General features: G+C 70.1%; 113 protein-coding genes and 3 pseudogenes (2 of these 116 running past the window's edge). 46 read left to right on the top strand and 70 right to left on the bottom strand.

Features of this window, described 5'->3' with window-relative positions:
* On the bottom strand, positions 1–1,605 hold the 5' portion of the coding sequence (locus tag HKK74_RS10805; RefSeq protein WP_187242999.1) for an SLC13 family permease. 6 nt of this gene lie to the left of the window's left edge; 1,605 of the gene's 1,611 nt are visible here — the first part of the coding sequence; it begins with the start codon at positions 1,603–1,605; its stop codon lies off the left edge, out of view.
* A 145-nt stretch (positions 1,606–1,750) separates the two neighbouring features.
* On the opposite strand from HKK74_RS10805, the gene HKK74_RS10800 reads away from it, so the two are divergent.
* The 3 genes from HKK74_RS10800 (at position 1,751) to mtnC (ending at position 4,604) form a co-directional block, all read left to right on the top strand.
* Positions 1,751–2,704, top strand: coding sequence for a LysR family transcriptional regulator (locus tag HKK74_RS10800; protein WP_312881402.1), 954 nt, complete (start codon positions 1,751–1,753; stop codon positions 2,702–2,704).
* A gap of 56 nt (positions 2,705–2,760) precedes the next feature.
* Positions 2,761–3,822, top strand: a complete 1,062-nt coding sequence (locus HKK74_RS10795; protein ID WP_187242998.1) for a tartrate dehydrogenase — start codon at positions 2,761–2,763, stop codon at positions 3,820–3,822.
* A 74-nt stretch (positions 3,823–3,896) separates the two neighbouring features.
* Positions 3,897–4,604, top strand: coding sequence for an acireductone synthase (mtnC, locus tag HKK74_RS10790; protein ID WP_187242997.1), 708 nt, complete (start codon positions 3,897–3,899; stop codon positions 4,602–4,604).
* A gap of 390 nt (positions 4,605–4,994) precedes the next feature.
* Here mtnC and HKK74_RS10785 read toward each other — a convergent pair whose 3' ends face one another.
* The 6 genes from HKK74_RS10785 to HKK74_RS10760 form a co-directional block, all read right to left on the bottom strand.
* Positions 4,995–6,224, bottom strand: a complete 1,230-nt coding sequence (locus HKK74_RS10785; RefSeq protein ID WP_222722128.1) for a M14 family zinc carboxypeptidase — start codon at positions 6,222–6,224, stop codon at positions 4,995–4,997.
* Between the two features lie 300 nt (positions 6,225–6,524).
* On the bottom strand, positions 6,525–6,767 hold the full coding sequence (locus HKK74_RS10780) for a hypothetical protein (protein WP_187242996.1): 243 nt from the start codon (positions 6,765–6,767) through the stop codon (positions 6,525–6,527).
* Between the two features lie 220 nt (positions 6,768–6,987).
* Positions 6,988–7,440, bottom strand: a complete 453-nt coding sequence (locus HKK74_RS10775; protein ID WP_187242995.1) for a hypothetical protein — start codon at positions 7,438–7,440, stop codon at positions 6,988–6,990.
* Between the two features lie 160 nt (positions 7,441–7,600).
* Positions 7,601–10,291, bottom strand: coding sequence for a DUF4132 domain-containing protein (locus tag HKK74_RS10770; RefSeq protein ID WP_187242994.1), 2,691 nt, complete (start codon positions 10,289–10,291; stop codon positions 7,601–7,603).
* Between the two features lie 58 nt (positions 10,292–10,349).
* Positions 10,350–14,471 carry a glycosylhydrolase-like jelly roll fold domain-containing protein gene (locus HKK74_RS10765; RefSeq protein ID WP_187242993.1) on the bottom strand — a complete coding sequence of 1,374 codons (4,122 nt, stop codon included), beginning with the start codon at positions 14,469–14,471 and terminating at the stop codon, positions 10,350–10,352.
* Between the two features lie 32 nt (positions 14,472–14,503).
* Positions 14,504–18,877, bottom strand: coding sequence for a glycosyl hydrolase (locus HKK74_RS10760; protein WP_187242992.1), 4,374 nt, complete (start codon positions 18,875–18,877; stop codon positions 14,504–14,506).
* A gap of 361 nt (positions 18,878–19,238) precedes the next feature.
* Between HKK74_RS10760 and HKK74_RS10755 the strand changes: the two genes are divergently transcribed.
* The 6 genes and pseudogenes from HKK74_RS10755 (at position 19,239) to HKK74_RS10730 (ending at position 22,455) form a co-directional block, all read left to right on the top strand.
* A complete protein-coding gene (locus HKK74_RS10755) occupies positions 19,239–19,583 on the top strand; it encodes a helix-turn-helix domain-containing protein (protein WP_246491445.1) in 345 nt (114 codons plus the stop codon).
* Positions 19,499–20,066: pseudogene (locus HKK74_RS41815) on the top strand (DUF5753 domain-containing protein). The gene HKK74_RS10755 and the pseudogene HKK74_RS41815 overlap by 85 nt, the downstream one beginning before the upstream one ends.
* A complete protein-coding gene (locus HKK74_RS10745) occupies positions 20,063–20,275 on the top strand; it encodes a DUF397 domain-containing protein (RefSeq protein WP_222722126.1) in 213 nt (70 codons plus the stop codon). Before HKK74_RS41815 ends, HKK74_RS10745 begins: the two are co-directional and overlap by 4 nt.
* A 163-nt stretch (positions 20,276–20,438) precedes the next feature.
* Positions 20,439–20,645 (top strand): DUF397 domain-containing protein, encoded by a 207-nt coding sequence (locus tag HKK74_RS10740; RefSeq protein WP_187242989.1) that lies wholly within the window; start codon positions 20,439–20,441, stop codon positions 20,643–20,645.
* A gap of 79 nt (positions 20,646–20,724) precedes the next feature.
* A complete protein-coding gene (locus HKK74_RS10735) occupies positions 20,725–21,732 on the top strand; it encodes an SEC-C domain-containing protein (RefSeq protein WP_246491444.1) in 1,008 nt (335 codons plus the stop codon).
* A gap of 201 nt (positions 21,733–21,933) precedes the next feature.
* On the top strand, positions 21,934–22,455 hold the full coding sequence (locus HKK74_RS10730; protein WP_246491419.1) for a macro domain-containing protein: 522 nt from the start codon (positions 21,934–21,936) through the stop codon (positions 22,453–22,455).
* Between the two features lie 95 nt (positions 22,456–22,550).
* On the opposite strand, the gene HKK74_RS10725 is transcribed toward HKK74_RS10730, so the two are convergent.
* From HKK74_RS10725 to HKK74_RS10710, 4 genes are all read right to left on the bottom strand, one after another.
* Positions 22,551–22,688: a hypothetical protein gene (locus tag HKK74_RS10725; RefSeq protein WP_187242986.1), complete on the bottom strand. Its 138-nt coding sequence runs from the start codon at positions 22,686–22,688 to the stop codon at positions 22,551–22,553.
* A gap of 10 nt (positions 22,689–22,698) precedes the next feature.
* The gene (locus HKK74_RS10720) at positions 22,699–22,869 is read right to left on the bottom strand and encodes a hypothetical protein (RefSeq protein ID WP_187242985.1); all 171 of its coding nucleotides are present in this window, start codon (positions 22,867–22,869) and stop codon (positions 22,699–22,701) included.
* 73 nt (positions 22,870–22,942) lie between these two features.
* Positions 22,943–23,167, bottom strand: a complete 225-nt coding sequence (locus HKK74_RS10715; RefSeq protein WP_187242984.1) for a hypothetical protein — start codon at positions 23,165–23,167, stop codon at positions 22,943–22,945.
* Between the two features lie 74 nt (positions 23,168–23,241).
* Positions 23,242–23,430 carry a hypothetical protein gene (locus HKK74_RS10710; protein WP_187242983.1) on the bottom strand — a complete coding sequence of 63 codons (189 nt, stop codon included), beginning with the start codon at positions 23,428–23,430 and terminating at the stop codon, positions 23,242–23,244.
* 18 nt (positions 23,431–23,448) lie between these two features.
* Between HKK74_RS10710 and HKK74_RS41810 the strand changes: the two are divergent.
* Positions 23,449–24,099 (top strand): annotated as a pseudogene (locus HKK74_RS41810) (serine/threonine-protein kinase); the annotation flags it as partial.
* A gap of 7 nt (positions 24,100–24,106) precedes the next feature.
* Positions 24,107–25,951, top strand: a complete 1,845-nt coding sequence (locus tag HKK74_RS41345) for a WD40 repeat domain-containing protein (protein WP_312881401.1) — start codon at positions 24,107–24,109, stop codon at positions 25,949–25,951.
* 71 nt (positions 25,952–26,022) lie between these two features.
* Here HKK74_RS41345 and HKK74_RS10695 read toward each other — a convergent pair whose 3' ends face one another.
* The 6 genes from HKK74_RS10695 to HKK74_RS10670 are packed head-to-tail and all read right to left on the bottom strand — an operon-like array spanning position 26,023 to position 32,706.
* Complete coding sequence (locus HKK74_RS10695; RefSeq protein ID WP_187242980.1) at positions 26,023–27,330, bottom strand: amidohydrolase; 1,308 nt, start codon at positions 27,328–27,330, stop codon at positions 26,023–26,025.
* Positions 27,327–28,070, bottom strand: a complete 744-nt coding sequence (locus HKK74_RS10690; protein ID WP_187242979.1) for a nucleoside phosphorylase — start codon at positions 28,068–28,070, stop codon at positions 27,327–27,329. Before HKK74_RS10690 ends, HKK74_RS10695 begins: the two co-directional genes overlap by 4 nt.
* 32 nt (positions 28,071–28,102) lie before the next feature.
* Complete coding sequence (locus HKK74_RS10685) at positions 28,103–29,044, bottom strand: ABC transporter permease (protein ID WP_187242978.1); 942 nt, start codon at positions 29,042–29,044, stop codon at positions 28,103–28,105.
* Positions 29,044–30,075, bottom strand: a complete 1,032-nt coding sequence (locus HKK74_RS10680) for an ABC transporter permease (protein WP_187242977.1) — start codon at positions 30,073–30,075, stop codon at positions 29,044–29,046. Before HKK74_RS10680 ends, HKK74_RS10685 begins: the two co-directional genes overlap by 1 nt.
* On the bottom strand, positions 30,075–31,682 hold the full coding sequence (locus HKK74_RS10675; RefSeq protein WP_187242976.1) for an ABC transporter ATP-binding protein: 1,608 nt from the start codon (positions 31,680–31,682) through the stop codon (positions 30,075–30,077). Before HKK74_RS10675 ends, HKK74_RS10680 begins: the two co-directional genes overlap by 1 nt.
* Positions 31,663–32,706 (bottom strand): BMP family ABC transporter substrate-binding protein, encoded by a 1,044-nt coding sequence (locus HKK74_RS10670; protein ID WP_187242975.1) that lies wholly within the window; start codon positions 32,704–32,706, stop codon positions 31,663–31,665. Before HKK74_RS10670 ends, HKK74_RS10675 begins: the two co-directional genes overlap by 20 nt.
* Positions 32,707–32,867: 161 nt before the next feature.
* On the opposite strand from HKK74_RS10670, the gene mtnA reads away from it, so the two are divergent.
* Positions 32,868–33,872: an S-methyl-5-thioribose-1-phosphate isomerase gene (gene mtnA, locus HKK74_RS10665; protein WP_187242974.1), complete on the top strand. Its 1,005-nt coding sequence runs from the start codon at positions 32,868–32,870 to the stop codon at positions 33,870–33,872.
* On the opposite strand, the gene mtnB is transcribed toward mtnA, so the two are convergent.
* Positions 33,853–34,440 (bottom strand): methylthioribulose 1-phosphate dehydratase, encoded by a 588-nt coding sequence (gene mtnB / locus HKK74_RS10660; RefSeq protein ID WP_187242973.1) that lies wholly within the window; start codon positions 34,438–34,440, stop codon positions 33,853–33,855. The genes mtnA and mtnB overlap by 20 nt on opposite strands.
* Positions 34,437–35,015, bottom strand: a complete 579-nt coding sequence (locus tag HKK74_RS10655) for a 1,2-dihydroxy-3-keto-5-methylthiopentene dioxygenase (RefSeq protein WP_187242972.1) — start codon at positions 35,013–35,015, stop codon at positions 34,437–34,439. Before HKK74_RS10655 ends, mtnB begins: the two co-directional genes overlap by 4 nt.
* Positions 35,016–35,221: 206 nt before the next feature.
* Here HKK74_RS10655 and HKK74_RS10650 point away from each other — a divergent pair, with 206 nt between their 5' ends.
* Together HKK74_RS10650 and HKK74_RS10645 are read left to right on the top strand one after the other, a co-directional pair.
* On the top strand, positions 35,222–36,124 hold the full coding sequence (locus HKK74_RS10650) for an MEDS and STAS domain-containing protein (protein WP_246491418.1): 903 nt from the start codon (positions 35,222–35,224) through the stop codon (positions 36,122–36,124).
* Positions 36,121–37,044 (top strand): anti-sigma factor RsbA family regulatory protein, encoded by a 924-nt coding sequence (locus HKK74_RS10645; protein ID WP_187242971.1) that lies wholly within the window; start codon positions 36,121–36,123, stop codon positions 37,042–37,044. Before HKK74_RS10650 ends, HKK74_RS10645 begins: the two co-directional genes overlap by 4 nt.
* Before the next feature lie 34 nt (positions 37,045–37,078).
* Here HKK74_RS10645 and HKK74_RS10640 read toward each other — a convergent pair whose 3' ends face one another.
* The 6 genes and pseudogenes from HKK74_RS10640 to HKK74_RS10615 form a co-directional block, all read right to left on the bottom strand.
* Positions 37,079–37,705, bottom strand: a complete 627-nt coding sequence (locus HKK74_RS10640; protein WP_187242970.1) for a ribosomal protein L7/L12 — start codon at positions 37,703–37,705, stop codon at positions 37,079–37,081.
* Positions 37,706–37,951: 246 nt separating this feature from the next.
* The gene (rdgB, locus tag HKK74_RS10635; protein WP_187242969.1) at positions 37,952–38,605 is read right to left on the bottom strand and encodes an RdgB/HAM1 family non-canonical purine NTP pyrophosphatase; all 654 of its coding nucleotides are present in this window, start codon (positions 38,603–38,605) and stop codon (positions 37,952–37,954) included.
* Positions 38,602–39,324: a ribonuclease PH gene (rph, locus tag HKK74_RS10630; protein WP_187242968.1), complete on the bottom strand. Its 723-nt coding sequence runs from the start codon at positions 39,322–39,324 to the stop codon at positions 38,602–38,604. The genes rdgB and rph overlap by 4 nt, the downstream gene beginning before the upstream one ends.
* A gap of 130 nt (positions 39,325–39,454) precedes the next feature.
* On the bottom strand, positions 39,455–40,207 hold the full coding sequence (locus HKK74_RS10625; protein ID WP_187242967.1) for an MBL fold metallo-hydrolase: 753 nt from the start codon (positions 40,205–40,207) through the stop codon (positions 39,455–39,457).
* Between the two features lie 26 nt (positions 40,208–40,233).
* Positions 40,234–41,067, bottom strand: a complete 834-nt coding sequence (murI, locus tag HKK74_RS10620; RefSeq protein WP_187242966.1) for a glutamate racemase — start codon at positions 41,065–41,067, stop codon at positions 40,234–40,236.
* Positions 41,068–41,148: 81 nt separating this feature from the next.
* Positions 41,149–42,462 (bottom strand): annotated as a pseudogene (locus HKK74_RS10615) (nicotinate phosphoribosyltransferase); the annotation flags it as partial.
* A 151-nt stretch (positions 42,463–42,613) separates the two neighbouring features.
* Between HKK74_RS10615 and clpS the strand changes: the two are divergent.
* From clpS to HKK74_RS10585, 6 genes are all read left to right on the top strand, one after another.
* On the top strand, positions 42,614–42,904 hold the full coding sequence (gene clpS / locus HKK74_RS10610) for an ATP-dependent Clp protease adapter ClpS (protein WP_187242964.1): 291 nt from the start codon (positions 42,614–42,616) through the stop codon (positions 42,902–42,904).
* A 48-nt stretch (positions 42,905–42,952) separates the two neighbouring features.
* The gene (locus tag HKK74_RS10605; protein ID WP_187242963.1) at positions 42,953–43,477 is read left to right on the top strand and encodes a DUF2017 domain-containing protein; all 525 of its coding nucleotides are present in this window, start codon (positions 42,953–42,955) and stop codon (positions 43,475–43,477) included.
* 97 nt (positions 43,478–43,574) lie between these two features.
* Entirely contained in the window at positions 43,575–43,991 is a 417-nt protein-coding gene (locus tag HKK74_RS10600) for a M67 family metallopeptidase (RefSeq protein ID WP_187242962.1), read from the top strand.
* A gap of 260 nt (positions 43,992–44,251) precedes the next feature.
* A complete protein-coding gene (locus HKK74_RS10595; protein WP_187243093.1) occupies positions 44,252–44,542 on the top strand; it encodes a MoaD/ThiS family protein in 291 nt (96 codons plus the stop codon).
* A gap of 1 nt (position 44,543) precedes the next feature.
* Positions 44,544–45,491, top strand: coding sequence for a PLP-dependent cysteine synthase family protein (locus HKK74_RS10590; RefSeq protein ID WP_187242961.1), 948 nt, complete (start codon positions 44,544–44,546; stop codon positions 45,489–45,491).
* A gap of 40 nt (positions 45,492–45,531) precedes the next feature.
* Positions 45,532–46,251 carry a nucleotidyl transferase AbiEii/AbiGii toxin family protein gene (locus HKK74_RS10585; protein WP_187242960.1) on the top strand — a complete coding sequence of 240 codons (720 nt, stop codon included), beginning with the start codon at positions 45,532–45,534 and terminating at the stop codon, positions 46,249–46,251.
* Between the two features lie 43 nt (positions 46,252–46,294).
* Here HKK74_RS10585 and HKK74_RS10580 read toward each other — a convergent pair whose 3' ends face one another.
* Positions 46,295–46,852 carry a hypothetical protein gene (locus tag HKK74_RS10580; protein WP_187242959.1) on the bottom strand — a complete coding sequence of 186 codons (558 nt, stop codon included), beginning with the start codon at positions 46,850–46,852 and terminating at the stop codon, positions 46,295–46,297.
* Positions 46,853–47,014: 162 nt separating this feature from the next.
* On the opposite strand from HKK74_RS10580, the gene HKK74_RS10575 reads away from it, so the two are divergent.
* Complete coding sequence (locus HKK74_RS10575) at positions 47,015–47,590, top strand: RNA polymerase sigma factor (RefSeq protein ID WP_187242958.1); 576 nt, start codon at positions 47,015–47,017, stop codon at positions 47,588–47,590.
* The gene (locus tag HKK74_RS10570; RefSeq protein WP_187242957.1) at positions 47,583–48,788 is read left to right on the top strand and encodes a CU044_5270 family protein; all 1,206 of its coding nucleotides are present in this window, start codon (positions 47,583–47,585) and stop codon (positions 48,786–48,788) included. Before HKK74_RS10575 ends, HKK74_RS10570 begins: the two co-directional genes overlap by 8 nt.
* Positions 48,789–48,899: 111 nt before the next feature.
* On the opposite strand, the gene HKK74_RS10565 is transcribed toward HKK74_RS10570, so the two are convergent.
* Positions 48,900–49,970: a DUF3825 domain-containing protein gene (locus HKK74_RS10565; protein WP_187242956.1), complete on the bottom strand. Its 1,071-nt coding sequence runs from the start codon at positions 49,968–49,970 to the stop codon at positions 48,900–48,902.
* A gap of 170 nt (positions 49,971–50,140) precedes the next feature.
* On the opposite strand from HKK74_RS10565, the gene HKK74_RS10560 reads away from it, so the two are divergent.
* The 3 genes from HKK74_RS10560 (at position 50,141) to HKK74_RS10550 (ending at position 52,203) form a co-directional block, all read left to right on the top strand.
* Positions 50,141–50,947 (top strand): thioesterase family protein, encoded by an 807-nt coding sequence (locus HKK74_RS10560; protein ID WP_187242955.1) that lies wholly within the window; start codon positions 50,141–50,143, stop codon positions 50,945–50,947.
* A 92-nt stretch (positions 50,948–51,039) separates the two neighbouring features.
* Positions 51,040–51,618 (top strand): isochorismatase family protein, encoded by a 579-nt coding sequence (locus tag HKK74_RS10555; protein ID WP_187242954.1) that lies wholly within the window; start codon positions 51,040–51,042, stop codon positions 51,616–51,618.
* A gap of 63 nt (positions 51,619–51,681) precedes the next feature.
* Positions 51,682–52,203, top strand: a complete 522-nt coding sequence (locus HKK74_RS10550) for a gluconokinase (RefSeq protein ID WP_187242953.1) — start codon at positions 51,682–51,684, stop codon at positions 52,201–52,203.
* Positions 52,204–52,221: 18 nt separating this feature from the next.
* Here the strand turns inward: HKK74_RS10550 and HKK74_RS10545 are convergent, their stop codons facing one another.
* From HKK74_RS10545 to HKK74_RS10530, 4 genes are all read right to left on the bottom strand, one after another.
* Positions 52,222–53,973 carry a DEAD/DEAH box helicase gene (locus tag HKK74_RS10545; RefSeq protein WP_187243092.1) on the bottom strand — a complete coding sequence of 584 codons (1,752 nt, stop codon included), beginning with the start codon at positions 53,971–53,973 and terminating at the stop codon, positions 52,222–52,224.
* Between the two features lie 134 nt (positions 53,974–54,107).
* Positions 54,108–54,359: a DUF3039 domain-containing protein gene (locus HKK74_RS10540; protein ID WP_187242952.1), complete on the bottom strand. Its 252-nt coding sequence runs from the start codon at positions 54,357–54,359 to the stop codon at positions 54,108–54,110.
* A 33-nt stretch (positions 54,360–54,392) separates the two neighbouring features.
* Complete coding sequence (locus tag HKK74_RS10535; protein ID WP_187242951.1) at positions 54,393–54,968, bottom strand: YqgE/AlgH family protein; 576 nt, start codon at positions 54,966–54,968, stop codon at positions 54,393–54,395.
* Positions 54,969–55,025: 57 nt separating this feature from the next.
* On the bottom strand, positions 55,026–55,646 hold the full coding sequence (locus HKK74_RS10530) for a hypothetical protein (RefSeq protein WP_187242950.1): 621 nt from the start codon (positions 55,644–55,646) through the stop codon (positions 55,026–55,028).
* A 1-nt stretch (position 55,647) separates the two neighbouring features.
* On the opposite strand from HKK74_RS10530, the gene HKK74_RS10525 reads away from it, so the two are divergent.
* Positions 55,648–56,013: a hypothetical protein gene (locus HKK74_RS10525; protein ID WP_187242949.1), complete on the top strand. Its 366-nt coding sequence runs from the start codon at positions 55,648–55,650 to the stop codon at positions 56,011–56,013.
* Between the two features lie 85 nt (positions 56,014–56,098).
* Here HKK74_RS10525 and HKK74_RS10520 read toward each other — a convergent pair whose 3' ends face one another.
* From HKK74_RS10520 to HKK74_RS10505, 4 genes are all read right to left on the bottom strand, one after another.
* The gene (locus tag HKK74_RS10520; RefSeq protein ID WP_187242948.1) at positions 56,099–57,502 is read right to left on the bottom strand and encodes an NAD-dependent malic enzyme; all 1,404 of its coding nucleotides are present in this window, start codon (positions 57,500–57,502) and stop codon (positions 56,099–56,101) included.
* Between the two features lie 210 nt (positions 57,503–57,712).
* Positions 57,713–58,651 carry a tetratricopeptide repeat protein gene (locus HKK74_RS10515; RefSeq protein ID WP_187242947.1) on the bottom strand — a complete coding sequence of 313 codons (939 nt, stop codon included), beginning with the start codon at positions 58,649–58,651 and terminating at the stop codon, positions 57,713–57,715.
* Between the two features lie 111 nt (positions 58,652–58,762).
* The gene (gene icmA / locus HKK74_RS10510) at positions 58,763–60,430 is read right to left on the bottom strand and encodes a coenzyme B12-dependent isobutyryl-CoA mutase large subunit (protein WP_187242946.1); all 1,668 of its coding nucleotides are present in this window, start codon (positions 60,428–60,430) and stop codon (positions 58,763–58,765) included.
* Positions 60,431–60,547: 117 nt separating this feature from the next.
* Positions 60,548–61,054, bottom strand: coding sequence for a MarR family transcriptional regulator (locus HKK74_RS10505; protein ID WP_187242945.1), 507 nt, complete (start codon positions 61,052–61,054; stop codon positions 60,548–60,550).
* Between the two features lie 311 nt (positions 61,055–61,365).
* Between HKK74_RS10505 and HKK74_RS10500 the strand changes: the two genes are divergently transcribed.
* The 4 genes from HKK74_RS10500 to HKK74_RS10485 are packed head-to-tail and all read left to right on the top strand — an operon-like array spanning position 61,366 to position 65,029.
* Complete coding sequence (locus tag HKK74_RS10500; RefSeq protein ID WP_187242944.1) at positions 61,366–62,172, top strand: ATP-binding cassette domain-containing protein; 807 nt, start codon at positions 61,366–61,368, stop codon at positions 62,170–62,172.
* Positions 62,165–63,424 carry a hypothetical protein gene (locus HKK74_RS10495; RefSeq protein ID WP_187242943.1) on the top strand — a complete coding sequence of 420 codons (1,260 nt, stop codon included), beginning with the start codon at positions 62,165–62,167 and terminating at the stop codon, positions 63,422–63,424. The genes HKK74_RS10500 and HKK74_RS10495 overlap by 8 nt, the downstream gene beginning before the upstream one ends.
* Before the next feature lie 35 nt (positions 63,425–63,459).
* Positions 63,460–64,242, top strand: coding sequence for a DUF2127 domain-containing protein (locus tag HKK74_RS10490; RefSeq protein WP_187242942.1), 783 nt, complete (start codon positions 63,460–63,462; stop codon positions 64,240–64,242).
* A 34-nt stretch (positions 64,243–64,276) separates the two neighbouring features.
* Positions 64,277–65,029 (top strand): DUF4230 domain-containing protein, encoded by a 753-nt coding sequence (locus tag HKK74_RS10485; RefSeq protein ID WP_246491416.1) that lies wholly within the window; start codon positions 64,277–64,279, stop codon positions 65,027–65,029.
* A gap of 18 nt (positions 65,030–65,047) precedes the next feature.
* Here HKK74_RS10485 and meaB read toward each other — a convergent pair whose 3' ends face one another.
* A complete protein-coding gene (gene meaB, locus HKK74_RS10480) occupies positions 65,048–66,007 on the bottom strand; it encodes a methylmalonyl Co-A mutase-associated GTPase MeaB (protein ID WP_187243090.1) in 960 nt (319 codons plus the stop codon).
* A gap of 26 nt (positions 66,008–66,033) precedes the next feature.
* On the bottom strand, positions 66,034–67,242 hold the full coding sequence (locus tag HKK74_RS10475) for an acetyl-CoA C-acetyltransferase (protein WP_222722122.1): 1,209 nt from the start codon (positions 67,240–67,242) through the stop codon (positions 66,034–66,036).
* A 126-nt stretch (positions 67,243–67,368) separates the two neighbouring features.
* Here HKK74_RS10475 and mce point away from each other — a divergent pair, with 126 nt between their 5' ends.
* The 3 genes from mce to HKK74_RS10460 all read left to right on the top strand — a co-directional run bounded on the left by mce (position 67,369) and on the right by HKK74_RS10460 (position 71,261).
* Positions 67,369–67,791 carry a methylmalonyl-CoA epimerase gene (gene mce, locus HKK74_RS10470; protein ID WP_187242941.1) on the top strand — a complete coding sequence of 141 codons (423 nt, stop codon included), beginning with the start codon at positions 67,369–67,371 and terminating at the stop codon, positions 67,789–67,791.
* A gap of 451 nt (positions 67,792–68,242) precedes the next feature.
* The gene (locus HKK74_RS10465; RefSeq protein ID WP_187242940.1) at positions 68,243–69,607 is read left to right on the top strand and encodes a DivIVA domain-containing protein; all 1,365 of its coding nucleotides are present in this window, start codon (positions 68,243–68,245) and stop codon (positions 69,605–69,607) included.
* Positions 69,608–69,713: 106 nt separating this feature from the next.
* Positions 69,714–71,261 carry an AI-2E family transporter gene (locus HKK74_RS10460; protein ID WP_187242939.1) on the top strand — a complete coding sequence of 516 codons (1,548 nt, stop codon included), beginning with the start codon at positions 69,714–69,716 and terminating at the stop codon, positions 71,259–71,261.
* Positions 71,262–71,294: 33 nt separating this feature from the next.
* Here the strand turns inward: HKK74_RS10460 and HKK74_RS10455 are convergent, their stop codons facing one another.
* From HKK74_RS10455 to HKK74_RS10440, 4 genes are all read right to left on the bottom strand, one after another.
* Positions 71,295–72,092, bottom strand: coding sequence for an alpha/beta fold hydrolase (locus HKK74_RS10455; RefSeq protein WP_187242938.1), 798 nt, complete (start codon positions 72,090–72,092; stop codon positions 71,295–71,297).
* Between the two features lie 126 nt (positions 72,093–72,218).
* Positions 72,219–72,941, bottom strand: coding sequence for an alpha/beta hydrolase (locus HKK74_RS10450; RefSeq protein WP_187242937.1), 723 nt, complete (start codon positions 72,939–72,941; stop codon positions 72,219–72,221).
* A gap of 100 nt (positions 72,942–73,041) precedes the next feature.
* Positions 73,042–73,359 (bottom strand): Rv1322 family protein, encoded by a 318-nt coding sequence (locus HKK74_RS10445; RefSeq protein WP_187242936.1) that lies wholly within the window; start codon positions 73,357–73,359, stop codon positions 73,042–73,044.
* 49 nt (positions 73,360–73,408) lie between these two features.
* The gene (locus tag HKK74_RS10440; protein ID WP_222722121.1) at positions 73,409–75,136 is read right to left on the bottom strand and encodes a 3-hydroxyacyl-CoA dehydrogenase; all 1,728 of its coding nucleotides are present in this window, start codon (positions 75,134–75,136) and stop codon (positions 73,409–73,411) included.
* 85 nt (positions 75,137–75,221) lie between these two features.
* On the opposite strand from HKK74_RS10440, the gene HKK74_RS10435 reads away from it, so the two are divergent.
* A complete protein-coding gene (locus HKK74_RS10435) occupies positions 75,222–76,217 on the top strand; it encodes an LLM class flavin-dependent oxidoreductase (protein WP_187242934.1) in 996 nt (331 codons plus the stop codon).
* Positions 76,218–76,263: 46 nt separating this feature from the next.
* Here the strand turns inward: HKK74_RS10435 and HKK74_RS10430 are convergent, their stop codons facing one another.
* Complete coding sequence (locus tag HKK74_RS10430) at positions 76,264–76,656, bottom strand: SCO5389 family protein (RefSeq protein WP_187242933.1); 393 nt, start codon at positions 76,654–76,656, stop codon at positions 76,264–76,266.
* Between the two features lie 197 nt (positions 76,657–76,853).
* Positions 76,854–77,318, bottom strand: coding sequence for a GNAT family N-acetyltransferase (locus tag HKK74_RS10425; protein WP_246491415.1), 465 nt, complete (start codon positions 77,316–77,318; stop codon positions 76,854–76,856).
* Positions 77,319–77,461: 143 nt separating this feature from the next.
* On the opposite strand from HKK74_RS10425, the gene nucS reads away from it, so the two are divergent.
* Both nucS and HKK74_RS10415 read left to right on the top strand, forming a co-directional pair.
* Positions 77,462–78,145, top strand: coding sequence for an endonuclease NucS (gene nucS / locus HKK74_RS10420; RefSeq protein ID WP_187242931.1), 684 nt, complete (start codon positions 77,462–77,464; stop codon positions 78,143–78,145).
* Between the two features lie 81 nt (positions 78,146–78,226).
* Positions 78,227–78,622 carry a DUF3224 domain-containing protein gene (locus HKK74_RS10415; RefSeq protein WP_246491414.1) on the top strand — a complete coding sequence of 132 codons (396 nt, stop codon included), beginning with the start codon at positions 78,227–78,229 and terminating at the stop codon, positions 78,620–78,622.
* Here the strand turns inward: HKK74_RS10415 and HKK74_RS10410 are convergent.
* On the bottom strand, positions 78,607–79,155 hold the full coding sequence (locus HKK74_RS10410) for a hypothetical protein (protein ID WP_187242929.1): 549 nt from the start codon (positions 79,153–79,155) through the stop codon (positions 78,607–78,609). The genes HKK74_RS10415 and HKK74_RS10410 overlap by 16 nt on opposite strands.
* Before the next feature lie 106 nt (positions 79,156–79,261).
* On the opposite strand from HKK74_RS10410, the gene HKK74_RS10405 reads away from it, so the two are divergent.
* The gene (locus HKK74_RS10405) at positions 79,262–80,050 is read left to right on the top strand and encodes a site-2 protease family protein (protein WP_187242928.1); all 789 of its coding nucleotides are present in this window, start codon (positions 79,262–79,264) and stop codon (positions 80,048–80,050) included.
* A 138-nt stretch (positions 80,051–80,188) separates the two neighbouring features.
* Here HKK74_RS10405 and HKK74_RS10400 read toward each other — a convergent pair whose 3' ends face one another.
* From HKK74_RS10400 to HKK74_RS10390, 3 genes are all read right to left on the bottom strand, one after another.
* A complete protein-coding gene (locus HKK74_RS10400; protein WP_187242927.1) occupies positions 80,189–80,998 on the bottom strand; it encodes a phosphotransferase family protein in 810 nt (269 codons plus the stop codon).
* 254 nt (positions 80,999–81,252) lie between these two features.
* The gene (locus HKK74_RS10395; protein ID WP_187242926.1) at positions 81,253–81,957 is read right to left on the bottom strand and encodes a hypothetical protein; all 705 of its coding nucleotides are present in this window, start codon (positions 81,955–81,957) and stop codon (positions 81,253–81,255) included.
* On the bottom strand, positions 81,954–82,496 hold the full coding sequence (locus HKK74_RS10390) for a SigE family RNA polymerase sigma factor (protein ID WP_222722120.1): 543 nt from the start codon (positions 82,494–82,496) through the stop codon (positions 81,954–81,956). The genes HKK74_RS10395 and HKK74_RS10390 overlap by 4 nt, the downstream gene beginning before the upstream one ends.
* A gap of 166 nt (positions 82,497–82,662) precedes the next feature.
* Here HKK74_RS10390 and HKK74_RS10385 point away from each other — a divergent pair, with 166 nt between their 5' ends.
* The 7 genes from HKK74_RS10385 to HKK74_RS10355 all read left to right on the top strand — a co-directional run bounded on the left by HKK74_RS10385 (position 82,663) and on the right by HKK74_RS10355 (position 89,600).
* Complete coding sequence (locus HKK74_RS10385; protein ID WP_187242924.1) at positions 82,663–83,505, top strand: ABC transporter ATP-binding protein; 843 nt, start codon at positions 82,663–82,665, stop codon at positions 83,503–83,505.
* Positions 83,502–84,332 (top strand): ABC transporter permease, encoded by an 831-nt coding sequence (locus HKK74_RS10380; protein WP_187242923.1) that lies wholly within the window; start codon positions 83,502–83,504, stop codon positions 84,330–84,332. The genes HKK74_RS10385 and HKK74_RS10380 overlap by 4 nt, the downstream gene beginning before the upstream one ends.
* Positions 84,333–84,343: 11 nt before the next feature.
* Positions 84,344–85,546, top strand: coding sequence for a sensor histidine kinase (locus HKK74_RS10375; protein ID WP_187242922.1), 1,203 nt, complete (start codon positions 84,344–84,346; stop codon positions 85,544–85,546).
* An 11-nt stretch (positions 85,547–85,557) separates the two neighbouring features.
* Positions 85,558–86,178 carry a response regulator gene (locus HKK74_RS10370; protein ID WP_187243088.1) on the top strand — a complete coding sequence of 207 codons (621 nt, stop codon included), beginning with the start codon at positions 85,558–85,560 and terminating at the stop codon, positions 86,176–86,178.
* Between the two features lie 613 nt (positions 86,179–86,791).
* A complete protein-coding gene (locus HKK74_RS10365; RefSeq protein ID WP_187242921.1) occupies positions 86,792–87,400 on the top strand; it encodes a TetR/AcrR family transcriptional regulator in 609 nt (202 codons plus the stop codon).
* A gap of 588 nt (positions 87,401–87,988) precedes the next feature.
* Positions 87,989–88,633, top strand: a complete 645-nt coding sequence (locus HKK74_RS10360; RefSeq protein WP_187242920.1) for a cob(I)yrinic acid a,c-diamide adenosyltransferase — start codon at positions 87,989–87,991, stop codon at positions 88,631–88,633.
* 148 nt (positions 88,634–88,781) lie between these two features.
* Positions 88,782–89,600 (top strand): DUF4097 family beta strand repeat-containing protein, encoded by an 819-nt coding sequence (locus HKK74_RS10355; protein ID WP_187242919.1) that lies wholly within the window; start codon positions 88,782–88,784, stop codon positions 89,598–89,600.
* A gap of 28 nt (positions 89,601–89,628) precedes the next feature.
* Here HKK74_RS10355 and HKK74_RS10350 read toward each other — a convergent pair whose 3' ends face one another.
* The 12 genes from HKK74_RS10350 to HKK74_RS10295 all read right to left on the bottom strand — a co-directional run bounded on the left by HKK74_RS10350 (position 89,629) and on the right by HKK74_RS10295 (position 99,512).
* Complete coding sequence (locus tag HKK74_RS10350) at positions 89,629–90,120, bottom strand: DUF2550 domain-containing protein (protein WP_187242918.1); 492 nt, start codon at positions 90,118–90,120, stop codon at positions 89,629–89,631.
* Between the two features lie 21 nt (positions 90,121–90,141).
* Positions 90,142–90,543: a F0F1 ATP synthase subunit epsilon gene (locus tag HKK74_RS10345; RefSeq protein WP_187242917.1), complete on the bottom strand. Its 402-nt coding sequence runs from the start codon at positions 90,541–90,543 to the stop codon at positions 90,142–90,144.
* Between the two features lie 100 nt (positions 90,544–90,643).
* A complete protein-coding gene (gene atpD, locus HKK74_RS10340) occupies positions 90,644–92,074 on the bottom strand; it encodes a F0F1 ATP synthase subunit beta (protein WP_187242916.1) in 1,431 nt (476 codons plus the stop codon).
* An 8-nt stretch (positions 92,075–92,082) separates the two neighbouring features.
* Positions 92,083–92,988, bottom strand: coding sequence for a F0F1 ATP synthase subunit gamma (locus tag HKK74_RS10335; protein WP_187242915.1), 906 nt, complete (start codon positions 92,986–92,988; stop codon positions 92,083–92,085).
* 6 nt (positions 92,989–92,994) lie between these two features.
* Complete coding sequence (atpA, locus tag HKK74_RS10330; RefSeq protein ID WP_187242914.1) at positions 92,995–94,632, bottom strand: F0F1 ATP synthase subunit alpha; 1,638 nt, start codon at positions 94,630–94,632, stop codon at positions 92,995–92,997.
* Positions 94,633–94,798: 166 nt separating this feature from the next.
* Positions 94,799–95,620 carry a F0F1 ATP synthase subunit delta gene (locus HKK74_RS10325; RefSeq protein ID WP_187242913.1) on the bottom strand — a complete coding sequence of 274 codons (822 nt, stop codon included), beginning with the start codon at positions 95,618–95,620 and terminating at the stop codon, positions 94,799–94,801.
* The gene (locus HKK74_RS10320; protein WP_187242912.1) at positions 95,617–96,177 is read right to left on the bottom strand and encodes a F0F1 ATP synthase subunit B; all 561 of its coding nucleotides are present in this window, start codon (positions 96,175–96,177) and stop codon (positions 95,617–95,619) included. The genes HKK74_RS10325 and HKK74_RS10320 overlap by 4 nt, the downstream gene beginning before the upstream one ends.
* A gap of 36 nt (positions 96,178–96,213) precedes the next feature.
* Positions 96,214–96,450: an ATP synthase F0 subunit C gene (atpE, locus tag HKK74_RS10315; RefSeq protein WP_187242911.1), complete on the bottom strand. Its 237-nt coding sequence runs from the start codon at positions 96,448–96,450 to the stop codon at positions 96,214–96,216.
* An 84-nt stretch (positions 96,451–96,534) separates the two neighbouring features.
* Complete coding sequence (gene atpB, locus HKK74_RS10310; protein WP_312881396.1) at positions 96,535–97,335, bottom strand: F0F1 ATP synthase subunit A; 801 nt, start codon at positions 97,333–97,335, stop codon at positions 96,535–96,537.
* 154 nt (positions 97,336–97,489) lie between these two features.
* Positions 97,490–97,714, bottom strand: coding sequence for an AtpZ/AtpI family protein (locus HKK74_RS10305; RefSeq protein ID WP_187242910.1), 225 nt, complete (start codon positions 97,712–97,714; stop codon positions 97,490–97,492).
* 72 nt (positions 97,715–97,786) lie between these two features.
* Positions 97,787–98,242, bottom strand: a complete 456-nt coding sequence (locus HKK74_RS10300) for a Cg1360 family ATP-synthase-associated protein (protein WP_187242909.1) — start codon at positions 98,240–98,242, stop codon at positions 97,787–97,789.
* Between the two features lie 121 nt (positions 98,243–98,363).
* Positions 98,364–99,512, bottom strand: a complete 1,149-nt coding sequence (locus HKK74_RS10295) for a glycosyltransferase family 4 protein (RefSeq protein ID WP_187242908.1) — start codon at positions 99,510–99,512, stop codon at positions 98,364–98,366.
* 265 nt (positions 99,513–99,777) lie between these two features.
* Between HKK74_RS10295 and HKK74_RS10290 the strand changes: the two genes are divergently transcribed.
* Together HKK74_RS10290 and HKK74_RS10285 are read left to right on the top strand one after the other, a co-directional pair.
* Positions 99,778–100,242: a hypothetical protein gene (locus HKK74_RS10290; protein WP_187242907.1), complete on the top strand. Its 465-nt coding sequence runs from the start codon at positions 99,778–99,780 to the stop codon at positions 100,240–100,242.
* Positions 100,243–100,568: 326 nt separating this feature from the next.
* Entirely contained in the window at positions 100,569–100,925 is a 357-nt protein-coding gene (locus tag HKK74_RS10285; protein ID WP_222722118.1) for a hypothetical protein, read from the top strand.
* A gap of 175 nt (positions 100,926–101,100) precedes the next feature.
* On the opposite strand, the gene HKK74_RS10280 is transcribed toward HKK74_RS10285, so the two are convergent.
* From HKK74_RS10280 to HKK74_RS10230, 11 genes are all read right to left on the bottom strand, one after another.
* A complete protein-coding gene (locus tag HKK74_RS10280; protein WP_187242905.1) occupies positions 101,101–101,910 on the bottom strand; it encodes an SAM-dependent methyltransferase in 810 nt (269 codons plus the stop codon).
* Positions 101,911–102,081: 171 nt separating this feature from the next.
* A complete protein-coding gene (locus HKK74_RS10275; RefSeq protein WP_187242904.1) occupies positions 102,082–103,062 on the bottom strand; it encodes an L-threonylcarbamoyladenylate synthase in 981 nt (326 codons plus the stop codon).
* Positions 103,063–103,117: 55 nt separating this feature from the next.
* Complete coding sequence (gene prmC / locus HKK74_RS10270) at positions 103,118–103,978, bottom strand: peptide chain release factor N(5)-glutamine methyltransferase (protein WP_187242903.1); 861 nt, start codon at positions 103,976–103,978, stop codon at positions 103,118–103,120.
* Between the two features lie 14 nt (positions 103,979–103,992).
* Positions 103,993–105,039, bottom strand: a complete 1,047-nt coding sequence (prfA, locus tag HKK74_RS10265; protein WP_187242902.1) for a peptide chain release factor 1 — start codon at positions 105,037–105,039, stop codon at positions 103,993–103,995.
* Positions 105,040–105,138: 99 nt separating this feature from the next.
* The gene (gene rpmE, locus HKK74_RS10260) at positions 105,139–105,360 is read right to left on the bottom strand and encodes a 50S ribosomal protein L31 (RefSeq protein WP_187242901.1); all 222 of its coding nucleotides are present in this window, start codon (positions 105,358–105,360) and stop codon (positions 105,139–105,141) included.
* A 156-nt stretch (positions 105,361–105,516) separates the two neighbouring features.
* A complete protein-coding gene (locus tag HKK74_RS10255; protein WP_312881395.1) occupies positions 105,517–106,224 on the bottom strand; it encodes a response regulator transcription factor in 708 nt (235 codons plus the stop codon).
* A 160-nt stretch (positions 106,225–106,384) separates the two neighbouring features.
* Positions 106,385–107,683 carry a sensor histidine kinase gene (locus HKK74_RS10250; RefSeq protein ID WP_246491413.1) on the bottom strand — a complete coding sequence of 433 codons (1,299 nt, stop codon included), beginning with the start codon at positions 107,681–107,683 and terminating at the stop codon, positions 106,385–106,387.
* Positions 107,684–107,973: 290 nt separating this feature from the next.
* Entirely contained in the window at positions 107,974–110,151 is a 2,178-nt protein-coding gene (rho, locus tag HKK74_RS10245; protein WP_187242899.1) for a transcription termination factor Rho, read from the bottom strand.
* 375 nt (positions 110,152–110,526) lie between these two features.
* A complete protein-coding gene (thrB, locus tag HKK74_RS10240; protein WP_187242898.1) occupies positions 110,527–111,483 on the bottom strand; it encodes a homoserine kinase in 957 nt (318 codons plus the stop codon).
* A gap of 29 nt (positions 111,484–111,512) precedes the next feature.
* Positions 111,513–112,598, bottom strand: coding sequence for a threonine synthase (thrC, locus tag HKK74_RS10235; RefSeq protein WP_187242897.1), 1,086 nt, complete (start codon positions 112,596–112,598; stop codon positions 111,513–111,515).
* Between the two features lie 117 nt (positions 112,599–112,715).
* Positions 112,716–112,992: the final stretch of a homoserine dehydrogenase gene (locus HKK74_RS10230; RefSeq protein WP_187242896.1), read on the bottom strand. Its footprint extends 1,040 nt past the window's final position; the window shows 277 of its 1,317 coding nt (coding positions 1,041–1,317); the start codon falls outside the window, past its right edge — the gene reads right to left on this strand; the stop codon is at positions 112,716–112,718.

The raw sequence follows: 112,992 nt of genomic DNA, 5'->3' as shown, positions 1-112,992 counted from the left end.
GCCGATGCCGGTGATCCCGACCATCAGGGGCAGGAGCAGCAGGATGATGAGCCCACCGGCGATGTCGAAGACGATCCCGGTCCGGATCATCTTCGTGATCGGCACGACGCCCGAGCCGTAGGCGATCGCGTTCTGCGGTGTCGACACCGGCAGCATGAAGCCGAACGAGGCCGCGAACGTCGCCGCCAGCGCGGGTACGAACGGATCGACCCCCGCCGCCACGGCGATCGGGATGATGATCGGCACGACCACCGCCGCGGCCGCGGTATTGCTCGTGGTCTCCGACACCAGGATGGCCAGCACCACGGCGAAGGCGGTGATGGCGAACAGGCTGCCGAGACCGAGCGCGTCGGACGACGACTCGCCGATGGTCTTGGCCAGCCCGGTGTCCTCCAGCAGGGATCCGAAGATGATGCCGGTGCCGAACAGCATGATCGTGCCCCAGTCGATCCGGGCGGCGTCGCTCCAGTTGAGCGTGTACTCCCGCTTCTTCCAGTCGACCGGGAGAATGAACAGCAGCGACGCGCCGAGCACCGCGACCACGCCCTCGTTGAGCCGGCCGCTGATGGTCTCGTACACCGACGCGTCGGTGCCGGCGACCACCGCCACCACACCGGGGAAGATCCACAGGGTGACGGTGAAACCGAAGGCGATCAGGGTGTTCTTCTCCGCCCGGGAGAACCGGCCCAGCTGGGCGCGCTCGGAGCGAACGTACTCCTCGACGCCTTCGATCTGCCGGATCTCCGGCTTGTTCAGCAGGAGCAGGACGGCCACGAGCACGACGAACATGAACAGGCAGATGGGCACCGCCGTGGCCATCCACTGGGCGAAGGAGATCTTCTCGCCGGTGGCCTCCTCGATCAGACCCCGCCCGATGAGGTTCGGCGGGCTGCCGACCGGAGTGAGCAGGCCGCCGACGCTCGCGCCGTACGCCAGCATGAGCACCAGGGCGGCGCCGACCCGCAACCGCAGCGGGTCGAAGTCCTCGGCCACGAGTCCGCGGTCCTGGAGCATCTTGGCGATGACGGCCAGCAGCCCGAGCGCCGTGGGGAGCAGCATGGCCACGGTCGCGGTGTTGGACACGAAGGCCGACAGCAGACAGGTGATGCCCCCGAACGCCGCGATGAGCTTGAAGGTCGAGCCGCCGACTCCCGGCAGGGAGAGGATGAAGAAGGCGAATCGTCGGGCGAGCCCGTATTTCAGCATCGCCTGGGCGAGGATGAACGCCCCGATGAATGTGAACACCGTCGAGGAACCGAAGGGTGCCAGCGCGTCGGCGGCGGGGGCCACTCCGAGGAGCACGATCGCGGCGACGCCGATAAAGCCGCCGACCGGGATCGGGACCGGCTCGGTTATCCACAAGACGATGACGCCGAGCAGGATTCCGGCGAGCGTCTGCTGCTTGGCCGCCATGTCCAGCGGCAGCGCGAGAAAGATGATGGAGACGAGCGGCGCCAGCCACAGGCCGGTGGTCCGTCTGGCCCGCTCGAACCGCTCCTCCGCCAGGGACAGTTTCTGTTCGCCCAGACTGCGATAGGTGGCCCCGCCCAGCAGCGCCTTGTCGACATCGGTCCTGGTCGGCGGCTCGCTCTTGTCGGTAGTCATCGGCCTCTCCGCTGGTCGGGACGGATTTTCCATTTGGCGGACACACGCTCCGAGTTGCCGCTCATTGAAGAACCCGTAACGCTCACCGGTCCAAGATGACTTAACTACTAGTGCGAAAGGCTGCGCCTATACGTTGAGCATCCCCGTGAGCCCCGGATACAGGACCGAGGACAGGTCCGGAGAGCAGACCGAGACAGGCATGGACGCCCGACAATTGGAATACTTCCTCGCCGTCGTCGACAACGGCGGATTCAATCGCGCGGCCGCGGCGTTGCATCTCGCCCAGCCGTCGCTCTCACAGGCCATCCGCAATCTGGAACGCGACCTCGGCGGCATGCTGTTCCACCGCATCGGGCGGCGGGTCGTGCTCACCGAGGCCGGCCACGCCCTGATCGAGCCGGCCCGCCAGGTGGTCCGGAGCCTGGAGGTGGCGCGGGCGAGCGTCGATTCCGTACACGCCATCCGGACCGGACGCGTCGACATCGCGGCCATGCCCTCCCAGGCCGTCGAGCCGCTCAGCAGCATGGTCAGCAGGTTCAGCGAGCGGCATCCCGGTGTGCGCCTCACCGTCCGCGCGGCACCCTGGCCGCGCACCGTCATGGAGATGGTGCGCACCGGCGTGACCGAACTCGGGCTGCTGGCCGCCATGGATCCGCCCGCCGCCGCCGACCTCACGGTGCACCCCATCGAGAAGCACCGGTTCGTGCTGGTCGCCCGGCCGGACGGCCCTTTCCCGCCGGGACGGCCGGTGACGGGGGACCTGCTCGCCGGGCAGCGGCTGATCGCCGGCCAGAAGGGCACGGGCATGCGCCAGGTCATCGAGGACCTGCGCGCCCAGGGGGTCGACCTCACCATCGCGGTCGAGACGGAGCACCGGGAGGCCATCCTGCCGCTGGTGCTCAAGGGCGTCGGGGTCGCCGTCCTCACCGAGGCGTGGACACCGCTGGCCGAGCGCGCCGGCGCGCTCGTGCTCGATCTGATCCCCCCGTCGTACCTGCACGTCGCGCTGGTCAGCCGGAAGGCCCGGCTGACGCCGGCGGCCAGCGAGTTCCTCGCCATCGCACTGGCCCCGGCCGCCATCGATAGCCGTAGCCTATAAGGGGGATCGCGCACTGCTCTTGGACATCTCCGCCGGCCGGTTGCTGTGATTCGGTCATGAGCGCACACCGCATCGCATCGATCCCCGGCGACGGAATCGGCCGCGAGGTCACCCCGGCCGTCTACGAGGTCCTCGAGGCGGTGGGCGGGCGGCACGGCCTCGAATTCGCCTACACCGAGTTCGACTGGTCGTGCGAGCGGTACCTGCGCGAGGGGGCCATGATGCCCGAGGACGGGGTGGACCGGCTGCGCGGTTTCGACGCCGTCTTCCTCGGCGCGGTCGGGGCCCCCGGCGTGCCCGACCACATCTCGCTGTGGGGGCTGCTCATCCCGATCCGGCGGGCGTTCCGGCAGTACGTCAACCTGCGGCCGATCCGCGTCTTCGAGGGCATCGACAGCCCCCTGCGGGCCGCGCGGGCCGGCGAGATCGACTTCGTCGTCGTACGGGAGAACGTCGAAGGCGAGTACAGCGAGATCGGGGGGCGTCTCAACCGCGGGTTCCCCGAGGAGATGGCCGTGCAGGAGGCCGTCTTCACCCGGGCGGGAGTGACCCGCGTCCTCGACTACGCCTTCGCCCTCGCCGGGCGCCGGGGCGGGCATCTCACCTCGGCGACGAAGTCCAACGGGATCGTCCACACCCTTCCGTTCTGGGACGAACTGGTACGCGAACGGGCCGAGTCCCATCCCGGTGTGCGGTGGGACCAGGAGCACATCGACGCCCTGTGCGCCAAGCTGGTGCTCGACCCGGCGCGGTTCGACGTGATCGTGGGCTCCAACCTGTTCGGCGACATCCTGAGTGACCTCGGGGCCGCCGTCGCCGGCAGCATCGGCATCGCCCCCTCGGCCAACCTCAACCCCGAACGCGAGCATCCCTCGATGTTCGAGCCCGTGCACGGATCGGCCCCCGACATCGCGGGTCGCGGCATCGCCAACCCGATGGGCGCCATCTGGTCCGCTGCCCTGATGCTGGATCACCTCGGCCATCCCGAGGCGAGCGCCGAGGTCACCGGGGCCATGGCCGCCGTCCTCGCCGAGACCGACACGCGCACCGCCGACCTCGGCGGGTCCGCGACCACCGCCGAGTTCACCGGCGAGCTGGTGCGCAGGCTCGGGCGGTGACCACCTGCGTTCCGGCCGCTCCCTGGGGCTTTGTATCGTGGAGGACCCCGTCGCCTCGAGGATGAGACCCGCGCGTGAGTGATCCGTTGACCATCGTCGTCGACATCGAAGGCACCACCGGTGCCACCGGCTTCGTGGTCGACCGGCTGTACCCGTACTCGCGCGAGCGGTTCGCGGCGTGGATCGACACGCACGCGGGCGACCCCGAGGTGACCCGCGCCGTGGCGCAAGTACGCGACGCCCTCGGCGAGCCGGACGCGGGTACGGACCGGGTCGTCAGAGCGCTGAACGACTGGCTGGACCGGGACGAGAAGGCGACCCCGCTGAAGACCCTGCAGGGCGGGATCTGGGCGGCCGGATTCGCCTCGGGCGAGCTCACCTCGCACTTCTTCCCCGACGTCATCCCCGTGCTGCGCACCTGGCACGCGGCAGGGCATCCGATGTACGTCTACTCCTCCGGCTCGGTGTCCGCCCAGCTCGCGTGGTTCGGCAACTCCCCGGAAGGCGACCTGCTGCCGCTCTTCGAGGGTCATTTCGACACCGAGAACGCGGGGCCCAAGCGGGTCGCGGCGTCGTACGAGAAGATCGCCGGGGCGATCGGCGCGGCTCCGGACCGGATCGTCTTCCTGTCCGACCTGGCCGCCGAACTCGACGCGGCGCGGGCGGCCGGCTGGCGAACGATCGGCGTCCGCCGCCCAGGCGAGCCGCACTACGACCGAGGGGTCGGCAACCACCCCGAGGTCGCGACCTTCGACCAGGCCGACCGCATGCTTCAGCAGTAGCAGCGGCGAAGCAACCCCACGTTCCGCACCGACCACGCTCGTCGAGTCGTGGCGTGTCGGGGTCGCGAAAGCCGTCGATCGCCCGACACGCCACGAGTCAACGAAGGTCGGCGCCAGCCGGATTCACTCCAGCCGCCCGCTGTAGTACTGCACGTCATGGCGCCTATCGCCGGTGCCGTCCCGGTCCGGGCACGTCCCCGCTCCCCCGGATCCACTGGGCGGAGCGTCACGGGCGAACGTTCGGACCTCGCACGGTGGGACCCCTCCTACCAGCGCCGATGCCCAGCAATTCTGCTCTCCGCAGGCCCGGCCGGGGCGCCGCCGGTGTCGTACCAGGGCCTGGCCCGCTGTGCCGCACACCCGCTGCGTGCGGCACAGCGGTCACCACGATCAGTCGGCGGTGGTGTCCCACCCATAGTCGGGCAGCCCGAAGAAGTCGTCACCCTCGAGGTTGTCCACCGCGCCGGTGGCCATCGAGTCGATCAGCGACTCGACACCGGTCTGAACGCTTCGGGCCAGCATGCCCTTGAACTTCTGGCCGAGGTCGTCCTGCTGGCCGCGTACCTCGAAGAGAACCGTCGCCGATCCGTTCATCGCGAACGCGGAACGGCCCTGGCCGGCGTACTCACGGTCGTCGGGGTGGTAGTAGCGGCCGATGGCGGCCAGCGGCGACTGGCTGCCGTACGAGGCGCGGATCCCGTTGGCGACGGCGAGGGCGTGCCGGCGTGACGCGTCCTGGTCGAGCAGCGGCCACTTCTCCTTGTAGGCCGCGCCGTCGTTCACGCCGAGCGGCGGGTAGTCCAGTGATACCGAGATGGGCTTACCGTCCTGCGGCCCTCCGGTGAGCGGGTCGCAGGGGCCCATGTGGTGCAGGTCGACGGCCGCGTCGACCTTGCCGAACTCTTGCTTCAGCCCCACGTACACGTCGCGGATCGCGCGCGACTCGGGTGACAGGAAGAAGCCCGCGTCCACCTGACGGCCGGGCAGGTCGCCGGCGCTCGGCACGTAGTCGAGGTCCGGGTTGAAGTCGCGGTTGAGGTCGAATCCGGGCAGCTCGATGCCGTCACCGCGCAACGAGTGGTACCAGGCGCGCGGGGCGCCGGCGAGCTGCGGGTACGTCGCCGTGACCTGGTCCCAGGAGATGACGTTGGCGCGTCGATTGATTTCGCCGCCGTCCGGGTTGACCATCGGCATCGCGACGAGCGTGATGCCCTGCAGCGCGCGCTTCGTGGTCGGGTCGCCGCCGGAGCCGAGCTTCTTGAGGATTCCCAGGAGGGCCTCCGTGCCGGTGCGCTCGTTGCCGTGGATGGCGCTCTGCACGAGCAGAACCCGCCGGCCGGTGCCGACCCGGGCGGCGTACAGCTCGCGGCCCTGCTGGGTGCGGCCGACGACGTCGACGCGCACGCGCCCGTTGCTGGTGCTCTCGATCGCGCGCAGCTTCGGGCCGAGCTCCTCGTACGTCGTCCAGCCGTTGTACTGCGGGTCGTCGAACGTCTTGCAGTTGCCCTGCGCCGGTTCTGCGGCGTTCGCCGTCACGGGTGTTACGGCGATGAGAGAACCGGTCAGCGCGAACGCCGCAGGCAGGGCCAGACGGGTTTTGCGGGCGGGTAGGCGCCTCACAAGTGACCTCCGAGGTCGGGGGGAAAGATCGCGACAGGAACGCTAGGGTCGTTCGGTCGTGACTCACAAGCCCTTGCCGATCACTGTGGCGAGGTATGACCAGGCCGCTCGGTGGCTGTTGGCGAGAATTGACGGCGTGCCGAGTTCACCACCGGGGGACCATGCGGACGCCTGCCCCAGTTCGGACCGAATCCGGGCATCAATACGTCCTCGTCCGGACGCGACACGGTGTCACTCATGGGGTGTTGTCTCCGTGAGGTGGGGGGATGACGAACGTGCTCGGCATGAAGGGCGGCTCGCTCACAGGGCGGCGCCTTGCAGATGGGTGAGGTCGGCGAGCACCTCGGACGCGGTGACCGCGTCCAGTTCGCCGAACAGAGAACCGCATGGTCCCGGCCTGCTCCGCGCGAGCCGCACCGCGACCGCCAGCGCGTCGACCTCAAAGCGCGAAACGAGGACCTTGATCCCGGTGATGCTGGGGTCGTCACTGCGATCGGGGTTCCAGTCGCGGACGAGGGGCCGGGCGATCTCGTCCGCCGCCATTGTCAGGAGCCCCAGCTCCTTGAGACCGCCCAGTCTGCCCGCCTCGAAGGCCGCGGCGCGCCGCTCCCAGACCTCGGTCCTCTTGTCGGGGGTGTACGAACCCCACGCGACGTGGCCGCTTTGCTGACCTCGTCATACCAGTCGGCGGGGTAGGACATCGGCTCACGTCCCCACGCCTCCCGCTCACCCTCGGCCCAGGTCACGTGCGGGCCGGGCGCGGTCAGCCCGGTGACGACGACGGGCTTCGGCTCGCGACCCGGCCGCTCGTGCGTTCGAAACGCGCGTACAGGGTGGCCATCTCGGTGAACGCGCAGGCCGCGAACGCGACTCCGTGAGTGAACGTCCAGCCGTCCACGAACCGGATGTCGTCCGACCACGCGTCGATCCCGGCCGACACGACGGCAGCCACCGCCGCACCCAGGGGGTCGAGGGTGCCGTCGAGGTACGACCGCGTGGGCGCGACCAGGTCCGGGTCGGTTCGCGGGTCGGCGATAGCGCGTTCGACCTCGCCCCGGCCGTTGGCCAGGCACGCCCTCATGGCCTTCCGCGCGCCGGCGCCGAGCTTGATCTTCGGCCCGGGCGTGCCGCCGCGCCGCGGGTGGATCTGCCGTTTCCAGGCGCTCGGGATGGTCAGGGCGTCCTCATCGGGACGCGTCGCGGGGTCGTCGCTCATCGGGGATTCGTTCCTGTCGTGGGTCGGTGTGGTCGGTGCCTTCGACGGTCGGGCGGCGACGCGGTCCGCCACGTCACGCGATGCGGCCACCTCGGTACGGCCACGTCACGCGGTGCGTCGCGTCACGCGTCCGGGTTAGCGGGGCTCCTCGCCCAACAGGTCACTGGGCGGGTTCCGCCAGCGTGCTCAGCGTGAGCAGCAACTCGGAGGCGGTCACCTCGTCGAGCTCGCTGAAGCGGGCCTGGGAGTCGCGCCAGTAGGAATCGGGGGACTCGGTGATCCAGACGGTGCCGAGCGTCTGCTCGGCCCACTCGCCCGGCGACATGACCGGGAAGCCGGGGCTGACCTCGAGAGTGATCGTGCGGCCGCCCGGCACATCGCGGGTCATCCAGCACTGCACACCCGCGTCCTGCGGCGTGCCGCGCACCCAGCCCTGGCGTTCCAGCCCCAGCACCTTGCCGGTCGAGACGGTGATGTCCTCGACGCGGCTCAGCCTGTTGCCGCCACGCTCCTCCTCGGTGAACGCGTCGATCGGCCGCCCGAGCTGCTGGAACGGCTGGAGGATCTCGTAGTCGGCGAAGCCCTCACCCCACGCCCCCACCGTCTCCCCGAGGTGCAGGGGGTGGGCGATCCGCACGTTCCCCGTCTCGGGCAGCGTCAGGATCTCATCGTGCACGTCCGCGAGCGTCCGGTCCTCGGCGACGCGGAGCGCGGTGGCCTTCCCGCCCTCCTCGTGCACCCAGACCAGCCGCTTGACGATGTGCCACAGCAGCGGGTGCTCGACGAACAGGCTCTGGAACTCCCGGGCCTCCCACCGGCGCTGCTCGCTCATGGCCCGTTCCATCCGCCGGATCTGGTCGGCGGCGACGGTGCGGACGTCCTTCTTCAACCCGGTGAACGCCCGGTACGCGGCGGGCGCCAGCTCCTGGTCGTCCTTGGCACCCGGCTTGGGCAGCGCCTTGCGGATCTTGCCCTTGTCATCGGTCACCTGCGGCTTGAGCTGCTCGTCGAAGCCCACGACGAAACGCCGGGGCCCGTAGTCCAGCGTCATGCTTCCGTCGGCGTCCAGCCCGAAGTCCGGCACCATCCGGTCGGCGAGCTGCTCCAGCGTCAGCCCCCGTTCTTCCGCGACCTGGTCGAGGAGCTGCAGCGCCTTCTTCTTGAGCCGCTTCGGCCTAGCCTTCTCCGAGACCAGGTGCAGTTGCATGACCGCGACGTCGGTGCCGATCGCGGCGAGCACGTCCAGCCCGTTCAGCGGCAGTTTGATCCCGTCCTGCCCGGGCCAGGACCGCGCCATCCCGCCCAGCCGCCGCGCCGTCTCGTCGTCTCCGGTCCAGTACAGCTGCGACAGCGCCCAGCCGATCCGGGTCGACTCACCGCAGATCCGCCACCGTTCGAACAGCGCCCAGCCGAACTCGGCGAGCGACCCCGGGTCCAGCGCGTCCAACGCCGTCTTGACGCCCACGCCCGGCTCGCGGCGCGGGCTCGCCTTCGCCAGCGCCTCGATGAGGTGCCCGGTCGCCGCAGCGGGCAGCGCCCGCTCACGGCCCTTGAGCAGCACCTGCGGCATCGCGGTGGGCGCTGCCCAGTCCGGCGCCCCCTTCGTACCGCCCTTCAGGAGCGCCTTGGGCACGTCGCTCGCGGGCGCCTCCGCCACCCGGGTCTCCTCGACGGCCTGGATCGCCGCTTTGACGTCGTCCCCGAGCCCAGGCAGGGCCTCGGCGGCCAGATCGGGTCGCGCCAGCAGATGCGCGTTCAGCAGACCGGCCGCCAGCCGCGCCCGCTTGGAGGTGCCGACGCTCAGCTCCGCCAGAACGCGCAGCGCCCGCACCGGGAACCGCTCGATCATCTCCGCCATCGCGGGCAGGACATTCCGCTGATCGAGCCGCTCCCCCATGAGCAGGAACGCCTCATCGCTCGGCAGGACACCGAGCGCCTCAAGGAGCAACCGGCGGTCCTTGGCCTCGGTCGCGTCGTTGAGGGACCGCGCGAGCGCCGGCGCCGCGGCCACCCCGGCCCCGTCGATCACGGTATAAATCACCGAGGGGTGACGTTCCCCATCCCCGTATTGGTGATGTTCCCCATCCCCGAAACGCGCCCAGTCACCGAGCCGTTCGATCTGCTCGACGGTCTCGATTGACGACCAGAGCAGCTTGGCGCCGTCCGCGCACCAGTCACCCCGCTTCGGCGGAGCCGCGCAGCACTCGTCCACCCAGTCCTGCCACGACGGCACCAGAAAGCACACGACCAACCGCTGCAGCCACTTCCGGCGGTGCTCCGCCAGCCGTTCCACGGCCTCCGCGTGGTCGTCGTCGCCGGCCGCCGCGAGCAGCGCCCGCATCCGCCGTCCCGCGGGGCCCGTCGCCCAGTGCGCGTAACCGGTGTCCCACCATCCGTCGTGCTGGACCTTCCTGGGCTTGTCCTTGGACATTTCCGTGTCGCAATCGGCCCAGATCCCGTCGAGCTCCGCGAAGGCGCAGGCGGCGAAGGCGACGCCGTGTTCGGCGACTAGGAAGTCGGCCCAGTCCGCGTCAGTGCCGAACCGCGACTGCTGCCGCGCCACCGTCTCCACGGTCGCGACCACCGCCGCACCCAGGGGATCCAGGTCACCCCGCAGATAAGCCCGGGCCGCTTCGACGAGCCCGCGGTTGCTGGCGGGATCGTCGAGCACCGCGTCGATGATCGGCCGAGCGGCCGACAGATTCGTACGTACCTCGTCACAGATGGACGCCTGCGGGGTGGCCTCGGGAACCGGAGTCAGCCCACCACGACGGGGAAGAACATGCTCCCGCCACCGATCGGGGGTGATCAGGGCGTTCTCGTCACGGAGCGCGGGGAGTTGATCACTCATGCGCCAACCGTAGGGGAGGCCTCGGACATACCGCCGCGTTCACCAGATCCCAACGCGCTTATGCCGGTGGGTAGCCCTCCACCTCGATGATCCGGGAAAAGGCGCCGTCGTTCGCGGACCGCACCACCACGCGCATCGCCCTCGCGGTGACCGGCTCGAAGGCCCGGCTCATCAGCCCTTCGGTGTTGCCGCGAATCTCGGCGACCGTGCGCCACTCGCCGCCGGTCAGCAGTTGTACGTCGGCGTCGCGGATGCCCCAGTCCTTCGCGGGGTACGTCGCGGAGTCGATCGTGTACAGGTCGACCCGGCCCACCGGCGCCGGCGCGGCGAAGTCGACGGTCAGGGTGTCGGGGAACGCGCCCTGGGTCGCATCGTTCCAGCCGTTCCCCTGACCCCACGAGTCCGAGCCGCGATCCCCGTCGATCGCACCCTCGGGCCGGAAGGAGCCGTTGGTGGACGACGCGCTCGCCTGGCCGAGCCGGGTCGCCAGGTCGACGGTCACCGGCACCTCCTGTCGCTGCGCACCGATCGTGACGGTGAGCGTGCCGGTGGCGGGCACCGTCGCGTCCGCGTGGGCGGTCAGGGTGACCGGGACCGTCGCCTCGTCGTCGCGGCCGAACGTCACGTCGGTCTGGGCCGGGGTCACGGTCAGCCCGCTGGCCGCGGCGAACCCGACCTGCTCAGTACCGCCCCCGCCGCGGCCGAAGCGGCGCACCCGCACCTGCAACTCCCGGGACTGACCGGGCGACACGGCGGGCGCGACCGGGATGCCGATCTCGTACACCGGCTCATTGCCCACTGGCGCGAGCTCGGCGGAGACGGCCCGCTGCGGCCGCAGCGTCACCGGGCCGAGCAGTCCTGCGGGGCGGTGGTCCCCATGCTGGTTGGCGAGCGTGTTCGTGACCCGCACCTGGATGTCGTTCCGCCCGGCGTGCAGCGCGGAGGTGACGTCCTGGCGGTGGGGCTTCCATAGCAGCGGGTCGAACGTCTTCCCGTTCACCGTGACCTCCGCGACGTCCCGGACGTCGCCCAGGTCGAGGACGAACCGGCGCCCGTCCAGGGTCGCCGCGTCCAGGTCGACCGTCCGCGAGTAGGTCGCCGAGCCGGAGTACGACGGATCGATCGCGGTCCACGACCCGAGCGGCCTGCTCTGCGGCTCGGCGCCGGGCTTGTCCAGCCGTACCGACCAGTCACCGCCGAGTGCGACCGGGGTGAGCGGGTCCTGGGTCGCGACGGTGCCGCTGAACAGCCGGCCCCGCCACGTACCGACCAACCGGTGGTCGCCCGGCGCGTCGAGCACCGCGTCGACCCGCAGCTCACCGTCCTTGCCGGCGTGCACCGCGGTCGCGGGGACGTCGCCGGAGACCAGGTGCGGCACCGCGGCCGGCGGCGGCACCGCGGACCGGAAGGCGACCGCGAGGGTCTCGTACGGCTGGAGTTCCAGGGGCACGGCGGTGCCCTGCCCGCCGGGCCCGTCCCGGAAGGTGGTGGCTGCCGCGGTCCGGCCGGATTCGGGCCGCCAGAGCTCCGGGGTGCCCTTCGCGGCGAACGTCGCGGTGGTGCGTACCACCGCCCCGCTCTCGTTCGTGACGAGGAACGCCCTGTCCGTGCCGGTCTCCAGCCGCAGCACCCGTACCGCCGGCTGTGCCGGTTGGAGCACGGCCGCGGCGACGCCCGCCGAACGGGCCGCCTCCCCGAGTTCCGCCGGCGCGGTCAGGCGGACGGTGCGCCCGGCGCCGTACCGGTGCTCGCCCGGCGCCGTACCGTTCCCGAACAGCGACGCGAGCGCGTCCCGGAGCTCGGCGTCGCGGCCGCCGGCCTCCTCCGCCGGCAGGTCGCCGATCGCGACGAGCGTGCCGCCGGACCGGACGAAGCTCTCCAGCGTTCGAGCCGTCGCCAGGTCCAGGGTGGGAGTCTGCGGGAGCACGGCCAAGCGGTAGGACTGCTTCCCGACCTGCAGCCGTCCGCCAATGGCCCGGGCGTGCGCCCGGATCGCCTCGTCACCGGTGAGCGCGCCCTCGTCGAGCAGGTCGAAGTCGGTCTGCGCGTCCTCCAGGGCGTACGCCGCGGCGGTGAAGTCCCGGTCGATCGTGTCCTGGGTGGGGGTGCCCTGCCAGGACTCGGCGGCGCGCTGCGGCTGGATGAGTGCGGTCGGCGCGACGGCGCGGCCGCGAGCGACCTCCATGACCCGGCCGATCCAGTCGGTCAGCGGCTTCGCGGTACGCCACCACGGGTTGGCGGAGCCGAACGGCGGCGGGTAGACGACGTTGTTCTCGTCGGTCCACATCGCGTGCAACACGGTCAGGTTGATCCCCCGGGCGGCGAACCCGCCGAGCATGGCCCGTGCGAACTCGGGTGAGACCTGCCAGCCCATCCCGCCGAACGCCTCCAGCAGCACCCGCTCCTGCCCGTTCTGGTGGGCGTCGCTCGCCGCGTACCGGGGCAGCATCGTGCGCCCGCCGGCGGCGTAGTGGTCGAACACGGCGTCCGTGCCGGGCACCTGGGCCCACTGGTTCAGCTTGTGCAGGTCGCCGGTGCTGGCGACCTGCTCGGCGGGGCCGTACTCGTCCCACAGCGGGTTGGAGATGTAGCCGACGCCGTGGTCGGCCATCCAGCGCGCCTGTTGCCTGTAGTACGCCTCGCCGAAGCGGTCGGAGACGGCCCGCCAGTACCGGCCCCGCTCGGTCCGCCCGTCCCTGCCCAGGTCGTCGAAGACCGCCGCGTACGCCACGCCCGGCTTGGCGCCGGCCTTCTTCAGCGCGGCGTCCAGGCTCGGTGACCACGGCTTCCGCTGGAAATGCGCGTCGGCCGAGGCGATGAAGGGCTCGTCGTCAAAGAAGCCGCGCAGCACGGTGCCGAACGCCCATGGGAACCGCCGGTAGTACTCACCGGGCACCGCGTCGAGCATGCGCGCGACCGCGTCGTCGTCCAGCAGGTCGAGGTAGTTACGGCGGAACGACGCGGCGTTGTCGTCGGCCAGCGGGGTCGCGGCGAAGGTGTCGATCCGCCACTGTCCCGCGGGCGCCTGCCAGGCCCGGCCCGAGGTCACGTACTCCGTCAGGTCGACGAACTCGCCGACGTCACTCGACCCGGCCGGGCGCGCGACCGCGGAGACGGGCTTCGCGGCGGTCTGGCGGGGTGCGAAGTCCGCGAGGGCCGCCGCGTCGTCGAACGTCTGCCGGTACAGCGACCGGCCGTCGGCGGCGGTGACGGTGAGATCGTCGTACGCCGAGCGCTGGTCGGAGACCGCGCGGACCCCAACCGTGCCGCGCGGGAACGTGCCGTCGGTGACCGACGGACGGGCCTGCCCGTCCACGTAGGGGGTGATCGTGTTCCCGGAGACCACGACCTTGATCTCGTGTTCGGCGGCCGGATCCCACCCGGGCACGCCGCCGGGATGGCTCAGCAGCGTGAACGCCCCGTTCTGCTGGCGCCAGATGTCCACCCCGCCGTCGGCGCGGCGGGTTTCCACCAAGTAGCCGTTCCGGTCGTCGGTGGCGCGGACGACGATGCCGGCCGTGCCCCGGTCCAGACGGGCACGAGCGGTGACCGTATAATTGGCCCACTCCGCTCCGGTCTTCAGCACGGTCGCGCCGGCCACGGCGCTTCCGTCGACCACCAGCCGCCCGCCGGTCACGTCCAGCCCGGTGGTGTTCGCGCCGAGATCGACCCGCGCCGGGCCGGTGACCCTCGTGGTGGTCCGGCCGAGGCCTTTCAGGCGCAGTTCGGGATGCGGCTCGTACGTGCGGTCACCGACCCTGCCCCCGTTGACGACCAGCCCGCCACCCCGGCCGCTGGGGAAGAAGTCATCGTTGAACAGCCACAGGTGCATGCCCGTGCGCTGCGCCTCGCGCAGCGTGTGCTCGATGACGGTGAACCACTCCTCGCTGAAGAACGCCGGCTTCAGCGCGGTGGTGTCGAACGGGAACACGATCGCCTCGTACACGCCCTGTGCTCGCAGCTCGCCGAGCTGCCGGTCGACCAGCGCCGGCGTCACGGTGCCGTTCCAGAACCACAGCACCGTGGGCCGGCTGTCCGGGCGGGGGTCGGCGAACCGCGCGGAGTCCATGCCTTTCGGCGCCGGCCCGGCGACCGCGTCCGACCGTGCGGAGGTGAGGGCGGCGAGCGAGGACAGCACGGCGAGCGCGGCGGCGGCGACCCGCAGGGTGAAGGGCCTCATGCCATACCTCCGATGAGGGGCGCTGAGCGGGCTCACGCGCCGGCTCCGGGCAGGATCCTGATCGCGTCGATGCGGATGTCGCCCTGGGTCATCATGGGATCGAGCCGCAGCCCGGTGAGCCGGGTCCCCTGGGCGGGCACGGTGACGGCGTAGGTGCGGGCGCCGCCGCCGGTCACCGCGAACTTCGCGCTCTTGTCCTCGGAGAACGACCCCTGGGCCGCGGTCGTCCAGAAGACCTGCCCCTGGCTGCTCGCGGAGGTCGACATGGTCACCTCGACGGTGAGCCCCCGCGCCAGGTCGAGCGAGAGCGGCCCGTCGTGGACCAGGTACGGATCGCCGCCGGTGGCCGTGGTGGCGAGCACTCCCCCGGAGACGGTGAACGGCGTCAGCTGGTTGGCGGCCGTCCAGCCCTCGGCGTCTCCGTCCTTCGCGAACTCCCACGCCGCGAGCGCGCGGGTGACCTCGACCCGCACAGTGTCGGTCGCCTTCCGTCCGTCGTCGCCGGTCGCGGTCAGCGTGACGTCGTACGGACCGTCCTTCGCCGACGCCGGGGCCGTGACCGTCACGCCGGGCCGCACCGTGACCGGAACCCCGGACGAGGCCGCGTCGTACCGTTGCGAAGCCGGCTCGGCGGTCCAGCCGTCCGGCGCCGAGACGGTGAGCGTGCCGGACAGCCGGTCGGGCGCGATGCCGTCGATCGTGGCGGTGAGGGCGGCGCTGCCGCCGGGCGGCACCCGTACCGACCCTGGTGCGGCGTCCATCGCGAGCGAGCGAACCTCCTGGCCCGGGCGAAGCGTGAGGTCGAGGACGCGCTGCGGGCGAAGCACCACCGGGCCGAGCAGGCCCGACGGATTCGCCCTGTTCTCGAACTCGTTGGCCTGGGTGTTGGTCACCCGCACCTCGACCGTGTTCGTGCCGGGATGGAGCAGATCGGTCACGTCCACGGTGTACGGCCGCCAGTCGACGTGCCGGGGTTGCGAGCCGTTCACCGAGACCGCGGCCAGTTCCCGCACCGACCCGAGGTCGAGCAGCACGCGCCGGCCCTCGGCGAGGAAGTCCTTCGGGACCTCGACCTCCCGGCGGTAGATCCCGGTGCCGGAGAACGCCGGGTCCAGTGCGGTCCACGACCCGAGCGGCCGGCTCACGGGCTGCGCGCCGTCCCGGTCGAACCGGAACGTCCACGCACCGTCGAGCGCGATCGGCGTGAGCGGGCCGTCGACCATCGCGCTGCCGCCGTACGCCTTCCCACCGGACCGTCCGGTGACGTAGACCTCACCCTCGCGCTCCACCGTGACCCGCGCCCGCAACGCGTCGCCGTCCTGCCGCGCTCCGTCCTGCCGCGCTCCGTCCTGCCGCGCTCCGTCCTGCCGCACGGAGGTGACGGTGGCGTTGCTCGCGGTCGCGTGCGGAGTCCGGCCGACCGGGTGCGCGCCGGGGCGGAAGGCGAGCCAGGTCGCCTGGTAGGGCTTCAGCTCCATCGGCACCGTCACCCGGTCGTCGCCGAGCCGGAACACGGGTGCGACACCGGTACGGCCCGTCTCCGGGTCCCAGATCTCCGGCACCTGCGGCACGCTGACCGTAACGTCGGTGCGCACGGTCGAGGCCGAGAGGTTGGTGACGAGGACCGCGTCGTCGGCCGCCCGCTTCACGTGCCGGATTCGTACGTCCGGGGCGGCCGGCGAGAGGGTGACACCGGCGTCGATCCGGTCCCGCAGGGTCGCGGCGAGGTCGGCGCGGGACGGCAGGTAGACGGCGAGACCACCGGCGCCGCCGGCCTTGCGCGAGACCGCCGGCCGGGCGGGGTCGGTGCCGAACAGCGCCTCTAGGCGCCGGCGCAGCTCGGCGTCACGGCCCTGCGCCTCACGGGTCGGCAGGCCGTCGACGGCCACGACCGTGCCGCCCTGGGCGACCAGCCGCTCGGCGGCGGCGAGAGCCTCCAGTGACAGCACCGTCGTCTTGGGCATGACCAGGGCCTGGAAGGTCTGGTCGTGCAGGCGCAGGCGGCCCTTGTCCACCCTGAGCCCGACGTCCAGGTCCGGGTCCCCGGCGAGCGCGAGCTCGTCGAGATAGTCGAAGTCGAGTTGGGCGGCGAGCAGGGCGTTGGACGTGCCCTTCCACGACCCGTCGACCTCGCTCAGCCCGGGGCCGTTGCCGGCGAAGCCGCGTACGGTCCACGGCGTGCCCTCGGCCATCACCGACGAGCTGGGATAGAGCAGCCCCACGGGGTTCACCGCCGTGGCGCCCCGGGCCGGCTCGACGAGCCGGCCGGTGAACGAGGCGTACGCGCCGAAGCGCGGCCAGAAGGTGTTCTGGAAGAACTCGCTCGGCTGCGACTCGAACTTTCGCTGCCCGTCGATCGAGTAGTAGAAGGCGTGGTTGTCGATGAGGTCGACGCCGCCGGCCGCCTCCCACGAGACGGTGCGCTTCATCTCCTCCATCGTGAGGTCCCAGCCGAACGCGCCGAAGGTCTCCGCGAGGTTGCGCTTGCGGTCGAATAGGTGCGCCACCGAGGAATTCAGCTTGGGCGTGATGGCGCTGGTGTCCAGGCCGCTGATCAGGTCCATGCCCGGCAACTGATAATGCTTGCTCATCTCGAACCAGCTGCCGCCCTCGATGAGCCGGTGGCTGCCGAGGTCCTCCTCGACGAGCGGGTTGGAGATCAGGGCGATGTCATGCGCCGCGGCCCAGTCGGCGAGCGGCTTGGTGTGCGCCTCGTTGTAGCGGTCGGAGAGCGCGTCGTAGTAGTCGATCCTGGTCTTCGTGGTGACCGCGCCCGTGTCGTACCAGAGCGCGGTGAGCCGTGCGGTGAGGTCGTACCCGGCGTTGCGGCTCAGGTAGTCGCGGAACCCCGGGGTCCACGGGATGGAGCCGAGCGAGTCCACGCCGCCGCGGTTGTCCGGGAAGTTGTTGTAGAAGCCGGGCTCGTCATTGAAGATCCCCTGGATCGTCGAGCCGAAGTGGGCGCCGAACCGACGCGCGTACGTCTCATGGGTGATGTCGATGAACTTCCGCGTGGCCTTCGGGTTCAGCATGTCGACGTAGGGCTGGTCGGGTTCGAGGTCCGGGTGGTAGTTGACCAGCGGCCGCTGCACGAGGTGCAGCAGGCACCAGCGCCCCTCCGGCACGTCCCAGCGCAGCCGGCCGTCCGGGCCGACCTCGCCGGTCAGCTCGACTGCCGAGTCACCAGCCAGGGCGCCACCACGGGCCTGCCCGCCGGTCACGCAGTTGCCGTCGCCGCTCTTGCGCAACGCCACGGCGGCGACGAGCGAGGACGCCGGCGACTGAGTGACGTCCCAGCGGGCGAGTGCGGCGGAGAAGTCGTCCGCGAGCAGCGTGGCTCCGCCGTCCAGCGAGGTGACCTTCAGATTGTCGAACCTGGCCCGTTCGTCCTGGCCGGAGCGCAGGCCGACGCGACCCTTGTCGAGCGCGCCGATCCGCGGGTCGCTGCGGCTGCCGACCTCCTTGCCGTCGAGGTAGAGCGTCACCGTGTCGCCCCGGATCTCGGTCGCGACATGGTGCCGCTCGCCGTCGCGGATCGTCGTCCCGGCCGGGAGCCGTCCGCCGACCAGCTGGTACGCCCCGTTCACCCGGACGTGCACGCCGAACGTCGAAGCCGCCTCCGGATTGAACGGGGAGGTCGTCGTCAGGTTGACCATGACGAGGTTGGCCGCGTCCCGGCTGTGCAGCGTCCACCCGCCGGCGAGCGCGTCGACGGTCAGGTCGAACTCCATCCGGTATCCCGACCAACCGGCCCCGTCCTTCGACAGGCCGACCTCCCCACCGTTGACGGTGAGGACGCCGTCGGCGACCGACCAGCCGCCCGGCACCGGAACGGGCACCGGCTCGTCATAGCGGGACGGCCCGATCAGGTCCTTGGCGACCGGGGTGAGGTACCAAGGCAGGTAGTCGGGGTCGGCCGGCACCGCCTTGCCGTCGACGTCACCGCCCTTGACCGTACGGCCGCCGGCGAAGCCGCTCGGCCAGTTCAGGTCGTCATACAGCCAGGCCTTCATGCCGCGGCGCTTCGCCTCGGCGAGCGCGAAGCCCACCTTGTCGAAGTAGTCCTTGGACAGGTAGTAGGCGTTCTCACTGACGCCGAACTCCCCGCCGAGCCCCTGCCTGGGGTGGATGAAGAACTCCTCGACGCCCTTGGCCTTCATCTCGTCGAGCTGCCGGGACAGTTCCGCCTCGGTCAGCTCGCCATTCCAGAACCAGAAGGCGTGCGGCCGACCGGTTCCCGGCGGCCGGGCGAACGCGGCCGGGTCGAGCCGTCCGGTCTTCGCGTCCCAACCGGACCGCCCGGTGCCGCCGGGGGCGGTGGCCTGCGCGGCCTGCGGAACGGTCGCCGCAAGGAGCAGTACGGCGACGGACAGTGCGAGGAAGCCGCGCCACGCGCGAGAGTTCATGGGGGTGGTGCCTCTCGTTATTCGTGGACGTTAGATCGTTTCAGCGGGATATGGCGCTCATCGATGGCGGGCCACCAACTCGGCTCCGCATCGGGATCGGGGGGGTCGAGGCATGCTGGGATGACGCGAGCCCCAAGCGTCCACCGGAACTCGCATGGCTATTAAAACGTTTTAATAAGTTCTAATCGATCTTAACTCTCCGCACCGGTCATGACAAGAACATGACCGGGACTCGGGCGGCGCCGACACCAGCCTCACCTATCCGGCTACGCTCGGCTACATACCAATGCCCCCCGAACACCCCTCACTCCGGCATGACCGCTTCCTCATGATCCGGACGTGAAGCACCATGGGAGTCGTGATGCCACAGGATCAAGGCGACTTCACGCCGGACCCCCTCATCCGGGCGTTCGGCGCCCTCCTTCGCCGATATCGCGAAGCCGCAGGGTTATCACGCCGCCAACTCGCCGAAGCACTCGGCTGCAGCTATCAGTGGATCGAGAAGATGGAGACGGGAAAGAAACCCTCGATCGATTCGGCCATCGACCTCGACACGTTCTTCAAGATCCCTGAGAAGACCTTCCAAACACTCGCCGAAGAAATCGAGCGCGCGGGTAAGCGATTTTCGCTGCGCCTGGCTTTCTCAGGTACGCAGAACTCGAGGCTCGATCGCCGTCGATCCGCAAGTTCGAAGCACTCTCGGTAACCGGGCTTCTTCAGACAGAAGACTATGCACGCGAACTGCTCCGATCTGGCCAACCAGTCGAGGAGCAGTTAGAGCATCTTGTCGCGAATCGAATGAGGCGCCAGCAGAAAATATTCGGGCAGGCGACCCCACCTCGTCTGTGGGTCGCCTCGACGAAACAGCGCTACGTCGCCCTATCGCTGCACCCGAGATCATGCGCGGGCAGCATGCGCACCTCATCGAGATGGGAGAACGACCGAACGTCTTCCTCCAAGTAGTCCCCTACAGCACTGGTGGCTACGGCGGACTGGAGGGATCTTCACGGTCCTCACCCTCGATCGGATGACCAGGATCGCCTATTTCGAATCCGCTGGGCATGGCCACGTAGTGGAGGACGTTGACGCGGTAGCCTCCTATGCCGAACGATTCGAGCTGATCAGAGCCGACGCCCTGCCGGTGCACGAGTCGCGCAAGCTGATCACCGCGATTATGGAGGCGACATGAACACGGTGGATTTCTCAGCCGCCGTCTGGCGCAAGAGCACACACAGTGGCGGCGACACTGGTCAGTGCGTCGAGATCGCCGGGCTTCCCCGTGTCGTCGCGGTTCGCGACAGCAAGGACCCGGACGGGCCGAAGCTCAGCTTCTCCCCTGCCACATGGCAGGCGTTCAGCGCGGACGTCAAGAGCGGCACGTTCGACCTGCAGCACTGACGCGGCGTAGTAGTCCGTATCCACGAGGCTCTGTGCTTGAGCACGCGTCGAGACGGAAGATGTCGTACGCGTGGGCGATAAGCCGTTCCCTTACGTTCGATCTCGTCATCAGCGGGGCATTGCCACGTGCCGCTGACATGACCATGAGCATGGAGGACTGCAAGTGAGTTACCCAAACCGGTCGGCCACCCAGTGGCGTAAGAGCATCCGTAGCGGTGGTCAGGGTGGCGAGTGCGTCGAGATCGCCGGGCTTCCCCGTGTCGTCGCGGTTCGCGACAGCAAGGACCCGGACGGGCCGAGGCTGACCTTCTCCCCTGCCGCATGGCGAGCGTTCAGCGCGGACGCGAAGAACGGCGCATTCGACCTGTAGCGCTGATTCGGCGTAGCGAACCCGTCCATGGCGCTCTTGCGGCCCGCCGCTCCCGGATGTGCGGGACGATGTCCCCGTGATGGACGAGCAGATCGATCCGGATATCGCGAAGCCGACGGCGGCTGAGCATGCCGACTCACCCCGGGCCGAGAGACGACGACGGCAGGCACTCAAGCAGGCGGAGTCCCTCGAACGCGACGCCGCCGCGTACCCGGACGAGCGCGAGGAGATTCTGCTGGAGGCGGCGGCGCAATGGTCCCTCGCGGGCGAGGACCAGCGTGCACTGGACATCTATGACGATCTGGCCGCGACGGCGTCCCACGAGGACGCGCAGTGGGCCACCGCAAGCCAGATCGACGTTCTCGCCAAGCTGGGGCGGCACGAGGACGTTGAGGCGGAGATCGCACGTCTGAAGCGGGCCGACGTCCATTCCGGCCCGGCGAGCATCGTGGCCGAGTTCCTGGAGGCCCAGGGTCGGCTGGAAGATGCTCTGACTTGGTTCAACATCGCCTGCCGGGATCTTCCCCCCGGCCAGGACGAGGAGATCACAGAGACCGCCCTGATCGTACGGAGCGAATTGCAGGGACGGGCACGTGTCCGAAAGGCGCTGGGTCTACCACCCGATGCCCTCGACCAGCAGGTCACCGAGGGGCACGCCGAGCTTGTGCGGACACTCGACCGTGCGGCCCCATCATCCGCTGCCGGACAGCCCGTGAACGCGGGATCCTTCTTCGTCCGCGAGGACGTGAAGCGCGCCTTCGCCGAAGACCTCGTCCACGTCGACGCTCCCGGGGACGACGATGTGGCCTCGTACTTTCGCCGCGTGGAGAAAGGATGGCGCGCCACGACCGGCGAACTGGGCACGGCAGGTCTTCGGATTCTTCCCATAACGGTGGACGACGTGCTGAAGTACGGCGCCGAGCAGGGGCGTGACCCGAGGGATCAGCAGACTCGCGCGGACCATCTACAGGACCGCATCGCCGAAGGTGCCCCCACCCTCGCCTGGCCGCCCGAGCGCAACGCCGCCTGCTGGTGCGGCTCAGACCGCAAGTACAAGAAGTGCTGCGGATCACCGAACAACCGATGACCCGCATGCTGTCGCACGTGGGGTTCGCGCGCAGCAGTGGGCGTTAGGCACACTCGGCGGCACCTCAACCTTGAGACCAGCGGTCGACCATGCCATCGAGCGACCAGTTCCCTGTTCCCGGACCGCCGCACCTCAGCGAGGCCCGCCGAGGCGCAGGTCGTCTCGGCAGCTGCCGGCTTCAAGCATCATCAGGGCATGGCAATGATCGAAGTCGTCGTCGGCGACATCACCCATGAGCGAACCGAGGCCATCGTCACCGCGGCGAACGAATCGCTCATGGGAGGTGGCGGAGTGGACGGCGCGATCCACCGGGCGGCCGGCCCGCGCCTGGCCGAAGCGGGCGCGGCGATCGGCCCTTGCGATCCGGGCGATGCGATGGCCACACCGGCCTTCGACCTCGATCCGCCGGTTAGGCATGTGATTCACACGGTCGGCCCCGTCTGGGACGGCGGCGGCCACGGCGAGGCCGAAGTCCTCGCATCCTGCTACCGCCGCTGCCTCGAGGTCGCTGACGAACTCAGCGTAAGCAGCATCTCCTTCCCCGCGATCGCCACCGGCGTCTATGGATTCCCTGCCGAGGAGGCGGCGCGAATCGCGATCACGATCACCTCCGCATCAACCGGCGTCCAGCGCGTGAAGCTCGTCGCGTTCGACGAGACGACCGGTGATCTCCTGACAGCCGAACTCGCTCGACGATCCACCGTGAGGACCCCACTCCACTGAGGTCACGCGGGCTCAATGCGATCAGGTAGAGGTCGAGGTCGCTCTCGATGAAGACGATGATGTGATCGCCTGCCCGGAGCGTCCATCTCCCATCGTCACCGGGCATCGGCCTCATCGGGGATGCCCTGGCGGGCGAGGTGGACCACCACTCTGGCGATCGCCGCCTGAGCTTTCAGGTCGAGCATGTCGTACGCCTGGGAGGCAAGCCGCTCCCATTCGATATGGAAGGACATCAGCCCGTTATCAGCGAGTTTCCGGGATGGAGCGCAACTCCCGCTTGACCTCTTCGGGGAGCCCCGTGCGTTCGATGAACTCATCGACCGTGAAACGCTCGGTCTCGTCTGCGGCCTTCGCGCGTAGGAAACGAGCGTGCAGAGCAGCATGCCGCAACCGCTGGAACTCCTCTACTGGCACCACTACCGGGTCTGCCCGCCCAGGTAACGGGAGAGCAGACCCGTCGCCGCTGTCTCCCAGATGACGGTGTGGGTCATATCTGGTCGCGTTTCAGCATCTGCCGCAACTGATCTGTCGCCATCCCCGGCTGTACCGTCCCGGCGACCTTGCGATCCAGGTAGTGGCGGTGGGCGGCCAACTGCTCGGCCTCGACCTGGCCTTCCCGCAAACGTAGATATTCCCCCAAGGGGACGACGACAGCGGTGTGGTCGCCGAGATGGATCGCCTCGTGCGGGTCGTCGACGGGCGGTTCGCTCATGGCGACGATGATAGCGACGTACGGGTGCCCGACACTGTGGGCAACGGACCGTTGCCCACCCGACGTCCGGGCGACTACGTCACCGCCCTCGGCGGCCGCCTCGTGACCTGTTCGTCCTCGAACTCCCCCTGCTCGGAACCGGCGAGATGACCGACGACCAAGCGCCCGGCGGCGCGGGCCGCTGAGTCCGGCGAACCGCACCCGCCCAGCGGATCGGTGTCCTGAAACGGGCCGGGGCGGGCCGGTTCCGCACGGCCCGTCATTAGGCGATCATCTAGTCGATGGCGACGACACATTCCTCGAGGACCTCACGCGTCGGATCCTCACCGCTCGTTCCCGGTGATCCGCGGCAGCTCGGCGACTATTGGCTCGCCGGCCGGCTGGGGGCCGGCGGGCAGGGCGTGGTGTACGAGGCGTACGACCCGGACGGAAACCGGGTCGCGGTCAAGACACTGCACGGCGACTTCGTCGGAGACGGCTCACTCGACCGGTTCGCCAAGGAGGTCGAGGCGGCCCGGCGGGTGTCGTCGTTCTGCACCGCCCGGATCATCGCCGTGGACCTCGAGCACACCCGGCCCTACATCGTCAGTGAGTACGTTCCGGGTCCCGACCTTCAGCGGGCGGTCGCGACGGGTGGCACGTTCGGACCCGACGAGCTGCACTGGCTCGGCGTCGGTGTCGCCACGGCACTCACCGCGATCCATCAGGCCGGGGTGATCCACCGCGATCTCAAGCCGGCGAACGTCCTGCTCGGTCCCGGCGGGCCTCGTGTCATCGACTTCGGCATCGCCCGAACCGACGAGATGTCACGGAGCGCCACCGGCCAGATCAAGGGCACCCCGCGCTACATGGCACCGGAGACCTTCCAGGGCGAGCGCGCCGGACCCGAGGCCGACATCTGGGCCTGGGGCGCCGTGCTGCTGTTCGCCGCCACCGGCCGTGCCCCGTTCGCCGGCGACCAGTTCGCCGTCATCATGCGCAACGTCCTGCACCACGAACCCGACCTCACCGCGCTGCCCGAATCGCTGCGCGCCACCGTCGCCGCAGCACGTCGCGCTCGCCCGGGCCGGCGGCAAGGTCCGGCTGTGGAGTGCCGGCTCCGGACAGCCCATCGGAGCCGAGTTCGACGTCGACGAGGACGACGACCTGAGCAACGGCGCCCCCGCAGTGTCCTTCAGCCGCGGAGGCGGCGTCCTGGTGGTGCTCACCAGCGGGACGACACAGCTCTGGGACGTGCGCAGCCGCCGGCGGATCCTCCGACGCGACAGCTTCAAGGCGGTGTTCGACACCAGCCCCGACGACCGCCTCTTCGTCGTGTTCGCGGAGTGGGAGATAGAGGTGTGGGACATCCCGCAGCGGCGGCGGCTCCCGCTCTCACGCCTCTGGCCGGGCCCGAAGGAGAAACCGAAGGGCGAGCGGGACGATCTCAGGTTCAGCCCGGACGGCCGGCGGTTCGCGCGCACCGTGGGGAACACCCTCAAGGTGCGGGATCTGACGTCCGGACGAACCTTCGAGGCCCAGAAGAAGGTGTCCGGTCCCCTCGCCTTCAGTTCCGACGGCAAGTTCATCACGGACGGGACCACCATATGGGGACTCGACAACGGTCTCGAGTCGCCCATCAAGGGCGGCCCCCGGAACCCCGACTGCGCCGACGCTCACGTGTTCGGCCCCGGCGACCGTACGCTGCGCTGCGCCGGAAGCAACGGCGCGGTGCTGACCATGGACATCAGCCACTACACCAGGCCGCCCGTACTGTCCGTCGTGGAGGACACGAGCGGCAGGGTGGACCACACGGCGTTCGGCAAGGCGGGCGGCATGCTCGCGACCGAATCCGGTGCTTCGATCCGGATGTGGGACGTGCGCAGTAGACGGCCGACCGGACCTCCGCTGGAGGTCGGGTCACCGGACGAGGCCGTCACAGAGCCCACGAGGCTGAGTAAGGACGGCCGGTTGCTCGCTCATATCTCCGGCATCAACGTCGATATCTGGGACGTGCGCGCGCGGCGGAAGGTGGCCTCCCTCCAGGACCCCGCGTTCGGGCGGGACGGCACCGACCGTCCGGGAACCGGCCTCCAGGACATGGAGTTCGCACCCGACGGGAAGAGCATGGCCCTCTTCCTCAAGGTGGACGGGCAGAGAATCCTGCAGTTCTGGGACGTGACCTCGTCGCAGCGAATCCGCTCGTCCCCGATTACGGCGAGCGAGCCCGAGGACATCAACGACCGGCCCGGCATGGTCTTTCAGCCGGACGGCCGGGCGATCGCCGTGGGCGACGGCGCGGGCCTGTTCGAGTTCCCCTCCGGCCGTCCGCTCAGCGGGCAGAGCCCGCCGCCGGGCACCGTCCTCGCGCTCGGCCCCGACGGCACGACCGCGGCCATCGCCTCGGCGCGGTCCCTCGACGTCTTCCTCTGGAATCCCCGTACCGGGGAGACCGGCGGCCCCCCGCTTCGGGGGCATACGCGCCGTGCGACCCATGCGGCCTTCTCCCCGGACGGCCGCCTGCTCGCCACCGGTGACCTGGACGGCGCCGTCCGGCTCTGGGACGCCGAGGACGACCGGCGATTCGCCTTCGAGCTCACGCCCAATCCCTCGAACATCACGGGCCTGGCGTTCGACGCGACTGGAAGATCGCTCTACACCGTGAGCTGGGACGGCGCTCTGCGCGAGCACGCCCTCGACCTGACCCGGGCCACGTCCGCGCTCTGCACGGCGACCGGTGGGCCGCTAACGAAGGCGGAGTGGAGGAAGTACATTCCCGAGATCCCCCACCGCCGGACCTGCTGAATACACGATCACGGCCGTGGTTCCGGCGTGATCAGGCGGGCTCAATCGCGATCAGGTAGAGGTCGAGTCCCTCACCGGGCGGCGGTGACTCGTTGGAGGAGGTTTCCGATCCTGCTCTCGTCGAGGGTGGTGAGGTGGCGGTCGCGCATGAGAACCCGGCCCGCGACCACGGTGTCCCGCACGTCGGCGGCGGTGGCGGCATAGGCGAGCGTCGACCACGGGTCGTGGCGCGGCAGCAGATGCGGCGCGTTCAGGTCGACGACGATCAGGTCGGCCTGCTTGCCGGGTTCGAGCGAGCCGAGCCGGTCCCCCATGCCCACCGCCCGCGCTGAGCCGATCGTGGCCATCCGCACGGCCTGGCGGGCGTCCACCACGGTCGGGTCGCCGCTGAACCCCTTGTGCACGATCGCCGCGGTGCGCAGCGCCGTGAACATGTCCAGGGTGTTGGAGCTGACCGCGCCGTCGGTGCCGAGCCCGACCGGGACGCCCGCGGCGAGCAGTTCGGGTACGCGGGCGACCCCGGCGGCGAGTTTCAGGTTCGACCCCGGGCAGTGCGCGACGGCGGTGCCCGTGCGGGCCAGCGCGGCGATCTCGCCGTCGGTGAGGTGCACGGCGTGCGCGAGCACGGTGTCCGGCCCGAGCAGCCCGAGGTCGTCGAGCAGCTCGACCGGGCGGCGGCCGTACCTCCCCGCGACCATGTCGACCTCGCCCGCGTTCTCGGCGGCGTGGATGTGCAGCACCGCGTCATGTTCGCGCGCCAGCGCGGTCACCTCGCGCAGCTGGCCGGGATCGAGCGTGTACGTACTGTGCGCCATGACGTACGGGCGGCCGCCCGCGAGATCGGCGCGCGCCCAGTCCAGCCGAGTGGTGAAGTCGCGCCCGTCCGGCGGGCCCTCGATGTCCATGAACGTCGGGCCGGTCAGCAGCCGGAAGCCGGTGCGCACGGCCACCTCGGCCGCCGCCTCGTGGAACCAGTACATGTCCAGGGCGCCGGTGACCCCGGATCGGACCGACTCGGCGATGGCGCACTCGACCCCCACCGCCACCATCTCGGGCGAGAGCAGGGCGACCTCGGCCGCGATGACCTCGGCCAGGAAGCCCTGCAGGTCGACGTCGTCGGCGCGCCCGCGGAACACCGTCATGGCGAGGTGCGTGTGTGCGTTGACCAGCCCTGGCAGCACCAGGCAGCCGCTCGCGTCCAGCACCTCGCCCGCCGCGTATCGCGCCGTGACCTCGGCCGCCGGGCCCACGGCCGCGATGACACCGTCGCGGATCGCGACGGCCCCGCCCGGGACCACCGTGCCCGCCTCGTCGACGGTGAGGACGTCGCCGCCCGTGACGATCAGGTCGGCCAGGTCGGCGCGCTCGGCGGCGGTCACGCCGGCTCGCCGGCCCGGACGGCGAGGGCGGTGAGGGCGTCCAGCGCCACCCGCACCGCGCGCTCGACCGCCTCGGTGACCACGGTGCGGTGCGGGTCGTACGGGGTGTCGTGCTCGTCCACCGCGTTGCCGTCGATGACGACCACCCCACCGGCGCGCAGGCCGCGCATCGAGGCGTGGACGTACAACGCCGAGAGTTCCATCTCGATGGCGATGACGCGCGCCCGGACGTACTCCTCCATCGGCAGCCGCAGCACACCGGGGGCGAACGCCGCGCGGGTCCACACGAGTCCGCGGTGCGCGGGCGCGCCGTGCGCCGCCGCCGCGTCGCGGAGGGCGAGCACCGCCTCGGGCGCCGCCACCGCCGGGTACTCCGGCGGTACGAGCTGGTGGGTGACGCCGTCGTCGCGCACCGCCGCCTCGGCGATGACCAGGTCCCCGTCGGAGATCGCCGCGGTGAGAGCGCCGGCCGTGCCAAGCCGCAGCAAGGTCGTGACGCCCGCCTCGGCGAGCTCGTCGAACAGGCAGACGGCACCGGGCCCGCCGACCCCGTGCGAGGACACCACGACGGGCACGCCCTGCCAGGTCCCGGTGTAGGTGTGGTACTCCCGGTTGCGCGCGACCTCGTGGGAGCCGTCGAGAACGGCGGCGATCCGCGCCGCGCGCTCTGGGTCGCCCACGACCAGGGCATGGGCGGGCAGCCCGGTACGCGGGATTTTCGTGATGGGCAGGACGGTCATGGACACCTTTCCGGGGCCGGGCCGGGCGGGGCTCAGCCGAGCGAGGCGGGCTGTGGCGCCGCGTGCTCGTCGGCGGGGGCCGAGGCGCGACGGGCGCGGCGCCGCGCGGTGGACAGGAAGAGGGCGACGAGCGTCACGAGGTACGGCGCCGCGTCGGCCGCCTGCTGCGGCAGGCCCTGGCCCTGCAGCCGGAAGCCCAGCGCCTCGACGATGCCGAACAGCAGCGCCGCGAGCAGCACGCCCACGGGGGCGGCCCGGCCCAGCATGACCGCGACGACGGCGATCCAGCCCCGGCCAGAGGTCATGTTCTCGGAGAACAGCGTCACGTTGCCGAGCGCGAGCTGGGCGCCGGCGAGCCCGCACAGCGTGCCGCTGGCGAGCACCGCGGCGTACTGGTACTTGGTGACGCTGACCCCGAGGCTGAGCGCCGCGTCGGGCCGTTCGCCCACGCCGCGCAGCCGCAGGCCCCATGCGTGCCTGGACAGGAAGACCGCGGCGACCGCGACGGCCACCCAGGAGAGGTAGACCAGCGGCGACTGCCCGCCGAGCACATCACCGACGTACGGCACGTCGTCGAGCCCGGGTAGGCCGACCGCGCCGAGGCCCTTCAGCTCCGGGTCGCTGAACGCGCCCTGCACCCCGAAGACGGTGCGCAGCAGGAAGGCGGTCAAGCCCACCGCCAGCAGGTTCATGGCGACCCCGAGGACGATCGCGTCCGCCTTCAGCGACACCGACCCGACCGCGAGCACGAGGGAGAAGGCCGTCGTCGCGGCGACCGCCACCAGCACCCCGAGCCAGGCGCTGCCGGTGAACCAGCTGCCGGTGACCGCGCTGAAGCAGCCGACCAGCATCATCCCCTCGAGCGAGATGTTGAACACGCCGGCCCGCTGGCACAGAGCACCGCCGAGCGCGGCGAGCAGGATCGGCGTCAACGCCCGCAGGGCCGAGGCGAGCAGTTCGGCGTCGATGGGCATCAGCTGTCACCTCGGGGTTGCCGCCGGAAGATCCCGGTCCGGACGGCGAGAAAGACGATGATCAACGCCTGCAGCACCGTGGTGATCTCGCGCGGCACCTCGGTGACGCGCTCCATCCCGGCGCCGCCGGTCGTCATGGCCGCGAAGAACACCGCCGCGGCGAGCGTGCCCAGGGGTGCCGCTCCGGCGAGCAGCGCGGCGAGCAAGCCGGTCCACGTGTAGTTCGGGGTGATCAGCGCGCCGTCGATGAACCGGTACGGAAAGCTCAGTACCCCGATCGACCCGACCAGGCCCGCGACGGCGCCGGAGACGGCCATCAGCCGGAGCGTGAGCCGGGGGCGGTCCACTCCGGCGTAGGTGGCGAACCGGGCGTTGCGGCCGGTCATCCGGATCTCGAAGCCGGTCGGGGTGCGGGCGTCGATGACGGCGTACGCGATGACGACCGCGGCCACCAGGAACAGTCCCGCGTTCAGCGTGCCCGACCCGAGCGACGGCAGATGCACCCCGTCCGGGAGCTGCCGGGTCTGCGGCAGGCTGGACCCCTCCTCCTTGAGCGGGAAGCGCGCCAGGTACGACGCCGCCGACATGGCCGGGTAGCTCAGGAGCAGGCTGCTGACCAGCAGCGGGACGCCGAAGCGGTTTTCGCATACGGCGGCGAGCGCCGCGTAGAGGGCGCCCGCCGCCATCCCGGCGAGGATGGCGAGGACGAGGGTGAGCGGGCCGGGCAGCGGGCTGGCGAGCCCGACGGCGGCGGCCGTGATGCCGCCGAGCACCAGCTGCCCGTCGCCGCCCAGGTTGACCAGTCCGGCACGCAGCGGGATCGCCAGCGCCAGCGCCATCCCCGTGACGGGCACGGCCTGGGTGAGCGAGTTGCCGATGCCGTCCGCCCCCAGCGCCCCCGTGACGATCGCCTGGTACGCGGTGAGCGGGTTGGCCCCGGTGACGGCGAGCATGACCGCCCCGATGGCGAGCGCGGTCACGAGGGCGAAGACGATCGGCGAGAACAGCACGCCGCGAATGGCGCGAGGCATCAGGCGGGTCCTTCCGCTGCTCCGGCCATGGCCAGGCCGAGGCGTCTCTCGTCCGCCTCGCCGCGGTCAAGTTCGGTCGCGATCCGGCCCTCCGACATCACGAGGATCCGGTCGGACAGCCCGATGATCTCGCTGAGCTCTGCGGAGACGAGCAGGATGGCGTGGCCCGCGTCGCGGTAGCCGATGAGCCGGGCGTGGATGTTCTGGATGGATCCGATGTCGACACCCCGCGTCGGCTGCTCGACGACGAGCAGGCGGGCGTCATGGGCCATCTCCCGGCCGAGGATCACCTTCTGGTGGTTGCCGCCGGACAGCGTGCTCACTGGGTCGGCCGGGTCGCCCGCCTTGACGCCGAACTCGCCGATCAGCCGGCGGGCGTGAGCTCGCACGGCGGCGGGGCGCAGTAGTCCGCGGACGGTCAGCGGCTCGGCGCGGTGAAAGCCCATGGCGAGGTTGTCACCGATCGAGGCATCAGGGGCCGAGCCGACCTCCGCGCGGTCCTCGGGGACGTACGCGAGCCCGGCGGCGCGGCGGGCGGCCACCGGTGCGTCGGTGACGTCCCGCCCGTCGACCGTGACCCGGCCGCCGTCCGGTGGTCGCAGGCCCACCAGCGCCTCGATGAGCTCGGTCTGCCCGTTCCCGGCCACGCCCGCGATGCCGACGACCTCACCGGCCCGTACGGTGCACGAGACCCGGTCGACCAGGGGGCGGCCCTCTCCGCGCACCGTGAGGCCGGTGACCTCGAGGACCGGCCCACCGATCGCGCCGGCCGGGTAGCGCCGGTCGAGCTCGATCGCCCGGCCCGTCATGGCCTCGGCGATCTCGGCGGGCGTCGTCGCGGCGGTGCGCAGCCGCGCCGCCACCCGGCCGTCGCGCAGCACTGTGACGTTGTCGCTGAGCGCCATGACCTCGCGCAGCTTGTGGGTGACGATCAGCACCGTCCGGTCGTGCGCCGCCAGCCCGCGGAGGACATCGAACAGGGCACCGGTCTCGGCGGGGGTGAGCACGGCGGTCGGCTCGTCGAGGATGAGCACCCGCGCGTCGCGGTAGAGCAGCTTGAGGATCTCGACGCGCTGCCGCACCCCGACCGGCAGCTCGGCCACGGGGGCGCCGGGGTCGACGCCGAGCCCGAACCGCTCGCTCAGCTCCGCGACCTTGCGGCGGGCGGCGGCCCGGTCGATCAGGCCGCGGCGGCGCGGCTCCCGCCCGTACACGACGTTGTCGGTGACCGACAGGCTCGGGAACAGCTTGAAGCCCTGGTGCACCATGCCGAGGCCGGCGGCGATGGCCTGGGTCGGCGAGGTGAAGGACACCTCGCGCCCGCCGATCAGGATCGTTCCGGCGTCCGGGCGCTGCATGCCGTACAGGATCGACATGAGGGTCGACTTGCCCGCACCGTTCTCCCCCATCAGCGCGTGGATCTCGCCGGGGGCGACGGTCAGGTCGATGCCGTCGTTGGCCCGCACACCGGGGAAGTGCTTGACGATGCCCCGCATCTCGACTTCCGCCGACGCGCTCGCGCCCGTCCCGGCGCCGGGCCGCGGCGTCTTCGCCGCGACCCGCGCGCCTTCACCACGGGCGCCGTCGTCACTTGGCGGCAGGGTCATCGATCTTCAGCGTGCCAGTGACGATCTGCTGCCGGAGTTCTTGGACCTTGGTGATCACTGAGGGGCTCTTGGCGATGAGGCACTTTGAGTTCGCGACGTCGCCGAGCAGGCCGGTCAGCGCCACGCCGTCCTCGGCCAGGCCGAAGGACCTGGTCAGGCCCATCTTGCCCTTCAGCACGCCGTCGATCGTGTTACGGATCACCACGTCGGTGCGCTTGACGACGTTGTCGACGACCACCCCGGGCGCGGACGGGCACTGGTTGGTGTCGACCCCCCAGGCGGTGAACTTACCGCCCTTTGCCGCGTCGAAGATCCCGGGGTTGCCCGCCGCGGCGGCTCCCATCACCACGTCGACGCCCTTGGCGGTCAGCGCGTTGGCCTGCTCCTTCGCCCGGGCCGGGTCGGCGAACGGGTTCTGCCCGCCGACGAACAGGTCGGTGAAGGTGATCTCCGGGTTGACCTTCTTGGCCCCCTCGCCGAAGGGGTCGGAGAACCGGTGGAACTGCGGGGTGTCGAGCGCCACGACGGCACCCACCTTGTTGCTCTTCGTGAGCAGCCCTGCCTCGGCGCCGGCGAGGAAGATGCCCTCGTGCTCCCGGAACACCGCGCAGGTGACGTTGCGGTACAGCTTCGTGGTGCAGGAGTCGACGAGCACGAACTGCTGCCGCGGGTTGCGCTCGGCCGCCTGGGCGAAAGCGTCGTTGAACTGGAAGCCGACGGCGACGATCACGTCCGGCTTCTGCTGGGTCGCCGCGGTCACGTTCTGGGTGATGGTGGTGGGGTCGTTGCTCTGCAGCACCTTGGTCGAGCCGCCCTGCTCGATGCCGGCCGCCTCGATGCCCTGGACCGAAAGCTTCAGGAAGGGGTTGGTGCCCACCGGGTTCGGGGTGATCAGTACGAAAGACCTGCCAGGCGCGTCGGCGGCGGGCTCCTTGGTGGCGGAGGCGTTACAGCCGGTCGCGAGCACGCCGAGGCCCACCGCGAGCGTGACCAGGGAACGAAGACGTCGGGGGGACGAGGACATAGAGCAGCCTCTTCTGTGCTGCGGCTCGCGAGCGGGGAGGGGGAGCCGAAAATGGATTTGGGTCGAACGATGGTGATCGTACTGCCCTATTTAACGTGATATGACACTGTTTGAAGGAACCAGTGTCCTGACTGCTAACTTGACTGGCCATGGACCCTCATGTGACGGACGACTTGCGAGCGGTCGCCTGGACCGGCACCGCACTACGGCTGATCGACCAAACCGTGCTGCCCGCGCGTCTGGAGTATCTCGACGTCGAAGACGTGGACGGGCTCGTGGCCGCCATCACGACCCTGACAGTACGCGGCGCCCCCGCGCTCGGCGCGGCCGGGGCCTACGGCGTCGCCATCGCCCTGCTCCAAGGGGTGCGCGAGGGCTGGGACGAGGCGACCGCGACCGCCGCCATCGCGCGTGTCCGCGAGGCCAGGCCGACCGCCGTCAACCTGGCGGGCGGGGTCGACCGCGTCCTGCCGCACGTGAGCGGGGGCGTCGAGGCGGTGCTGGCCGAGGCCGACCGGGTCGTGGCCGAGGACCTGGCCGCCAACCGCGCGATCGGGGCGTACGGCGCCGACTGGATCCTCGCGCGGGTCGAGCGGCGGCCGCTGCGAGTGCTGACGCACTGCAACACCGGGGCGCTCGCGACCGCCGGCTGGGGCACGGCGCTCGGGATCGTACGGGAACTGCACGCGCGCGGCGTGCTCGACAGGGTCTATGTCGACGAGACGCGGCCGTTGCTGCAGGGTTCCCGGCTGACCGCCTGGGAGCTCGCGCACGAGGGCATCGAGCACTACGTGCAGGCCGACGGCGCCGCCGCGGGCACCATCCTGCGCGGGCTGGCCGACGTCGCGGTGATCGGCGCCGACCGGGTCGCCGCCAACGGCGACGTCGCGAACAAGATCGGCTCCGTCGGGGTGGCGCTGGCCTGCGCCGACGCCGGCATCCCCTTCGTCGTGGCGGCCCCGACCACGACGCTCGACCCCGGCACCGCCCGTGGTGACGACATTCACATCGAGGAGCGCGCCGAGGAGGAGATCCTCACCGTGGCCGGGCTGCGCGTGGCGCCCGCCGCCTCGCGTGCTCACAACCCCGCCTTCGACGTGACGCCCGCCCGGCTGGTGAGCGCGCTCGTCACCGAGGCCGGCGTGACTACGCCAGCCGGACACTGAACTCGAGCAGCCACTGCACCACTTCGGTGTGGTGGCGCGCTCGCATCGCGTCGTCGCCCCACGCGTACAACCCGTGGTCGGCGACGACGACCGCCGGGACCCGCGGGTCCATGGCGGCCTCGAGGCGGTCCCCGAGTACGCCCATGTCCTGACTGTTGGCGATGACCGGCAGCGTCACCTGTACGCCCTCGGCCGGGACGCCGATGCCCTTGAGCATCTCCAGGCCCTCGAACTTGATCCCGGCCGGCCAGCGGCGGCCGGCCACGACCGCGTCGACGGTGTGCACGTGCACGACCGCACCCGCTCCGGTCAGCCGGGCCACCCGCGCGTGCAGCGCCGCCTCGGCGGAGGGCCGCCGGCCGGAGTCGTCCACCGCCGAGCCGTCCTCGGCCACCACGACCACGTCAGAGCCGGTGAGTGAACCCTTGTCGAGACCACTTGCGGTCACGGCCAGACGCAGAGGGTCGCGTGCCACCACCATCGAAAGGTTGCCCGAGGTGCCGTGCATCCAGCCGAAGGAGGCGAAGCGTGCGGACTCCGCCGCCAGGACCTCCCCCGGCGCCGTCATACGAGCGCCTTCAGGGTGTCGAAGTCGGGGAAACGGCGCGAGATGTCACTGCCCGTGAACGTGCCGATCCAGCCGTCCTCCTCGTGGAAGAACCGGATCGCGGCGAAGTCGGGCACGGTGCCCATGTCGAACCAGTGCGTCGTGCCCTTCGGCACGCCGAGCAGGTCGCCGGCCTCGCACAGCACCGCGTGCACCTTGCCGTCGATGTGCAGGTAGAAGACGCCCGCACCGTGCACGAAGAAGCGGACCTCGTCGTCATCGTCGTGGGTGTGCTCGTCCAGGAACTTCGCGCGGGCCGCCTTGGCCTTGGCCCGCCACTCCGGGTCGTCGCTCGGGCGCAGCGCAACGACGTCGACCGTGGCGAATCCCTCATCCGCGATGAGCTTGTCGACCTGCTCACGGTAGGCGGCGAGGACCTCGGCCTCACCCGCGTCCGGGGCGAGCACGGCATCGCTCGCCCAGCGCTCGAAGCGGATGCCGATCTCGCCCAGCAGCGCGCCGATCCGATCCGGGTCCGACGTCTGGTCCAGGAACGTTCCAGGTTGGTCGTCATGCCAGGTGGTGAGCAGGGTCATCGGGATTCCTCACGTCCGGGGCCGGGGACCGATGCCGACCATATGCAGGGAACTACGTCAGTGTATCGACCGTCGAAGTAGGAAAAGTCAAGATGTGTGCCACTTCCCCGCTGAAACGAGTTTGTCACCCTCCATTCACTTCACGCCGGGGTTGCCACCAAACCTTCCTGCCGCGGCGTACCCTGAGGGATCTATGCAAGACCGCGATGGGCAGGACCATGGTGACCTGGCTCGTTGAACGCCCGGTGGGCGACATGCGCCCCGGCGACCACGCATGGCTGGCGTTCGCCAGCGCCGACGAGCGTGAACAGGTGGTCGGTACCTTCGTCTACGACGCGCTCAAGACCGACGAGAAGGTCGTCTACGTCACCGACGCGGGTCCCGGCGAACTGCCGGACACGCTGACGCGGCGCATCGACCCCGCCCCCTTCGCCGAGGCCGGCCAGCTGAGGCTCATCCCGCACGAACAGGCCTGCCTCAAACGCGGACACTTCGCCCCTGATCTGATGCTGCGGACACTCGAACAGGAGATCGCCGTAGCGTTCGACGAGGGATACCGCGCCGTGCGGATCACGGCCGACATGAGCTGGGCACTGCGTGAACCAAAGGGATCCGAGCTCCTGCTCGGTTGCGAGGGGTGGTTCGAGGCCGCGGTCTCGCCCAGCACGATGGCGATGGCGATCTGCCAGATCGATCCGCACAGGTGCACACCCGATCAACTCACCGCTCTCCGGAACAGCCACGAGGTCCTCGTGAAAGCGAACCCGGCATTCGATGATGGGATATTGCGCATCACGCGCACGTTCGAACCACCTGGCCTGCGCCTCGAAGGGGAGCTCGACGGGGCGCGGCACGCGGTGTTCGCCGAGACGCTCTCGTCGGTCACGGCCGTCAACCGCCAGATCCACCTCGACCTGACCAAGCTGCGCTTCATCGACCTCGGGGCACTGAACCTCCTGGCCGGCCATGCGATGCGGATGCCGGCGGGCAGCGTCCTCATCCTCGACAACCTGCCGCCCGACGTGGCCAACATCATCGAGATGGTGGGCTGGGACCGTTTCCCCGGCCTCTCGCACGGCCACCGCAACGGCAATGGGGCGTCCTCATGACCGGGCTCGTGCACCGTGCCCTGATGTACGGCGGGCAGGACGACGTGCTGCACGTGACCGTGCCCTTCCTGCGGGCCGGTCTCGAGACCGACGAGGCCATCCTGGCCGTCCTGCCCCTGGCCCACATCGAGGCCCTGCGCGACGTCTTCGGCCCCGACGCCGCGTCGATGCAGTTCGCCGACGCCACCGAGTGGTACGAGCATCCGGTCCGGACGATCGCCGCCTTCGACGACTTCGCCCGCTCGAAGGCGCCACGCCGGGTGCGTGCGCTGGCCGAGCCCGTCTGGACCGGCCGCTCCCCCGTCGAGACGGTTGAGTGGCATCGTTACGAGGCGGTCGCCAACATCGCCTTCGCCCATTACGGGGCACAGGCCATCTGCCTCTACGACAGGCACCACCTCGACGACGAGGTCATCTCCGGCGCCCTGCGGACCCATCCCGAGGTGATCGACCGGGGCGGCGCGCGAAACAGCGGCGCCTTCGTCGAGCCCACCGTCTTCAACATCGAGTGCGACCGGCCGCCACTGCCGCCGCCCCGCGGTGCCGTCGAGTCGCTGCCCATCGCGACCGTCGACGATCTGCATGATCTGCGGGCCTTCGTCACCGAACGGGCACGACGCCACGGGCAGGCCGACGGTGCGCTCGGCAACCTGCTCATCGCCGTCACCGAGGTCGCCACCAACGCACTGCGCCACGGTGCCCCGCCGATCGAGCTCAGTGTGTGGACCGAGGACGCCGCCCTGGTGTGCGAGGTCACCGACCACGGGCACTGGGGCCACGACGCCCTGCTCGGCCTGCTGCCCCCGCAGTCCGCGGCGGCCGGCGGCTTCGGGCTGTGGGCGGCCCGCATGCTGGTCGACGTCGTTCACGTGCGCACCGGCGGATCCGGCACGGTCGTACGACTCCGAACCGCACTCTGACACCCCGCCCCTGACGGGCGCACAAGGCACGTGGTCAGTCGAGTGCGTCGAGGAACTTCTCCGCCTCGCGCTCCGCCATGCCGGTCTCGCCGCGCACCAGTGCCACCGCGCCCGCGCGGTCCCCGGCCTCGGCGAGCGCCCGCGCCCGCTCCGACAGCGGGCCCGCCGGGGGCAGACGGCCGTCGCGCAGCGCCTCGCAGTAGTCCTTCGCCTCTCTGAGACCGAACCCGGTCTCCTGCCTTACGAGTTTGATCGCCTCGATGAGCCGGCCCTTGGCGACGAGTTCCTCGGCACGTTCCCGTGTCGGCGCGGGGACCATCCCGGCCGGACCGAACAGGCCCGTGGGAACCGGCCCGCCGGTGAGGCCGCCGACGGGATGACCGGCCTCCATCGCGTCGACGAGGTCCTTGGCGTCCTTGAGGCCCAGGCGGGTGCTCTCACGCACGAGCTTGATCGCTTCGATCTTGCGGCGCCGGGCGATGAGGTCTCGCACGCTCATCTCGACGTCGGACGGCAGGGCGACCTGCGGAGGCATTCGGACGACGTCGCGCCTGCGTGACTGACCGGCCATCGCGAGCAGGCCGAGCAGGATGAGGCACAGGAACAGAAACGGCAACAGCAGCAATACCCAGAAGCCAGATATGCCCACCACGTCGCTCATGTCGCCCACCCTAGATGCTCGGCGCGTGAACCCTCGCCCGGCGCGCGAGGCGTCACACCCGCGCCATCGCGGCACTACCCGGCGGGGGTGGGCAATGGATGTAGGCCGGTCACCGCCGCCACCGCGACGCCGCCGACGGCGACGGCGACCAGTGTTCTCCTGCCGCTCATGTCACTCCTCAGGGGTTCAGAATCCGTACACCCTCTGAACCCCCGTGACGCCACGCCAGGTTGTCACGCCTCCGGGTTATCTCGCATCGCCGCGGTACCGACCGATCACCGGCGCCAGGGCGCGGAAGGCCCGGCCCCGGTGGCTGATCGCGTCCTTCTCGCCGGGCGGCAGCTCGGCGGTCGTCCGCGACTCGCCGTCGGGTACGAAGACGGGGTCATAACCGAAGCCGCCGGATCCCCGCGGAGCGTCGATGATGTGCCCGTCCATGCGCCCCTCGACCACGTGCTCCTCGCCCGACGGCAGCACGAGCGCGGCCGCGCAGGCGAAATGCGCGGTACGGTGCCCGGCCGGAACATCCGCGAGCTGATCGAGCAACAGCTCCAGATTGGCGCGGTCCTTGTCGCCGGTGGCGTCGCCGAACCGGCCGGACCAGCGGGCCGAGATCACACCCGGCATCCCACCGAGCACGTCGACGCACAACCCCGAGTCATCGGCCACGGCGGGCAGTCCGGTGAACACGGCGATCGCGCGCGCCTTCAACAGCGCGTTGCCCGCGAAGGTCGGCTCGGTCTCGGGTACCTCGGGCGCACCGGGGAACTGCTCGAGGCCCGCGACGTCGAAGATCTCGGAGCCCGGCCCGTGCGCGGACCCGGCATCCCCGTCTCCCGCGAGGATCCGCCGCAGTTCCACGACCTTTCCCTGATTGCGGGTCGCCAGCACGAGCTTCATGACCGGCCGAGCGCTTCCTTCTGGATGCGGGTCAGGTCGGCGCAGCCGCCCGCGGCGAGGTCGAGCAGCGCGTCGAGCTCGGCGCGGTCGAACGGCCGGCCCTCGGCGGTGCCCTGCACCTCGACGAACTTGCCGTCACCGGTGCACACCACGTTCATGTCGGTCCCGGCGGCGACGTCCTCCTCGTAGCAGAGGTCCAGCCGGGGCTCCCCTTCGACGACGCCCACGCTGACCGCCGCGACCGAGGCGATCAGCGGATCGGCCCTGACCAGCTTGCGTTCGCGCAACCACCCGACCGCGTCGGCCAGCGCGACGTAGGCACCGGTGATCGCCGCCGTGCGCGTGCCGCCGTCGGCCTCGAGCACGTCGCAGTCCAGGATGATGGTGTTCTCGCCGAGTGCCTTGAAGTCGACGCAGGCGCGCAGCGACCGGCCGATCAGGCGGGAGATCTCCTGCGTGCGCCCGCCCAGCTTGCCCTTGACGGACTCACGGTCGTTGCGGGTGTTGGTGGCCCGCGGCAGCATCGCGTACTCGGCGGTGACCCAGCCGAGCCCGCTGTCCCGCCGCCATCTCGGCACGCTGGTCTGCACCGACGCGGCACAGAGCACGCGGGTGCCGCCGAACTCGACGAGGACCGATCCCTCCGCGTGGGAGAGCCAGCCGCGCTGGATGCCGACAGGACGAAGCTGGTCGATCTCACGACCGTCAGGGCGAGCCATGCTCCTCACCCTACCGCCCGCCGTTCCCCGCGCATTTCCGGCGTCCGCTCACGTCGAAGGCGGCGCGGAAATGGCGAATTCGGCATGTCCACGACGCCGAACGGCCGCTTGTTCGGCGAACCGGGAACGGTCAGCCCAGGTCGTAGCGCGCACCCTGCTGAGCGATCTCGATATCTCCGCGGAACCCGCTCGCCTTCGCCTCCGACAATGTGCGGTCGGTGTCATTCCATGGCAGCAGATGGGTGAGGACGAGCTTCTTCGCGTGGGCCCGCGCCGCGTGTTCGCCCGCCGTACGCCCCGTCAGATGCATGTCGGGCGGCAGGCCGGGCTGCTCGAACCAGCAGGCCTCGCACAGGAACACGTCGGCGTCGCGCGCCAGGTCCACGAGAGCATCGCATTCCCCGGTGTCTCCGGAATAGGCGAGCACCCGGCCGTCGTATTCGATCCGCATCCCATAGGTCTCGATGGGATGATTCATCCGAGCCGTGGTGACCCTGAACGGACCGATATCAGAAGGCTCCTGGGGGAACGTCTGAAAATCAAAGGTCTCCCGCATCCCCGGATCGGGATCGAGTCCGTACGCCTGGGCCATTCTGTCCGCCGTGCCCCGAGGCCCGTACACCGGCATCCTGGTCTGGCCCGGCCGCGCGTAATAGGTGCGCACGATCCAGTACCCGCACAGGTCGAAGCAGTGGTCGGGGTGCAGGTGCGAGATCAGGATCGCGTCGATGTCGTAGAGATCGTGGTAGCGCTGCAACGGACCGAGCGCGCCGCTGCCGAGGTCGATCAGCAGGGTGAACCCGTCGGCCTCGACCAGGTAGCACGACGCCGGGCTCTGCGGCCCCGGCAGGCTGCCGGAGCATCCGATGATGGTGAGCCTCACACGTATCTCCTCCTCCGAAACACGGGTCAGGTGGCGGTGGACCAGGTGCTCACGACCCGGCCGCCCGGCGTGGCGGTCTCGACCAGGTTGATCTCTGGCCCGAGGAACCGGCGGCCGAGCGCAGCGAAGATCGCGGGATCACCGGTCGCGCGGAACCGGTGCCCGGGCGCGGGAGTCGTATCCGCGCGCACCAGCCCCTGGTCGTGCAGCACTCGGTAGACGTCCTTCGCGGTCTCGTCGGCACTCGAGACCAGTGTGACCCCGTCACCGACAACGTACGAGATCACCGCGGTGAGCAATGGGTAGTGAGTGCATCCGAGGATCAGCGTGTCGCAGCCGGCGTCGATGATCGGCTGGAGGTAGGCGGTGGCGATCTCGAGCAACTCGTCGCCCGCGGTCACCCCGCTCTCCACGAACTCGACGAACCGGGGGCAGGCGACGCTGGTGAGCGCGATGTGCGGGGCGGCGGCGAAGGCGTCGTCGTAGGAACGGCTGGTGACGGTCGCGCGGGTGGCGATGAGCCCCACCCTGCCGTGCCGGGTGGCGCGCACGGCGCGGCGGGCAGCGGGCAGGATCACTTCGACGACCGGGACGTCGTAGCGCTCACGGGCGTCCCGCAAGACCGCGGCACTGGCGCTGTTGCAGGCGATGACCAGCATCTTCACGCCCTCTTCGACGAGCTCGTCGAGCATCTCGAGGGCGTAGGAGCGCACCTGGGCGATCGGCCGGGGACCGTAGGGCTGGCGAGCGGAGTCGCCCAGATAGAGGATCGGCTCACCGGGGAGTTGATCGAGGATCGCGCGTGCGACGGTCAGGCCGCCGAACCCGCTGTCGAAGATCCCGATCGGCGCGTCAGACATGGTGCACCAGGCTAAGTGACAAGTCGCCGCGTCAGTGGGACATTGCGCGCTACATCACACCGTCACACTCGCGAAATACCATCAGGGACACACATGTGTGTCCACGAACTCCGTCGGAATCGCCGGGTCGCCGCGCGACAGCTGGAGGGCGGTCGGCGGAAGCTCGCCGAGTGCCCGCTCGTGCCGGGCGCGGGCGACAGCGAGCGGCTCGCGGCCGACGACGCCGCCCTCCCGTACGAGAGGCACCAGCGGCGTGCGGTCGTGCGGCCCGGGAACGGACTCGCCGGTGGTGACGATCTCGGCCTGGGCCACGCCGCTCCCGTCGATGTGCCGGACCACCGACTTGTGCCCGCCCCGGCCCTGTTTCTCGGCCGAACGCTTGGCGACCGACCGCATCGGCGCGTCCGGGTCGGCGGAGTCACCGCGCGCCACCAGCTTGTAGACCAGCCCGGCGGTCGGCGCGCCCGAGCCGGTCACCACTGACGTGCCGACGCCGTACGCGTCCACGGGCGCGGCGGCCAGCGCGGCGATGGAGTACTCGTCCAGGTCGCCGGTGACGACGATGCGGGTCTGCTCGGCGCCCAGCGAGTCGAGGAGCTCGCGGACCTGTGCGGCCACGACCGTCAGATCGCCGCTGTCGATCCGTACGGCGCCGAGCGAGGGCCCGGCGAGCTCCACCGCCCTGCGCACGGCCCGCTCGGTGTCGTAGGTGTCGACCAGCAGCGTCGTGTCGGCGCCCAGGGTCGCCAGCTGGGACTGGAACGCGTGCCGCTCGTTGTCGTGCAGCAGGATGAACGAGTGTGCGGCGGTGCCCGCGGTCGGCACCCCGTACAGCCGCCCCGCCTCGAGGTTCGACGTGGTGCTGAATCCCGCGATGTAGGCGGCGCGGGCGGCGGCCACGGCGGCCAGTTCGTGCGTGCGCCGCGAGCCCATCTCGATGAGCGGCCGGGACCCGGCCGCGCGCACCATCCGCGCGGCCGCGGACGCGATCGCCGAGTCGTGATTGAGCACCGAGAGCAGCAGCGTCTCGAGCACGACGGCCTCGGCGAACGTCCCCTCCACCACCAGGACCGGGGAGCCGGGGAAGTAGCAGTCCCCCTCCGCGTATCCCCAGATGTCACCACCGAAGCGGTACTTCGACAGCCATTCGGCGGTCGGGGCGTCGACGACACCGCGGGAGGTCAGGAACGCCAGCGTCTCGTCGTCGAACACGAACGACTCCAGCGAGTCGAGCAGCCGGCCGATCCCGGCGACCACCCCGTACCGGCGGCCCGGCGGCAGTTGCCGGGCGAAGACCTCGAAGACCGACCTGCGGTCGGCCGTGCCGTTCTCCAGGGCGGCCCGGAGCATGGTCAGTTCATATTGATCCGTCAGCAGCGCTGTGCTCATAGGCTCTCTCCGGTCGCCCGTGCGAGGCCGTGGAGCGAGGCTCGCCGGCTCTTCCCGGGCTGAAGGTGACGGCACATGGTCCACAGGTTGAAACACTAAGGCCCCGTGTGTGCACCATAGATGGGCAGGGCCATGAGCGAAGGGAGCATGCGAACCGATGAGCACCGCGCCGGTTGAGCTCGAACGGCCGCGGTCCGACGAGGACGTGCGGCAGGACCGGCCATGGATCGCGATCGTCTGGAATGATCCGATCAACCTGATGTCCTATGTCACGTACGTGTTCCAGTCGGTGTTCGGCTACCCGCGGAAGAAGGCCGAGAAGCTCATGCTCGACGTCCACCACAAGGGCCGCGCCGTCGTGGCCAACGGCACGAGAGAGGAGATGGAACGAGATGTCGAGATCCTCCACTCCTACGGGCTGTGGGCGACGGTCAAGCAGGACGTCTGAGCGACCGGTGAGTGATCGTTCGAACCGCCGCGGGGGGACGGGCCGCCGATGAGCACCGGGTTCGAACGCGCCGGCAAGGGCGTGCGGCTCAGGCTGGAGGCCGAGGAGGTCGCCATCGTCCGCACGCTCGTGGAGCAGCTGGTGGCGCTGGTGGACGAGCGACCGGCCGGTGAGGGTGAGCTGGCCGGTTTCGGCATCGCCGAGGACGCAGAGAAGCCGGACGACCCCGTCCTCGCCAGGCTGTTCCCCGACGCCTACCGCGAGGACGCCGACGCCGCGAAGGAGTTCCGCCGCTACACCGAGGCGGGTCTGCGCGACCGCAAGCGACTCGACGCGGGCGTCGTGCTGGACGGCCTGCGCCCCGGCGAGATCACACTGGATGATGATCAGGCGCATGCCTGGCTGCGGGTGCTCAACGACGTGCGGCTGGCGCTCGGCACCCGGCTCGACATCACCGAGGAGTTCTACGACCGGCTCGACCGGCTCGACATCAGCGATCCCCGCTACCCGACGTTCGCCGTCTACGACTGGCTCACCGTCCTGCAGGAGAGCCTCGTCCGCGCGCTCTGGTGATCGCGGGAAGGCGCTTAGCCCCGGAGATCTCCGTGACCGCGATCCGACCCGCTGAGGCGGCTGCCTGCGCGGCGGACGGCCTGGATACCCTTCCAGCATGCTGACGATCGAACGTGCCCTCGTCGACAAGATCGTTGCGCACGCGCGCGCCGACCACCCCGACGAGGCGTGCGGCGTCGTGGCCGGCTCCATCGGTTCGGACACCCCCAGCCGGTTCATCGCGATGGTGAACGCCGAGCGCTCTCCGACGTTCTACCGCTTCGACTCGATGGAGCAGTTGCGGGTGTGGCGGGCGATGGACGACGCGGACGAGGAGCCGGTGGTGATCTATCACTCGCACACCGCCACCGAGGCCTACCCGTCGCGCACCGACATCTCGTACGCATCCGAGCCGAACGCCCACTATGCCCTGGTCTCGACCCGCGATCCCGAGAAGATCGAGTTCCGCTCGTACCGGATCGTCGACGGCCGGGTCACCGAGGAAGAGGTCCGCATCGTCGAGGCCGGCGGCTGACTCGGTAAACTGACCACATGCAGACGATCGAGCGGAGGCCACGCGGCTTCTCCCGTCTGTCGCCCGTGCAGAACTGCCTGTTCGGGCACTGCCGCGCCGAAGTCGTCTACGACTGTTCCTGAGGCGTTCCGCCGGCCCGGAATTCGCCGAGTGCCCCCGCCGAGTCGTCAAGCGATGGGCCGGCCGTGCCCGTTCCAACCTCCTGGTGGGGCCATGGCCCCGACCACAAGCCCGTACGAACGCTGAAGGAGACCATCGCGATGGCGATCGAGGTCCGGATTCCCACCATTCTGCGCAACCTGACCGATGGAGCCAAGGCGGTCGAGGGCAAGGGCGGCACGCTCGAGGAGCTCATCGCCGACCTCGACGCCCGTCACCCCGGCCTGCGCGACCGGCTGGTCGACGACAAGGGCCTGCGGAAGTTCGTCAACGTCTACCTCAACGACGAGGACGTCCGCTTCCTCGGCGGCCTCGACACCGAGGTGTCCGACGGCGACAACGTGACCATCCTCCCGGCCGTCGCGGGCGGCGCCGCCCACGGCCTGCGCTGAGATGCGATTCGACTCACTGCTGGACTCGCTCGGGCGCACGCCGCTGGTGGGCCTGCCCCGCCTCTCGCCCTCGCCCGGCGTGCGGCTGTGGGCCAAGCTCGAAGACCGCAACCCGACCGGCTCGGTGAAGGACCGGCCGGCGATGTGGATGATCGAGCAGGCGGAGAAGGACGGCCTGCTCGCGCCGGGCCGCACGATCCTCGAGCCCACCTCCGGCAACACCGGCATAGCGCTGGCCATGGTGGCCAAGCTCAAGGGCTACCGGCTGATCTGTGTGATGCCCGAGAACACCTCCGCCGAGCGGCGCCAGCTGCTGGAGATGTGGGGGGCCGAGATCATCTCCTCGCCGGCGGCCGGCGGCTCCAACGAGGCCGTACGGGTGGCCAAGGGGCTGGCCGAAGAGCACCCCGACTGGGTGATGCTCTACCAGTACGGCAACGAGGCCAACGCGCTGGCGCACTACGAGACGACCGGTCCCGAGCTGCTCGAGGACCTGCCGACGATCACGCATTTCGTCGCGGGCCTCGGCACCACCGGCACGCTCATGGGCGTGGGCCGCTATCTGCGCGAGCAGGTCCCGGACGTCAAGATCGTCGCGGCCGAGCCGCGCTACGGCGAGCTGGTGTACGGCCTGCGCAACATCGACGAGGGCTTCGTGCCCGAGCTCTACGACGCCTCGGTGCTGACCACCCGGTTCTCGGTGGCCGCGAAGGACGCGTTGCGCCGCACCCGTGAGCTCCTCGAACAGGAGGGGATCTTCGCGGGGATCTCCACCGGCGGCGCCCTGCACGCGGCGCTCGGGATGGCGGCCAAGGCCGTCAAGGCCGGTGAGCGGGCCGACATCGCGTTCGTCGTGGCCGACGGCGGCTGGAAGTACCTCTCCACCGGCGCCTACGGCGGCACCCTCGAGGAGGCCGAAGCCCGCCTCGAAGGCCAGCTCTGGGCCTGATCGGCGGGCGACCGGCCCGGGTCTCACCGATACTCGGGACATGACGCCGCCCGTGCTGCCGCCGTTCCACCGGCGGCTGATCGAATCCGTGCTCGGCCGGTGCGAGGAGTACGGATTGTTCCTGGCCGGGGCCTACGCCATGAAGGCCCACGGGCTGGTCGACCGGCCGAGCCGGGGGCTCGATCTCGTGACCACCGGTCCGCTGCCGGCCGGCCGGGTGGCGGCCCAGATCGCGGAGGACTACCGGGCGCGGGGGCTCGAGGTCGAGACGGCCACCGGCGACGAGGGCTCCGCCCGGCTCGTCGTCACCGACCCGGCCTCGGCCGAGTCCTGCGAGATCGACATCATGGCCGCCTCGCTGAGCGTGACACCGACCGTGCTCGGCTCCTGCCCCGTGGTCGGCTTCCCCGTGGTCGGCTTCCCCGTGGTCGGCTTTGACGACGCGATAGGGCTGAGGATGCGGGAGGTCCACGGAAGAGGCGTCGCGCGCGACCTCATCGACGCCGCCTCCCTCGCCGACATCTACGGCTTCGAGCGGCTGGAGTGGCTGGGCCGCTCACATGAGCCCGATTTCTCGCTCGAGCGGCTCGCCGCCCGGCTGGAGAGCGCCGAACTCCGCGATGACGCCGAGTTCGCAGAGTACGGGCTGGATCATGAGGAGGTGCTGCGGGTGAAGCGGTTCGCCGCGGAGTGGGCCCAGGACATCAACCTGCGCCTCCTCGAAGAGACGCCGTACGAAGACGACCCCGACGACCCATGACCGCCGGACGACCCCCGGCCCTTCCGATCCGGGTCGGTGTTCCTCAGCGGTGCCGGGTGTACGCCTCATCGAGGCCGGCGCCGTCCAGGACGTCCAGGGCGATCCGGGCGGCCACCGCGGTCCAGCCCTGACCGTCCCGTGTCAGGCGTTCCACCACGGTCCGGTCGGCGGCGGAGAGCGTCCGACGCAGTTCGTACGTGGTGTCCAGGCCGATCTCGGACCAGATCCACTGCGCCGCGATCACCGCGTCGCCCACGGCGGCGGCGTCCGCGGCGAGTTCGGCGGTGAGGTACGGCAGTCCCCCGTCGTTGGCGCCGTACGACAACGCGAGCGCGACGAGCGTCCGGCCGGCGAGGAAATCATCGGGATCGCGGTCGAGACGGGCCCCCGCGTATTCGGAGAGCTTGGTGATCGTGGGCCGGTCGTTGGCCCATCCCGCCCAGAAGTCGTCCGTGCGCGGCAGCGCGTCCAGTGCCGCCATGGCGGCGCGCAGTGTCGACACCAGGCGTTCGGCGAGGTCGGGATGCCCTACGGCGTGCGCCGTGGCTCTCAATGAGTCGGCGATCGGCGTGATCTGCTGGTCGATGTCCGCGGCCGTCACCGACCGAACGTAAATCGCCCCCGCGGGCGCCGGCCACCGAATTCGGACGGCGTGCACCCCGATGCCCCAACGACCTGGGTGGAACCCGGGAGCGGGCTTCGGGATAGAGGAGGGTGTCAGCACCCCCTGATCACGGAGGACGCATCCCATGAAGAGACGCCTATGGGCATGGTGAGTCATGCCAGAGATGAGCTGGACGATTCGAGGATCGTCGCCGCCTCTCTGGAAGACCCTGAAGCGTTCGGTGAATTGTTCCGCCGCCACTCGCCGCGGCTCCACGCGTACATCAAGCGGCGCCTCGGCCTCGTCCTCGCCGACGACCTGGTCTCGGAGACGTTCACGACCGCGTTCCGGCAGCGGGCGAGGTTCGATGGGCGCGCGGAGTTCAGCGCGTGGTTGTGGGGCATCGCCAGCAACCTGATCGCCAAGCACCATCGGCAGGAGACCCGCATGTACCGGGCGTTCGCCCGGACCGGTGTGGACCCCGCCGAGGACGGTGTCGCCGACCTGGCCAGCGACCGCGCGTCGGCCGCGGCGCTCGGCCCCCGGCTGGCGAAGGCCCTGGCCTCGCTGAGCGCGCAGGAGCGCAGTGCCGTCCTGCTGCTGGCCTGGGGGGAGATGTCGTACGCGGAAATCGCGGCGACGCTCGATCTGCCCCTCGGCACCGTCAAGACCAAGATCCACCGGGCCCGGATCAAGCTCCGCAAGACCCTCCCCGAGGAGAAGATCGATGGATGAACTCGACGCATTGCGGCAGATGCGGACGGCACTGGCCGAGCAGGAGCACCCGGACCGGATCGCCCTGCGCACCAGCTGGCGGGCCGATGTCAAGCAACGCCCTCGGCGCAGTTTCAGGATTCCGCTGGTGAGCCTGGCGGCGACGGCCGCCGTGGCCGCAGGGGCCGTGGTCGCCGTCTCCCTGGCACCAAGCGAGAGTTCGGCTCCCGGCCCTGGCAAGAACGGGGCCGTTCCTCAGAAGGGCAACGTTCTGCTGGTGGCCGCCACCAACGCGGAGAAGGCCCCGATCGGCAAGTACTGGCACACCAGGACCATCAGCGGCGAGATTCACGCGGTCGGCAAGAGCGCGGCGAACCACTACAAGGTCGATTCGAGGCAGGGGTCCGAGGTCTGGACCGACCGGAGCGGCAAGGGGCGCCAGGGCCACCTCGACCTGCCCGACGTTCCGCTCACCGCCCAGGACAAGCAGAAGTGGGAGGCGGCGGGATCGCCCAATTGGGTCCGGATACCGGACGCGGAGGGGGCGGGGCGGACGGTGGCGTTGCAAATGAACCCGCCGGCCGGGAGGCAGGCGCCATTTCGGATGCCGGCCAATGACCGATTCTTCGGTCTGACCACCGAACAGATCGCCGAGCTGCCCACCCAGCCGAAGGCGCTGGAGAAGGCCCTGCTGAGCCTCGAGGGCAACTGGCACGCGTACACCACGAAGACCGAGACGGAACCGATCCGGGCCCTGCGAGGCCAGGAGCGCGTCCGCGCGCTGAGCGATGTGGCCGGGACCCTGCTGTCCACGGCACCCGCTCCGCCCAAGGTGCGAGCGGCGGCGTTCCGGATGCTCGCGGCCCTGCCCGGCGTCAAGGCCGAGGGCGAGGCGACCGATCCGGCGGGCCGCATCGGAACGGTGATCTCCCTGCCGCTGGAGACCACCATGCCCCTGGGCCTGTTCACCGCCCCCAAACAACTCGGCACCTACCGGCGCCAGTGGATCATCAACCCCGTCACCGGCAAGCTGCTGGCCATCCGGGACCTGGTGGCGACGCCGCCGCGGGGCAGCCGGAAACTCCCCACGGGGGACGACGGCAAGCCTCGCAGTCTGACGGCCGAGAACATGCCCGACAGGTTCCACCGCCCCGGCGAGGTGGCCGCGTACCAGGTGTTCGAGGTCACCGAATGGACCAACGCGGAGCCGCCGCGCTGACACCCTGTCTCGCCCCGGCCGCCGGCCGGGGCGAGACGCGCGTTCCCCCAACCGCATCGGAACCGCAGGCCACGCTAGGCGAGCGAAGGAACCCGAGGGTTGTGCATACCGTCACTCGCCGGTGAGCCACTCCTCCGGGCGGGCGATCAGACGGGCCCGCGCGTAGGCCACGTCGAGACCCAGCACCATGTGCCCCCGGTACCCCTCACCTTCGCCTGACACGACCAGCGCCACGTCGACGCTCTCGGGCGTGGTCAACGCCAGCGGCAGCAGCAACTGCACGCGCTCGTACGCCGGGTCCCAGCACGGCACGGCGACCCGGTGACTGCGACGTACGCGGGACTCCGCTCGCCGGACGGCTCCCTCGAGGACGAGACTCGCCTGGTAGGGGTTGCTGCGCAGCGGCCCCGGCAGCACCGCCAGGCTGTCCTTGGACTCGAGGAGCTGTTTCGGCACGACCGTCAGCTCGCGCCGCCAGTCGTACACGAAATCACCCGGCTCGTCGGTGTAGGTCGCGAGGCCCGGGAGTTCCGGAAAGTGGTCGAGCAGCGTCCGGTCGCCCTCCGGCAGCCAGCCGCCCAGTTGCCAGGGCGGGCCGTCGGGGTCGGCGTTGGGCGTGAAGAGACCGTAGATGACCTCCTGCTGCGTGGTCGCCAGACCGGTGTTGAAGACGCTGTGGCCGCCGTCGGGCGAGGTCACCACGAGGCGCTGCTGCTGGAGACGCTCGAAGGTCCACTCGACGTACTCCCGCAGAACCCAGGTCTCGTCGTGCCGGGTGGCGGCGGGCCCGGCCCATCGCTCCGGCTCGGCCAGCCGGGCGAGCCGGACGAAGCCGTCGTCCTCGCCGGTGCCGGCGCCGAGATCCGCGTGTCCGTAGAGCGCGCGCTGCGGCCGACGCTGCCCCGCAGGTACGGCTCCGGGCATCGCCGAAGCACCCGGAAGCGGCGACGGCGCGCTCGGAATGGGCGATCGGCCCACCGGGCGGGCCGACGACCCGCCCGGGAGCGGCGCCTGACCCGCCGGCGGCTGGCCACCGGGGATCGGCGGCAGCGGGGTGGCGGGCTGCGGGGTGGCGGGCTCGGTCGCGGGCTGCGCCGCCGGTGCCGAGGGGTCTGCGGCGAAGTGCTGGTGCAGCCGGCCGCGATCGGTGTAGCCGGCATGCTTCGATTCGTGCAGCGTCACTGCGTCTCTCCGAGTCAGGGAATACACCAGAGTAGTTGCTCCCACATCGACCCCGTTCACCCCACCTGTCATGAACGCAACAAGTGCCGCTCGGGTACGCCCGCCGACGTCCGCATCGCGAGAGGTACAGTGCAACTCGAACGTGATTCTAGAGCCGCGGTGGAGTGTGCATGAGCAGGTTCGGTCGGGCCACGGCGGTACGACGCCTCGAAGAGGGCCGCTACCAGGCTGAACTCGACGGAGGCTTCGGCTTCGATGAGGCGCTCAACGGCGGCTACCTGATGGCCCCGCTCCTGCGCGCCGCCGTCGACGTCTCTTCGCACGCGCACCCCGTGGCGACCAGCGCGAACTTCCTGCGCGTCGCCCGGCCGGGACCCGCCGAAGTGTGGGTGGAATCACGGAAGACCGGGCGCACCGCCGCCGTCTTCCGCGTGACCCTCGCCCAGGACGACCGGCCGGTGGTCGACGCGACCGTGACCACCGGCACGCTGGATCCCGACGCGACCCCGGCCTGGTCGGGCGAGCGTCCGCCCATGCCGCCCATCGACGCGTGCGTCGCCTTCGACGCCGGTGAGCGGGACCGCGGATTCGCCGACCGGGTCGACACCCGCTTCGATCCGGCCACCATGGGATGGCTGGACGGGCGACCGACCGGACGGCCCGAGTCACGCGCCTACTTCCGGTTGCGGGAGGACCACGAGCCGGACGCCTTCGCGCTCGCGCTCGCGGTCGACGCCCTGCCGCCCGTCGTGCTCAACACGGGCTCGTCCGGGTGGGCACCGACGGTGGAGCTCACCTGGCAGATGCGCGCCGTGCCCGCGCCCGGCTGGCTGACCCTGTACGGCAGTGGCCGGCTGGTCAACGACGGCTGGTTCGACGAGGAGGTCGAGGTGTGGGACTCGGCCGGGCGACTGGTCGCCCAGAGCCGGCAGCTCGCGCGAACGGGGCGTGGCGACCGCAAGGCGCCTCGCGACTGACCAGCACGGCGACTCCGCCCGGCCGGCCGGGACATGAGACGATCTCCCCGGGGGTAGCGTCCAGTCCTGGCGGGATGACACGGGAGGCGGGCATGAGCAGAGCCTTGATCATCGTGGATGTGCAGAACGACTTCTGCGAGGGCGGGTCAATGCCCGTCGGGGGCGGCGGAGAGGTCGCCACGGCCATCTCGGGGCACGTCGCCAAGCGCCGCGACGATTACGCGCACATCGTGGCCACCCGGGACTTCCACATCGATCCGGGCGCGCACTTCGCCGCCGACCCGGATTACACCGACACCTGGCCACCGCACTGCGTCGTGGGCACGCCGGGCGTCGACTTCCACCAGAACCTGCTGCTCGCCCCGATCGAGGCGGTGTTCAGCAAGGGACATCACGCCGCGGCCTACAGCGGTTTCGAGGGCTCGGCCGACGACGGCACCGTGCTGGGCGACTGGCTGCGCGAACGTGACGTCGACGAGGTCGACATCGTCGGCATCGCCACCGACCACTGCGTCCGCGCCACCGCGCTCGACGCGGCCCGCGCCGGGTTCCGCACGAAGGTCCTGCTGGACATGACCGCGGGCGTCGCCAAAGAGACCACGGACCGGGCGCTGTCTCAGCTGCGGGCCGCGGACATCACGCTGGTCGGCGAGCCCGTCGTACGGAGCTGAGCCACCCGGCCGCCGAACCGGCCCGCACGGCGTGCGTCGACATCGCCCACGATGGGAGGTCGCATGGACGCCCCCCCGACATCCGTCATCCTGGTCACCGGGGTCTCGGGAAGCGGCAAGACCACGGTCGGCAGGGCACTGGCCGAGCGTCTCGGCTGGGACTACGCGGAGGCCGACGACTTCCATCCCGAGGCCAACATCGAGAAGATGCGGGCCGGCGTCCCGCTCACCGATGACGACCGGATGCCGTGGCTGCGCGCCATCGCGCGCTGGATCGACGAACGTCTGGCGAGAGGCGAGCCCGCCGTCGTGAGCACCTCGGCACTGAAGCGGCGCTACCGGGACATCCTGCGCCGCCCGGGGGTACGGTCGGTGTTCCTCACCGGCGACCGTGAGCTCATCAAGCAGCGCATCACCGCCCGCAAGGGGCATTTCTTCCCGGCCGAACTGCTGGAGACGCAGTTCCGTGAACTCGAGCCGCCCGAGCCCGACGAGAACGCCGTGGAGGTGTCGGTCAACGACACCCCCGACAAGGCGGTGCGGCAGATCGTCGAAGAACTGAACGTCACCGGATCGGGCGGCTGACGCGCGGCTCGGCCCGGGTCAGGCGCCTCGCCTGGTCGCCCAGTCCCGGATCTTGGCGATGCGCTTGCGCAGATCCTCGCCCGAGGCCTGGGCGGCCGGCGGCCCTCCACAGGTCCTGCGCAGCTCGTTGTGGATGACGCCGTGCGGCTGGCCGGTGCGGTGGTGCCACGCCCCGACAAGGCCGTTCAGCTCCTTGCGGAGGGCGTGGATGTCCTCGGCGGCGGTGCGGCCGGCGGAGGGGTCGTCCGGCTCGGACGCGGTGCGCTTGCGCTGGGCGGCAAATTGCTCGGCCTGCCGCTGGCGCAGCAGCTGGGTCACTTGTTCGGGCTCGAGCAGACCGGGGATGCCGAGGAAGTCCTCCTCCTCGTCGGAGCCGGGCGCGACCTGCATGCCGAACTCGCCGCCGTCGTAGAGCACCCGGTCGAACTGCGCGGACGCCTCGACCGTCTCGAACGGCAGTTCCTCTCCGATCACGTCCTTGGTGTCACGCTCGCGGTTGGCCTCGGCGAGCAGGTCGTCGTCGAGCCCGTCCTCTCGCACCGACCGGTCGAGCACGTGGTCGCGCTCGGTCTCCATCTCGGCGGCATGGCCCATGAGGGTCGGCACCGAGGGCAGGAAGACCGACGCGGTCTCGCCGCGCCGCCGCGCACGCACGAAGCGCCCGATCGCCTGCGCGAAGAACAGCGGGGTCGAGGTGGAGGTCGCGTAGACGCCCACCGCGAGCCGGGGGATGTCGACGCCCTCAGAGACCATGCGGACCGCGACCATCCACCGGTCCTCGGAGCCGGTGAAGTGCTTGATCTTCCGGCTCGCCGACGGATCGTCGGAGAGGACGACGGTGGCACCCTGGCCGGTCACGCTGCGGATCATCTTGGCGTAGGCGCGCGCGGTGTCGTGGTCGGTGGCGATCACGAGGCCGCCCGCGTCGGGCATGCCGCGGCGCACCTCGGTCAGCCGCCGGTCGGCGGCCGTGATGACCTGCCGGATCCAGTCGCCCTTCGGGTCGAGGGCGGCCCGCCACGCCTGGGCGGTCTGGTCCTGGGTGAGCGGTTCGCCCAGCGTCGCGGTGATCTCGTCGCCGGCGCGGGTGCGCCACCGCATCTCCCCCGCGTAGGCCAGGAAGATCACCGGTCGTACGACTCCGTCGGCGAGCGCGGGCCCGTAGCCGTAGGTGTAGTCGGCACGGCTGCGCCGGATGCCGTCGGGACCCTCCTCGTACATCACGAACGGGATGGGGTTGATGTCGGTGCGAAAGGGCGTGCCGCTCAGCGCGAGCCGGCGCGCGGCGGGTTCGAACGCCTCGCGCACCGCGTCGCCCCAGGACAGCCCATCGCCGGCGTGGTGCACCTCGTCGAAGATGACCAGCGTCTTGCGGTTCTCGGTGCGGCCGCGGTGCAGTGCCGGGTGCGCGGCGACGGTGGCATAGGTCACCGCGACGCCGTCGAAGTCCTTGGCGGTGCGGCCCTGCGCGTTCTTGAACTCGGGATCGAGCTTGATGCCGACCCGCTCGGCCGACTCGGCCCACTGCCGCTTGAGGTGCTCTGTGGGGCAGATCACGGTGAGTGCGGTGACCACCCGGCGGTGCAGCAGCTCCCGCGCGAGGCGGAGGGCGAACGTGGTCTTTCCTGCTCCGGGGGTCGCCACCGCGAGGAAGTCGCGGGGACCGGACTCGGTGTCGGGGCGGAAGTACAGCTCCAGAGCCTGCTGTTGCCAGGCGCGCAGGGAGGAGGCGGTCCCCCAGGCGGCCCGTTCGGGGAACGCCGGGGGCATGCTGGATGCGGCGAAAGTGCTCACGGTTGTCAAAGGCTACCGAGAGCCGCCGACAACATGTGCCGACCCGCCCGGCGATCCCCGATCGGCGACTCCGTCACAGGAGCCGGCCGGGGGCGGTGGGCACGCCGGCCTTATTCGCCGCCGTCCTTGCCGGGGGACATCGACTCATAGATCTCTTTGCACTCCGGGCACACCGGGTACTTCTTCGGGTCCCGGTTCGGCACCCACACCTTGCCGCACAGGGCGATGACCGGGGTGCCCGTCACGGCGCTCTCGGTGATTTTCGCCTTCTTCACATAGTGGGCGAACCGCTCGTGATCGCCGTCACCGTGCGAAAGATCTGGCCGGATATCACTCTCTGGAAGGATCTTGGTATCGCTCACAGCTGCAGTCTACGAGGTGCCGTGAGGCGCGAGTCAGTTCAGGCTCGGATCATCGGGAAAGGTCGCCACGAAGGCGAGATCGCCGCCCTGCCGCCGCAGCACCGCCTGCCAGAGGCGCTCAGGATCGTCCATGAAGACGTCGCGCGGCTCGCCCGGCAGGACGTACCACGCACCCTCCTCGATCTCTGTCCGGAGCTGGCCAGCGCTCCATCCGGCGTACCCGGCGAACACCCGCAGCTGGGCGACCTCCGGGGCGATCAGCGCGGGTGGGGCGTCCAGGTCGACCAGGCCGACCCTGGAGACATCGGACCCGCCGTCGAGGGCGCGCCAGCCGAGCGGTTCGTCCTCTCCGGGCACCGACGCCAGCGCCAGCGCGCTGTCGAGCGCCACCGGTCCGCCCTGGAACACGACGGAAGGCCCGGTCACGAGCTCGCCCCACGGCGGCAGCACGCGGTCGACCGGGACCTCGGTCGGCCGGTTGAGCACGACGCCGAGCGTCCCGTCCTCGTGGTCGTGCTCGACAACGAGAACGACGCTGCGCCGGAAGTTCGGGTCGTCGAGGAGCGGTGTGGCCACCAGCAGGCTGCCCACCACGATGCCGTCGTCCATGTGTCCATCATGCGGGTGAGAGGGCACGGACGGCACCTCGCGAGCCGAGTTGAGCCGTTAGGCGCTCGCGTTCACGGGGTAATCGGCAGAATACGAGCCAAGTAAAGAATGATCTAGGAAGCCCGAGCCACGCGCCGAACGAGTGCGGACGACCCCGTCCACAGGTGAGGCAGGCCCTTCCGCGTCCCCCGGACACGGAAGCAGGTGGGAGGACGCGATGCAGTTGCCCAGGGTCGTCATCGCAGCGGTCCTCTTCCTCATCGGGGCCCTCGTCGCGATCCCCGCGATCGCACGTACCGTGTCGTCGTCGGGCGACTCGGACACGCCGCCGCCGGCGGCGGCGGCCACCGCGACGGCCACCATCAGCACGTCCCCGACGACCACCCTCACGCCCAGAGCGGCGCGGACGCCGACTCCCACCCCCACGGTCACGGCCACCCGCCCGACCCGCACGCCGACGCCGACCCGCACGCCGACCCGCACGCCGACCCGCACGGCCACGCCCACACCGACGCGCACGCCCACACCGACCCGGGCGCCGGTCGTCCCGCCGCCGGTCACGCGCACGGCGACCCCGACGCCGACTCCGACGCCCACCCGGACGGTCCGGGCCCCCGCGCAGCCCCTGAACGTCACCATCGGCGGTGTGCGCTGCCCGGCCAGGTCGGTCGAGGTCACGGTGACCAACGTGGGCGGCCGGATCGAGGACTACGCGATCGAGGAGGACGGCTCGGCCACGGTCGCCGACCGGATCGGGCCGGGCGCCACCCGGGCCACCAAGATCAACCTGAGGGAGGACCGGACGACGACGGTCGCGGTGACGTGGCGGAACGAGCCGGTGAAGTCGGCCAAGCGCACGGCGAACTGCGCCAAGCCGAGTGACGCGCCCGAGAACCTGCCGCGCACCGGTCCCGAGGACGCGACGATGTACGCCAGGATCGCGACGGGCGTTGCCGCCATGATCACCGGTCTGATCATCTTCTGGTACGGCGGCATCTGGCCGCGCCGCCGCGACCCGATGTTCGAGAAGAAGGACACCGGCTGACCGCGCCGTCGGCCGTCGGCCGTGCGAGATCCCGCCGCCACGGCGGCCGGATCCCGCGCGCTCACGCCGGCGCGCCGCCCGTGGGTCAGACCTCGGTGCGGCTGCGCCCTCCGGCGGCCTCGCGGACGGCCGCCGCCACGGCCTGCGTCACGTCGGCGTGGAAGACGCTCGGCACGATGTAGTTCGGGCCGAGCTCCTCGTCGGTCACGACGGCCGCCAGCGCCTTGGCCGCGGCGAGCAGCATGGCACTGTTGACCGTGCGGCTCTGCGCGTCGAGCAGGCCGCGGAACACGCCAGGGAAGGCCAGCACGTTATTGATCTGGTTCGGGTAGTCGCTGCGCCCGGTCGCGACGACGGCCGCGTGCTCGCGGGCGTCGTCGGGCGAGACCTCCGGCTCGGGATTGGCCAGCGCGAACACGATCGCGTCGGAGCTCATCGTCGCGATGTCGTCGCCGCTGAGGATGCCCGGCGCCGAGACCCCGATGAAGACGTCGGCGTCCTTGACCGCGCCGCGCAGGTCGCCCGCATAGTTGTCGGCGTTGGTGTTCTCGGCGATCCAGCGCAGCGACTCGTCGAGGTCGTCGCGGCCGCGGTGCACCGCGCCGCGGAAGTCGCACACGGTCACGTCCCTGACCCCGGCGTGCAGCAGCAGCTTCAGGATCGCGGTGCCCGCCGCGCCGGCGCCGGCCATCGCGACCCGCACCGAGCCGATGTCCTTGCCGACGACGCGCAGCGCGTTCGTGAGCGCGGCCACCACGCAGATCGCGGTGCCGTGCTGGTCGTCGTGGAACACCGGGATGTCCAGCAGCTCGCGCAGCCGCGCCTCGACCTCGAAGCAGCGCGGCGCCGAGATGTCCTCCAGATTGATCCCCCCGAAGGCGGGAGCGATGATCTGGACGGTGCGCACGATCTCGTCGGTGTCCTGCGTGTCGAGGCAGATCGGCCAGGCGTCGATCTCGGCGAACCGCTTGAACAGCGCCGCCTTGCCCTCCATGACGGGCAGCGCCGCCTCGGGGCCGATGTTGCCGAGCCCGAGCACGGCCGAGCCGTCGGTCACCACTGCGACGCTGTTGCGCTTGATGGTCAGCCGCCGTACGTCGTCGGGGTTGCGCGCGATCGCCAGCGAGACCCGCGCAACGCCCGGCGTGTAGGCCATCGAGAGCTCGTCACGGGTGCGCAGCGGCACCTTGGAGCGCATCTCGATCTTGCCGCCGAGGTGCATGAGGAAGGTCCGGTCGCTGACCTTGTGGATCTTGACGTCCTCGACCGCCTCGACGGCCTGCACGATCGCCTCGGCGTGCTCGGTGTCACGGGTGGCGATGGTGACGTCGATGCGCAGCTTCTCGTGGCCCGCGGTGGTGACGTCGAGGGCGGAGACGATGCCGCCCGAATGCTCGACGACATGAGTGATCTGGCTTACCGCCCTGCCGCCGGCCGGAACCTCAAGCCGGACGGTTATCGAATACGACACGCTGGGCACACTGGCCACGTCGTCTGCTCCCTTGTACACGGGTACCTCGTCGGACCCGGATCATCGTCCCATTTCCGGAGACGACTGCCGCACGTCGGCCGGGCGTACGGTCATCGTCGCCGAGCATACGTGGTCGAGGGGCCCGGTCCTGGCCGCTCCCCCGGACCGGTGTCGGATCCCGCGGCAACCCGGACGGACGGCCTCAGGACACGGCCAGAGAGCACGGCCTCAGAACAGTGCCGACTGCAGCGCCTTGCGCGCCTTGATGGTCCTGGGATCCTCGGGCAGCAGCACCTCGAAGAGCTTGAGCAGGTGCACGCGGGCCTTGTCGCGGTCGTCGCCGGCGGTCCTGCGCACGGTGGAGACCAGCCGCTCGAGGGCCTCGTCGATGCGCCCGGAGACCATCTCGATATCGGCGGCCCTGGTCTGCGCCTCGGCGTCACCCGGCTGTTCGGCGGCGTCGCTGAGCGCCTTGTCGACGTCGAGGGCCTCGACGCGCCTGCTCAGGTCCACCAGCGCGAGCCCCTGCTTGGCGTGGGCGTCCTGCGGTGAGGCGTCCAGGATCTGCTGGAACGCCGTGCCGGCGGCGTCGAGGTCGCCGCGCTCCAGCGCGGCCTCGGCGTTGGCGTACTGCGAATCGGCCTCGGACTCGGCGGCCCCGCCGGCCTCGCTCTCGGGCGCGGCCTCCTGCCCCTCGGGCGCTTCGGGCAGGATGCCCTCCTGCTTCAGCGCGGCGAAGAGCTGGTCGATGGCCTGGCGTACCTGCGCCTCGGGGGCGGCACCGTTCAGGAACGGCATCAGCTGCCCGGCCACCACGACGGCCACGAACGGGATGCCGCGGATGCCCATCTGCTGGAGGTAGGCGCCGAGCTGCGGGTTGGCGTCGATGTCGACCTTGGCCAGGACCCAGCGGCCGGCGGCCTCGGTCGCGAGCTTCTCCAGGATCGGGCCGAGCTGCTTGCACGGAGCGCACCACTCCGCCCAGAAGTCCACGAGCACCGGGACGGTACGTGAACGCTCCACGACCTCGGTGTTGAAGGTGTCGTCGGTGACGTCGACGACGTAGGCGCTGCCACCGCCCGTCTGGCGTTCCTGCTTCTTCTTGGCGGCCGCCTGACGGGCACCGAGATCGATGGCACCGTGCAACGAGAAGTCCGATGAAGGCATGTGTCCATCCTGCCCCATGCGCGCCCGATCCCGTACCGACACCCGCCTCGAAGCGCCCTGCCGCGAACAAGATCGCGCCTGATGGTGGCCGCGCCGGAGGCGCGGCCACCATCAGAACCGCGCGGGTTCGGAGTAGTCGCCCCACTCGTCCTTCAGGGCCCCGCAGATCTCGCCGAGGGTGGCCTCGGCCCGCACCGCGTCGAGCATCACCGGGATCATGTTGCCGTCGCCGCGCGCCACCTCGGTCATCCGCGTGAGCGCCGCGGCGACGGCGGCCTGGTCACGGTCGGTCCGGCGGCCGGCCAGCACCTTGTTCTGCTCCCGCTCCACCTCGTGGCTGACCCGCAGGATCTCGAGGGGCTCCTCGATGGTGCCGGTGTGGCAGTTGACGCCGACGATCTTCTTCTCGCCCTTCTCCAGCTGACGCTGGTAGGTGAAGGCGGCCTCGGCGATCTCGGCCATGAACCAACCGTCCTCGATTCCGCGCAGGATGCCGCCGGTCATGGTGCCGTCGGGGCTCATGTCCTTGATCTGGGCGAAGATCTTCTCGGCCTCGGTCTCGAGCCGGTCGGTGAGCGCCTCGATGTACCACGAGCCACCGAGCGGGTCGACGACGTTGACCACCCCGGTCTCCTCCATGATCACCTGCTGGGTGCGCACCGCGATCTCGGCGGCCTTCTCGCTCGGCAGCGCGAGGACCTCGTCGAGCGCGTTGGTGTGCAGCGAGTTCGTGCCGCCGAGGACGGCGGCGAGCGCCTCGATCGCGGTCCGCACCACGTTGTTGTCCGGCTGCTGGGCGGTGAGGGAGACCCCGGCGGTCTGGGTGTGGAACTTCAGCCACAGCGCCTTCTCCGACGTGGCGCCGTAGACGTCCCGCATCCAGCGTGCCCAGATCCGGCGCGCCGCGCGGAACTTGGCGATCTCCTCGAAGAAGTCGATGTGCGCGTCGAAGAAGAACGACAGCCCCGGCGCGAAGGTGTTGATGTCCAGCCCGCGCGACAGGCCGAGCTCCGCGTATCCGAACCCGTCGGCGAGGGTGAAGGCGAGCTCCTGGGCGGCCGTGGAGCCGGCCTCGCGGATGTGGTAGCCCGACACCGACAGCGGCTTGTACGCCGGGATCTCGGCCGCGCAGTACTCCATGAGGTCGCCGATGAGGCGCAGGTGCGGCTCGGGCGGGAAGAGCCACTCCTTCTGCGCGATGTACTCCTTGAAGATGTCGGTCTGCAGCGTGCCGTCGAGGCCGCGCGGCGCCACACCCTGCCGCTCGGCCGCCACGAGGTACATGCAGAAGACCGGCACCGCGGGGCCTGAGATCGTCATCGAGGTGGTGATGTCGCCGAGCGGGATGCCGTCGAAGAGCACCTCCATGTCGGCCGCGGAGTCGATCGCGACGCCGCAGTGCCCGACCTCGCCGAGCGAGCGCGGGTCGTCGGAGTCGCGGCCCATGAGGGTCGGCATGTCGAAAGCGACCGAGAGCCCCCCGCCGCCGGCGCCGAGCAGCATCTTGTAGCGCTCGTTGGTCTGCCGCGCGTTGCCGAAGCCCGAGAACTGCCGGATCGTCCATGCCCGGCCGCGGAACCCGGTGGCGTAGAGCCCACGGGTGTACGGGAACTCCCCGGGCCAGCCGATCCGCTCCATCCGCGGGTCGGCCCCTTCGGGCCCGTAGACGGGGTCCACCTGCAGACCCGAAAGCGTCGTGAAGTCGGCGTCCCGCTTGCGCGCCGCGTCGTGGCGCTCCTGCCAGCGCCGTCTGCCTGCCTCGATCTCCTGCGGGTCCACGGTGGCACCTCCGGGTCGGTCCGTCCCCACCAAATACTAGGACGTCCTAGTATTTAGTCCAACCGCGGAACCGTTTCAGTCCGCTCAAGTCCGTTCAAGGCCGCTCGGCAAGGCCGCTCAGTCCGCGAAGTCCCCCGCCGCCACGCGCAGCGTCCGCAGCACGTCGAAGATCTCCAAGAGCCGCTCGTCGTCGTAGGAGTCGAGCCCGAAGTCGCGTTCCATCAGGGCCGCGGTGGCGCGCTCGACCACCTCACGTCCCTCGTCGGTGATGCCCGCGAGGACACCACGGCCGTCGCGGGGGTTGCGGCGCCGGGTCACGTACCCCTGGCGCTCCAGCCGGTCGATGATGTTGGTGACGCTGGTCGGGTGCACCATCAGCCGTTCACCGATTTTCGAGAGCGGCAGCGCCCCCTCCCGGCTGAAGGTGAGCAGCACCAGCGCCTCGTAGCGGGCGAACGTCAGGTCGTACGGCTTGAGGAGCGCGTCGAGTTCGGCGAGCAGGATCTGCTGGGCCCGCATGATGGAGGTGACGGCGAGCATGGCCGGGGACGCGCCCCACCGGTGCTCCCAGAGGTCCCCGGCACGGGCGATCGGATCGAACGGAAGATTGAGCGGCTTGACCACACGAACACGGTAGCGGTACCGGGGCGTCGGCAAATCGACATATCGACGAGTTCACGCACCGTCGAGCCGTAAATCACCCCATAACAGCAAGGTAACTGCTACGGCGGACGGCGCTCTTCACAACCTTCTGGCCAGCACAAAAGAGAGCTGACAGCCAACGCCAAGCGTGGTTATAGTCGTGATGTCGATGCGTGTTGCGACGGCAAAGATGGGCCTTGACTCGCGTGAGCGAGGGTGGCGCAGGGGGAATTACCGCCATCGGATTCAGCTCTCTTGATTGTCGCAATGGCATGACGATAATGGGGGGTTACATGATCGCGGATGTTTCCACGATCGTGGCCAGAGGCATGGGGATCCGCCGCGGGGGGCGGTGGATTCTGCGCCCAGCGGTCTTCGGCATCACCGGAGGAGTGATCGGCTTCGCCGGTCCGCGGGGCGCGGGGAAGACGTGCCTGCTGTCCACGTTCGCCACTTTGCGCCGTCCACATGTCGGCGCGCTAGAGATTCTCGGTCACGACACCGGGAACCCGGCCGGGCTGCGCGCCGCGCGGGCGCTGCTCGGATACCTTCCGGGCGATTTCGCCTGGGCGGCGGATCTGCGCGTCGGCGACTTCGTCGCCTACGCCGGGTATTACAAGCGCGTGCCCGCGGGCGCCGTCGAGGCGGCGCTCGACCGGTTCGAGCTGCGCGACGTGGCGTCGATGAGTCTGTCGATGCTGCCCGCCGACATGCGGTTGCGCGCCGGGCTGGCCGCGACTTGCGTGCACCGGCCGCGCCTCGTTCTGCTGGACGAGCCGTTCGCCGCCATCGACGGCGGGACCGGCGACAGGACGGAGGACAGGGCCGGCGACAAGACCGGTGAGAAGGCCGTTGACAAGGCGATGGAGCTATGGCCGGTGATCCGGTCGCTGGCGCCGACGGTGCTGGTCACGGCCTCGGCCGCGGACCGGCTCGTCGGCCGGTGCGACCGGATCTTCACGCTGGCCCGGGGGCGGCTGACCGAGCCGGCCGTCGAGACCGGCCCGTCGCACCGCTCGGCCCCGCGACCCGCGCCACCGGTGCGGTCGCGGCGGGCCCCAGGCCGGACGCGTCCGCAGCGGATCGGCGCTGGTGTGTGACCTGGGGCGGGTGCTGCGGCTGGACGCCCGCCGCTCCGCGCTGCTGTTCGCCGTGCCCGTGCTCGCCGCGATCGGGGTGGCCGCCGCGTGGCGAACGCTGATCCCGGGGGTGGCGTACTGGGACGACGCCGTCATGGCGGTGAGCGCCTCGGCGCGGGTGCTGGGGCCCGCCGCCGCGGCGTTCGCGGCCTGGGTCGGCATGCGCGAGCGGCGCCTGGACTATCTGCGCGGCCTCACCGTCCGGTCCCCGGCGACCGGGCCGCTGCTCGACCTGGCGCTGCTGACGGCGACCACTCTCGCGGCCTACGGCCTGGTCACGGTGGTGATCGCCGGTCAGACCGTGCTGCGCGAGGAGGCCGGCCGGCTGCGCCCGCTGGGCCTCCTCGTCGGTGCCGCGACGCTGCTGCTGTACGTGGTGAGCGGATACCTCGCGGGCCGGCTGCTGCCCCGGCCGCTGATCGTGCCCGCGACGGCGGTCGCGGCCGCTCTCTGGGCGTGGCTGCGTCATGACGGTCACTCATGGTGGCGGTTGCTCCCACCGGCCGACCTCGGGCACGTCGAACTCTTCACCTACCCGCGGACCGGAGTGCTGGCCCACCAGGTGCTCTGGTCGCTGAGCCTGAGCACCGCGCTGGTCCTCGGCTATGTGCTGGCGGCGGGCCGCCGGGAGCTCTCGACGCTGCCCCTGGCCGTTCCGCTCGCCACGGCGCTGGTCGTCGCGGCCGTCAGCACGAAGCGCCTGCACGACTACGACGGCGCGGCGGTACTTCCCTCGCCCACCGGGCTGGCCTGCCGGGAGTGGCCGCTCACGGTTTGCGTGCACCCCGCCCTGCGCACCGCCCTGCCATCGCTGGTCGCCGAGGTGACCCCACTGGCGGCACGGCTCACCGGTACCCCTGGTGCGTTCATCCGGGTCGAGCAGCGCCCCGCGCACGAGCCGGTCTCGATCGAGGGCGGCGTCGCCCACATCCATCTCAGCGACCTGGCGAACGGGTACGAGCAGCGGGTCGAGGACGAGATCCGGGGCGGCCTTGTCGACGAGCGGGCGTGCGCCGATCCGCGCCGGGCACGGAGCGCCGCCTACACCCTGATGGTGAACGCGTGGCTGCTCGACCACGAACCGCAGAACGCTCCGGGCACGGCGGCCGCCCGCCGGTTCGCGAGCTGGGACGAACAGCAGCGCCGCGCCTGGCTGCGCCTGCATTTCGCCGACTACCGAAGGTGCGCGCTGGTGGAGTCGCATTTCCGGTAGCCGGCCCGGCGAGAGGCGGTCGAAACGGTGGAGACGTGGACTGGAGCCTGCTGACCTGCGCCCGCAAGGGCCACGTCACTTACGCGCCCGACGAGCCCCGGCTGCGCGGAAGGCTGCGGGCCGGCACACCCGTCGGTGAGGCGTGGCGGTGCCTGCGCTGCGGCGCGTACGTGCACGGCCCGCCGCACGGGTCCGGCCCGGCCGACGAGGCGCCACTGGTCATGCGCGGCAGGCAACTGCGCGACGCCTTCATCATGCGGCTCTTCGCCGTCGAGCGCGCGATCCGCGCACTCATCGTGCTGGCCGCGGCGTACGGCGTCTGGCGGTTCGCACACCACCGGGGCTCCATCCAGCGCATCTTCCAGGAGGACCTGCCGCTGCTGCGCCCGCTGGCCGGCAAGGTCGGCTGGGACCTGGACCACTCCAAGATCGTTATGGGTCTGCGGCATGCCCTCGAGGTGGGAACCGGAACGCTGACCTGGGTCGCGGTCGGCCTGCTCGCTTACGCCGTGGTGGAGTTCATCGAGGCGGTCGGCCTGTGGCTGCTGAAGCGCTGGGGCGAGTACTTCGCGGTGATAGCCACCTCGTTCGGGCTGCCGATCGAGATCTATGAGCTGACGGAGCGCGTCACCGTGGTCCGCCTCGCGGCGTTCGTCGTCAATGTCGTTTTGATCGTCTATATCGTCGTCAGCAAGAGATTGTTCGGTCTGCGCGGTGGTCGGGCGGCGCATGACGCGCAACAGCACAACGCCTCGTTGCTCGCCGTCGAACGCGCCTCACACGAGGCGGATCCGCGGCACGGCACCGCGACGACGTAGGTGAGATGTCCTCTCCACGGGGAATGTCTCTGCCATGGCACGCGTGGATCTGGACGACAACGAGCACAGTGAGCGGGACAGGCCGATGAGCGCTGGAACCGATGAGCGAGACAGAACCGACCACGCCGAGCCCGACAAGGCGCCCCGCCGGCGAAGCGGGCTCGCCATGCTCCTCGTGGTCGCGGTGCTCGTCGCGTTCGTGGCCTTCCAGGTGGTCAATCACTTCGCCGGATGGTTCAGCCTCAACCCCTTCGCCGAGAAGACCAAGGACCGCAGCGGCCCGGTGCTGCTCCAGTCCATCCGCGACCTGTCCCGGTACGAGGCGGCGAGCGGCAATTTCCAGGTGATCGTGGATCTGGAGAAGGACGCGAGATTCCTTCCGAACGCCGTCCGCGGAAAGCGCACCCTGTTCGTCGGGAACGGCAGCGTCGACGCCTATGTCGACTTCTCGAAACTGGCGTCGGGCGCGGTGACGGTGGACCGCGAGCGCACGACCGCGACCATCAAACTGCCGCACGCCCAGCTCGAGCCCACGAACCTGGACTCCTCCAGGAGCTACGTCTACGCCACCCAGCGCGGCCTGACGAACCGGCTCGGCGACTTCTTCGGCGGCAACCCGAACAATCAGCAGCAGCTCTACGTGCTCGCGTCGCAGAAGATCCAGACGGCGGCCACCGAAAGCGGGCTGCGCGAACGGGCCGACAGGAACACGAAGCTCATGCTTGAGAACCTGCTGAAGTCACTCGGCTTCAAGACCGTCAACGTGACCATCGGCTCCGGTCAGTGACCAGGCGGCGGGCCCGCGTCAGCGCGGGCCGTCGTCGGTGACCGCCGAGACGAGTTCCTCGGCGGCCGAGTAGGGATCGCACTCCCCGTCGAGGACCTTCGCGGCGAGCACGTCCAGCCGCCGGTCGCCGTGCAGGTCGCCCATGCGCTCGCGCAACGCGGTGACCGCGATGGCCTCGACCTCGTCGCGGGCCCGGGCCAGCCGGCGCTTCCGGAGGGTCCCCGTGCCCGTCAGCCACGCGCAGTGCTTGTCGAGCGCCTCCATGACCTCGTCGGCGCCCTCGCCCCTGGACGCCACCGTGGTGACGATCGGCGGCCGCCACTCGTCGAGTCCGCGGTCGGCGAGCGCGATCATGTTCCGCAGGTCGCGCACGGTCTGATGAGCGCCGTCCCGGTCGGCCTTGTTGACGACGAAGATGTCGGCGATCTCGAGGATGCCGGCCTTGGCCGCCTGGATCGAGTCGCCCATGCCGGGTGCGACGAGCACGATCGTCGAATCGGCCAGGGAGGCGATCTCGACCTCGGCCTGCCCGACCCCGACGGTCTCGACCAGGATCACATCGCAACCGGCGGCGTCCAGGACTCGGATGGCCTGCGGCGCCGCCCACGCGAGCCCGCCGAGGTGGCCCCGGCTCGCCATCGAGCGGATGAACACCTCCGGATCGGTGGCGTGGTCCTGCATCCGCACGCGGTCACCGAGCAGCGCTCCGCCGGTGAAGGGCGAGGACGGGTCGACCGCGAGCACGCCGACCCGCCTGCCGTGCTTGCGGAACGCCGTGACGAGCGCACCGGTCGAGGTGGACTTGCCGACCCCCGGCGAGCCGGTGAGGCCGATGACCTGGGCCCTGCCGGCCAGCGGGTTCAGCGCGGCCATCACCTCGCGCAGGTGCGGTGAGGCGTTCTCGACCAGGGTGATGAGCCGGGCCAGCGCCCGCGGCGCGCCGTCGCGCGCCCGCGCCACCAGATCATCGACGTCCACGGTCCGCACCAACGACCTCCCTTTGGTCAGGCGCCGGGAACGCGGATGATCAGCGCGTCGCCCTGACCGCCGCCACCGCAGAGGCCGGCCGCGCCGACGCCCCCGCCGCGCCGCTTCAACTCATGCGCGAGGTGCAGCAGGATGCGGGCGCCGGACATGCCGATGGGATGCCCAAGGCTGATCGCGCCACCGTTGACGTTGACCATCTCTGGCCCGACGCCGAGGTCGCGCATCGACTGGACGCCGACCGAGGCGAACGCCTCGTTGATCTCGATGAGGTCGAGGGCGTCGGTGCCGAGGCCCTCCTTGGCCAACGCGTGCTTGATGGCGTTGGCCGGCTGGGACTGCAGCGAGCTGTCCGGACCGGCCACGTTCCCGTGGGCCCCGATCTCGGCCAGCCACCGCCGGGGACCGTCCGCGGACCAGCCGAGCTCCTCGGCCTTGGCCCTGGACATGACCACGACCGCGCAGGCGCCGTCGGAGATCTGGGACGAGGAGCCGGCGGTGATGGTGCCGTCCTCGGCGAACGCCGGGCGCAGCCGGCCGAGCGTCTCGGCCGTCGTGCCCGCCCGTACGCCCTCGTCGGCCGAGAAGACCACGGGCTCGCCGCGCCGCTGGGGGATCTCGACCGGGACGATCTCGTCGGCGAACCGGCCGTCCTCGATCGCCGCCGCGGCGCGCTGGTGCGAGCGGGCGGAGAACTCGTCCTGCTCCTCGCGCGAGATGCCGAGCTTGGCGTTGTAGCGCTCGGTGGACTCGCCCATCGAGACGCCGTCGAAGGCATCGCTCAGCCCGTCGTGGGCCATCGAGTCGAGCACCTCGATGGAGCCGTACTTGAACCCGGCCCGCGACTTGGGCAGCAGGTGCGGGGCATTGGTCATCGACTCCATGCCGCCGGCGACCACGACGTCGAACTCGCCGGCCCTGATCAGCTGATCGGCCAGCGCGATCGCGTCGAGCCCGGACAGGCAGACCTTGTTGATCGTGAGCGACGGCACGCTCATGGGGATGCCGGCCTTGACCGCGGCCTGCCTCGACGGGATCTGCCCGGCTCCGGCCTGGAGCACCTGGCCCATGATCACGTACTCGATCTGGTCACCGCTCACACCCGCGCGCTCCAGTGCCGCCCTGATGGCGATCCCGCCGAGGTCGACGGCGGAGAAGTCCTTGAGCGAGCCGAGCAGCCGCCCGATGGGGGTGCGGGCTCCGGCCACTACCACGGATTTCGACGGCATGCGGGAACCTCCACAATGTTCGGTGGCGACGCCTGCAACCATACCCAGTAGGACCGGGGTCTCCGCGCGGAGGGTTCGGCCGCCGAGCGACTGCGCCTGTACTACTGCGACCTTGGAGGCAGAGACGTGCTGACCCGCATCGACCACATCGGAATCGCCTGCCACGACCTCAACGCGACCGTCGAGTTCTACCGCCGTACGTACGGCTTCACCGACGTCCATGTCGAGGTCAACGAAGAGCAGGGCGTACGCGAGGCCATGCTCAAGATCAACGACACCGGGGACGGCGGCGCGACGTACCTCCAGTTGCTCGAGCCCGTCCGCGAGGACTCCCCGATCGCCAAGTTCCTCGCCAAGAACGGCGAGGGCGTCCACCACATCGCGTTCGGCACCGACGGCGACGTGCAGGACGAGGCCGACGGCATCGCGGCCACCGGCGTCCGTGTGCTCTACGACGTCCCGCGGCGTGGCTCGATGGGGTCGCGCATCACGTTCCTGCACCCGAAGGACTGCCACGGGGTCCTGACCGAGCTGGTCGAGAAGGCCTGACGCGACGCGCCGCCGGATGTCGCCGCCCGCGGCCGGCCGTGGGATCCTGAGACGTACGGAAGCGGAGCGAAGAGGCCGCGAAGAGGCACGGCTTCGGGGGCCGGTGCCCGGCGTCGCCCAAGGCCGCGCCACCACCCGGCAACCCATCGGGCAGGATCGTGACGCGATCGCAATCAGATGGTCACGGAAAGCACTCAACGGCCGTGGGATGTCGGGTTTTACAGTCCTTCGTCGCATTTCTCAGGACGCCACCGGCGGCGCGGAAGCTCTCCTGGTAAACGCCACACATACGGCAAAACACGCAGTGCGTCCAGATGAGCCCCCAACACGGCAGCAGCGGGAGTACGCTGCTGTGGCCGGGATAGGTCTGGGGCCCGCAGGCCCGTACAGTCTGGTGGTCAACCGCTCCCGGAACTACCCGTAGCCGACTCGTCACCTCAGGATTGAGCCCATGCAGTCCGACATCGACGCCCAGCTCAGCAACTTTTTCGAAGACCCGCCCCCAACCGACTTCGACGTGGTGCTTCGCGGGTACGACCGGCACCAGGTCGACGAGCAGATCAAGAAGCTCGACAACGACGTGCGGCAGGCACGCGAGCAGACACAGGCTCTGCAGCGCGAGCTGTCGGATGCTCACAGGCAGCTCCAGGAGCAGGATCGGCCGACCTACTCGGGCCTCGGCGCACGTATCGAGCAGCTTCTGCGGCTCGCCGAGGAGCAGGCGACCGAGCTCGTCCAGGCCGCCCGCTCTGAGGCCAACGAGATCAAGGCCGCCGCCAAGGTCGACGCGGCCGAGCACCGCGCCACCGCCGAGAACGAGGCCGCCGAGCTGCGCGCGACCGCCCAGCGCGAGGGCGACGACATGCTCAACGCGGCCGAGCGGGAAGCCGACGACGTCCGTACTTCGGCCCGCCGCGAGGCCGAGGAGCTCACCTCCACGACCGAGCGCGAGGTAGGCAAGCTCCGCGCCACCGCCGACCACGAGGTGGCGGAGAAGCGGGCCGCCGCCGAGCGTGAGATCGCCAAGCTCCGCACCACCACCGAGCGCGAGGTCGCCCAGCTCCGGGCGTCCACGAAGCGCGAGCGCGACGAGATCCTCACCACCGCCAAGCGCCAGGCCGACGAGATGCGCGCGCAGGCTCAGCGCATCCTCGAGGAGAGCGAGGCGCAGCGGGCCCAGGCCGAGGCCGAGTTCGAGATCCAGCTGGCCACCCGCCGCGAAGAGGCCGACCGGCAGGACGCGGAGCGGCACGCCGCCGCGCAGACCGCCACGCAGAAGCTCGTGGCCGAGGCCGAGCAGCGCGCCGCCTCCGCCGAGCAGCGTGCGGCCAAGGCGACCCAGCAGGCCGACCAGACCCGGCGTGAGGCCGACTCGCACGCCAAGCAGCTCGTCGCCAACGCGCGGAAGAACTCCGACCAGGTCATCGCTGAGGCCAAGAGCCAGGCCGAGCAACTGCTGGCCGACACCAAATCCGAGGCCGACCGCATCCGCACCCAGGCCCAGCGGCAGGTCGACGAGCTCACGCGTCAGCGCGACAGCATCACGACGCACCTCAACCAGCTGCGTCAGCTGATCGGTGGCATGCAGCCGCCACCGATCGGCGGCGACGACGCGCTCGCCCCGCCGGCCGCGAAGCCCGCGCTGCCGGCGCCCGAGCCGAAGGCCGCCGCGGCACCCGCGCCGGCACAGGCCCAGGCACCCGCGCCGAAGCCCGCCGCTCCCGCCGCGTCGGCCGGCGGCGGTGCGGGAGCCGGTGCGAAGAACGCTCCCTCGGCGAAGAAGAAGGACGAAGACGAGGACTGGTGGCAGGAGTGATCCTCGCCTGACGAACTCGCGAAAGTCGGAAAGCCTAGGAGTGGCAATCACCCCTAGGCTTTCTGGCGTCTAAGAGATCGAACACCACCGGCGACGAGGAGGCGGCGTGCCCGAGGACACCGAGCGCGAGAACCAGGCGGAGGCGTCCCGGCCGGCCTCCTCCAACGCCACTGGCGAGTCCGCCGACGGTGCGGCTCCGGACGGCGGCGCGGCCCCGGGTGGCGGTGCGGCTCCGGACGGCGGTGCGGCTCCGGACGGCGGTGCGGCCCCGGACGGCCGCGGGGCCCCGGACCGGACGCCCGCGGAGGCGCGGAGCAACCTTCGCGACTGGATCCGGGTCAGAGCCCGAGAGACGATCCGGAGCGTGGCCGCCCGTCGGGCGCAGGCCAAGAGCAATGCGGAGCCGGGCGACGACGCCGGCCGAGAGGCCGACGGCGAGGCGGCCGGCGGCGGCGAGCCCTCCCCCGAGCCGCCCGCGCCGGCGCCGACGCCCATCCAGATCGCCATTCCGGCCGTACCCGAGCAGCGGATGCATGAGCCGGGCGCCGACCCGCTGACGGACATGGAGGTCCGCAAGCGTGAGGCCGGCGTCGACGAAAGCCTCCCGTTCGGGCGGCCCGGCCAGCCACTGGGCAGAACGCACCCGTTCGTCTTCGGCTTCACCGGCGCGCTCGGGGTCTTCGCCGCCTGGACGCTGATCCAGGCCATCGCGAGCGCCCGCCAGGTGCTGATCCTCATCGTGGTGTCGCTGTTCCTCGCGGTCGGCCTCAACCCCGCCGTCGAGGCCCTGCAGCGCCGCCGCGTGTCCCGGCACTGGGCGGTGGCCATGGTCTTCCTCGCCCTGCTCATGGTGTTCGCCGGCTTCGGCGCCGCCATCGTGCCGCCGCTCACGAACGAGATCACGGCGTTCATCGACCATGTACCGGCCTATATCCAGCAGCTCCAGCAGAACCCCAACATCCGGGACCTCGACCAGCGCTACCAGCTGCTCGGCAAGCTGCAGGAGACGGTGACCAACGCCAACTTCGGCAAGCAGGCGGTGAGCGGCATCGTCGGTGTGGGCCGGGTGGTGGTCGGCGGACTCTTCAGCACGTTCACCGTGCTCATCCTCACGCTCTACTTCCTTGGGTCGCTGCCCACCATCAAGAACTTCTTCTACCGCATGGCGCCCCGCTCGCGGCGGGCCCGGGTGGCGCTGCTGGGCGACGAGATCCTCGTGCGGATCGGCGGCTACGTCGCGGGCACCGTCGCGGTCGCCCTGGTCGCCGGCACGTCGGCCTACGTCTTCCTGCTCATCATGGAAGTGCCGTTCGCGCTGCCGCTGGCGCTCCTGGTCGCGCTCACGGCGTTCATCCCGCTCGTCGGCGCGACGATAGGCGCCTCGCTCGTCTGCGTCGTCGCGTTCTTCGACGGGGTGGCCACGGGGATCATCTGCGTCATCTTCTTCGTCGCGTACCAGCAGATCGAGAACTACGTGATCCACCCGCGCGTCATGAAGCGGGCGGTCGACGTCCACCCGGCGGCGACCATCATCGCCGCCCTCATCGGCGGCACGCTGCTCGGAATCGTGGGCGCGCTGCTCGCGATCCCGACCGCGGCGGCGGTCTCCCTCATCGTCCGCGAGGTCGTCGTCCCCCGCCAGGACACGCTCTGACGGACCGCGAGCCGCCGAGCGAAGCGAGGCGATTCAACACGACTCAACGGGTCCGGCCAGGGCCGAGACGAACTCCGCGACGGCCTGGTTGAACAGCTCAGGCTGCTCGACGGCCGACAGGTGTCCCGCCCGAGGGATGATCATCAGCTCGGCGTTCGGCAGGGCGTCCGTCATGGCGCGGGCGTCGTCCTCGGTGGTGAGCTCGTCCTCGGCTCCCGTGATGACGAGGGTCGGGACCCGCATCCCCCTCAGCACGCCGAACGACTCCGGCCGCGCGGCCATCGCCCGCTGCGCCCACGCCACCGCCCGCGGCGGCGCGGCGCGCACGAGGCCGCGCACCCGCCCGTACACGAGAGCGCGCTGGCGGAACGTGGTGGGGCCGACGAGACGTGGCAGCACCTCGTCGACCAGGACGTTCACGTCGCCGTCGGCGGTGATCTGATCGGCCATGCGCAACCGGGTCCGCCGGACCGGTTCGGGGTCGGCGCCGGCCCTGGTGTCGGCGAGCACCATGCCGAGGATCCGCTCGGGGTGCCGGCGGCAGAGGGCCATCGCGACGTACCCGCCCATCGACAGCCCGCCGATCACCGCCCGCTCGATGCCCTTCGACGTGAGCAGGGCGACCACGTCATCGGCCATGGCGTCGATCGACGGTTCGTCGTCGCCCAGGACCGAGCCGCCGAAGCCGCGGAGATCCGGCGTGATCACCCGGAACCGCGGGACGAGCGCCTCCCGCTGTTCGAGCCACATCGCCGAGGACAGCGGAAAGGCGTGCAGCAGCACGAGGGGGATGCCCTCGCCCACGTCGCGTGCGTTCAGTGCGATGGTCATGCCTCGCCTGCCGTTCGGTCGTCACGCGGAGATCGGTCGGTCATGTACGCCATGGTGGCGGTCGCGGCCCTCTCTCCCGAGGACCGTGGCCGTCTTCGGCCGTACCGGTTTAGAGCCGAATCAGCGTCATCCTGAGGCGGTGTCCCATTCGGTGGGGAGCGGGTACGCCTGGGGCGCCACCCTCTGCACGATCTCGTTCAGCACGATGCGCACGTACGGCTCACCGACCCACAGGTGCTTCGCGTCGTCGACCGCGAGCACCTCGGCCTGCGGAACGCGCTTGAACCGCTCGCGGGCCTCCGGCGGGCGCAGGTAGTCGTCGAGCTCGGGCACGAGCGCGACGACCGGTCGGCCGTCCGCGGCCCACGCGTCGAGGTCCTGGTCGGTCGCGCGCCGCAACGGCGGCGAGAGCAGGATCACGCCCTCGACCAGCGGATCACGGCCCCATTTCAGGGCGAGCTCGGTGCCGAACGACCAGCCGAGCAGCCATGGGCGAGGCAGGTCGTGGTACTCCGTGAACTCCAGCGCGGCGGCGACGTCGAGCCGCTCGGTCTCGCCGTCACCGAACTCGCCCTGACTGGTACCGCGCTCGGAGGTCGTGCCGCGGGTGTTGAACCGGAGCACCGCCACGTCCGCCAGCGCCGGCAGCCGGTAGGAGGCCTTGCGCAGCACATGGCTGTCCATCATGCCGCCGTGCGTCGGCAGGGGATGCAGGCAGACGAGGGTGGCGACGGACGGTCGGTCCGCCGGCACCGCCAGCTCGCCGACCAGTTCCAACCCGTCGGCGGTGTGGAAGGTGATCGGCTCTCGCCGGGCCGGCAGCACCGAACTCGCGCGGATCTCGCCCATGAAAACTGTCTCCTGTCCATAGCCCTGCTGTCCGTGGCGCTGCTGTCGGTCACCTGCCACCGGTCGTCCTGGCGCCCATGCCGCCATCGCGGTCGCAGCGTCAGTAGCGCGGGGCGCCTCGGGACCGCTGGGTCCTCGGCGCCCGCCTGAGCCGGGCCTGCCAGCAGGCGCGGTGCCAGTGCCGCCGGTCGTCGGCGCTGCGCTCGTCGGCCCGCCAGGCGACCATGTGCCCGACACCGGGTGGGATCTCCTGGTCGCAGCCGGGGCAGCGGTAGGGCTTGGTGGCGTTGGCGGGCGGAATCGTACGGATGACCCAGGCCCCGTCGGGCCCCTCCTCGGTGTTCTGGAGCCCACCGGACCATGAGCCGCCGACGGACCGGCGATCCTCGGCGTCGCGGCGATTCTTCCGGGGGCTCATGTCATAAGGGTACGGACGGGGCGTACTTCCCATGTTCCCCAGGTCCGGATCAGCGCAGCGTCCGACCGGCCGTCGCGCACTCCCGAAGCAGCGGGGCGGGCGCCAGCGCCGGCTCGCGCGACTCGGCGTGGAGCGCCTCCAGCACCCGCACGGCCCGGTCGAGGCCGAGGCGGTCGAGGTCGGCGATCGGACCGACCGGGTAGCCGCACCCCAGCGTCATCGCCGCGTCGATCGCGTCTGCGTCGGCGTATCCGGCGTCCATCATGCGTACCGCGTCGCCCAGGTACGGGAAGCGCAGCGCGTCGATGATGAACCCGGCCCGATCGCGGCAGCGCACGGTGGTGATCCCGAGCCGTTCCACCATCGCGACCGCGCGTCGCCGGACCCGCGCGTCGGTGAGCACCGTCGAGACGACCTCGGCCAGGCTCCGTCCCGGCTCGGCGAAGTGCAGGCCCACGACCTCACCCGGCCGGGACGTGGCCGTCGCGAGCTCGATGACCGGAACGGTCTCGGCGGTGGTGGCGAGGATCGCACCGGGCCTGGCGACGCCGTCGAGGGCGGCCATCGCGGAGCGTTTCGCGGCCGGGTCGCCGGTGACGGCCTCGATGACCAGGTCGCACTCCGCCACGGCACCCGGCTCGGATCCGCCGGTGATCCGGCCCAGAGCGGCCGTACGGCCCGCCTGGTCGAGTTCGCCGCCGGCCACCGCGCGATCGAGCGACGCCTCGACGGCCTGCCGGACCGCCTCGGTCCCGCCCGCCTCGGTCGCGACGAACCGCACCCCGCCTCCGGCGCGGGCCACCGTCTCGATCAGCGCCAGGGCCACGGCGCCCGTCCCGGCCACACCGACCAGCGGCCGCTCCGGCACCGCCGCCTCGGACGCGGCCGGCGACGGTGAGCCGACGACGACCGGCGACCCGGGCCCCTCGTAGGTGTGGAAGCCGCGGCCGGTCTTGCGGCCGAGCAGTCCGGCCGTGACGAGGTGGCGCAGCATCGGCGCCGGTGCGTGCCGGCGGTCCCGGGTCTCGCGGTGGATCGCCTCGAGCACGTCCAGCGAGATGTCCAGGCCGATGAGGTCGAGCAGCGTGAAGGGGCCCATCGGCAGCCCGGCACCGGCCTTCATCGCGGTGTCGATGTCCTCGCGGGTGGCATGCCCGGATTCGTACATCCGCACGGCCTGGTTCAGGTAGCCGAACAGCAACCGGTTGGCGATGAACCCGGCGCGGTCGCCGATGGTGACCGGCACCTTGCCGAGCCCGCGGACGAGCTCGGCGACCCTCGCGACGTGGCCGGGCTCGGTGAGGACAGTGCCGATCACCTCGACCAGTCTCATGACCGGCGCCGGGTTGAAGAAGTGGACGCCGACCACCGCCGCCGGGCGGCCGGTGGTGACCGCGATCTCGGTGACCGGCAGCGAGGAGGTGTTGGTGGCGAGCACGGCGTCCGGCCGGCAGACCCGGTCCAGCTCGGCGAAGACGCGGCGCTTGAGCTCCAGCCGCTCCGGCACCGCCTCGATCACCAGGTCGCAGTCGCGCAGGGCCGCGTAGTCGGTGGACAGCGTGATCCGGTCCAGGAGCGCGGCCTGCGCCTCAGGGGTGAGCCTGCCGCGCTTGACGGCACGTCCGGTGGAGCGCTCGAGGTGTCCACGGCCGCTCTCCAGCGCCGCCTCGTTCACCTCGATGCCGACCACATCGCGGCGGCCACCGGCCATCACCTCCGCGATTCCGGCACCCATGGTGCCGAGTCCGACAACTCCGATCTTCTGGAAATCAGCCATGCTCACGTGCTCCCTGTCGCCCCGCCGGTACTTTCAGGAGTCTCCCAGACGGGTCGTCCGAGACGAGCTCTGGTACGAATGACGCGTGCGCTTTGGGATCTTCCTGCCGGCCGGGCAGTTCCCCGGCGAGGAGCACGGTGACGCACTGGCCCGTACGGTCGAGGCCGCGGCGGCCGCCGAGCGTGCCGGGTTCGACGACGTGTGGGTGGCGGAGCACCATTTCATGTCGTACGGCGTCTGTCCCTCCGCCGTGACGCTCGCCGGCTACCTGCTCGGTGCCACGTCACGCATCGAGGTCGGCACAGCGGTGAGCGTCCTGTCCAACCAGCATCCGGTGGCGCTCGCCGAGCAGGCCGCGCTCCTCTCCCTCGTGTCCGGCGGCCGGTTCCGGCTCGGCATCGGGCGTGGCGGCCCCTGGGTCGATCTCGAGGTGTTCGGCACCGGCCTGGAGCGCTTCGAAGAGGGCTTCGCCGAGTCTCTGGACCTGCTGCTCGCCTGGCTGTCGTCCGAGAGGGTCTCGTGGTCCGGTCACGCCTTCCGGTTCCGCGAGGTACCCGTCGTGCCACGACCGACCGCGCCGCCACCGGTCGTCGTGGCGTGCACGTCACCGGGCACCGAGGCCCTCGCCGCCGCACGCGGGCTGCCGATGCTGCTCGGCATGCACATCGGGGACGAGGAGAAGGCCGCCGCGGTCGCCCGGTACGCGGAGATCGGCGGACCGGCGGCGCATATCGCCACCGGCGTGGCCCACGTGGCCGACAGCCGCGAAGAGGCGGTTCGGACCGTGCGCCGGGAGCTGCCGCGCTGGCTCGGCCCCGGGCTGGCCGGATACGTGCCGGTGGACGGACGGCCGACGACACCACGGGATCCGCGGGAGTACGCCCGGCTGCTGTGCGAGCTGCACCCGGTGGGCGCACCCGACGACTGCGCGGCCACCCTCGCGGCGACGGCGGCCGCCACTGGGATCCGGCACGTCATTCTGCTGGTCGACTGCACCGGCTCCCGCGAACGCACCCTCGAGAACATCGCCCGTCTCGGCGCCGAGGTCCTCCCCAAGGTGCGCGATCACCCCGGTCCGTGATCTCGTGGCGTTCACCGCGGAACGCCACGAGATCGCGGAGGTGGGGTCAGCAGTCGCGGAGTTCGGGCGACTGGTTGAGGATCTGCTCGCGTGCCGACACGAAATCGCGATAGCTCCGGCCGTCGGCCGCGGCACCGGGGAAGACGGCGACGCGGTGGCAGTTCTGGAAGGCGAGCTTCACCCCGAAGTAGCGTTCCAGCGTGCCCCGCATGGCATCGCTGGCGAGGACCCGAAGGAGCTGGCCGCGGGCCTGCTCGTTCGGTGGTGGCGTCTGATTGTCCGCGAAATCTCCGCCGTCCACCTGGAGACGGGCCACCAGGCCGCTGATCATCTCCCAGGCGTACGGCAGCGAAGTGCGGATGCACTCGACGAACGCCGCGTCGTCGACCTCACCGTGCTGTGCTTCTTTCAGGAGTTCCGCAGACACGTCGAGGGACATGGGAGCTTCCTTTCGCCGTCCGTCGTACCTCAACTCCTCTGGCGACGGTAATCATCGCGCCTACGAACGTCTAGGTCTGATTAGTGATGAAACGCCCAGCTTGTCCACCATTGGCCTTCATCGTCGCCGAACACGCCACGAGGTCCTGGCGGAGCGGGTGTGCGCGGCCGGGGGCTCACACGGAGCTCACACGGAGCTCACACGACGAGGAGACTGCGTCCCATCAGCACGTCGTCGACATAACTGCCCTCGATGTAGAACTCCTCCGGCAGGACACCCTCGACGGCGAAGCCCGCGGCCTCGTAGAGCCGCCGGGCCCGGGTGTTCACCGAGAGCACCCGGAGCGTGATGCGACGCGCACCCTGGCTGCGGGCCTCCTCGAACACGGCGTCGAGCAGCAGCCGGCCGAGTCCCCGCCCACGCTCGGCGGGGTCGACGGCGAAGCCCTGGATCTGCCGTACGTGGTCACCGCTCGGCAGCGGCACCGGCTGGACCAGCCGGATGAAGCCGAGCAGCCGGCCCCGGCGTTCGGCCACCAGGAACTGTTCCGGCGGATTCGCCAGGTCGAAGAACACCGCGTTCTCGTGCGGACGCGGGCTCACCGCGTTGTCGGGCGACCAGGTGTTGCGATCGAGTTCGGCAAGGCCGCGATCGTCGCTCATCACCGCACGTCGGATCCGCATCTCATCCGATGCGCGGGACTTCCCCGTCAGCGTCCACCTCATGGTCGCACTCCCTCCTCACCTCGCATGAATCGTACGGTGGAGCAGCACCGGGGCGGGCGCGCTGGCTAAGGTGATGGACCGTGCGTCTTGTCATCGCGCGGTGCAGCGTCGACTACGTCGGCCGCCTCACCGCCCACCTCCCCATGGCCCCGCGACTCGTGCTCATCAAGGCGGACGGCTCCGTCTCCGTACACGCGGACGACCGCGCCTTCAAGCCGCTGAACTGGATGAACCCGCCCTGCTCGCTACGCGAGGAGCCGCCGGCGGAGGACAGCGGCGCGATCGCCCGGTGGACGGTCACCCACGGGAAGTCGGGGGAACAGCTCATCCTCACCATCGAGGAGATCCTGCACGACTCCAGCCATGAGCTCGGGCTCGATCCGGGCCTGCGCAAGGACGGCGTCGAAGCGCACCTCCAGGAACTGCTCGCCGAGCACATCACCACGCTCGGCAAGGGCTGGACGCTGATCCGGCGGGAGTATCCGACCCCGATCGGACCGGTCGACATCCTCTGCCGCGACCACAGCAGCGCGACCGTCGCCGTGGAGATCAAGCGGCGTGGCGACATCGACGGCGTCGAGCAGCTCACGCGATATCTGGAGCTGCTCAACCGGGATCCGCTGATCGCCCCGGTGCGGGGGATCTTCGCGGCACAGGTGATCAAACCGCAGGCGAAGGTACTCGCCACGGACCGCGGCATCGACTGCGTCACCCTGGACTACGACAGGCTCCGTGGCATCGAACTCGACGGCACCCTCTTCTGACCGCACACCGTTCCTCGGCCGGGCGCCGGCGTCGGCCGTACCTGACAGAAGGTGGCAGGTACGGCGGGCAGGATGGCGCCCATGAGTGAGAACGCGACGGGGACCTTCGACATCACCGGCTGGGACGAGAAGGCCACCGAAGAACGCACCGGCGCGAAGATGGACCGCGTCATCGTCGGCAAGGTCTTCCAGGGAGACCTGACCGGGACGAGCACCACCGAGTTGCTGTCGGTGCACACCGAGGCGGGGCCCGCCGCCTACGTGGCACTGGAACACTTCGAGGGCACGCTGCACGGCCGTCAGGGGACCTTCGTCCTTCAGCACAGCGCGGGGGCCACCGACGGGGTCCAGTGGTTGAAATGGCAGATCGTGCCCACGTCGGGCACCTCAGAGCTGAAAGGCCTGCGCGGCGAGGGGCAGATCATCGTCGGGCCGGACGGCGGGCACTCCTACACCCTCGGCTACGAGCTGGACTGATCCGCGGTCAGGACGCTCTCGATCCGGCTCCAGGCATGGGACACGTCGATGTCAGGTGACGGTTCGAACACCACGACGCCGTCGCCGAGGTCCAGGGTGACCATCGGGTCGCCCGTGTCGGTCGGCATGGGTTCGAGGGCGTCCACTCCGTACGGTGCTTCGAGCACGCACATCTCCGCCCCATCCGCCTTCGGGTCGAAGATCAGCATGCCTGCGGCCACCCACAGGGCACCGCGTCGCAGCACCGAACCGGCGACCGGCGCGGCGTCGTACGGCAGAGGTCCGCAGAACCGCCCGATCAGGCAGAGGCGCGGTCTGCGGTTGCCGGTCAGCCCCGCGACGATCTCGGCCGGGTCGCCCAGCCCCGGCGGTACGACATAGAACGCCAGCCCCGGCCGGGGACCGTCGAGTTCCCTGCGGAGGTCGCGCAGCGAGGGCTTGCGGCGTACGAGTCGCTCGAACGGCGGCCGGAGGAGCAGCCCGGCAACGAGACAGACCAGGCCGGTGACCCCTGAGGTCAACAGGAGCGACATGCCGGGATCATAGGGGCATCTCGCGCCAGACCGCCATGTGGCACAGGTACCCTGCGGGGAATGCCCCGATCGCTCGATCGGCGCGACCGGCGGGAGAAGGGTCACGATGGGATCGGTGCACGAGTTGCGGGGAAGCCGCGCGAACCTACGGCTCAGCCCGGTGTTCCTCGCGATCCTCGCGGCCACCGTGCTGTGCGGCCTGATCGTCTGGCGCTACGAGAACATCGTGGAGCAGCCGGCCCGGCTCGCGCTGTTCGGGTTCGTGGCCGGGGCCTGGATCGTCTCGCTCTGCCTGCACGAGTTCGGCCACGCCTACTTCGCCTACCGCTCGGGTGACGACAGCATCGCCACCAAGGGCTATCTGACGCTGAACCCGCTGAAGTACGCCGACCCGATCCTGAGCTTCGCGATCCCGGTGCTCTTCATGCTGATCGGCGGAATAGGCCTGCCCGGCGGCGCGATCTGGATCGAGCGCGGAAGGATCCGTGGCCGGCTCAGGCACAGCCTGATCTCGGCTGCGGGACCGCTGGCCAACCTGGCCTTCGCGCTCGCCCTCGCGCTGGCCGTCAACGTCCTCGCCGAGGACGACCACGGGATCTTCTGGTCCGGTCTCGCCTTCCTCACGTTCCTGCAGGTCACCGCGGCGCTGCTCAACCTGCTGCCGATCCCGGGACTGGACGGGTTCGGAATCATCGACCCGTACCTTCCGCGGAAGTGGGCCCAGAAGGCGAACGAGATCGGCGGCTACGCCTTCTTCATCCTGATCGCCCTGCTCTGGTTCGGACCGATCAACGGCGCCTTCTTCGACGCGATCTACTACATCACCGACGCGCTCGGCATCGACCGGCTGCCCATCCAGGTCGGCCACACGCTCTTCCAATTCTGGCGCAACTGATGCCGCACGTACGGCGGGTAGCCTCACCGCAAGTCTCGCTTGCGGAATGCCATGAGCGGGATCATCTCCACGTCAACCTCCACGACCTCACCGCTTGGGTGGTCACGGGCTGAGTGTCGTGGACCTGGGTCCAGGCGGTCACCGGAGGCTCCTGCGGTAGTCGGCCCACCGGCGGGTGAGCTCGGCGTGCTCGGCGACCCAGCCTTCACCGTTGCCGGCCGCGTGCCGGGCCCACCGCTCGGCGAACGCGTCAGAGAACAGCTCGACGGCGGCCGGGTCGGCGCTGGCCCATGAGGGGAACTGCGCGACCCACCGCGCGGCCTCGGCCGGGGTGTGGCCGGCTTTGAGCAGCCAGGGGATCAGGAGTCCCAACTCCACCCAAGCCGCCCCGCGGGACGCGAACGCCCAATCGACCCCGTAGGCGCGGCCGTCCTCGGTGATGATCAGGTTGGTGGCGTTCACGTCGGTGTGCAGGAGCGCGTCGCCGGCCATCGGGGACACATCGTCAGCAACGGACGCCCAGCGCCGCTCGACCCGCATGCCCACCACGTCCGGGCAGGGCATCGCCTGAAGGCCGTCGATGACCTTCACCAGTAGTTCGAGGTCCGGCGAGCCCGGTGAGTAGTCGGCATGCCTGCCGTGCACATGCTCAAACCCGAGGGCGAGCCACCCCCCGGTCTCTGCTTCCCACAGAAGCCGGGGGGCGAACTCGCACACGTGCGGGTTGATCCTGGCCTCGTTACGCAGCGACCGAACCTCCGGCCCGTCCCGATCCGGCGACGCCTTCCGGGCGGCTTTGACGAACACCCGCCCGCCCACGGCGTTCACGGTGGCGGCGATGTCGGCGTGGTTCCCGGCCGGCGCGTGCTCGACTTGGTGGATCGGGCCGGTGTGCGCCTTGATCGCGCCGAGCACCTCGGGCGGCAGGTCGGTCCAGTCGCTACGCATGAGACCCCCTTGTCAGAACTGGATGGCAAGCGGCCCGTCGGGCACCAGGCCGTCCCAACTTCCCATCGCCACCTTGCCGCCCACGCCGAGTGGGCGGGACCGCTTAGTCAGAGATCACTTCAGGACGGGCGGTTCGACCGCTACCGGGACGCCGTAGTCGGAGAAGTCGGCGGTGACGGTGAACGTGACGGGGTCGGCGTCCGCGACCTTCGGATCCGGGCTCTTCACCGTCGTCCGCTGGACGACCTTCTTGATCAGGTCGGCGGCGACCTCGAACGAGCCCGTCGTGGTCGTGCCCTGTTCGCATAGGTGAACGAGTACCGCTCCACGGCCGCTCCGCCGCTGCCGGAGCGCCCGACATAGGTGACCTTCCCGAGGGCTTGGAGCTTCTTGAGGAACGTGCCGGGAGCTGTGGAGAGCTCGAGTGCGCTGAGCTGGCCGGGTGCACCATAGGTTCCCACCGCGGCGTCCGTCGGACGCCCGGGCCGCTTCTGCCACTTGCCGCGCCACACGTAGGCGTCATCGCCGATGAACCGCTGTGTCATCCCGCTGACCGGGCCGTTCAGGTAGCCCCGGCGGTGCACGGGATCGAAGGCGCCGACATAGATCTCCTTAGCGTCCGCGCCTCCTCGCTGTGAGATCACATAGGTCCACTTCAGCCGGAAGGTGTTCCGCGCCGTCCTGTCCGCCGCCGCGGCCAGGCGCATGGTGGGCGTCAGCACGGCCTCCGAGGAGACCGCGACGCCCGGCGCGGGTTCCGGGGGCGCCGCCCCACCGATCCCGAGAGCGCCGGCGACGACGGCGGCGGCGGCGGCGCCCACCGCGGTGAGCCCGGCCGCCCGGACACGCTTGGCGCGGCGTCCCCGCCGGAGCACCTGCTCGACCGGCGCCGCGGGGACCGTCTGCCGGTCGGCCAGGTCGCGCAGCGCGACCGACAGTGGATCCTGTTCCATGCTCACAGTGCCGCCTCCTTCGGTTCGTCCAGGCCGACGGGGTGCAGGAGTTCCCGCAGCCGTGCCATCGCCCGGAAATGCTGACTCTTGACGGTGCCGACGGTGCCGACGGTGCATCCCAGCGCGGCCGCCACCGCCTTCTCGGTGAGGTCGTCGAAGTGCCGGAGCACGACGACGGCCCGCTGCTGCCGGGGCAGGGCGAGCAGCGCACGCCGCAGTTCCTCGTGCGGTTCACGCGGTGCCGACAGCGGATCCGCGCGGTCCGGCGTCTCGGCGGTGAGCAACTCCCGCCGCCGGCGCCGCCACCAGCTCACGTTCCCGTTGACCAGCATCCGGCGCAGGTACGCGTGCGGATCACCGCTCTTTGACACGCGCGGCCACCGCACATAGAGCTCCACCAGGCAGTCCTGAAGCAGTTCCTCGGCCCGGTGGGCGTCGCCGGTGAGCAGCGTGGCGACCCGCAGATGCCGGTCCCACGCCACCTCGACGAAGGCGGTGTACGCCGCGTCACTCAGAGGTGACGCTCTCGTTGTCGTCTCACTCACGGCCATAGCACGCACGAGGGTCCGGAAAAGGTTGGCGGCCGGACGAGAACCGAGCCTACGGAGCGACACCCGGTGATGGGGGGACGCCCGTGTCCACCGTTCGGTGGACGGACGCATGACCGGTCGGTGGACTCCGCGCGGCCTGTGGCGGGCGGACGCTGGATCCATGACAGCAGTGGAAGTACGCGACCTGCGCAAGAGCTACGGCGCGAACAAGGCGGTCGACGGCATCGACCTCGACATCGCTCAGGGCGAGGTCTTCGCGCTGCTCGGCCCGAACGGCGCGGGCAAGAGCACGACCGTCGAGATACTCGAGGGCCATCGGCGACGTGACTCCGGCGAGGTGCGAGTGCTCGGGTGCGATCCCGGGCGCGCAACCCGGGAGTGGCGGAGCCGCCTCGGCATCGTGCCGCAGACCTCGGGCGACTCATCGGAACTGACCGTTCGAGAGATGGTCCGGCACTTCGCCGGTTACCACCCGGAGCCGAGTGACCCGGAGGCGGTGATCCACGCGGTGGGGCTCTCCGAGAAGGCGGGCGTGCGGCTGGGCCGGCTGTCGGGCGGCCAGCGCAGGCGGGTGGACGTCGCGCTGGGGATCATCGGCCGGCCCGAGCTTCTCTTCCTGGACGAGCCGACCACCGGGTTCGACCCAGAGGCGCGCCGCCGGTTCTGGAAGCTCATCGAGGACCTCTCCCACGGCGGCACGACGATCCTGCTGACGACGCACTACCTGGACGAGGCCGAGGCGCTGGCGGACCGGGTGGCCGTGATCGCCCGGGGGCGGATTCTCGAGGTGAACACGCCCGGCGAACTCGGCGGGCGCTCCGCCGCCACCGCACGGGTCGGCTGGCTCGACTCCGGCTCCGAACGCGGAGTCATCGAGACCGACACGCCGACCCAGGTGATCGCGGAGCTGAGCGAACGGTTCGGCGGCGAGATCCCCGAGCTCACCGTGACCCGCCCCTCCCTGGAGGACATGTACCTGAGCATGATCGGAGGACCGGCATGAGTTCCCGAAACGCCATGCGGACCGCCACACTCCCCGCACCGCTGCGCGTCGGCCTGTCCCGCGGCGGTCTGGAGGTCAAGAGCTTCTTCCGCGAGAAAGAGGCGGTCCTCTTCACGTTCGCCATGCCGGTCATACTTCTGGTCGTCCTCGGCGCGATCCTGAACGGTGAGATCGGTGCCACCGGCATCGACTACCGGCAGTACCTTTCGGCCGGGATCATCGCCGCCGGCATCATGTCCACGACCTTCGTCGGCATCGGCGTCGGCATCGCGACCGAGCGTGACGACGGCACGCTCAAGCGCCTGTACGGGTCGCCGATGCCGCGGTCCGCCTACTTCATCGGCAAGACGATCTGCGCGTTGGTGCTCTCGGTCCTGGAGACGGCCCTGCTCCTGGTGATCGGGACGGTGCTGTACGGCCTGGAGCCGCCCGGCGACCTCGGCCGATGGATCACCTTCGGCTGGGTCTTCATGCTCGGTGTGGCGTCCTGCACGCTCCTCGGCATCGCGATCAGCAGCGTGCCGAGATCGCACCGGAGCGCCTCGACCGTGCTCAACGTGCCCTTCCTGGTGCTGCAGTTCACCTCAGGGGTGTTCTTCATGTTCGGCGACCTGCCGAAGGCGGTCCAGCAGCTCTCCGCCCTGTTCCCTCTCAAGTGGATGTGCCAGGGGTTGCGATCCGCGCTGCTGCCCGACACGCTTCTCGTACAAGAACCGGTGCCGAGCTGGGAACACGGGCGGGTGGCCCTCATGCTGAGCCTCTGGTGTGCGGCGGGTCTGGCCCTGTGCCTGACCACCTTCCGCTGGAAGCGGCGCGACGACCGATGAAGGCCGCGGCGATGGCCGAGACGACGGCGACACCGGCGACGGCGACGCCCCGCGAACACGCCTGGCAGCGCGGGGGGCCGGCCCCCAGGGACGGTTACTTCGCCCTGGTGCTCATCGCGACCATCGTGATCGTCGAGCTGCAGGACGGGCCGGCGATCGATCGCCTGATCGCGGGCGCGCTGCTCGTACTGCTCGCCCCCGCCTACCTCGTGGCCGGCCGGCGCGGCCTCGCGGGTGAGCGGCCCAGCCGGGCCGGGGTGTGGTACGTCGGCGTCGCGGCGGCGCTGTTCGCGGCGTCGGCCGCATTGGAACAGACGAGCTGGTTCATGCAGTTCGCCCTGCTTCCGCACATCTTCATGCTGCTGCCGGTACGTGCGGCGGTCTCCGTGGTCGTGATGATGAACCTGGCCCCGGGCCTCTGGCTGCTGTCCGACCAGAGGCCCGGGACCGGGGTGACCCTCATCGCCATCACCGCCATCGTGACGACGTCCTCGGTCGCGTACGGCGCGTGGGTCGACCGAATCATCGCCCAGAGCAGGGAGCGCGCCGAGCTCATCGAGCAGCTCGAGGCCACTCGGACCGAGCTCGCCACGGCACATCACCGGGCGGGCGTGCTCGCCGAGCGGCAGCGGCTGAGCAGCGAGATCCATGACACGCTCGCCCAGGGCTTCACCAGCATCCTCATGCTGTTGCAGGCCGCCGAGCCGCATGCGGGCGAGGGAGCGCGGCGTCCGCTCGAGCTGGCGGAGCGCACCGCACGTGAGAATCTGGCCGAGGCGCGCGCCCTGACCGCGGCCCTGGCACCACCGTCCCTCGGCTCGGCACCACTGGCCGAGGCCGTACGGCGGCTGACGGAGCGGCTCGGTGAGGAGATCGACGGCACGACCTCCTACGAGACCCTCGGCGAGCCTCGAACCCTGCCTCCGGCCGCCGAGGTCGTACTGCTGCGCACCGCCCAGGAGGCCCTGGCCAATGTCCGCAAGCACGCCGGCGCCCGCGACGTGGCCGTGCGGGTGTCCTACGGCGACGGCGTGGTGCGCCTGGAGGTGTGCGACGACGGCGCGGGATTCGACGAGTCGGCGGTCGACTCCGGCCCGGGTGGGCATTGGGGCCTGCGGGGCATGCGCGAACGGGTCGGCCAGATCGGCGGCACCATGATCATCGACAGCTCCCCAGGTCATGGCACCACCCTCACCATCGAGGTCCCCTCTTGACGTCCTCCCCTGTGATCAGTGTGCTGCTGGTAGACGACCATCCCGTCGTACGTGAAGGGCTTCGCGGCATGCTCTCCGACGAACCCGGCCTCCAGGTGGTCGCCGAGGCGGCCGGCGCGGCCGAGGCGGTGGCGGCGGTGCGCAAGCACGCGCCCGACGTCGTGCTGATGGACCTGCGGATGCCCGGCGCCGACGGGGTCGAGGCGACCGCCAGGGTGCTCGCCCAGCGCCCGGGAACCCGCGTCGTGGTGCTGACGACGTACGAGACCGACGCCGACATCCTGCGCGCGGTCGAGGCCGGAGCCGCGGGCTACCTGCTCAAGGACGCGACGCGGCAGGACCTGGCGCAGGCGATCCGGGCCGCCGCGCGCGGCGAGACCGTGCTGGCGCCGTCAGTGGCGGCCAAGCTCGTCTCTCGCATGCGCAGCCCGGTGGACCTGTCGCCGCGCGAGGTCGAGGTACTGAGCCTCGTCGCGCGAGGTCGCACGAACGCCGAGATCGGGCGGGAGCTCTTCATCAGCGAGGCGACCGTCAAGACGCACCTGCTGCGGACCTTCGGCAAGCTCAGCGTGTCCGACCGCACCGCGGCGGTGACCACGGCTCTGGAGCGCGGAATCCTGCCTCGGGCATGATCTGTCGCCCGTGCCGTACCGGTCGAGCGGCGCACCGCTCGGCCGTGGTCTGAGGGGTGATGTCCCACGCCGGGCGGCCGCGGTGAGCCGCCTAAGGCGGGGCCGGGGGCCCTAAGGCGGCGGGACCGCCGGAGATAGGGCGTCATCCCGATGTGGCCCACCCCGCCTTAGAACGAACCTTGTAGTCGTAGGGCCGGAACGGACCGGCCCGGCGACAGAGGAGAAACACCATGAACCCGCACACCGGCGTCATGAAGGCAATCGCCGACGACCGCCTCCGGCGCCTACAGGCCGAGGCGAAGAAGGCCGGCCGCATCCGCCGCGCCCGCCAGGCGAAGACCCGGTGACCCGAGGCAAGCCGGCTCCGGTCGAACTGCCCGGATGCCGTTCCGGCGGACGCCCTCGTCCCCTCCCCTTCCGGGAGGCGCGGCGGGGGCGTTCTCCTTTCCGGCCGGTCCCCGGCCGGAAGGCACGGCCGGCCGCCCCGCCTCCGGCTCCGCCCCGTACCGGCCGCACAGTGGACTATCACCTTCCGGCAACCCTCTCACCTGGGCCTTCACCGGGTACGGCCACGCGCGCCATGCGAATATCTTCGCGCGGGGAAGGGGGGCGTATGAGCGAGTCACGAACCTACCGGGGGCTGTCCGCGCAGGAGCGGGTGGCAGAGCGCCGGGGACGCGTGCTGGCCGCAGCCTTCGACCGGTTCGGGACCCAGGGTTATCCCGCCACCACCATCGACCTTCTGTGCGCGGACGCCAAGATCTCAACCCGGGCCTTCTACCAGTGCTTCGATGGACGAGAGGCCGTTCTCAGCGCCGTCTACAGCGACATCGTCGACGAGGCCATGGCGATCGTGCGGAGCGCGCTCGACCAGGCGGGTGACGCCCCCCGCGACCTCGTCCGCGCGGGGCTCTGCGCCTACATCCGCTACATGATCAGTGATGAGCGCCGGGCCCGCATCGCCCATGTCGAGGTCCGGCGGGCCGGTGACCCACTCGTGCCACAGCGGCTGCGCACCGTCAACGAGTTCGCCGCGCTCATGGCCGGGCTGATGCGCGACCACACGGTGCTCGAGGAGATCGACCACCACAACCTGGCGATCGGGCTGATCGGAGCCGTCCAGGAGCTGATCACGACGGGCGTCCAGGGCGATCCTCGGCCCACCGAGGACGATCTGCTCAGAACCGCGCAGTACATCTTCCTCTCGGCCCTGCCGAACTGAACCCGGCCGGACTAACGGGTCGTGCCACAAAGAGCCGGGTTCCATCTCGGCCAGGCTTGATCGACACCCAAAGCAGACCGGCCCCTCACCGCCGTGATCATGCACTTATTCACCACCCGCCACACACCCAACACTCCAGGCGCGAACAACTGCATGATCACGGACGGAATAACGCACGCCATTCAGCCACGTCCCCGCACTGCCCGCCACAGAACTCACGTGACGCCACTGGTGGCCCTGACCGCCATCGCACTGACGCTCGGCACGGTCGGCACGGCCCTCTTCCGAAGGCCCGACCCCGCGCTCTGACCCACGGCACGCAGTCGATCAAGCATTAAGGCACGTAGAAGTACCCCAATGCTTGATCGACACCCAGACCAGCCCGGCCCCTCACCGCCGTGATCACGCACTTATTCACCACCCGCCACACACCCAACACTCCAGCCGCGAACAACTGCATGATCACGGACGGAATGACGCACGCCGCATCCGCGCCGGACACCTCGGTCTCTAAGGGCCTCGCCAAACCGCGCCGGCCGCCGGGGACGGCGTCGGTCACTCTCCGTGCCTGCGTCTAGGGTGGCGCGTATGGCGACGAAACGTGAAGAGACACCGGTCGTACTGTCCCGGATCTACACGAAGACCGGTGACGACGGCACGACCGGGCTGGGCGACGGCAGCAGGACGGCCAAGACCGATCCGCGGCTGGCCGCGTACGCCGATGTCGAAGAGGCCAACAGCGCGATCGGGGTCGCCGTGGCCATGGGCGACCTGCCGGCGGACATCGTCACTTTGCTCATCCGGATCCAGAACGACCTCTTCGATGTCGGAGCGGACCTGTGCGCACCCGTCGTCGACGATCCCCCGTACCCTCCGTTGCGGATCGACGACGGCTACATCACCCGCCTCGAAGAGGCGTGTGACGCCCACAACGAGCGGTTGCGGCCGCTGCGCAGCTTCATCCTGCCGGGCGGTACGCCCGGAGCGGCGCTGCTCCATGTGGCGCGCACGGTCGTACGGCGGGCCGAACGCTCCACCTGGGCGGCCATCGAGGCGCACGGCACCGCGGGGGGCCCGGGCGAAGAGACCCGGTCGGCGGCCGGGGGCGTCAACCCACTGACCGCGCGCTACCTCAACCGGCTCTCGGATCTTGTGTTCATCCTGACCCGGGTGGTCAACGCCGACCACGGAGACGTCCTGTGGAAGCCCGGCGGCCCCTCGGCACAGGAGTAGGCCACCGGAGGACGTGAGACCGGCCCGCCGGCCGGTCCGGCGGTGGGGCTAGCCCCACCGCCGAGACGCCTGCGGGCCACCTGTCGGGCGCCGCTCGTCTCCCCGATGCTGTACACATGCAAAGAGCGCGACCGGAAGCGAGGGGACGATGAGGGTTGTCACGTGGTCGGTGGCGCTGGCGGGAGTGGCGGTGGCCGCGAGCGGTTGCGGCATCGGCGTCAGTGCCGAGACGCTACACGAGAACCGCTCCTACGACGTCTCCGAACCCGTCTCCACCGTGCGACTCGGGGTCGACAGCGACCGGATCGAGGTCGTCGGAGCAGACGTCACGAAGGTCACAGTGCACGAGCGGCTCTCGTTCACCAAGGGTGAGCGGCCCACGTCCAAGAACACCACTGTGAACGGCACCCTGCACCTGCGCTACGACTGCCGGGACGGGATCCATATCGGGATCAGCCCGACCTGCAAGATCGGCTATCGGGTCACGGTGCCGCGCGACACCAATGTTCAGCTGACCGGCGACAGCGGCAGGCTTCAGGTGACCGGCGTGGCGGGCTCGGTGAACGCGCACACCGACTCCGGCACCATCAACCTCGTCGACCTGCGTTCGCCGAAGGTGGTCGCGACGAGCGACTCGGGCACCATCCAGGTGGCGGGCAAGGCGGAGACCAGCACCCTGCGCACCAACTCCGGCACCATCACCGCCGAGAACCTCACGGTCTCGAGTCTCACGGCCAGCACGGACTCCGGACGCATCCGGGCGACCTGCACAGCGCCGCCCTCGAACGTCATGGCCACCTCCGACTCGGGTGCGGTCGAGCTGGTACTGCCGGGCGACCGAGCGTACGCCGTGGTCACCAACACCGACGCCGGCCCCGAGACCATCGATGTGAATCGGGACCCGGCCTCTCAGTTCCGGGTGAGGGTGTCGACCGACTCCGGCGCCATCAAGATCCTCGAAGCCTGAGCGTGCGCGGCCGGGCGGGCCGCGTGGGTCAGCCCGGGAAGTCGATGGGGAAACCGGGCGGCGCGGCCTCCAGCCAGGCGAGGAAACCGGTGAGGGCGGCGGCGCTCATGGCCAGCTCGACGGTGAGGTCTCCGTCGCGCACCTCGATGATGTCGGCGTCCGGTACGAGCGCCGCGGCCTCTTCATCTTTCGGGCTGCGGCGGTTGGACACGATAAGGCCCCGGCGATGGATCACCTGCCGGGGCCTTTTGCGGAAACCGAAGATTCGGTGCCAGTGCAGCTCGTCGCCTTTGTAACGCCCGAGCCCGAGCTGCCACACCCCCGCGCCGTCCTGGTCGGAACCGTCCCCGGTCAGACTGTCGGACTTGCTGGTGGGCAACGTACGCAGACTGCATTCGACGGTGCCGCCGGCGCGTTCGAAGAGCCATCGCCGTACGGACACCACGACGAAGCCGAGCACCACCACGAGCAGGATCGCGGCGAACACCCCGCCGACGTCAAGTGCCAGGTGCTCGCTCACTCCCCCCGCCTTCGGCGTCGACTAGGCCTCTTCACCGGCGGCCCGAAGGCGCGCCCGGGCACGCCGCTCGGCCACCACTGTCTCGTCGTCTCTACTCTCCGCCTGGACGGCCTCGTCCAGCGCGGCGCGAGCGGCGGCGACGTCGATCGCCGACCCGAGCTCGGCCTGCTCGGCGAGCACGGCGATCTCGTTCGCGGCGACCGAGAAGAAGCCGCTGCCCACCATCGCAGTGATCCATTCTGCCTGGTCCACCGGCTTGATGCGGACCACGCTGCCGTCCACGAGGATGCCGAGCACCGGAACGTGACCGACCAGGATGCCCATCTCGCCCTCGATGGTCTGGGCGATGACGTGCTCGGCCTCCCCGGACCAGATCTCCCGTTCCGGCGAGACGAGTCCGACCTTCAGCGTTTCGCTTGCCACTTGCTTCCTCCGGATGGGGCGGCTGTGCGAGAGAGGATAACTGGTGGGACGAGCCGGGACGGTGAGCGGGTCGACCGCCCCGGGCTCAGCCCCATCACCATCAGCTCTCCAGCTCCCTGGCCTTCTTCTCAACGTCCTCGATGCCACCGCACATGAAGAACGCCTGCTCGGGGATGTGGTCGTACTTGCCCTCGGTGAGCGCCTTGAACGAGGCCACGGTCTCGTCCAGCGGCACAAAGACACCGGGCTGGCCGGTGAACGCCTCGGCGACGAACATCGGGTGCGACAGGAACCGCTCGATGCGCCGCGCCCGCTGCACCGTGACCTTGTCCTCTTCGGACAGCTCGTCGATACCGAGGATCGCGATGATGTCCTGCAGCTCCTTGTACTTCTGCAGGATCGCGATCACGGACATGGCGACGTTGTAGTGCTCGTCGCCGACGATGTGCGGGTCCATGATCCGGGAGGTGGAGTCGAGCGGGTCCACCGCGGGGTAGATGCCCTTCTCCGTGATCGCCCGGGACAGCACCGTCGTCGCGTCGAGGTGCGCGAACGTGGTGTGCGGAGCGGGGTCGGTGATGTCGTCCGCGGGCACGTAGATGGCCTGCATCGAGGTGATCGAGTGACCGCGGGTCGAGGTGATCCGCTCCTGCAGCTGACCCATCTCGTCGGCCAGGGTCGGCTGGTAGCCCACCGCGGACGGCATGCGGCCGAGCAGGGTCGACACCTCGGACCCCGCCTGGGTGAACCGGAAGATGTTGTCGATGAACAGCAGCACGTCCTGCTTCTGGACATCGCGGAAGTACTCCGCCATGGTCAGCGCGGACAGCGCCACCCGGAGACGGGTACCCGGCGGCTCGTCCATCTGGCCGAACACCAGGGCGGTGTCCTCGAGAACGCCGGACTCGGCCATCTCCACCCAGAGGTCGTTGCCCTCACGGGTGCGCTCGCCGACGCCGGCGAAGCAGGAGGTGCCACCGAAGTTCTTGGCGACTCGGCGGATCATCTCCTGGATGAGGACCGTCTTGCCGACGCCCGCGCCGCCGAACAGGCCGATCTTGCCGCCCTTGACGTACGGGGTGAGCAGGTCGATGACCTTGATGCCGGTCTCGAGCATCTCGGTCCTGGACTCGAGCTGGTCGAACGCCGGGGCCTTCCGGTGGATCCCCCACCGCTCCTCGACCTTGAGCGACGAGGTCGGCACGTCGAGCGACTCGCCGAGGGCGTTCCACACGTGGCCCTTGGTCACGTCGCCGACCGGCACCGAGATCGGCCGACCGGTGTCGGTGACCGTCATGCCCCGGACCATTCCGTCGGTGGGCTGCATCGAGATGGCCCTGACGATGTTGTCACCCAGGTGCTGAGCCACCTCGAGGGTCAGCGTCTTGGTCTCGTCGCCGGTCGCGACCTCCACCTGGAGGGCGTTGAAGATTTCCGGCATGTCGTCGGCAGGGAATTCCGCGTCGACGACCGGGCCGATGACCCGGGCGACGCGGCCCGTTGCCGCAGTTGTCTCTACCGAAGCAGTCATGGTGACTCTCACTCACTCCCCGCGCTAGCCTCGGCGAGCGCGTTGGCGCCACCGACGATTTCGCTGATTTCCTGGGTGATCTCGGCCTGCCGTGCCTGGTTGGCACGGCGCGTGTAGACCCCGAGCAGTTCATTGGCGTTGTCGGTGGCCGACTTCATGGCCCTTCGCGTCGCCGCGTAGTAGGAGGCGGCGGACTGGAGCAGCATGTGCCAGATGCGGCTCTCGACATAGTTCGGCAGCAACTGGTCGAGGGCGGTCTTGGCCGACGGCTCGAACTCGTAGGCGGGCGGCACGTTGTCCTTGGACGCCTCGACCTCTTCGATCTCGAGCGGAAGCAGGCGCCGGGTCTGGACGGCCTGCGTCAGCATCGACACGAACTCGGTGTAGATCACGTGGATCTCACCGAGCCCTTCCTCTCCCTCGGCCAGGAAGTCGGCGACGAGCCGCCGGCCGATGGTCTCGGCATGCTCGAACCTCGGCGCGCCGCTGAATCCGGTCCACTCTTCCTCGATGGCACGATCGCGGAAGCGGTACCAGTTGACGCCCTTGGTGCCGACTATGTAGGCGACGGGCTCCTTGCCCTCGTTCCGCAACTTCGCCATGAGCGCCTCGGACTCACGGAGGACATTGGCGTTGAACCCGCCGCAGAACCCTCGGTCGCTCGTGATGAGGAGCACCGCCGCCCGACGACGCTCCGGGTCCTCCCGCAGCAGCGGGTGCGCCACGTTGGTCTGGTGGCTGATGAGTGCGGTCACCGCACGCGTGATATGCCGCGCGTACGGTGCCGACGCCTTCACCCGCTCCTGCGCCTTGACGATGCGGGACGTGGCGATGAGCTCTTGGGCACGCGTGATCTTGGCGGTCGACTTGACCGTCTTGATCCGCTGCCGCAGTTGACGAAGCTGTGCACCCATCGCCGATCAGCTCTTCTTTACCCGAGTGATCTTCTCCTGCTCGACGTCGTCCTCGCCCAGCGCCTCGACCGGCTCGTCCTCGACGAGGAGCTCGCCTGTGCTGGCCTGGAAGCCCTTCTTGAACTCCGTGATGGCGTCCTTGAGGGCGGTCAGGGCGTCGTCGGTCATCTCGCCGGTCTCGCGGATCGAGTCCAGGACTCCGCCGCTGTTGTGCGCGAGGAAGTCGAGGAACTCGCCCTCGAACCGGCGGATGTCCTCGACCGGCACGTCGTCCAGCTGGCCGGACGTCGCCATCCAGATCGAGACGACCTCCCTCTCGACCGGGTAGAGCACGTGCTGGGCCTGCTTGAGCAGCTCGACCAGCCGCGCGCCCCGCTCCAGCTGGGCGCGGGAGGCCGCGTCGAGGTCGGAGGCGAAGGCGGCGAAGGCCTCCAGGTCACGGTACTGCGACAGGGCCAGCCGGAGCGTACCGGCGACCTTGCGCATCGCCTTGACCTGTGCGGAACCACCGACCCGGGAGACCGAGACACCGACGTTGATCGCCGGGCGGACCCCCTGGTTGAACAGGTCGGTCTCCAGGAAGCACTGGCCGTCGGTGATCGAGATGACGTTGGTCGGGATGTAGGCCGACACGTCGTTGGCCTTCGTCTCGACGATCGGCAGGCCGGTCATCGATCCGCCGCCCATGTCGTCGGACAGCTTCGCGCAGCGCTCCAGCAGCCGGGAGTGCAGGTAGAACACGTCACCCGGGTAGGCCTCACGGCCCGGCGGGCGGCGCAGCAGCAGGGACACCGCGCGGTAGGCCTCGGCCTGCTTCGACAGGTCGTCGAAGACGATGAGGACGTGCTTGCCCTCGTACATCCAGTGCTGGCCGATGGCCGAACCGGTGTAGGGAGCGATGTACTTGTAGCCCGCGGGGTCGGACGCGGGGGCGGCGACGATGGTGGTGTACTCCAGCGCGCCGGCCTCCTCGAGGGTGCCGCGCACCGACGCGATCGTGGAGCCCTTCTGGCCGACCGCCACGTAGATGCAGCGCACCTGCTTGGTGGGGTCGCCCGACTCCCAGTTCTCGCGCTGGGCGATGATCGTGTCGACCGCGATGGTGGTCTTGCCGGTCTGCCGGTCACCGATGATCAGCTGTCGCTGGCCCCGGCCGATCGGCGTCATCGAGTCGATCGCCTTGATGCCGGTCTGCAGCGGCTCCTTGACCGACTGCCGCTGCACGACGCTCGGCGCCTGCAGCTCGAGCGCGCGGCGGCCGGACGACTCGATGTCGCCCTTGCCGTCCAGCGGGTTGCCCAGCGCGTCGACGACACGGCCAAGGAAGCCGTCGCCGATCGGCACCGAGAGGACCTCGCCGGTACGGCGGACCGGCTGGCCCTCTTCGATGTTGCTGAAGTCGCCAAGGACAACGGCGCCGATCTCACGGACGTCCAGGTTCAGAGCCAGGCCACGCGTGCCGTCCTCGAACTCGAGGATCTCGTTCGCCATCGTCGAGGGCAGGCCCTCGACGTGCGCGATGCCGTCGCCGGAATCGACGACGGTGCCGACCTCCTCGCGCGCGGCGGCTTCGGGCTCGTACGACTGGACGAAGCGCTCCAGCGCGGTCCGGATCTCATCCGGACGGATCGTCAGCTCCGCCATGATTCCTCTCTTGCTTCCTCTGTTCGGGTCAGCTCGTTGCGTGCTCTCGACTCGGCCACCGGCCGGCTCGACGCCTGTTCGCCGTCGCGCCCCGCTTCCTCACTCACGTCGCTGGCGACGCCTTCGCGTGGTTTCACGCTTCGGCATCGCCGGCTCCACTCGCTCGTCAGCCCGCCGTGATCTGGCGCCGGACGTCATCCAGGCGCCTGGCCACCGTGCCGTCGACTACCTCATCCCCTACCTGCACGGATATACCGCCCAGGACGCCGGGGTCGACTTGGATATTCAGGTATACGTCATGTCCGTAGGCCGCCGACAGCGTCGCGACGAGCCGTGTCCGCTGCTCCTCGCTCAGGGTCGTGGGCGTGCGTACCAGCGCGATCAAGCGATCACGCCGCTGCGCCACGAGGCGGCCGTACTCTGCCAGCGCCCTTTCAAGGCTACGTCCCCGTGGACCTGTCACGACCTCGCTGATCAACCGCAGCGCCGAAGCCGTGACCTTGCCGTCCAGCAGCGCGACCACCAGCTCCCGCTTCCGCTCGGGCTGCAGCTGCGGGCTGGTCAGCGCGTTGCGCAGGGCCGGCTCCCGCTCGACGATCCGCGCGAACCGGAAGATCTCGTCCTCGAGATCGTCGATCCGGCCCTCGGCTTCGGCCCGAGCGGCCTCGGCGATCACCGCCAGCCTCTCGAAAGCGTCCGCGAGCTCGCGCGGCCGCGACCAGCGCTGCCGTACGACGTCCGATGTCAGCTCGAGGGCCGGCTCGCCGACCTTGCCTTCGAGCAGGATCCGGACGAGCTGCGCCTTCTCCTCCCCGTCCCGCGAGGGGTCGGAGAGGGCCCGGCGCAGCGCCGGCTCGCGATCGAGCAGGCGCATGACGCCGAACAGTTCCTCACCCAGCGTGGCCAGCTCGGCCGTGGAAAGGATGACCTCCAGCCGTTCCACGGCCTCGGCCAGCGATGCCCTGCTGGCCGCTCCGCTCGTGCTCACGAGACCTGCTCTCCCGCCTGCGTCCGCGTGCGCTCCTCGAGCTCCTCGAGGAAGCGGTCCACGGTGCGGCGCTGCCTGGCCTCGTCCTCGAGGGACTCGCCCACGACCCGGCTCGCCAGCTCGACCGCCAGCTCACCCACCTCGGCGCGCAGCCGGGTGAGCGCCTGCTGGCGCTCGGCCTCGATCTGCGCCTGCGCCGACTCGGTGATGCGCCGCGCCTCGACCTGCGCCTGCTCGCGCATCTCCGCGATGATCTGGGCACCCTGCTCGCGCGCCTGCTCACGCAAACGTGCCGCCTCGTGCCGGGCCTCGGCCAACTGGGACCGGTACTGCTCCAGCGTCTGTTCCGCCTCGGCCTGAGCGCTCTCGGCCCGCTTCAGCCCGCCCTCGATCGCCTCCGTACGCTCCTCGAGCGTCTTCTGGATCCGGGGTACGAGCATCTTGCCGACGACGAGGACGACGACGGCGAAGGAGAAGATGCCGACGACGAGCTCATAGGTGTGCGGAATAAGCGGGTTGTTCCCTTCCGCCGCCAACAGCGAAGCTGCCGTGATCATGTGTGCGGCCCTCCGTCAGGAATTCTTTCGCGTCATTTAGTAGATGAAAGGCGCGACAAGACCGATGAGGGCCAGCGCCTCGGTGAGCACGAAGCCGAGCAGCATGTTGGTGCGGATGACACCGGTGAGCTCGGGCTGCCGTGCGATCGCGTTCACGCCCTGGCCGAAGATGATGCCGACGCCGATACCCGGGCCGATGGCGGCCAGGCCGTATCCGATGGCGCCGATGTGTCCCTCGACCGCGGCCAGGACGGGAAGTGCTTCAGCGAGCATTCGCTCTTTCCTTTTCTGTCGGCCGGTGAAGTTCACCGGTCTGGTCTGGTCTGACTGGTCTGGCTGTGCGGAGCCGGTGGAGACTCAGTGGTCCGCGTGCAGTCCGCTGCCGATGTACATCGCGGCCAGCATCGTGAACAGGAAGGCCTGCAGGAACTGGATGAACATCTCGAACCCGGTCATGGCGATGGTCATGATCACGCCGGCGATGCCCAGCGGCACGCCCTTGATCGTCGGCTGCTCGAAGAGGAACCAGAAGCCGACGAGGCTGAAGAACGCCAGGATGACGTGACCGGCGAACATGTTGGCGAACAGTCGCACCGCGTGCGTGAACGGCGCGAGGATGAACGTCGACAGGTACTCGATCGGGACGAGCAGGAAGTAGGTCGGCAGGGGCAGGCCCTTGGGGATCATGTCCGTGAAGTAGCGCTTGAAGCCCTGGTTCTTGATGCCCAGATAAATCTTCAGCAGATAGACGCTGACCGCCAGCACCACCGGGAAGGCGATGTGCGAGGCGACCGGGAACTGGACGACCGGCACGACGGCCATGATGTTCCAGGTCCAGATCAGGAAGAACAGCGACAGCAGCAGCGGCATCCAGCGGTCGGAGTCCTTGCCGAGGAAGGGGCGGGCCACCTGGTCGCGGACGAAGAGGTAACCCACCTCGCCGAGGTTCTGCATGCCCCGGGGCACCAGCTTGGGGCTGGCGAAGGCGCTCCAGGCGACCGCGCACACCAGCAGCGCGCCGACGACGGCGAAGAGGACCGGCTTGGTGAGCCATTCCGGACCGCCCGCGAACAGGGGCGGGAACTCGAAGAGCTCGGGACCGGGAGCCTGGAACTCCTCACCGCCCCCCGCGGGGGCGGCGGCCAACAGCGGGTTCACGGCTTCACCTCGCGCAGTGGCTCGGTACGGCGTGCACGCGTCGCGTGGCCGTGCCTATCGGTCCGCTCGCTGCGCTCGCGCACTGGCGTTCCCTTCAGCGTGGAGATGGATGACGAGGACTTCTTCTCCGGCAGCGTGACCACCCTTAGGGGGATCAGCCGTCGAACTTGCCGAACTTGATGTAGACCAGGTAGACGGCGAGTCCGACGCCTATGATCAGGCCGATCGGGGTGAAGATGTCCACGCCCGTCCACCGGCTCAACAACCAGCCGGCACCGCCCCAGATGATCATCCCTGACAGCAGATAGCTGGGGACTGACCAGGCGGCGTCGGCGAAGTCGCGGCCGTCGTCTTCGGGCGGTCGCTTCTGCTCGCTCATCGCGCTCCGGACGATAGCAGGCCATGCCGTGGATGGTCATATCGGAGTAGTCCGATGAGGACGCGAACACCATCATCGGCTCCGGTCGGCGGGCGCCTCGGACACTTCCGAAGCGGCATCACCAGGCGTTTCGCCAGACTCGTCGACATACGGCGTCCGGGTCTTGAGGGTGGTACGGATCTCACCGCCGATCCAGGCCGCGATCAGCGCGAGGACCGTCCATCCGAAGACCTTCGGGTTCCAGATCGTCACGCCGTCGAGCACCGAGATCAGCAACATCACGGCGAGGATCTTCAGGACGTAACTCGACAGCGCCGCGAGCATCATCGTCTGCGGCGACACCTTGGCCGCGAGGCCGACCGCGACGTGACTGATTGTGAAGAAACCGAGCACGACGACGGTGGCGATGGCCGCGCCGACGGCGCCCTTCGAGCCGGTCAGCGGCAGAGCGAGCAGAACGGCGGCCACACCGACCAGGCCAGCCGGTATCGCGGCGCCGCGGAGGATCCGGGCGTCGGAAGACTGCATGTGGGCTCCGGGTGGTTACGTTTTGTGTTCGCCTGTTGTTCGTGAAAGATATCACAAGCGTCCAGGACGTCCGAATTGCGTGGGATGCGAGGCTTCCGCCCCCCACTGTCAGCCCCGCGGATCAGACCGGCTGCCGAGGCTGCTCCACGAGTACCTCCGCCGGAGCGGGTTCACGAGAGGCGCGCAGCCGAGGCACGGCGATCATCCCGACCACGCCGGCGACCGCGACCGCCCCAGTGACGCCGAACACCAGCGGCATCGAGCGGACGAATGAAAGACCGACCATACACGAGGCGAGCAGTCCCACCCAGAAATACATGATGAGCACGGCCCGGCGGTGCGAATGACCGAGTTCGAGCAGCCGATGATGCAGATGCTGCTTGTCGGGCGCGAACGGGGAACGTCCCTGGTTGGTCCGGCGCCAGACGGCCAGTGACATGTCGATGAACGGCACGGTGATCACGGCCGGGACCAGGAGGAGCGGCACGAAGGCGGGAAAGAGGTTGTAGTTGCCCACGATCGCCGTGTCGAACTGACCGGTCAGCATGATCGTGGACGCGGACAGCATGAGACCGATCAGCATCGACCCGGTGTCGCCCATGAAGATGCGCGCCGGGTTGAAGTTGTGCGCCAGGAATCCCGCGCACATTCCCATGAGAATGGCGGTGATGAGGGCCGCGCCGGTGAGCGTCTTCAGCCCGTTGGTCGCCGAGATCAGATAGGCGTACGAGAATGACGCCATCGCCGCGATGCCGACGACTCCGGCGGCCAGTCCATCAAGGCCGTCGACGAAGTTCACCGCGTTGATCGTCGCGACGACGATGAAGACGGTGAGCGGGACCCCGTACGCCGGAGGAAGCGAGAGGACCTCACCGCTGCGCGTCGGCAACCAGAGCAACTGGACGCCGTTCATGATCAGCAGGCCCGCGGCGGCGACCTGTCCCGCGAACTTGGTGAGGGCGTCGACACCCCAGCGGTCGTCGGCGACGCCGATCAGCACGATGAGGCCGCCGGCGAGCAGGAGCGCCCGCCCGGTGTCGTTCGACAGGAAGACCTTCCGCATCTCCGGGAGCTGGGCCGCCACGATCAGCGCCGCGACCATCCCGCCGAACATCGCCAGGCCGCCCAGCCGCGGTGTCGGGATCGCGTGCACGTCACGGTCGCGTACCTCGGTCATCGCGCCGAAGCGCACCGCGAACAGCCGCACGGCGGGGGTGAGCAGGTAGGTGACCACGGCGGCAGTGAGGCTGATGAGCAGATATTCCCGCACGCGCCGCGCCCTCCCCTCGTCCCCTGACAGAGGCCGATACCGCCATAGATGTGGATGCCCGCGACCATAGTCCGGTTCGCCGGGCCGAAAGATCTGCCTGAACTCTAATCCGCCGAAACCCTCCACGGACACCGGACGCACCAGATGATCAAGGTTTCCGTCGTGCGTCGGCGAACCACCCGCGCCAGGGTGACCCCAGGGTGACGATTCGCTTACTCTTCGGGATTCCCTGCAGGTCGTACGGCGCATTCCCTAAACTTCCGGCGTGTCCACCGTGGCGCGTGGACTGGTCGGGGGACTGGTCCTCCAAGCGCTGCTCATCGGTTGCGCCCGTGCTCCCGTACTGTCGGAGTCCGCGCAACAGCTCGAGGCCGACACCCGGTCGGTGCTCGACGACGGCGCCAAACGCCTCGGCGTCCCCGGCGCCACCCCTGCGGTCTTGGCCGATGTCACCCGCCCATGCGCGAACGGGCAGGCCCAGAGGATCTTTCGTGGCCAGGTCCCGCTCCGGCGCGGTGGCGCCACCAGTGTGACCCTCGATCACGCGGCCGACGTGACCCTCGAGATGATCCGCGAGCGGGGCTACCGGCTCGAGCGCCCGCCCACCGGCCGCGACCGGACCTTCACCATGGCGCGCGACCTGCCAGAGGTCACCCTGACCGTACGGCTGCGCGGCGGCCGGCAGCCCGCCCTGGTACTGGACGGCGTCACGCCCTGCCTACCCGGCTAGCAGCGCCCGGGCCGGCGCCGCGTGACGAACACCACATAGACCCCGGAACCCTCCTCAGTATCGAGCCAGAAAGCCGCTGAATATCCGATTTGCGGGCATTTCGCCGGATGCTTCCAGCACGTCCCGCCCATCCGTTGGACGCGAAGAATCCGCGCCCGGTTCCGCAGGCGAGCCGGTACCAGGCGGACGCGGAAATTTGGAGGATCTTCATGATTTAGCCCTGCTACAGTCACCGGGCATTCCGGAGATATTTGAGCTTGGAGGGGCAAGTGCGGCGTATTACCAAAATCGGGGCAGCACTCGCGGGCGCGGGTGTGGTCGTGGGCATGACGGCGGTTCCCGCGAGCGCGGCAAGCGGCACGTGGACTCCGTACAACTGGTACACGAACGTCGGCGCGACGGGTACCTACACCAAGGACAGCAGGATGGTCACCGTCAGGGGCACCGTCAGCGACTATCGCAGGGACGGATACACCGCCTGCGTCCGGTTCCTGTTCACCGAGCCCGGCACGACCGGCGTGTACTCGACCTTCAGGATCGTCACGTCCAGCGGGGGCAACTTCGACGGCAGCGGCAAGGCCAGCATCAAGATGTCCTCGTCCAGGACCGGCCACCTGTACGTACAGGAATGCCGCCTCAAGGCAGGCAAGTACTCCTACGGCAAGGGCAAGCGGATCTACTGACCGCTGATCGCCGGCTGAACGACAAGAAGGGCCCCGCCACGGCGGGGCCCTTCTCCTTTGCTCGAGCCCCCGGGCGGTGGACCTTCCTCAGCGTTGTCGACCGGAAGGTCCACCAGGCAACACCGGGTACTGCCTGGTAGTTACCCACGAGCTGCTACGAAGCCGCTTGCCGCTATTACGGCTTGCGGGCGACGGCCCCATAGCCGTCCACCGGCTTGACGTCACCGATGTCGACCTGGTCCGGCCGCCAGAGGGAGAGCGGCACCAGGCCCGGCTCTAGCATCTCCAGGCCCTCGAAGCATTGGCTGACTTCCGCTGGGCTGCGCAGCACATAAGGCACCGCGCCGGTGTCGTCGTAGCCCTCCTGGGCGTCGGTGAACCCTTCGCCGGTGTGGGAGGTGGCGGTGGAGTCCCACAGTGTCAGGGTGGACCCGGACGGCACGGCCTGCATCACCCGGGCCACGATGGACTTCACGTCATCGAGCTCGGTGACATGGCCGAGCACGCCCATGAACATGACCGCGATCGGCTCGGTGAAGTTCAGCACGTTGCGAGCGTCGGCGACGATCCGCTCGGGTTCGTGCAAGTCGGCATTGATATAAGTTGTCACGCCCTCGTCGGTGGTGTTGACCAGCAACGCCCGGGCGTGCGCCAGCACCATCAGGTCGTTGTCGACGTACACGATCTTGGCGTCCGGAGCAACCGACTGAGCGACCTCATGGGTGTTCTGCATCGTGGGCAGCCCGGTACCGATGTCCAGGAACTGCCGTATCCCCTCCTCGCGAGCCAGGTGCCGCACGGTCCGGATGAGGAACTGACGAGACGCCTTGGCCAGGTCCCTGATGCCGGGGAACATCGCGGCATAGGCGTCACCGGCCTCTCGGTCGACCTTGTAGTTGTCCTTGCCCCCCATCCAGTGATTCCAGATCCGCGCCGATTGGGGCACGGTAACGTCGATCAAATCGGGCGCAATCTCTTCGGCCATCAGGGGGCTCCTGTTCAGACGCGAGCACGGTGGGGAATCCGGGCAACAGTCATATTCCCACCGAATCCGCCACCCTGTGCCAAATTCAACCGTAGTGCCTTATCCATGGCACCCGCCGCCGGACGAAGAAGGGACGGCCCCGCCACGGACGGGGCTTCCTTGGAGCGCCGGTCAGGCCTTGTCCGGGTCGGCTGCGCCCGGCGGCTCGTCGCCGGGCTCCTTACGCAGGGACGGCTCCGGACCGGGCCGGTCGGTCTCGCCGGCGCCCAAGTCGGAACCGTCCTGGTCGTTCGACTTCTCGTCCGCGGCATCCTTGCGCAAGGAAGGCGCCGAGCCTGCTTCGCCATCCTTGCGCAGGTCGAGGGCCTCACCGGCGTCGTCCTTGCGCAGGTCGGGAGCCTCGCCGACGTCGTCCTTACGGAGGGACGGCGGCTCCGCGAGCGTGTCCTCGCCGACCGCCGCGTCAGAGGTGACGTCGTTCTCTTCCTTGTCCTCATCGTCGTCATCGTCGTCGACGAGCAGGACGCCGCAGACCCCTCGGAGCCTGTCCTCGGGGATGGCGCCGGCGCGCAGCAGGCGCGGCACCGGGCCGGTCAGATCGATGATCGACGAGGGTTCGCCCTCCCCGGACGGCCCCGCGTCGAGGTAGACCGCCACGGCGTCGCCGAGCTGCTTCTCCGCATTCTCGGCGGTGCGTGCCGCCTCGGCCCCGCTCAGGTTGGCGCTGCTGACGGCCATCGGGCCGGTCTCCCTGAGCAGCTCCAGGGCGAGCTGATCCATCGGCATGCGGACGGCAACGGTGCCCTTGGTGTCACCGAGGTCCCAGGCGAGGTTGGGGTTGGCGCGGCATACCAGTGTGAGCGCGCCGGGCCAGAACTCGTCGATGAGATCCTGCCCGTAGGTACCGAGATCGTCGATCAGCGCGGTGGCCGCGCGTACCGAGCCGACCAGGACCGGTGGCGGCATTTCACGGCCGCGCCCCTTCGCGTCGAGCAACGCGGTCACCCCGCTCGGGGTGAAAGCGTCACAGCCGATGCCGTACACCGTGTCGGTCGGCAGCACGACGAGCTCGCCGCGACGCACCGCCGAGACGGCCTCGGCGATCCCACGGGTCCGTTCCATCGGCTCCGAGCAGTCATAACGTCGGCTCACGATCGCCTATTCTCCCACCTGTCCGCCGTGCTCTTACGGTTGTCCGGATGCCGGGTCACTCGGCGCCCAGCCGTGCGGTGACGAAACGGTCCCGGTTCGTCAGATCGCGCCGGTTGCGCACATCCCGCCAGCCGTTCTCTTCGGGAAAGACCCAGTAGACGGCGTTGCCCTGCAGATCGCTGTGCTCGACCGCGACATATCCGCCCGGCCGCAGGAGCCGCCGCGCCGTGCGTTCGACGACGCGGACCGCGTCGAGGCCGTCGTCGCCACCACCCCAGAGGGCGTCCGGCGGATCATGATCGCGTACGTCCTGCGGGACGTACTCCCACTCGCTCATCGGGATGTACGGCGGATTGCTGATCACCAGATCGACGGTGCCGTCGAGGTCGCCGAGCGCCGTGGAGAAGTCGGCCAGGTGCAGCCGTACCCGTCCCCTGTCGTCCAGTTCCTCGATGTTGTGCGTGGCGTGGACGTAGGCCTTCGGGTCCCGCTCAACGGCGTGCACGCGCGCTCTCGGGGCCTCTTGGGCGATGCTCAGCGCTATCGCACCGGAGCCGGTGCCGAGATCGACGACCAGCGGGTCGGTGACGTCCATGTCCCGGAGAGTGTCGATCGCCCAGCCGGCGACGACCTCGGTCTCGGGACGGGGCACGAAGACCCCGGGCCCGACCTTGAGCTCGAGGTAGCGGAAGAAGGCACGGCCGGTGATGTGCTGCAACGGCTCGCCCGCCTCACGCCGTGCCACGCCCTCCCAGAACCGGGCGTCGAACGCGCCGTCGGGCACGGCGTGCAGTTCGGCTCGCCGGACCCCGTGGACGGCGGCGGCGAGCTCTTCCGCGTCGGCCCGTGGCGAGGCGACGCCCGCCTCGGCGAGGCGTGCCGTGGCCCGGGCGATCTCGTCCAGCAGCAGGTTCATGATCGCGGGTTGCTCTATTCCCGCTCCTCGAGCCGACGTTCCATGTCGGCGTCGACCAGCGCTTGGATCACGTTGCCCAGATCACCGTCGAGCACCTGGTCGAGGTTGTAGGCCTTGTAGCCGACGCGGTGGTCGGAGATGCGGTTCTCCGGGTAGTTGTAGGTGCGGACGCGTTCGGACCGGTCGACCGTGCGCACCTGGCTCTTGCGCTCGGCCGCGGCGTGCGCGTCGGCCTCTTCCTGAGCCTGTGCGAGCAGGCGCGCGCGCAGGATGCGCATCGCCTGCTCCTTGTTCTGCAACTGGCTCTTCTCATTCTGGCAGGACACCACGATGCCGGTCGGGAGGTGGGTGATGCGGACCGCCGAGTCGGTCGTGTTCACGCTCTGCCCGCCCGGGCCGCTGGACCGGAACACATCGACACGCAGGTCGTTCGGATCGACCTGCACGTCGATCTCCTCGGCCTCGGGCGAGACCAGGACGCCTGCGGCGCTGGTGTGGATGCGCCCCTGGGACTCGGTGACCGGTACCCGCTGCACGCGGTGCACACCGCCCTCGTACTTCATGCCGGCCCAGACGCCCGCCCTGCCCTTGACGGACATGGTGACGTCCTTGAATCCGCCGAGATCCGAGGGGTGCGCGTCGATGATCTCGGTCTTCCAGCCGACCCGCTCGGCGTAGCGCTGGTACATCCGCAGCAGGTCACCGGCGAACAGCGCGGACTCCTCGCCGCCCTCCCCCGCCTTGACCTCGAGGATGACGTCCTTGTCGTCGTTGGGATCACGAGGCACCAGCAGCTTGCGGAGCCGGTCCTCGATCTCCTCTACGCGCTTCTCCAGCTCGGTCGCCTCGGCGGCGAAGGTCTCGTCCTCCACGGCGAGCTCGCGTGCCGCGGCGAGGTCCTCGCCGGTCTGCCGCAGGTCGCGGTGGGTCTCGACGATCGGCCGTAGCTGCGCGTACCGCTTGCCCAGCGTGCGCGCCTTCTGCTGATCGGCGTGCACTGCCGGGTCGGCCAACGACTGCTCGATGTCGGCGTATTCGCTGATGAGATCGTCGAGATTCACAGTGGGTCCTTGCCCGCGTCCGTGCGTGACTGAACCGAAGAGGACAGACGCCACGCCGGCCGGAGGGCTTGCCGCCCACCGGCCGGCGTCTGGCTGCGACTACTTCTTGCCCGCGGCCTTCTTGCCGAAGCGCTGCTCGAACCGGGCAACGCGACCGCCGGTGTCCAGGATCTTCTGCTTGCCCGTGTAGAACGGGTGGCAGTTGGAGCACACGTCGGCGTGGATCACGCCGTTCTTCGCGGTGCTGCGGGTCTCGAAGGCGTTACCGCACGTACATGTCACGGTCGTGACGACGTAGTCCGGGTGGATGTCAGGCTTCACGGAGTCTCCTCGCTCGTGGCGGTCGCCGGGTCGCCCCGTATCGGGTGATGCTCAGGGACGTGAACCGGTACCGCAGCGGTTGCCCTATCAGTGTGCCAGATACGCAAACGTGCCGAGCTCACCGCCCATTCCCAGAACCCGTGCCCGGGTGGACGATCAACCTTGGCGCCGGTCGCCGGCCCCGGCCGCGCCGGGTCCGCCGCCCGCCACGGGCCCCTCGGCGCGGCCGAGATAAGCCAGTACGGCCATCACCCTGCGGTGGTTCTGCTCGGCCGGCGGCAGGTCCAGCTTGAGAAAGATGTTGGAGATGTGCTTTTCGACCGCGCCCTCGGTGACGACGAGATCACGGGCGATCGCGCCGTTGGACCGGCCCTGGGCCATCAGTCCGAGCACCTCGCGCTCGCGTGGGGTGAGCGCATCCATCCGGTCGCCGCTGCGCCGCCGCCCGAGCAGCTGGCCGATCACCTCGGGGTCGATGACCGTGCCGCCCGCGGCGATCCGGCGTACGGCGTCGATGAACTCATGTACCTCGGCGACGCGTTCCTTGAGCAGGTAGCCCACGCCCTCGGCGCCGCCGCCGATCAGATCCGTGGCATAGCGCTCTTCGACGTACTGCGAGAGCACCAGGATGGGCGTGCCCGGCACCTGTTCCCGTACGGCCAGCGCCGCCCGCAGGCCCTCGTCGGTGAAGGACGGCGGCATCCGCACGTCGACGATCGCCAGGTCGGGCCGGTGCTCGGCCACGATGCCGATCAGCCCGGGCCCGTCTCCGACCGTTGCCACCGTCTCGATCTGCTCGTCGGCCAGCAGGCGTACGAGCCCCTCGCGCAGCAGCACCGAGTCTTCCGCTATGACGACGCGCACGGTGCCCACCATAGAGCAACCCGTGCACCCCTCCGCCGTGATCTCGCAGTCGTCCGCGGCCCTTGTGGGGCCTTGGGGCGGGCGGCTGCGAGACCACGGGCGGGAGCCCGCAGGGCAAGCAGGTACAGCGCTACCAGGTACAGGGCCACGAAGTTCGAGGTCACCAAGTGCAGGGGAGATCCGCGCGAATCACCGTGGGGCCGCCGGGGGGGCTGTTGACGGTGAGGATCCCATCGATCGTCGCGGCCCGGTCGGCCAGCCCGGCCAGGCCTCCGCCGCGCCTCGCCATCGCTCCGCCCACGCCGTTGTCGCTGATCTCGACGATGACCCAGTGGTCGTCCCGGCTGACCTTGATGGAGGCGCGGGTGGCGCGGGCGTACTTCGCGATGTTGGCGAGCGACTCGGCGACGATGAAGTAGGCGATGCTCTCCACGGCCGCGGGCGGCCGGTCCGGCAGGTCCACCTCGACCTCGACCGGCACGGGAGCGCGGGCGGCGAGCCCGGACAGTGCCGGGTCGAGGCCCCGGTCGGTGAGGATGGCCGGGTAGATCCCCCGGGCCAGGTCGCGCAACTCGCTGATGGCCTCCTTGGTGCCCGCGTGCGCCTGCTCGATCAGTGCGCGGGCGCCCACCGGGTCTTCGTCCAGCTTGGCCCTGGCCCGGCCGATGTCCATGGCCACCGCGAGCAACCGCTGCTGGGCCCCGTCGTGCAGATCCCGCTCGATGCGGCGCCGCTCCGACTCGGCGGCGTCGACGCCACGGGCCCGGCTGGCCTGCAGGTGATCCGCGCGGGCACGGAGCACTTGATTCTCCGCCTGCCCGGCCCCCGGGCCGAGCAGAAGGCCGGCCAGCGTCGCGTGGGTGGTCCCCATGACCCGCGTGACGTACAACGCGGCGAGGACCACCGCGGCGCCGACCGGGGTGAACGGGATCCCTTCGAGCGGCTGATCGACGATCAGTCGCGTGTCACCGCCGAAGTCCATCGTGACCCGGGTGAACAGCGCCAGGACCGGGGCGATCAGCAGGACGCCGCCGACGAACCACAGAGCGGTCGAGATGACGAACTCGATCAGCGTGATGGGGAACAGTACGGCGAAGTAGCCCAGGCCTTTCCACATGGCCGGATCGACCACGAGCGCCCGGAGCTTGCGGAAGAGGTGGCCCTCCGGCAACGGGCGGAAGGGATCCTGGATCTTGGCCCCGAACGCGGCCCGCATCACCGCGCGTTCGAGGACCGTGCCGGCCCGCACGATGGTGATCAGGAGCGCCGCCAGCGGGAATCCGACCCAGATGATCATCAGGCCCACCGACAGCGAGATGCCGACGGTGAGGAAGACGAACCAGGCGAGCCCGAGCCCCATGCTCACCTGCAGGTAGAGCGCCGCCCGCCAGGTGAGCGGATCGCGCACCATCCGCAACGGTCTCCACGATCTGGTCTCGACCGCCGTCATCGTCGTCATCCGCGCGCTCCGCCCATCTCGACGGGGGATCCGGGATCACATCCCGGTCGTTCACACCCGTGCCAACCGTACGGCTCCAGACTCGTGGACGAGGGCCTCTGCGGCCATGGAGCATGCCGCCCTGTCGGGGGTGGGGCTACCCCCACCTCTCGGCGCACGCCCGACCGGCGCCCCGGCCCGCCCGGCAGCAGCACGGACGGCGCCCCGGCCTCGTCTGAGGCCGGGACGCCGTCCGGTGATCTGGTCGTGCGGATGATCTGGCTATACGCGTGATCTGGTCGTACGTGTGATCAGCGATCGTCGGAGACGGTCGTCTTCTGCACCTGGAGCAGGAACTCCCCGTTCGACTTCGTCTCCCGCATCTTCTCGAGCAGGAGCTCCAGCGCCTGCTGCATCTCGAGCGCGTGCAGGACCCGGCGCAGCTGCCAGGTGACCTTGAGCTCCTCGGGCGCCATGAGGATCTCTTCCTTACGGGTACCGGACGCGTCGACGTCCACCGCCGGGAAGATCCGCTTGTCGGCGAGCTGACGGTTGAGCTTCAGCTCCATGTTGCCGGTGCCCTTGAACTCCTCGAAGATGACCTCGTCCATCCGGGACCCGGTCTCGACCAGGGCCGTGGCGAGGATCGTCAGCGAGCCGCCGTTCTCGATGTTGCGGGCGGCGCCGAAGAACCGCTTGGGCGGGTAGAGCGCCGTGGAGTCGACACCACCGGACAGGATCCGGCCCGACGCCGGGGCGGCGAGGTTGTAGGCGCGGCCCAGCCGGGTGATCGAGTCGAGCAGCACGACCACGTCGTGGCCGAGCTCGACCAGGCGCTTGGCCCGCTCGATGGCAAGTTCGGCGACCGTGGTGTGGTCCTCGGCCGGCCGGTCGAAGGTCGAGTGGATGACCTCGCCCTTCACCGACCGCTGCATGTCGGTGACCTCTTCCGGCCGCTCGTCGACCAGGACGACCATCAGGTGGCACTCGGGGTTGTTCTTGGTGATCGCGTTGGCGATCGACTGGAGCACCATCGTCTTGCCGGCCTTCGGCGGCGAGACGATCAGGCCGCGCTGGCCCTTGCCGATCGGCGACACCAGGTCGATGATCCGGGTCGTCAGGATGCCCGGGTCGGACTCGAGGCGCAGCCGCTCCTGGGGGTAGAGCGGGGTCAGCTTGTTGAAGTCGACGCGGCCCTTGGCCTGCTCGGGCTCCATGCCGTTGACCGTGTCGAGACGCACGAGCGCGTTGAACTTCTCGCGCCGCTCGCCATCGCGCGGCTGCCGGACGGCGCCGGTGATGACGTCGCCCTTGCGCAGGTTGTTCTTGCGCACCTGGGCGAGCGAGACGTAGACGTCGTTCTGCCCGGGGAGGTAGCCGGTGGTCCGGACGAAGGCGTAGTTGTCGAGGATGTCCAGGATGCCCGCGACCGGGATCAGGACGTCGTCCTCACTGATCACCGGCTCTTCGTAGCGCTCACGCCCGCCGCGGCCGCCGCGGTTCCGCTCACGGAACCTGCGACCCCGGCGGTTGCGGCCGCCGCCGTCGCCGTCGTCGGAGGAGTCGCCACCCTGGCCCTGCCCGCGGCGCTGACCCTGCTCGCCCCGGTCGCCCCGGCTGTCGCGGCTGTCGCGGTCTCCGCGCTCGCCCCGGCTGTCGCGGTCTCCGCGCTCGCTCCTGTCGCCCCGGTCGCCGCCGCGGTCACCACGGTCGCCGCGGTCACCACGGTCGCCGCGGTCACCGCGGTCGCCCCGGGTCTCGCGGTTGTCGCCGCGATCGCGCCCGCCGCGGCCGCGCTGGCGGCCACCGTCGCGGCTGCCGCCGCCCTCGCCCTCATCGGACCTGGCGGCCTGAGAACCGGACCTGTCGGTCTGAGCACCGGACCTGTCGGTCTGAGAACCAGACCTGTCGGTCTGAGCACCGGACTTGTCGTCCACGGCGAGCTGCTCGTCACCGTCGTCGGCGCGCCGCGCGGCGGCCGCACGGCCCCGCCTCGACCGCTCCTTGGTGGCCGTCTCCTTGACCGCCTCGGCGGGCGCGGCGTTGGTCGCCTCTGCGGCGGTCTCGGTCGCCACGGCGCCGCTCGTACCGCCGGCACCACCGACACCGACACCGACAGCACTGACGGCACCGACAGCACTGCTCGCACCACTCACGCCGGCCGGTACGGCCGCCGTCTCACTCACGTCAGAGACGCGGACGGACGTGGCGACGGCTCCCTGCTCGCCACCCGCCGAGCTCTGCCCGTGCTTGTCCTGGCCGCCCTGCTTTTCCTGAATTGCCGCGATGAGCTGACTCTTACGCATCCCGGCAGTTCCACTGATGCCGAGGTTGGACGCCAGCGCCTTGAGCTCGGGAAGCACCATGGCGGACAGACCCGTGCCGGTCCGGCGGCGCCGGGGCGCGGCACGCTCCGCGCCTGCGGGTACGGGCTCGATGTCACCTACTGTGCTCAATGCGTCCGTAAGAAGTTCGCTGGATTCGCTCACTAAGGGTCCTTCCCAGGGAGCGGGTGTTGGCCTCCGTCGGCCAGGCAACCCGGTGGTGCGATCCGGCGGGGGCGCCGAATCGTGCTCCGCCGATCACGATGGGGTCGCCATCGGCGATGTCTGGGCACAGCCAGATTGTCGGGACGGTTCGCTCGTGCGGACCCCCGACTCCGTTACGTCCGAAGCTTTGCTGGGATGCCAGACAACGGGAAGTTTCGGTGTCGGGGAACCACGTGCGCGGGGCGGACACGACCAACAGGTCGGCCGGGCGATGCGTGGCTGACGAGCACACAGCCCCGGGCGGGGCATCTGGTGCTGCAATCAGCCTAACATCACCGGGGCACACTGCTATTCCTCAGAGGTCAATCTCGCGTGTCACGAACCGTCGAGCTGAACGCATGCGCCGTGGGGGTCGACGTTCAGCCGGTGTTTGTGCCACGAAGTACCCAGTTCTGGACCGATCGAATCAGTCCGTGACGCAGATGTGAAGGCCAGGACAGTCGGACCCGCCCCGGAGATCACCGCGGCCACCCCGGCGTCGCGCAGATTCTTGACGAGAGCCGCGGACTCCGGCATGGCCGGAGCACGGTAGTTCTGGTGCAACCGATCCGCAGTGGCGTCGAGCAGTGTCTCGGGCCCGAGCCCTCGCGTCAGCGCGGCGATCAGCAGTGCCGCCCGCCCCGCGTTGGCGGCGGCGTCCGCGTGCGGCACGACGTCCGGCAGCAGTCCGCGGGCCCGCTCGGTCGCCAGCCGCTGGTCGGGGACGAACGCGATCACCTCGATGTCGAGATCGAGCCGTACGAGCCGGGGCGCGCGCGCCGAAGGGTCGGCGCCGGGCACCGCGGGCCCGTCATCGGGCGTCCAGACGATCGTCAGGCCGCCCGCGAGACAGGGCGCGACGTTGTCGGGGTGGCCCTCGATGGCGGTGGCGAGCGCCAGCGCACCGCCGTCGTCGAGCAGTCGCCCGTACGGATGCAGGGCGCGGGCGGCGCTGATGGCCGCCACGATCGCCGCGGACGACGAGCCCAGGCCACGGCTGTGCGGGATCCGGTTGACGCAGCTCAGCCGTAGGCCGGACGGTCGATCGGAGGCCACCGGGGCGAGTTCGTCGATCAGATCGAACGTGCGGCGCAGCACCCTGACGATGAGGTGCTCCTCGCCGCGGTCGGCGACCTCGACGCCCTCGCCCGAGACCTCGATGGACAGCTTGCCGCCACCGTCGAGCTCGATCTCGACGTCGTCGTACAGCGTCAGCGCCAGGCCGAGCGAGTCGAAACCCGGCCCGAGGTTGGCACTGGTCGCCGGGACCCGCACCCGGACCCGTGCGGGCACGTCACCCCACTCCCGATGTGCCGCACCTGTCACGCCAGTCCCAGGGACGAGGCGGCGGCGTGGGCGTCGACCGGGACGGTCGTCGGCGCGGGCGCGCCGGAGATCGCCCAGTCGGGGTCCTTGAGGCCGTTCCCGGTCACCGTGCACACGACGCGCGAGCCACGGGGAACCAGGGGTTCCGCACCGGGATCCGCCTCGACGGCCTGCAACAGGCCGGCGACTCCGGCCGCCGACGCGGGTTCGACGAACACGCCCTCCTCGCGGGCGAGCAGCCGGTAGGCGGCGAGGATCTGCCGGTCGGTCACCGACTGGATCGCCCCTCCGGACTCGTCCCGGGCGACGATCGCGAGGTCCCATGACGCCGGGTTGCCGATGCGGATCGCGGTCGCGATCGTCTGCGGCTTGGCCACCGGGTGCCCGCGGACGATCGGCGCGGCGCCGCTGGCCTGGAAGCCGAGCATGCGCGGCCTGCGGGAGGCCATGCCGGACGCGGCGTACTCCTGGTAACCCATCCAGTACGCGCTGATGTTGCCGGCGTTGCCGACGGGCAGGCAGTGCACGTCGGGGGCGTCGCCGAGCGCGTCGACGATCTCGAACGCCGCGGTCTTCTGCCCCTGCAGGCGATACTTGTTGACCGAATTGACCAGGGCCACCGGATAGTCGGCGGCGAGCTTGCGGGCGAGTTCGAGGCAGTCGTCGAAGTTCCCATCGACCTGCAGCAGCTTGGCGCCGTGCACGAGCGCCTGGGCCAGCTTGCCCATCGCGATCTTGCCCTGCGGCACGAGCACGGCGCACGTCATGCCCGCCCGTACGGCGTAGGCCGCGGCGGAGGCCGAGGTGTTGCCGGTCGAGGCGCAGATGACCGCCTTGGCGCCCTGTTCGGCGGCCTTGCTGATGGCCACGGTCATGCCACGGTCCTTGAAGGAACCCGTGGGATTGGCGCCCTCGACCTTCAGGTAGACCTCGCATCCGGTGAGCTGCGAGATCCTCTGCGCCGGGACCAGCGGCGTGCCGCCTTCGAGCAGCGTCACCACGGGCGTGTCCCGGGTCACCGGCAGCAGTTCGCGGTATTCCTCGATAAGCCCGCGCCACGCTCGGACGGCGGTCGCGTTCACGATGGTCCCCCTTGGATGACCTGCGAGGTTGTGCGCCGAGTCTATGACGCCGAGGCGCGTGGGCGCCCATCGATCCCAGATGGCGGACACCTCGCCGTCGTCGCCCTTGTCGTCTCCCTAGTCGTCGCCCTCGACTCGCATGACGCTGGCGACGTTGCGCACGATGTCGAGCCCGCTGAGCCCCGCGACCGTCGCGGCGAGCGCGGCGTCGTCGGCCCGGTGGGTGACGATCACGAGCTGCGCGTCGTCGCCGTGCCCCTCCTGCCGTACGGCCTGGATCGACACGCCGTGCCGCGAGAACTCCTCGGCCACCTGGGCGAGCACGCCGGACCGGTCGGCGACGTCGAGCTGCACGTGATAGCGGGTGATCGTCTCGCCCATCGGCAGCACGGGC

The sequence above is a fragment of the Actinomadura alba genome, from assembly GCF_014323705.1.
Taxonomy (GTDB): Bacteria; Actinomycetota; Actinomycetes; order Streptosporangiales; family Streptosporangiaceae; genus Actinomadura_C; species Actinomadura_C alba.
This window is presented reverse-complemented; position numbering and strand designations above follow the sequence as displayed.

Bases quoted from the DNA above. Each gene is read 5' to 3' on its own strand.
- murI (WP_187242966.1), bottom strand. From the start codon at position 41,067: ATGTCTGACGCGCCGATCGGGATCTTCGACAGCGGGTTCGGCGGCCTG.
- HKK74_RS10355 (WP_187242919.1), top strand. From the start codon at position 88,782: ATGAGGGTTGTCACGTGGTCGGTGGCGCTGGCGGGAGTGGCGGTGGCC.
- HKK74_RS10360 (WP_187242920.1), top strand. From the start codon at position 87,989: ATGGCGACGAAACGTGAAGAGACACCGGTCGTACTGTCCCGGATCTAC.
- HKK74_RS10475 (WP_222722122.1), bottom strand. From the start codon at position 67,242: ATGCCGTCGAAATCCGTGGTAGTGGCCGGAGCCCGCACCCCCATCGGG.
- rph (WP_187242968.1), bottom strand. From the start codon at position 39,324: ATGGCTCGCCCTGACGGTCGTGAGATCGACCAGCTTCGTCCTGTCGGC.
- HKK74_RS10425 (WP_246491415.1), bottom strand. From the start codon at position 77,318: ATGAGCGACGATCGCGGCCTTGCCGAACTCGATCGCAACACCTGGTCG.
- HKK74_RS10570 (WP_187242957.1), top strand. From the start codon at position 47,583: ATGGATGAACTCGACGCATTGCGGCAGATGCGGACGGCACTGGCCGAG.
- HKK74_RS10670 (WP_187242975.1), bottom strand. From the start codon at position 32,706: ATGTCCTCGTCCCCCCGACGTCTTCGTTCCCTGGTCACGCTCGCGGTG.
- HKK74_RS10585 (WP_187242960.1), top strand. From the start codon at position 45,532: ATGACGCCGCCCGTGCTGCCGCCGTTCCACCGGCGGCTGATCGAATCC.
- HKK74_RS10710 (WP_187242983.1), bottom strand. From the start codon at position 23,430: ATGACGGGCCGTGCGGAACCGGCCCGCCCCGGCCCGTTTCAGGACACC.
- prmC (WP_187242903.1), bottom strand. From the start codon at position 103,978: ATGAACCTGCTGCTGGACGAGATCGCCCGGGCCACGGCACGCCTCGCC.
- HKK74_RS10445 (WP_187242936.1), bottom strand. From the start codon at position 73,359: ATGAGCCCCCGGAAGAATCGCCGCGACGCCGAGGATCGCCGGTCCGTC.
- rdgB (WP_187242969.1), bottom strand. From the start codon at position 38,605: ATGAAGCTCGTGCTGGCGACCCGCAATCAGGGAAAGGTCGTGGAACTG.
- HKK74_RS10595 (WP_187243093.1), top strand. From the start codon at position 44,252: ATGGCGATCGAGGTCCGGATTCCCACCATTCTGCGCAACCTGACCGAT.
- HKK74_RS10760 (WP_187242992.1), bottom strand. From the start codon at position 18,877: ATGAACTCTCGCGCGTGGCGCGGCTTCCTCGCACTGTCCGTCGCCGTA.
- HKK74_RS10640 (WP_187242970.1), bottom strand. From the start codon at position 37,705: ATGAGCGACGTGGTGGGCATATCTGGCTTCTGGGTATTGCTGCTGTTG.
- HKK74_RS10650 (WP_246491418.1), top strand. From the start codon at position 35,222: ATGGGCAGGACCATGGTGACCTGGCTCGTTGAACGCCCGGTGGGCGAC.
- HKK74_RS10770 (WP_187242994.1), bottom strand. From the start codon at position 10,291: ATGAGTGATCAACTCCCCGCGCTCCGTGACGAGAACGCCCTGATCACC.
- HKK74_RS10645 (WP_187242971.1), top strand. From the start codon at position 36,121: ATGACCGGGCTCGTGCACCGTGCCCTGATGTACGGCGGGCAGGACGAC.
- HKK74_RS10655 (WP_187242972.1), bottom strand. From the start codon at position 35,015: ATGACCCTGCTCACCACCTGGCATGACGACCAACCTGGAACGTTCCTG.
- HKK74_RS10755 (WP_246491445.1), top strand. From the start codon at position 19,239: ATGCCACAGGATCAAGGCGACTTCACGCCGGACCCCCTCATCCGGGCG.
- HKK74_RS10730 (WP_246491419.1), top strand. From the start codon at position 21,934: ATGATCGAAGTCGTCGTCGGCGACATCACCCATGAGCGAACCGAGGCC.
- HKK74_RS10320 (WP_187242912.1), bottom strand. From the start codon at position 96,177: ATGATCACGGCAGCTTCGCTGTTGGCGGCGGAAGGGAACAACCCGCTT.
- HKK74_RS10780 (WP_187242996.1), bottom strand. From the start codon at position 6,767: ATGGCGGCGGACGAGATCGCCCGGCCCCTCGTCCGCGACTGGAACCCC.
- HKK74_RS10535 (WP_187242951.1), bottom strand. From the start codon at position 54,968: ATGGACGACGGCATCGTGGTGGGCAGCCTGCTGGTGGCCACACCGCTC.
- HKK74_RS10600 (WP_187242962.1), top strand. From the start codon at position 43,575: ATGCTGACGATCGAACGTGCCCTCGTCGACAAGATCGTTGCGCACGCG.
- HKK74_RS10545 (WP_187243092.1), bottom strand. From the start codon at position 53,973: ATGCCCCCGGCGTTCCCCGAACGGGCCGCCTGGGGGACCGCCTCCTCC.
- HKK74_RS10550 (WP_187242953.1), top strand. From the start codon at position 51,682: ATGGACGCCCCCCCGACATCCGTCATCCTGGTCACCGGGGTCTCGGGA.
- HKK74_RS10305 (WP_187242910.1), bottom strand. From the start codon at position 97,714: ATGAGCGAGCAGAAGCGACCGCCCGAAGACGACGGCCGCGACTTCGCC.
- atpE (WP_187242911.1), bottom strand. From the start codon at position 96,450: ATGCTCGCTGAAGCACTTCCCGTCCTGGCCGCGGTCGAGGGACACATC.
- HKK74_RS10735 (WP_246491444.1), top strand. From the start codon at position 20,725: ATGGACGAGCAGATCGATCCGGATATCGCGAAGCCGACGGCGGCTGAG.
- HKK74_RS10745 (WP_222722126.1), top strand. From the start codon at position 20,063: ATGAACACGGTGGATTTCTCAGCCGCCGTCTGGCGCAAGAGCACACAC.
- HKK74_RS10375 (WP_187242922.1), top strand. From the start codon at position 84,344: ATGGCCGAGACGACGGCGACACCGGCGACGGCGACGCCCCGCGAACAC.
- HKK74_RS10430 (WP_187242933.1), bottom strand. From the start codon at position 76,656: ATGTCCCTCGACGTGTCTGCGGAACTCCTGAAAGAAGCACAGCACGGT.
- clpS (WP_187242964.1), top strand. From the start codon at position 42,614: ATGAGCACCGCGCCGGTTGAGCTCGAACGGCCGCGGTCCGACGAGGAC.
- HKK74_RS10725 (WP_187242986.1), bottom strand. From the start codon at position 22,688: ATGTCCTTCCATATCGAATGGGAGCGGCTTGCCTCCCAGGCGTACGAC.
- HKK74_RS10795 (WP_187242998.1), top strand. From the start codon at position 2,761: ATGAGCGCACACCGCATCGCATCGATCCCCGGCGACGGAATCGGCCGC.
- HKK74_RS10335 (WP_187242915.1), bottom strand. From the start codon at position 92,988: ATGGGTGCACAGCTTCGTCAACTGCGGCAGCGGATCAAGACGGTCAAG.
- HKK74_RS10385 (WP_187242924.1), top strand. From the start codon at position 82,663: ATGACAGCAGTGGAAGTACGCGACCTGCGCAAGAGCTACGGCGCGAAC.
- HKK74_RS10575 (WP_187242958.1), top strand. From the start codon at position 47,015: ATGGGCATGGTGAGTCATGCCAGAGATGAGCTGGACGATTCGAGGATC.
- HKK74_RS10515 (WP_187242947.1), bottom strand. From the start codon at position 58,651: ATGCCTTCATCGGACTTCTCGTTGCACGGTGCCATCGATCTCGGTGCC.
- HKK74_RS10590 (WP_187242961.1), top strand. From the start codon at position 44,544: ATGCGATTCGACTCACTGCTGGACTCGCTCGGGCGCACGCCGCTGGTG.
- HKK74_RS10690 (WP_187242979.1), bottom strand. From the start codon at position 28,070: ATGACCGTCCTGCCCATCACGAAAATCCCGCGTACCGGGCTGCCCGCC.
- HKK74_RS10455 (WP_187242938.1), bottom strand. From the start codon at position 72,092: ATGACCATCGCACTGAACGCACGCGACGTGGGCGAGGGCATCCCCCTC.
- HKK74_RS10685 (WP_187242978.1), bottom strand. From the start codon at position 29,044: ATGCCCATCGACGCCGAACTGCTCGCCTCGGCCCTGCGGGCGTTGACG.
- HKK74_RS10555 (WP_187242954.1), top strand. From the start codon at position 51,040: ATGAGCAGAGCCTTGATCATCGTGGATGTGCAGAACGACTTCTGCGAG.
- HKK74_RS10485 (WP_246491416.1), top strand. From the start codon at position 64,277: ATGGCACGCGTGGATCTGGACGACAACGAGCACAGTGAGCGGGACAGG.
- atpD (WP_187242916.1), bottom strand. From the start codon at position 92,074: ATGACTGCTTCGGTAGAGACAACTGCGGCAACGGGCCGCGTCGCCCGG.
- HKK74_RS10675 (WP_187242976.1), bottom strand. From the start codon at position 31,682: ATGACCCTGCCGCCAAGTGACGACGGCGCCCGTGGTGAAGGCGCGCGG.
- mtnB (WP_187242973.1), bottom strand. From the start codon at position 34,440: ATGACGGCGCCGGGGGAGGTCCTGGCGGCGGAGTCCGCACGCTTCGCC.
- HKK74_RS10775 (WP_187242995.1), bottom strand. From the start codon at position 7,440: ATGAGCGACGACCCCGCGACGCGTCCCGATGAGGACGCCCTGACCATC.
- HKK74_RS10440 (WP_222722121.1), bottom strand. From the start codon at position 75,136: ATGGCTGATTTCCAGAAGATCGGAGTTGTCGGACTCGGCACCATGGGT.
- HKK74_RS10400 (WP_187242927.1), bottom strand. From the start codon at position 80,998: ATGCGTAGCGACTGGACCGACCTGCCGCCCGAGGTGCTCGGCGCGATC.
- HKK74_RS10365 (WP_187242921.1), top strand. From the start codon at position 86,792: ATGAGCGAGTCACGAACCTACCGGGGGCTGTCCGCGCAGGAGCGGGTG.
- HKK74_RS10500 (WP_187242944.1), top strand. From the start codon at position 61,366: ATGATCGCGGATGTTTCCACGATCGTGGCCAGAGGCATGGGGATCCGC.
- atpA (WP_187242914.1), bottom strand. From the start codon at position 94,632: ATGGCGGAGCTGACGATCCGTCCGGATGAGATCCGGACCGCGCTGGAG.
- HKK74_RS10250 (WP_246491413.1), bottom strand. From the start codon at position 107,683: ATGACGACGATGACGGCGGTCGAGACCAGATCGTGGAGACCGTTGCGG.
- HKK74_RS10415 (WP_246491414.1), top strand. From the start codon at position 78,227: ATGAGTGAGAACGCGACGGGGACCTTCGACATCACCGGCTGGGACGAG.
- HKK74_RS10465 (WP_187242940.1), top strand. From the start codon at position 68,243: ATGCAGTCCGACATCGACGCCCAGCTCAGCAACTTTTTCGAAGACCCG.
- HKK74_RS10450 (WP_187242937.1), bottom strand. From the start codon at position 72,941: ATGGGCGAGATCCGCGCGAGTTCGGTGCTGCCGGCCCGGCGAGAGCCG.
- HKK74_RS10410 (WP_187242929.1), bottom strand. From the start codon at position 79,155: ATGTCGCTCCTGTTGACCTCAGGGGTCACCGGCCTGGTCTGTCTCGTT.
- HKK74_RS10765 (WP_187242993.1), bottom strand. From the start codon at position 14,471: ATGAGGCCCTTCACCCTGCGGGTCGCCGCCGCCGCGCTCGCCGTGCTG.
- HKK74_RS10715 (WP_187242984.1), bottom strand. From the start codon at position 23,167: ATGAGCGAACCGCCCGTCGACGACCCGCACGAGGCGATCCATCTCGGC.
- HKK74_RS10605 (WP_187242963.1), top strand. From the start codon at position 42,953: ATGAGCACCGGGTTCGAACGCGCCGGCAAGGGCGTGCGGCTCAGGCTG.
- HKK74_RS10560 (WP_187242955.1), top strand. From the start codon at position 50,141: ATGAGCAGGTTCGGTCGGGCCACGGCGGTACGACGCCTCGAAGAGGGC.
- HKK74_RS10280 (WP_187242905.1), bottom strand. From the start codon at position 101,910: ATGGCCGAAGAGATTGCGCCCGATTTGATCGACGTTACCGTGCCCCAA.
- HKK74_RS10405 (WP_187242928.1), top strand. From the start codon at position 79,262: ATGGGATCGGTGCACGAGTTGCGGGGAAGCCGCGCGAACCTACGGCTC.
- HKK74_RS10680 (WP_187242977.1), bottom strand. From the start codon at position 30,075: ATGCCTCGCGCCATTCGCGGCGTGCTGTTCTCGCCGATCGTCTTCGCC.
- HKK74_RS10300 (WP_187242909.1), bottom strand. From the start codon at position 98,242: ATGCAGTCTTCCGACGCCCGGATCCTCCGCGGCGCCGCGATACCGGCT.
- HKK74_RS10285 (WP_222722118.1), top strand. From the start codon at position 100,569: ATGACGGCGGTTCCCGCGAGCGCGGCAAGCGGCACGTGGACTCCGTAC.
- HKK74_RS10380 (WP_187242923.1), top strand. From the start codon at position 83,502: ATGAGTTCCCGAAACGCCATGCGGACCGCCACACTCCCCGCACCGCTG.